The organism is Mesorhizobium sp. BR1-1-4 (genome assembly GCF_020165375.1).
Lineage (GTDB): Bacteria > Pseudomonadota > Alphaproteobacteria > Rhizobiales > Rhizobiaceae > Mesorhizobium > Mesorhizobium australicum.
In genome coordinates this window covers 115,344-229,166 of sequence record NZ_JAIUIB010000011.1, presented here as the reverse complement: position 1 = coordinate 229,166, position 113,823 = coordinate 115,344, and the positions used below count along the sequence as shown (strand labels likewise).

At 62.7% G+C, this 113,823-nt stretch carries 105 protein-coding genes, 1 tRNA gene and 2 pseudogenes (1 of these 108 cut by a window edge); 47 read left to right on the top strand and 61 right to left on the bottom strand.

The annotated features are described in order from the left end of the window. Window positions 1-203: 203 nt before the first annotated feature. The 15 genes from LB571_RS23670 to rpoZ all read right to left on the bottom strand — a co-directional run bounded on the left by LB571_RS23670 (window position 204) and on the right by rpoZ (window position 15,450). Window positions 204-995 carry an anti-sigma factor family protein gene (locus LB571_RS23670; protein ID WP_140663082.1) on the bottom strand — a complete coding sequence of 264 codons (792 nt, stop codon included), beginning with the start codon at window positions 993-995 and terminating at the stop codon, window positions 204-206. Next, window positions 992-1,510 (bottom strand): RNA polymerase sigma factor, encoded by a 519-nt coding sequence (locus tag LB571_RS23665; RefSeq protein ID WP_140618480.1) that lies wholly within the window; start codon window positions 1,508-1,510, stop codon window positions 992-994. Before LB571_RS23665 ends, LB571_RS23670 begins: the two co-directional genes overlap by 4 nt. A gap of 161 nt (window positions 1,511-1,671) precedes the next feature. Then, window positions 1,672-4,419, bottom strand: a complete 2,748-nt coding sequence (locus LB571_RS23660; RefSeq protein ID WP_224598400.1) for a DUF2339 domain-containing protein — start codon at window positions 4,417-4,419, stop codon at window positions 1,672-1,674. A gap of 82 nt (window positions 4,420-4,501) precedes the next feature. After that, window positions 4,502-5,020 (bottom strand): PaaI family thioesterase, encoded by a 519-nt coding sequence (locus tag LB571_RS23655; protein ID WP_015318570.1) that lies wholly within the window; start codon window positions 5,018-5,020, stop codon window positions 4,502-4,504. Beyond that, entirely contained in the window at window positions 5,017-5,793 is a 777-nt protein-coding gene (gene recO, locus LB571_RS23650) for a DNA repair protein RecO (RefSeq protein ID WP_140663085.1), read from the bottom strand. The genes LB571_RS23655 and recO overlap by 4 nt, the downstream gene beginning before the upstream one ends. Before the next feature lie 133 nt (window positions 5,794-5,926). Beyond that, window positions 5,927-7,087 carry a porin gene (locus LB571_RS23645; protein WP_140618485.1) on the bottom strand — a complete coding sequence of 387 codons (1,161 nt, stop codon included), beginning with the start codon at window positions 7,085-7,087 and terminating at the stop codon, window positions 5,927-5,929. 742 nt (window positions 7,088-7,829) lie between these two features. Continuing rightward, a complete protein-coding gene (era, locus tag LB571_RS23640) occupies window positions 7,830-8,750 on the bottom strand; it encodes a GTPase Era (RefSeq protein WP_015318573.1) in 921 nt (306 codons plus the stop codon). Next, entirely contained in the window at window positions 8,747-9,463 is a 717-nt protein-coding gene (rnc, locus tag LB571_RS23635; protein WP_140663269.1) for a ribonuclease III, read from the bottom strand. The genes era and rnc overlap by 4 nt, the downstream gene beginning before the upstream one ends. Further along, on the bottom strand, window positions 9,463-10,212 hold the full coding sequence (lepB, locus tag LB571_RS23630; protein ID WP_027144187.1) for a signal peptidase I: 750 nt from the start codon (window positions 10,210-10,212) through the stop codon (window positions 9,463-9,465). Before lepB ends, rnc begins: the two co-directional genes overlap by 1 nt. A 78-nt stretch (window positions 10,213-10,290) precedes the next feature. Further along, complete coding sequence (gene acpS / locus LB571_RS23625; protein ID WP_015318576.1) at window positions 10,291-10,704, bottom strand: holo-ACP synthase; 414 nt, start codon at window positions 10,702-10,704, stop codon at window positions 10,291-10,293. Beyond that, the gene (locus tag LB571_RS23620; RefSeq protein ID WP_015318577.1) at window positions 10,701-11,300 is read right to left on the bottom strand and encodes a DUF2062 domain-containing protein; all 600 of its coding nucleotides are present in this window, start codon (window positions 11,298-11,300) and stop codon (window positions 10,701-10,703) included. Before LB571_RS23620 ends, acpS begins: the two co-directional genes overlap by 4 nt. A gap of 335 nt (window positions 11,301-11,635) precedes the next feature. Continuing rightward, window positions 11,636-12,016, bottom strand: a complete 381-nt coding sequence (locus tag LB571_RS23615) for a VOC family protein (protein ID WP_015318578.1) — start codon at window positions 12,014-12,016, stop codon at window positions 11,636-11,638. 13 nt (window positions 12,017-12,029) lie between these two features. Then, window positions 12,030-12,608 (bottom strand): orotate phosphoribosyltransferase, encoded by a 579-nt coding sequence (gene pyrE, locus LB571_RS23610; protein WP_140663087.1) that lies wholly within the window; start codon window positions 12,606-12,608, stop codon window positions 12,030-12,032. A gap of 24 nt (window positions 12,609-12,632) precedes the next feature. After that, window positions 12,633-14,861 (bottom strand): RelA/SpoT family protein, encoded by a 2,229-nt coding sequence (locus tag LB571_RS23605; protein ID WP_023771627.1) that lies wholly within the window; start codon window positions 14,859-14,861, stop codon window positions 12,633-12,635. Window positions 14,862-15,048: 187 nt separating this feature from the next. Next, window positions 15,049-15,450 (bottom strand): DNA-directed RNA polymerase subunit omega, encoded by a 402-nt coding sequence (gene rpoZ / locus LB571_RS23600; protein ID WP_015318581.1) that lies wholly within the window; start codon window positions 15,448-15,450, stop codon window positions 15,049-15,051. Window positions 15,451-15,767: 317 nt separating this feature from the next. Between rpoZ and LB571_RS23595 the strand changes: the two genes are divergently transcribed. Together LB571_RS23595 and LB571_RS23590 are read left to right on the top strand one after the other, a co-directional pair. Then, on the top strand, window positions 15,768-16,349 hold the full coding sequence (locus LB571_RS23595; protein WP_015318582.1) for an NYN domain-containing protein: 582 nt from the start codon (window positions 15,768-15,770) through the stop codon (window positions 16,347-16,349). Window positions 16,350-16,360: 11 nt separating this feature from the next. Next, window positions 16,361-17,017 (top strand): uracil-DNA glycosylase, encoded by a 657-nt coding sequence (locus tag LB571_RS23590; RefSeq protein WP_140663089.1) that lies wholly within the window; start codon window positions 16,361-16,363, stop codon window positions 17,015-17,017. 33 nt (window positions 17,018-17,050) lie between these two features. Here the strand turns inward: LB571_RS23590 and LB571_RS23585 are convergent. Next, a pseudogene (locus LB571_RS23585) lies at window positions 17,051-17,523 on the bottom strand (Lrp/AsnC family transcriptional regulator). A gap of 146 nt (window positions 17,524-17,669) precedes the next feature. Here LB571_RS23585 and LB571_RS23580 point away from each other — a divergent pair. Then, a complete protein-coding gene (locus tag LB571_RS23580; RefSeq protein ID WP_140726453.1) occupies window positions 17,670-18,593 on the top strand; it encodes a DMT family transporter in 924 nt (307 codons plus the stop codon). 63 nt (window positions 18,594-18,656) lie between these two features. Here LB571_RS23580 and LB571_RS23575 read toward each other — a convergent pair whose 3' ends face one another. The 3 genes from LB571_RS23575 to dapA form a co-directional block, all read right to left on the bottom strand. Beyond that, on the bottom strand, window positions 18,657-19,367 hold the full coding sequence (locus LB571_RS23575; RefSeq protein WP_224598387.1) for a GH25 family lysozyme: 711 nt from the start codon (window positions 19,365-19,367) through the stop codon (window positions 18,657-18,659). A 73-nt stretch (window positions 19,368-19,440) separates the two neighbouring features. Beyond that, complete coding sequence (gene smpB, locus LB571_RS23570; RefSeq protein WP_006202221.1) at window positions 19,441-19,920, bottom strand: SsrA-binding protein SmpB; 480 nt, start codon at window positions 19,918-19,920, stop codon at window positions 19,441-19,443. A 150-nt stretch (window positions 19,921-20,070) separates the two neighbouring features. Then, on the bottom strand, window positions 20,071-20,952 hold the full coding sequence (dapA, locus tag LB571_RS23565) for a 4-hydroxy-tetrahydrodipicolinate synthase (protein WP_015318586.1): 882 nt from the start codon (window positions 20,950-20,952) through the stop codon (window positions 20,071-20,073). A gap of 347 nt (window positions 20,953-21,299) precedes the next feature. Here dapA and LB571_RS23560 point away from each other — a divergent pair, with 347 nt between their 5' ends. Together LB571_RS23560 and LB571_RS23555 are read left to right on the top strand one after the other, a co-directional pair. Further along, window positions 21,300-23,330 carry a lytic transglycosylase domain-containing protein gene (locus LB571_RS23560; RefSeq protein ID WP_224598385.1) on the top strand — a complete coding sequence of 677 codons (2,031 nt, stop codon included), beginning with the start codon at window positions 21,300-21,302 and terminating at the stop codon, window positions 23,328-23,330. Between the two features lie 109 nt (window positions 23,331-23,439). Then, window positions 23,440-24,339 carry an alpha/beta fold hydrolase gene (locus LB571_RS23555; RefSeq protein WP_224598383.1) on the top strand — a complete coding sequence of 300 codons (900 nt, stop codon included), beginning with the start codon at window positions 23,440-23,442 and terminating at the stop codon, window positions 24,337-24,339. 58 nt (window positions 24,340-24,397) lie between these two features. Here the strand turns inward: LB571_RS23555 and LB571_RS23550 are convergent, their stop codons facing one another. Both LB571_RS23550 and LB571_RS23545 read right to left on the bottom strand, forming a co-directional pair. Next, window positions 24,398-25,474 (bottom strand): tyrosine-type recombinase/integrase, encoded by a 1,077-nt coding sequence (locus LB571_RS23550; protein ID WP_224598381.1) that lies wholly within the window; start codon window positions 25,472-25,474, stop codon window positions 24,398-24,400. Between the two features lie 242 nt (window positions 25,475-25,716). Further along, window positions 25,717-26,853, bottom strand: coding sequence for a porin (locus LB571_RS23545; RefSeq protein ID WP_015318589.1), 1,137 nt, complete (start codon window positions 26,851-26,853; stop codon window positions 25,717-25,719). A gap of 451 nt (window positions 26,854-27,304) precedes the next feature. On the opposite strand from LB571_RS23545, the gene LB571_RS23540 reads away from it, so the two are divergent. The 3 genes from LB571_RS23540 (at window position 27,305) to LB571_RS23530 (ending at window position 29,031) form a co-directional block, all read left to right on the top strand. Then, window positions 27,305-27,395, top strand: a tRNA-Ser gene (locus LB571_RS23540). Window positions 27,396-27,489: 94 nt separating this feature from the next. Next, entirely contained in the window at window positions 27,490-27,741 is a 252-nt protein-coding gene (locus tag LB571_RS23535) for a GIY-YIG nuclease family protein (RefSeq protein ID WP_140618505.1), read from the top strand. 96 nt (window positions 27,742-27,837) lie between these two features. Next, window positions 27,838-29,031, top strand: a complete 1,194-nt coding sequence (locus tag LB571_RS23530) for a porin (RefSeq protein WP_015318591.1) — start codon at window positions 27,838-27,840, stop codon at window positions 29,029-29,031. 124 nt (window positions 29,032-29,155) lie between these two features. Here the strand turns inward: LB571_RS23530 and LB571_RS23525 are convergent. Continuing rightward, window positions 29,156-30,816, bottom strand: a pseudogene (locus LB571_RS23525) (tetratricopeptide repeat-containing sulfotransferase family protein). Window positions 30,817-31,052: 236 nt separating this feature from the next. Next, window positions 31,053-32,717: a tetratricopeptide repeat-containing sulfotransferase family protein gene (locus LB571_RS23520; protein WP_224598367.1), complete on the bottom strand. Its 1,665-nt coding sequence runs from the start codon at window positions 32,715-32,717 to the stop codon at window positions 31,053-31,055. Between the two features lie 120 nt (window positions 32,718-32,837). On the opposite strand from LB571_RS23520, the gene LB571_RS23515 reads away from it, so the two are divergent. Then, window positions 32,838-33,950: a pyridoxal phosphate-dependent aminotransferase gene (locus tag LB571_RS23515; RefSeq protein WP_224598363.1), complete on the top strand. Its 1,113-nt coding sequence runs from the start codon at window positions 32,838-32,840 to the stop codon at window positions 33,948-33,950. Here the strand turns inward: LB571_RS23515 and LB571_RS23510 are convergent. Beyond that, window positions 33,947-34,216 (bottom strand): hypothetical protein, encoded by a 270-nt coding sequence (locus tag LB571_RS23510; protein ID WP_224598360.1) that lies wholly within the window; start codon window positions 34,214-34,216, stop codon window positions 33,947-33,949. The genes LB571_RS23515 and LB571_RS23510 overlap by 4 nt on opposite strands. A gap of 69 nt (window positions 34,217-34,285) precedes the next feature. On the opposite strand from LB571_RS23510, the gene LB571_RS23505 reads away from it, so the two are divergent. The 7 genes from LB571_RS23505 (at window position 34,286) to LB571_RS23475 (ending at window position 41,090) form a co-directional block, all read left to right on the top strand. Then, a complete protein-coding gene (locus LB571_RS23505; RefSeq protein ID WP_224598358.1) occupies window positions 34,286-34,570 on the top strand; it encodes an acylphosphatase in 285 nt (94 codons plus the stop codon). 66 nt (window positions 34,571-34,636) lie between these two features. Beyond that, entirely contained in the window at window positions 34,637-35,287 is a 651-nt protein-coding gene (locus tag LB571_RS23500; RefSeq protein WP_224598339.1) for a TetR/AcrR family transcriptional regulator, read from the top strand. Further along, on the top strand, window positions 35,256-36,419 hold the full coding sequence (locus LB571_RS23495) for an isovaleryl-CoA dehydrogenase (protein ID WP_140718099.1): 1,164 nt from the start codon (window positions 35,256-35,258) through the stop codon (window positions 36,417-36,419). Before LB571_RS23500 ends, LB571_RS23495 begins: the two co-directional genes overlap by 32 nt. A 1-nt stretch (window position 36,420) precedes the next feature. Continuing rightward, window positions 36,421-38,028, top strand: a complete 1,608-nt coding sequence (locus tag LB571_RS23490) for a carboxyl transferase domain-containing protein (protein WP_224598336.1) — start codon at window positions 36,421-36,423, stop codon at window positions 38,026-38,028. A gap of 1 nt (window position 38,029) precedes the next feature. Then, window positions 38,030-38,560: an O-acetyl-ADP-ribose deacetylase gene (locus LB571_RS23485; protein WP_140663113.1), complete on the top strand. Its 531-nt coding sequence runs from the start codon at window positions 38,030-38,032 to the stop codon at window positions 38,558-38,560. Window positions 38,561-38,680: 120 nt separating this feature from the next. After that, window positions 38,681-39,055, top strand: coding sequence for a hypothetical protein (locus tag LB571_RS23480; protein WP_224598333.1), 375 nt, complete (start codon window positions 38,681-38,683; stop codon window positions 39,053-39,055). Between the two features lie 49 nt (window positions 39,056-39,104). Continuing rightward, entirely contained in the window at window positions 39,105-41,090 is a 1,986-nt protein-coding gene (locus LB571_RS23475) for an acetyl/propionyl/methylcrotonyl-CoA carboxylase subunit alpha (RefSeq protein WP_224598331.1), read from the top strand. A gap of 81 nt (window positions 41,091-41,171) precedes the next feature. Here the strand turns inward: LB571_RS23475 and LB571_RS23470 are convergent, their stop codons facing one another. Continuing rightward, window positions 41,172-42,293: a branched-chain amino acid ABC transporter substrate-binding protein gene (locus LB571_RS23470; RefSeq protein WP_140718108.1), complete on the bottom strand. Its 1,122-nt coding sequence runs from the start codon at window positions 42,291-42,293 to the stop codon at window positions 41,172-41,174. Between the two features lie 425 nt (window positions 42,294-42,718). After that, the gene (locus LB571_RS23465; RefSeq protein ID WP_010915070.1) at window positions 42,719-42,985 is read right to left on the bottom strand and encodes a sel1 repeat family protein; all 267 of its coding nucleotides are present in this window, start codon (window positions 42,983-42,985) and stop codon (window positions 42,719-42,721) included. A gap of 439 nt (window positions 42,986-43,424) precedes the next feature. Between LB571_RS23465 and LB571_RS23460 the strand changes: the two genes are divergently transcribed. From LB571_RS23460 to LB571_RS23440, 5 genes are all read left to right on the top strand, one after another. Further along, window positions 43,425-43,766: a DUF2147 domain-containing protein gene (locus LB571_RS23460; protein WP_224598329.1), complete on the top strand. Its 342-nt coding sequence runs from the start codon at window positions 43,425-43,427 to the stop codon at window positions 43,764-43,766. A 208-nt stretch (window positions 43,767-43,974) separates the two neighbouring features. Then, window positions 43,975-44,130: a hypothetical protein gene (locus tag LB571_RS23455; protein ID WP_224598326.1), complete on the top strand. Its 156-nt coding sequence runs from the start codon at window positions 43,975-43,977 to the stop codon at window positions 44,128-44,130. 40 nt (window positions 44,131-44,170) lie between these two features. Beyond that, the gene (locus tag LB571_RS23450; protein WP_015318605.1) at window positions 44,171-44,365 is read left to right on the top strand and encodes a hypothetical protein; all 195 of its coding nucleotides are present in this window, start codon (window positions 44,171-44,173) and stop codon (window positions 44,363-44,365) included. A gap of 117 nt (window positions 44,366-44,482) precedes the next feature. Then, window positions 44,483-45,943 carry an AMP nucleosidase gene (locus tag LB571_RS23445; protein WP_224598323.1) on the top strand — a complete coding sequence of 487 codons (1,461 nt, stop codon included), beginning with the start codon at window positions 44,483-44,485 and terminating at the stop codon, window positions 45,941-45,943. A 146-nt stretch (window positions 45,944-46,089) separates the two neighbouring features. Continuing rightward, window positions 46,090-47,100 carry an endonuclease/exonuclease/phosphatase family protein gene (locus LB571_RS23440; protein ID WP_224598462.1) on the top strand — a complete coding sequence of 337 codons (1,011 nt, stop codon included), beginning with the start codon at window positions 46,090-46,092 and terminating at the stop codon, window positions 47,098-47,100. 63 nt (window positions 47,101-47,163) lie between these two features. On the opposite strand, the gene LB571_RS23435 is transcribed toward LB571_RS23440, so the two are convergent. Together LB571_RS23435 and LB571_RS23430 are read right to left on the bottom strand one after the other, a co-directional pair. Continuing rightward, window positions 47,164-47,760 (bottom strand): DUF922 domain-containing Zn-dependent protease, encoded by a 597-nt coding sequence (locus LB571_RS23435; protein ID WP_140823785.1) that lies wholly within the window; start codon window positions 47,758-47,760, stop codon window positions 47,164-47,166. Between the two features lie 138 nt (window positions 47,761-47,898). Beyond that, window positions 47,899-49,578 carry an electron transfer flavoprotein-ubiquinone oxidoreductase gene (locus LB571_RS23430; RefSeq protein WP_224598319.1) on the bottom strand — a complete coding sequence of 560 codons (1,680 nt, stop codon included), beginning with the start codon at window positions 49,576-49,578 and terminating at the stop codon, window positions 47,899-47,901. A 220-nt stretch (window positions 49,579-49,798) separates the two neighbouring features. Between LB571_RS23430 and LB571_RS23425 the strand changes: the two genes are divergently transcribed. The 3 genes from LB571_RS23425 (at window position 49,799) to LB571_RS23415 (ending at window position 52,257) form a co-directional block, all read left to right on the top strand. Next, window positions 49,799-50,443: a hypothetical protein gene (locus LB571_RS23425; RefSeq protein WP_140726705.1), complete on the top strand. Its 645-nt coding sequence runs from the start codon at window positions 49,799-49,801 to the stop codon at window positions 50,441-50,443. A 90-nt stretch (window positions 50,444-50,533) separates the two neighbouring features. Next, window positions 50,534-51,400 carry a uracil-DNA glycosylase family protein gene (locus LB571_RS23420; RefSeq protein WP_140618530.1) on the top strand — a complete coding sequence of 289 codons (867 nt, stop codon included), beginning with the start codon at window positions 50,534-50,536 and terminating at the stop codon, window positions 51,398-51,400. Window positions 51,401-51,453: 53 nt separating this feature from the next. After that, window positions 51,454-52,257, top strand: coding sequence for a helix-turn-helix domain-containing protein (locus tag LB571_RS23415; protein ID WP_015318612.1), 804 nt, complete (start codon window positions 51,454-51,456; stop codon window positions 52,255-52,257). Here the strand turns inward: LB571_RS23415 and LB571_RS23410 are convergent, their stop codons facing one another. Continuing rightward, window positions 52,258-53,223, bottom strand: a complete 966-nt coding sequence (locus LB571_RS23410; RefSeq protein WP_140618532.1) for a DMT family transporter — start codon at window positions 53,221-53,223, stop codon at window positions 52,258-52,260. Window positions 53,224-53,492: 269 nt separating this feature from the next. Between LB571_RS23410 and pepN the strand changes: the two genes are divergently transcribed. Both pepN and LB571_RS23400 read left to right on the top strand, forming a co-directional pair. After that, window positions 53,493-56,138 carry an aminopeptidase N gene (gene pepN / locus LB571_RS23405; protein WP_224598315.1) on the top strand — a complete coding sequence of 882 codons (2,646 nt, stop codon included), beginning with the start codon at window positions 53,493-53,495 and terminating at the stop codon, window positions 56,136-56,138. A 196-nt stretch (window positions 56,139-56,334) separates the two neighbouring features. Next, entirely contained in the window at window positions 56,335-58,656 is a 2,322-nt protein-coding gene (locus LB571_RS23400; protein ID WP_224525819.1) for a PAS domain-containing sensor histidine kinase, read from the top strand. Between the two features lie 45 nt (window positions 58,657-58,701). Here LB571_RS23400 and LB571_RS23395 read toward each other — a convergent pair whose 3' ends face one another. The 14 genes from LB571_RS23395 to LB571_RS23330 all read right to left on the bottom strand — a co-directional run bounded on the left by LB571_RS23395 (window position 58,702) and on the right by LB571_RS23330 (window position 74,239). Beyond that, window positions 58,702-59,175 (bottom strand): hypothetical protein, encoded by a 474-nt coding sequence (locus tag LB571_RS23395; protein ID WP_015318616.1) that lies wholly within the window; start codon window positions 59,173-59,175, stop codon window positions 58,702-58,704. A 50-nt stretch (window positions 59,176-59,225) separates the two neighbouring features. Beyond that, entirely contained in the window at window positions 59,226-62,186 is a 2,961-nt protein-coding gene (locus tag LB571_RS23390; protein WP_224598312.1) for a bifunctional [glutamine synthetase] adenylyltransferase/[glutamine synthetase]-adenylyl-L-tyrosine phosphorylase, read from the bottom strand. Then, on the bottom strand, window positions 62,186-63,661 hold the full coding sequence (locus LB571_RS23385; protein ID WP_224598309.1) for an ATP-binding protein: 1,476 nt from the start codon (window positions 63,659-63,661) through the stop codon (window positions 62,186-62,188). Before LB571_RS23385 ends, LB571_RS23390 begins: the two co-directional genes overlap by 1 nt. 8 nt (window positions 63,662-63,669) lie before the next feature. Next, window positions 63,670-64,344, bottom strand: coding sequence for a response regulator transcription factor (locus LB571_RS23380; protein ID WP_041163488.1), 675 nt, complete (start codon window positions 64,342-64,344; stop codon window positions 63,670-63,672). Between the two features lie 354 nt (window positions 64,345-64,698). After that, a complete protein-coding gene (locus LB571_RS23375; RefSeq protein ID WP_140618544.1) occupies window positions 64,699-66,249 on the bottom strand; it encodes a Do family serine endopeptidase in 1,551 nt (516 codons plus the stop codon). 132 nt (window positions 66,250-66,381) lie between these two features. Continuing rightward, a complete protein-coding gene (locus tag LB571_RS23370) occupies window positions 66,382-66,849 on the bottom strand; it encodes a cytochrome c-type biogenesis protein (RefSeq protein WP_015318621.1) in 468 nt (155 codons plus the stop codon). Further along, window positions 66,846-68,831 carry a heme lyase CcmF/NrfE family subunit gene (locus LB571_RS23365; protein ID WP_140618548.1) on the bottom strand — a complete coding sequence of 662 codons (1,986 nt, stop codon included), beginning with the start codon at window positions 68,829-68,831 and terminating at the stop codon, window positions 66,846-66,848. Before LB571_RS23365 ends, LB571_RS23370 begins: the two co-directional genes overlap by 4 nt. A gap of 32 nt (window positions 68,832-68,863) precedes the next feature. Continuing rightward, window positions 68,864-69,307 carry a cytochrome c maturation protein CcmE gene (gene ccmE, locus LB571_RS23360; protein ID WP_015318623.1) on the bottom strand — a complete coding sequence of 148 codons (444 nt, stop codon included), beginning with the start codon at window positions 69,305-69,307 and terminating at the stop codon, window positions 68,864-68,866. Between the two features lie 8 nt (window positions 69,308-69,315). Beyond that, entirely contained in the window at window positions 69,316-70,452 is a 1,137-nt protein-coding gene (gene ccmI, locus LB571_RS23355; RefSeq protein WP_224598306.1) for a c-type cytochrome biogenesis protein CcmI, read from the bottom strand. A 121-nt stretch (window positions 70,453-70,573) separates the two neighbouring features. Then, window positions 70,574-71,014: a hypothetical protein gene (locus LB571_RS23350; RefSeq protein WP_041163489.1), complete on the bottom strand. Its 441-nt coding sequence runs from the start codon at window positions 71,012-71,014 to the stop codon at window positions 70,574-70,576. A gap of 186 nt (window positions 71,015-71,200) precedes the next feature. Next, on the bottom strand, window positions 71,201-72,589 hold the full coding sequence (locus LB571_RS23345; RefSeq protein ID WP_015318626.1) for an ATP-binding protein: 1,389 nt from the start codon (window positions 72,587-72,589) through the stop codon (window positions 71,201-71,203). Window positions 72,590-72,617: 28 nt separating this feature from the next. Then, window positions 72,618-73,283 (bottom strand): response regulator transcription factor, encoded by a 666-nt coding sequence (locus LB571_RS23340; protein WP_015318627.1) that lies wholly within the window; start codon window positions 73,281-73,283, stop codon window positions 72,618-72,620. 78 nt (window positions 73,284-73,361) lie between these two features. Next, window positions 73,362-73,661: a hypothetical protein gene (locus LB571_RS23335; RefSeq protein ID WP_015318628.1), complete on the bottom strand. Its 300-nt coding sequence runs from the start codon at window positions 73,659-73,661 to the stop codon at window positions 73,362-73,364. A gap of 170 nt (window positions 73,662-73,831) precedes the next feature. Beyond that, entirely contained in the window at window positions 73,832-74,239 is a 408-nt protein-coding gene (locus tag LB571_RS23330; RefSeq protein ID WP_015318629.1) for a DUF3168 domain-containing protein, read from the bottom strand. 322 nt (window positions 74,240-74,561) lie between these two features. On the opposite strand from LB571_RS23330, the gene LB571_RS23325 reads away from it, so the two are divergent. Next, window positions 74,562-75,350, top strand: coding sequence for a 2-keto-4-pentenoate hydratase (locus LB571_RS23325; protein WP_224598304.1), 789 nt, complete (start codon window positions 74,562-74,564; stop codon window positions 75,348-75,350). Here LB571_RS23325 and LB571_RS23320 read toward each other — a convergent pair. From LB571_RS23320 to LB571_RS23300, 5 genes are all read right to left on the bottom strand, one after another. Continuing rightward, window positions 75,347-76,162 (bottom strand): ABC transporter permease, encoded by an 816-nt coding sequence (locus LB571_RS23320; protein WP_140878512.1) that lies wholly within the window; start codon window positions 76,160-76,162, stop codon window positions 75,347-75,349. The two genes, LB571_RS23325 and LB571_RS23320, sit on opposite strands and share 4 nt — an antisense overlap. Further along, window positions 76,162-76,995 carry an ABC transporter permease gene (locus tag LB571_RS23315; protein ID WP_015318632.1) on the bottom strand — a complete coding sequence of 278 codons (834 nt, stop codon included), beginning with the start codon at window positions 76,993-76,995 and terminating at the stop codon, window positions 76,162-76,164. Before LB571_RS23315 ends, LB571_RS23320 begins: the two co-directional genes overlap by 1 nt. Window positions 76,996-77,017: 22 nt before the next feature. Further along, a complete protein-coding gene (locus LB571_RS23310) occupies window positions 77,018-78,130 on the bottom strand; it encodes an ABC transporter substrate-binding protein (RefSeq protein WP_224598302.1) in 1,113 nt (370 codons plus the stop codon). 70 nt (window positions 78,131-78,200) lie between these two features. Beyond that, window positions 78,201-79,295, bottom strand: a complete 1,095-nt coding sequence (locus tag LB571_RS23305; RefSeq protein ID WP_140618557.1) for an ABC transporter ATP-binding protein — start codon at window positions 79,293-79,295, stop codon at window positions 78,201-78,203. Between the two features lie 122 nt (window positions 79,296-79,417). Further along, window positions 79,418-80,314 carry a LysR substrate-binding domain-containing protein gene (locus tag LB571_RS23300; RefSeq protein ID WP_140618559.1) on the bottom strand — a complete coding sequence of 299 codons (897 nt, stop codon included), beginning with the start codon at window positions 80,312-80,314 and terminating at the stop codon, window positions 79,418-79,420. A 76-nt stretch (window positions 80,315-80,390) separates the two neighbouring features. Between LB571_RS23300 and LB571_RS23295 the strand changes: the two genes are divergently transcribed. The 6 genes from LB571_RS23295 (at window position 80,391) to LB571_RS23270 (ending at window position 88,091) form a co-directional block, all read left to right on the top strand. After that, window positions 80,391-81,977 (top strand): amidohydrolase, encoded by a 1,587-nt coding sequence (locus LB571_RS23295; RefSeq protein WP_224598300.1) that lies wholly within the window; start codon window positions 80,391-80,393, stop codon window positions 81,975-81,977. A gap of 41 nt (window positions 81,978-82,018) precedes the next feature. Continuing rightward, window positions 82,019-82,951, top strand: a complete 933-nt coding sequence (locus tag LB571_RS23290) for a dimethylarginine dimethylaminohydrolase family protein (protein WP_015318637.1) — start codon at window positions 82,019-82,021, stop codon at window positions 82,949-82,951. A 223-nt stretch (window positions 82,952-83,174) separates the two neighbouring features. Further along, on the top strand, window positions 83,175-85,328 hold the full coding sequence (locus tag LB571_RS23285) for a transglycosylase domain-containing protein (RefSeq protein ID WP_015318638.1): 2,154 nt from the start codon (window positions 83,175-83,177) through the stop codon (window positions 85,326-85,328). 109 nt (window positions 85,329-85,437) lie between these two features. Beyond that, entirely contained in the window at window positions 85,438-86,022 is a 585-nt protein-coding gene (locus LB571_RS23280; RefSeq protein ID WP_015318639.1) for a DUF1214 domain-containing protein, read from the top strand. After that, a complete protein-coding gene (locus LB571_RS23275; RefSeq protein WP_224598298.1) occupies window positions 86,015-86,584 on the top strand; it encodes a DUF1254 domain-containing protein in 570 nt (189 codons plus the stop codon). The genes LB571_RS23280 and LB571_RS23275 overlap by 8 nt, the downstream gene beginning before the upstream one ends. Before the next feature lie 481 nt (window positions 86,585-87,065). Further along, window positions 87,066-88,091: a hypothetical protein gene (locus LB571_RS23270; RefSeq protein WP_224598296.1), complete on the top strand. Its 1,026-nt coding sequence runs from the start codon at window positions 87,066-87,068 to the stop codon at window positions 88,089-88,091. On the opposite strand, the gene LB571_RS23265 is transcribed toward LB571_RS23270, so the two are convergent. From LB571_RS23265 to LB571_RS23255, 3 genes are all read right to left on the bottom strand, one after another. Continuing rightward, the gene (locus tag LB571_RS23265; protein ID WP_224525857.1) at window positions 88,069-88,416 is read right to left on the bottom strand and encodes a DUF1491 family protein; all 348 of its coding nucleotides are present in this window, start codon (window positions 88,414-88,416) and stop codon (window positions 88,069-88,071) included. The two genes, LB571_RS23270 and LB571_RS23265, sit on opposite strands and share 23 nt — an antisense overlap. A 71-nt stretch (window positions 88,417-88,487) precedes the next feature. Continuing rightward, the gene (locus LB571_RS23260) at window positions 88,488-89,270 is read right to left on the bottom strand and encodes a peptidoglycan-binding protein (RefSeq protein WP_224598294.1); all 783 of its coding nucleotides are present in this window, start codon (window positions 89,268-89,270) and stop codon (window positions 88,488-88,490) included. Then, on the bottom strand, window positions 89,245-90,996 hold the full coding sequence (locus LB571_RS23255; RefSeq protein WP_140618575.1) for a sensor histidine kinase: 1,752 nt from the start codon (window positions 90,994-90,996) through the stop codon (window positions 89,245-89,247). The genes LB571_RS23260 and LB571_RS23255 overlap by 26 nt, the downstream gene beginning before the upstream one ends. Before the next feature lie 533 nt (window positions 90,997-91,529). Here LB571_RS23255 and LB571_RS23250 point away from each other — a divergent pair. Both LB571_RS23250 and LB571_RS23245 read left to right on the top strand, forming a co-directional pair. Further along, the gene (locus LB571_RS23250; RefSeq protein ID WP_015318646.1) at window positions 91,530-91,877 is read left to right on the top strand and encodes a DUF5330 domain-containing protein; all 348 of its coding nucleotides are present in this window, start codon (window positions 91,530-91,532) and stop codon (window positions 91,875-91,877) included. Between the two features lie 100 nt (window positions 91,878-91,977). Then, complete coding sequence (locus LB571_RS23245; RefSeq protein ID WP_015318647.1) at window positions 91,978-92,406, top strand: SufE family protein; 429 nt, start codon at window positions 91,978-91,980, stop codon at window positions 92,404-92,406. Between the two features lie 85 nt (window positions 92,407-92,491). Here LB571_RS23245 and LB571_RS23240 read toward each other — a convergent pair whose 3' ends face one another. Both LB571_RS23240 and LB571_RS23235 read right to left on the bottom strand, forming a co-directional pair. Next, the gene (locus tag LB571_RS23240) at window positions 92,492-92,920 is read right to left on the bottom strand and encodes a MucR family transcriptional regulator (RefSeq protein ID WP_015318648.1); all 429 of its coding nucleotides are present in this window, start codon (window positions 92,918-92,920) and stop codon (window positions 92,492-92,494) included. Window positions 92,921-93,369: 449 nt separating this feature from the next. Continuing rightward, entirely contained in the window at window positions 93,370-93,738 is a 369-nt protein-coding gene (locus tag LB571_RS23235; RefSeq protein ID WP_224598444.1) for an SH3 domain-containing protein, read from the bottom strand. 113 nt (window positions 93,739-93,851) lie between these two features. Between LB571_RS23235 and LB571_RS23230 the strand changes: the two genes are divergently transcribed. The 3 genes from LB571_RS23230 to LB571_RS23220 all read left to right on the top strand — a co-directional run bounded on the left by LB571_RS23230 (window position 93,852) and on the right by LB571_RS23220 (window position 97,149). Beyond that, window positions 93,852-95,951, top strand: a complete 2,100-nt coding sequence (locus LB571_RS23230) for a S9 family peptidase (protein ID WP_224598292.1) — start codon at window positions 93,852-93,854, stop codon at window positions 95,949-95,951. A 19-nt stretch (window positions 95,952-95,970) separates the two neighbouring features. Beyond that, window positions 95,971-96,597, top strand: coding sequence for a LysE family translocator (locus LB571_RS23225; protein WP_224598288.1), 627 nt, complete (start codon window positions 95,971-95,973; stop codon window positions 96,595-96,597). A 150-nt stretch (window positions 96,598-96,747) separates the two neighbouring features. Then, the gene (locus LB571_RS23220; RefSeq protein WP_015318651.1) at window positions 96,748-97,149 is read left to right on the top strand and encodes an SET domain-containing protein; all 402 of its coding nucleotides are present in this window, start codon (window positions 96,748-96,750) and stop codon (window positions 97,147-97,149) included. Here the strand turns inward: LB571_RS23220 and LB571_RS23215 are convergent. The 4 genes from LB571_RS23215 to LB571_RS23200 form a co-directional block, all read right to left on the bottom strand. Further along, window positions 97,146-98,096 carry a cytochrome c gene (locus tag LB571_RS23215; RefSeq protein WP_224598285.1) on the bottom strand — a complete coding sequence of 317 codons (951 nt, stop codon included), beginning with the start codon at window positions 98,094-98,096 and terminating at the stop codon, window positions 97,146-97,148. The genes LB571_RS23220 and LB571_RS23215 overlap by 4 nt on opposite strands. A 9-nt stretch (window positions 98,097-98,105) precedes the next feature. Next, window positions 98,106-98,543, bottom strand: a complete 438-nt coding sequence (locus LB571_RS23210) for a c-type cytochrome (RefSeq protein ID WP_015318653.1) — start codon at window positions 98,541-98,543, stop codon at window positions 98,106-98,108. A gap of 157 nt (window positions 98,544-98,700) precedes the next feature. Then, a complete protein-coding gene (locus tag LB571_RS23205) occupies window positions 98,701-99,303 on the bottom strand; it encodes a superoxide dismutase (protein WP_015318654.1) in 603 nt (200 codons plus the stop codon). Between the two features lie 172 nt (window positions 99,304-99,475). After that, a complete protein-coding gene (locus LB571_RS23200; protein WP_224598283.1) occupies window positions 99,476-100,354 on the bottom strand; it encodes a branched-chain amino acid aminotransferase in 879 nt (292 codons plus the stop codon). A gap of 155 nt (window positions 100,355-100,509) precedes the next feature. Here LB571_RS23200 and LB571_RS23195 point away from each other — a divergent pair, with 155 nt between their 5' ends. Together LB571_RS23195 and LB571_RS23190 are read left to right on the top strand one after the other, a co-directional pair. After that, window positions 100,510-101,172 carry a haloacid dehalogenase type II gene (locus tag LB571_RS23195; protein WP_140618589.1) on the top strand — a complete coding sequence of 221 codons (663 nt, stop codon included), beginning with the start codon at window positions 100,510-100,512 and terminating at the stop codon, window positions 101,170-101,172. A gap of 170 nt (window positions 101,173-101,342) precedes the next feature. Continuing rightward, a complete protein-coding gene (locus tag LB571_RS23190; protein ID WP_015318657.1) occupies window positions 101,343-102,170 on the top strand; it encodes a L,D-transpeptidase in 828 nt (275 codons plus the stop codon). Between the two features lie 70 nt (window positions 102,171-102,240). Here LB571_RS23190 and LB571_RS23185 read toward each other — a convergent pair whose 3' ends face one another. Next, complete coding sequence (locus LB571_RS23185; RefSeq protein ID WP_140788196.1) at window positions 102,241-103,788, bottom strand: helicase HerA-like C-terminal domain-containing protein; 1,548 nt, start codon at window positions 103,786-103,788, stop codon at window positions 102,241-102,243. A gap of 341 nt (window positions 103,789-104,129) precedes the next feature. On the opposite strand from LB571_RS23185, the gene LB571_RS23180 reads away from it, so the two are divergent. The 4 genes from LB571_RS23180 (at window position 104,130) to LB571_RS23165 (ending at window position 108,377) form a co-directional block, all read left to right on the top strand. Then, window positions 104,130-105,572, top strand: a complete 1,443-nt coding sequence (locus LB571_RS23180; RefSeq protein ID WP_224598280.1) for a methylmalonyl-CoA mutase subunit beta — start codon at window positions 104,130-104,132, stop codon at window positions 105,570-105,572. Continuing rightward, window positions 105,569-107,689, top strand: a complete 2,121-nt coding sequence (gene scpA / locus LB571_RS23175) for a methylmalonyl-CoA mutase (protein WP_224598277.1) — start codon at window positions 105,569-105,571, stop codon at window positions 107,687-107,689. The genes LB571_RS23180 and scpA overlap by 4 nt, the downstream gene beginning before the upstream one ends. Before the next feature lie 74 nt (window positions 107,690-107,763). After that, window positions 107,764-107,994, top strand: a complete 231-nt coding sequence (locus LB571_RS23170; protein ID WP_224598274.1) for an AbrB/MazE/SpoVT family DNA-binding domain-containing protein — start codon at window positions 107,764-107,766, stop codon at window positions 107,992-107,994. Beyond that, window positions 107,991-108,377, top strand: a complete 387-nt coding sequence (locus LB571_RS23165; protein WP_140618597.1) for a type II toxin-antitoxin system death-on-curing family toxin — start codon at window positions 107,991-107,993, stop codon at window positions 108,375-108,377. Before LB571_RS23170 ends, LB571_RS23165 begins: the two co-directional genes overlap by 4 nt. On the opposite strand, the gene greA is transcribed toward LB571_RS23165, so the two are convergent. After that, window positions 108,374-108,847, bottom strand: coding sequence for a transcription elongation factor GreA (gene greA / locus LB571_RS23160; protein WP_224598271.1), 474 nt, complete (start codon window positions 108,845-108,847; stop codon window positions 108,374-108,376). The two genes, LB571_RS23165 and greA, sit on opposite strands and share 4 nt — an antisense overlap. A gap of 117 nt (window positions 108,848-108,964) precedes the next feature. Between greA and LB571_RS23155 the strand changes: the two genes are divergently transcribed. Beyond that, a complete protein-coding gene (locus LB571_RS23155) occupies window positions 108,965-110,341 on the top strand; it encodes a TIGR03808 family TAT-translocated repetitive protein (protein ID WP_224598268.1) in 1,377 nt (458 codons plus the stop codon). A 9-nt stretch (window positions 110,342-110,350) separates the two neighbouring features. On the opposite strand, the gene LB571_RS23150 is transcribed toward LB571_RS23155, so the two are convergent. Together LB571_RS23150 and LB571_RS23145 are read right to left on the bottom strand one after the other, a co-directional pair. Next, window positions 110,351-111,355, bottom strand: coding sequence for an asparaginase (locus LB571_RS23150; RefSeq protein WP_224598266.1), 1,005 nt, complete (start codon window positions 111,353-111,355; stop codon window positions 110,351-110,353). A 27-nt stretch (window positions 111,356-111,382) separates the two neighbouring features. Further along, window positions 111,383-112,549: an acetyl-CoA acetyltransferase gene (locus LB571_RS23145; RefSeq protein ID WP_140618602.1), complete on the bottom strand. Its 1,167-nt coding sequence runs from the start codon at window positions 112,547-112,549 to the stop codon at window positions 111,383-111,385. A 194-nt stretch (window positions 112,550-112,743) separates the two neighbouring features. Here LB571_RS23145 and betI point away from each other — a divergent pair, with 194 nt between their 5' ends. Together betI and betC are read left to right on the top strand one after the other, a co-directional pair. Beyond that, a complete protein-coding gene (betI, locus tag LB571_RS23140) occupies window positions 112,744-113,334 on the top strand; it encodes a choline-responsive transcriptional repressor BetI (protein ID WP_224584463.1) in 591 nt (196 codons plus the stop codon). Beyond that, window positions 113,331-113,823, top strand: the start of a protein-coding gene (gene betC, locus LB571_RS23135) for a choline-sulfatase (RefSeq protein WP_224584461.1). It continues 1,037 nt past the right edge of the window; 493 of the gene's 1,530 nt are visible here — the first part of the coding sequence; its start codon is at window positions 113,331-113,333; the stop codon falls past the right edge of the window. Before betI ends, betC begins: the two co-directional genes overlap by 4 nt.

The window sequence follows — 113,823 nt, the reverse complement described above, 5'->3', positions numbered from 1 at the left end:
TTGAGAAAACCTCGATTGCGTTGCGGCAACGTCCCCGGTCGAAAAGCGTCGCAAACACCGGCCGAAGCGCCGGTATTCATCAAGCGCTATCGCTCCTTGATTAGGGCCGAATTGTGACACTTTCCGCGACGGCAGGGAAGCTGACAAGCTTTGAACGGAATCGCTGTTTTCATGCCAGCCGACCGCGCAAGATCGCAGCCGGCTCAGCTGGAGAGACCGGCCAGAAGCTGGCCATACGCGCTCTTGGCCACGGCCGCCAACTGCTCGCGCGGCAGCGAACCAACGACGGCACAGCCATAGCCTTTATCCAGCCAGTAGACGGCCTGCGGACCGTCCTGCGCCGAAGCATAGGTGCCCTTGGCATTCTCGGTCGATTCCGCCGTCACGAAGAGGGATATGCGCTCGCCCTTGTCGTCTTCGTAGAGCAGCATCGCGGCCTTGCTTTCCCCCGCCGGCAGCAACCGGCCGCCAACCAGTTGGAAGCCGTTCGCGCTCAGGTCCGGTGCCACCAGTTTCAGGCCGACCCGACTGGACAGCCAGGTCTGCAGATGATCCTTGTCGCTGGCCGGCACTTCCACCGCGTGCCGCTTCTCGGCGGCATAGATGACATGGGCGGCGATCGCTTGTTCGGCGAGCTGATCCTCCGCCGGATCCTCCTGCCCGATCCCTCCGATACCCGCAAAGTAGCCGCCAAATCCGCCCGTGGCGAGAAGCACGGCCGCGGCGGCGGCAAGCCACCAGCGTGAGCGTGGCACTGCTGCCTTAACAGGCGCTTCACCGAGCACCACCTTGCGCAAGCGCACTGGCACCACCTCGTCCAGCACGCCGGCGAAGGCCGAGCGCAACGCCTCCCGGTCGGCGGTGAAGCGGGCGCTCCTGGCCTTCATCTCGGGATTGGCGTCGAGCCAGGCATCATAGGCGGCGCGCTCATCGGCCGGCAGTTCGCCGTCGAGCGCCATATGGATGTCCCGTTCGGAAAAATCGCGGCGGATCATTTCTCGACGATCCTTATGGCGCGGCGGCGCGCTGTGTCGTCCAGCAGCCCGCGCAATTCCTCACGCCCCCGCGCGATGCGCGACATCAGCGTGCCGGCGGGAACACCCAGAATGTTGGCAGCCTCGGCATAGGAAAAGCCTTCTATGGCAACCATGACAATGGCCGCGCGGCGATCGGGGCTGAGCGCCTGCAACGCGTCGATGATCTCGCGCGAAGCGATGCCCTCCAATTGTTCGGGCGGCTGGGCAACCGCCTCGCCCGCCTCCAGCGGCAGCATCGCCGCTTCGCCGCGGCGGTTCACCTTGCGCATCTGGTCGATGAACAAATGATGCATGATCGTAAACAGCCACCTCCTGGGGCTTTCTCCCGTCTGCCAGTTGTCGAGCCGCAACAGCGCGCGCTCAAGACAGTCCTGAACGAGGTCGTCCGCAGCATCACGGCCGCGCAGAAGCGAGCGTGCGTAGCGGCGCAGGCGCGGTATTTCGCCAAGGATTGCTGCCTTTTTTTCGTCCATGACCGCTGGTTCTGAGGTCGCCCTTGTTGATCCGATAGAACGCGCCTTCCCGGCACGGCGCAAGCAGCCAGCGCGAAGCGGTCCACCGCTCCGGTCACCCAAGCAACGAGATAACGCCGGCGGATGCCGGTTTATTCCCGCACAGCGTTGAATTCCGGCTATTATTGTTCGCCGGCCGACAATTTCTCCTTTGCCGCCCGCGTCAGCAGCCGCTGGTAGAACAGGCCGATGCCGATCAGAACGGCGCCGAGCCCGATAAAGGACAGCGCCCTGAGCACCCCTTCCAGTTCCGACATGTCGAACAGGAAGACCTTCAGGACGGCCACCGCGATCAGCGCGGCTGAGGCGATGCGCAGCACCTGCGATCTCAGCCAGACGCCGGCGGTGAGCAGCGCCACGCCGATAACCAGCCAGAGCGCCGAATAGGTATAGGTCTCCAACTGCCCAAGGCCGCTCCACATGCCGATGAACTCGCCCTTGAACAGGCGCCTGACCGAAAGCGTGGCATAGGCGAAGGCAAGCAGCGCCGCCATCAGCGCCAGCATGGCCGAATACCATTTCGGCCGCTTGCCCCTGCTATAGAGCGCCAGACCACCGGCGGCGACGGCCGGCAGGAGATAGGCGAGGAACAAGAGGTTGAAGACCGGGATCCGGCCGGTCGATTCGTCCGTGAACAACGGATTGAGCACCAGGAAATGCTGGATGACGATGAAGGCGGCCGAGAGCACGCCCACCGCCATCGAACCATAGCGCAGCACCGAGCTTGGCGAGCGCCTGTCGATGGCGATCAGGATGGCGCCGGCACCGACGGCGATCAGCGTGTAGATCGCCTGTTCGGCGAGCGTCGGCGCATCGCTGTTGATGACGCCGCCATGCATTGCGTGACGCACCAGCATGGCGAGCGTCAGCAGCGCAAACAGTGCCGCCGCCGCTTCCATGGCCAGGCGTGGACGGCCATCGGTGGTGCGGGCGAGTTGCCAGGCCGCGAAGCCGAAGGCGAGCGCCGGCACGCCGTAGCCCGGCAGCAACCAGTTGAAAACCGGTGTCGTCGACAGGAATTCGGCGCTGACGATCGTCGGATCGACGGCGGCGCGGCCAAGCACCGCGATGACAGCGGCGACCGAAATCCAGCCGAGCACAGGATAGGAGCGCCAGCGCGTGGCGAGCGCCGGCACGATCGCGGCGGCACCAAGCAGGATGGTGGTCCAACCGGAATCAAAAGCCATATGCAGCATCAGGAGGCCGGCGACTGCCGCGCCGCCCAAAACAAACGACACTGCGGCTCCCCCCTTGTGCGGCGGTTCCTCGGCCCGCGCGATCCACTCGCCGCCCGCGGCGAAGACCAGGACCAGCAGGGCCGCGACGGCGGCATAGACAAAGTCGCGGTCGAGATTGCCGAACGTGAACCAGAGCGCCAGCAGGACGATCAGCGGCACGATGACACCCCATGCAGCCCAAGAGGCTGCTCGGATCTGCGCCGTGGCGGCGAAGCGGCGCGCGGCCCACAAACCAGCGGCGACGAAAACAAGACCGAGACCAATACCGATACGCAAGCTCAGCGCGTCAGCGGTGGCCAAGGGCACCCCATCAACACCCAAAGCGCCGCCCGAAAAGTCGGAAGCGATAGACGTTGGCGGGATGATGCCGAGATAGATCAGCACCGTCACCAGTCCCGCGCCATAAAGCAGTGGCAGCGCCAGTGGGCGGTAGAGCGCGACCGCTATCATCACGACAAGCAGCACCGCGCCCGGCAAAGCATCACCGGCAGCGGCGAAGACCGGGTCAACCGAGAGGCCAAGCGCCGAGAAGGCGACGAACAGTCCAGGCACGATGGATGGCCAGTCGAAAGTCCCTGCTAGCCCGGTGTCGCCGCCACGGCTGCTCAGCCAGACAAGGGCAAGCACAGCCAGCGTTACAGCGTCGATGAGCAGTATGGCGGAGAAGTTCGCGCCCGGTGCGTCGGTCATGTAGAGGATGGTCCAGACGCCGGTACCGAAAAAAGCGGCCGCCATCAGCGTCTTCCAGTCGCGCATGCGGGCGATCACGCCAGTGGCGGCGAGCACGATGGCGAGATAGCCGAACAACGCCCACGGATTGGGCGCCTGCGAAGCGATCAGCACCGGCGTCACCATGGCGCCGACGAGACCGATGCCGGCCAGCGCCTGGCCATGGACGAGAGCGGCGGCTATGGTCGCAACGCCGATCGCACCGAGCAGCGTGAAGGCAAGCGCCGGGCCGATAAAGCCGTAAATGCCATGGGCGGCATAGACGGTGCCGAACAGGATGAAGGCGCCGGCCGCGGTCAAGATCGCCGGAATATAAGCGCCGGCAATACCTTGCACCGGTACCTTGAAGCCGGTGCGGCGAATGAACTCGCCGCCGGCGACCAGCACCAACCCGAGCACCGCCGCCATGGTGAGCCGCACGCCGGGTCCGAAAATGCCGGCCTCGATGGTGTAGCGGATCAGGAACAAGCCGCCCAGAGCCAGCGCGATGCCGCCGACCCAGACCGCCCAACGCGTGCCGAGCGCGGTTTCAACGTCGGACTGGCGAGCGGCTTTGGCGACCGCTGCCGGCGCGACCTCTGGCGTTTTCGGTGCGATCTCGGGCGCGCTCCAAGGGCCGGGCCCTCCGGCCGGGATTTCCGCGTCCGTGGCCTGTAGCGCGGGTGCCGGCTCGCCGATTGCCGCCGGGGCGATGTCGGCTGGCGCGGCCACCGGAGCCGTGTCGGCCCTGCCCTGCGCCGCCTCCAGTTCCGACGGCTTGACCGTGGGCGATACCGCGCCCGAAAGCACATGGCTGCGCAGTGCGCCAAGCTCGCGCTCGATCAGGCCGATGCGGCCCTGCTGACGCGAAATGATGACGAACAAGGCAATGATGGCGACGAGGCCGATCAGGCTCTCAAACATGGCGGTTCCCCCAAACCAGGCCAGTTTTCACTGACGCTTCATCTCACTGACATTCAAATACGGCGGCTAAACGGCTGAAAATTCAACGTGCCGCCAGATTGGCGGCTGGAAATATCGAACATGTCTCGGTACCGAAAGCCAGCAGCTTGCCGCCGGCATCCTTCAGCGTCGCTTCCGAAACGGCAAGCGTGCGGCCCTTGTGAACCACCTTGCCTTCGCAGACAACCTCACCGGTCCTGGGCGTGATCGGCCGCGTCAGGTTCACCTTGAACTCCGCAGTCGTGTAAGCCTCGCCCTTGTCGAGCAGAGTCTGCACCGCGCACGCCAACGCTGAATCGAGCAGCGTCGCCGCCCAGCCGCCGTGAACGCCGCCCAGCGGGTTGAGGTGGCGTTCGTTCGGCACGCCCCGGAACACGGCGCGACCTTCCGATACTTCGGTCAACGCGAAGCTGAGCTGGAAGGAGATCGGTGGTGCCGGGTATTTGCCGTCGACGATTCGCTGCAGCAATTCCAAGCCGGTGTATTTCAGGATGTCGGCATGAGGAATGGTGCCGAGGCCGAGCGGCGAGACCCGGCCCGGATAGAGTTCGACTTCGCTCATCGGATGATTTCTCCGGCCGTGCTCTCTCCGGCGATGGGCTTCTGCGCTGCGTGGTGCTTGCGCAGTGCGGCCAGAAAGCCGGCGCGCGCATCGGGCTGATCGATGCCGCGCGGCTCGTAGACGTGGCGGGTGAAGAAGTAGCCGGTCAGGCGGAATGCGTCCGCCATCGCCGCATGATTGGCGCGCTGGCCGGAGCCGCGCTGCAGGAAGGCGGGCAGCACCAGCATCTTGTCGTGCCACGGCGCCCCGGCTTCACGCGACACCGCGCGCCCAGACTTAGGCGAGACATAGGCCAGATCCTGCCTCGAGCCGGTGGCGGCGCATTGGCTGAGATCGAGGCCAAAGCCGAGTTCATCGAGAATCAGGAGCTCGAAGCGCGCCACCAGTTCGCCGGCGGCATCTGCGTCGTCGAGATGAACGATCATCACCGAAAGCGCCTCGTAGAGGCCGCCATGGGCATCGCGCTCGGGCAGCAGGCGCAGATGCGCCGCCATCGTCTGAAGGCCGTAGACGGCAACGGCACTGTCCATCAGCCGGGCGGCGTTCATCTCGATGGCTTCGGCCTGGAATGTGCCCAGATGCTCGTCGAGGCGCGCACGCCACAAAAGATCGACGCGATTGCCTGGCTGGAGAACAGGCTGCTGCTTGCGCGAGCGGCCACCGCGCACGAGGCCGAGATAGCGGCCATGGGCGCGCGTCATCACCTCGAGAATGGCGCTGGTTTCGCCATGCCTGCGGGTGCCGAGAATGATTCCCTCGTCGCGCCATTCCATATCAGGAGCTTTTCACCGATCGGGTGGCGAAATCAAGGTATGGGTCTGGCGCCTGTGCCGGCTCTCGCAACGAGGCATAAAAAAGCCGCCCGCAGCAATGTGCTGCGGGCGGTTGGTGAGGTCAGTCGATCCGTTAGAAGTTGCGCTGGAAGCGGACGATGCCGCCGACGCTGTCCTTCTTGTCGGCCTTGGACCAGTTGCCGTAGATGGATGGATTGCCGAAATTGCCGTAGTGATCCCAGTCGACTTCGGTCGTGACCGTGAAGCCCGGGACGATGGTGTATGCGACGTTCGCGGCGAGAGCATAGTTCTTGTCGTCGTCAGCCGAAGCCTGGACGTTGAACGAGGTCTTCTCGTTGAACTTGTAGGTACCGCCGCCCCAGACGGCCCAGTTGCCGCCCCACGGCTTGTACTGGCTGCGGCCATGTACGTCGATGGCATTGTGGGCGTCGTCTGTGAGGTTGTCGTCGGTGCCGTAGCCGCCCATGATGAACAGCGACAGTTCCTTGCTGACGTTGACATCCAGGCGAACCTTGCCGGCCACTTCCTCGTAGTTGCTGTCATAGGCGACAACACCGGTGATCGCGCCCCAGTCGCCCTTGTACTTCAAGCCGCCGACGACATGCGGAACATAGCTGTCGATGGTGTTGACGCCCGTGCCTTCTTCGAGCGAGACCACGCCCGTGAAGCCGCTGCCAGCGTCGAAATAGTACTGGACGACATTGGTGTCCTTGACGCCGTACGGGATGATCGTGTCCTGGATGACGTTGCCCGCGTAACCGATGAACTGGTCGTATGCAGTTTCATCCTTACCGACGCGCAGGCCACCGAGCTGTATCCAGGCGAAGTTGAGGCTGGTGGTTTTGTTGCCGGCCTGCCAGGAGGTCGAGGAGCTTCCATCATAGTCGCCCGAGGAGTTGCCGAACTGGAAGCGGGTCTCGGTGAAGGTCTTCAACGTGCCGAGTTCGGTTTCCTGGCCGGTATACGTCCTCAGCGTGAAGCGCATGTTCTTGTAGTAGGTGTCGTGGTTTCCACCGTCCATGTGATCGCCAACGTTGTTGACGCCATCCAGCGTGCCGGAATCGCCGACGCCGATGTCATAGCGGAGATAGCCGCCGATGCGCAGGCAGGTCTCGGTGCCCGGGATGTAGAAATAGCCGGCGCCGTAGACGTCGCAGATCTTGACGTATTCGGCCGGTTCCGGTTCGGCGACGACAACCGCGTCCGCGGCGCGCGCGCCGGACACCGCGATCAAAGCCGCGGCTGAGCCGAGAAGGAGGCTCTTGATGTTCATTTTCTGACCTCTCCAGTCAAGTTTGAAAAAATGGCTTCTGAATTGTGGCTGGCGGATATGTTTTCCCGCCTCACCCCCACAATGAAAAAGGCCCGCACCGCGTCCCCTTTTCGCGGCGAACATACCCACCAATCGTCCACCTTCAATGACAATTCCATAAATGCGCTGGATTCTCGCCACAGATTAAATACGTGTTGCACAAATAACACTAATGAGAGCTTGCTTGAATTTAAAATGGCACAAATGGAACATCGTCATATTTTTGTAATAATTAAGTGTATCCTTCTGCATATGCCAGTTTACTCTATGAATTCGGTCTTTTAAGCTCTAAATCTAAAATAAATTGAGAAATTTGTAATTTCTGTCCTCGTATCGCTATCGGCGCGAAAACAACACCATCAGCAGATCCAGATCACGGCGCGGAAAGCCGGCCTCAGCACGCGTCGCCGCTTCGTTGGCGGCTTGCAAGAATCTGAGTTGGTCTCGCGCCAATCGCGGGCCGCATGGTGGAGCCCGCGCTTCGCCTTAGTCTGCTTCCCAGCACCCCGGGCGGTTCGCGGTTCGCGTAAACCGCGACGTGCTCCACAGCACGTCGCGGCGAATCGGATTCGCCGACCTGCTGTAAGCTTCTGATTTTGTCGTTGTCCCGGAACCGAGGACTCTTCCGGGCGACATGCATTAGCCTCACGCCCAATGCTTGTGGTCGGCCACCGTGCGATGACGCGCCAGGATTTTTTCGGCCTTAGCGGGGGAACTCCAGCCCCATCTCGCGGTAGCGCTCGGGATCATCGCCCCAGTTCTCGCGCACTTTCACGAACAGGAACAGGTGCACCTTCTGTTCCAGTATGCCTGATATTTCCATCCGCGCGGCCTGCCCGATGGCGCGGATGGTCTCGCCCTTGTGGCCGAGCACGATCTTCTTCTGGCTGTCGCGCTCGACAAAGATGGTCTGGTCGATGCGCACCGAGCCGTCCTTTTTCTCTTCCCATTTCTCCGTTTCGATGTGCGAGGAATAGGGCAGTTCCTGATGCAGCCTGAGATAGAGTTTTTCGCGGGTGATCTCGGCAGCCAGCTGGCGCATCGGCAGGTCCGAAATCTGGTCTTCCGGATAGTACCAGGGGCCGGCCGGCAGCGCCTGCGCCAGATAGTCGAGGAGGTCCTTGCAGCCGGAACCGGTCAGCGCGGAGACCATGAAGGTGCGCTGGAACGGCACTTTCTCGTTCGCTGCCGCAGACAGGGCCAGCAGCGCCTCGTGCTTGACCCGATCGACCTTGTTGAGAATCAGCACCATCGGTTGGCGCACGTCCTTCAGCCGTTCGAGGATGGCATCAGCATCGCCCCTGATGCCGCGCTCGGCATCGATCAGCAGCAGCACGATGTCGGCGTCCTTGGCGCCTCCCCAGGCGGTGGTCACCATCGCGGTGTCGAGCCGCCGCTTGGGCTTGAAGATGCCCGGTGTGTCGACAAAGACGATCTGCGCGTTGTCGTGCGTGGCGATGCCGCGCACGATGGCGCGTGTCGTCTGCACCTTATGGGTGACGATCGAGACCTTGGCGCCGACCAGTTGGTTGACCAGCGTTGACTTGCCCGCGTTAGGCGCGCCGATCAGCGCAACGAAGCCGGAGTGCGTGACGGGAGCGGCTGCGGTGTCTTCGGCGGTCATGCCGCGCTCCCCTTATTGGCCCACACGCCTTCGCGCACGAGAAATGCCGAAGCCGCCGCTTCTTCGGCCGCCCTGCGGGAGCCGCCGGTACCGACGGAAGGTGCAAAGCCGCTAACCTGCAAAGAAATAGTGAAGACCGGCTGATGGTCGGGCCCTTCGCGTTTTTCGATCACATATTCGGGGCGCGCGTCACTCGTCTTGGCAATCCATTCCTGCAAATCGGATTTCGGATTACGTGGCTTCGTCACAACCGTGCTCGAACGTGGCTCCCAATAACGCAGAACGAACCGCCGCGCGGCGTCGATACCACCATCGAGATAAACTGCCGCGATTAGGGCTTCGACGGCATCAGCCAGATAATTTCCGCCGGAGCCGCGCGATCGCGTCTTCAAGGCGGCGTCGGCCCGGACCAGATTCTCCAGCTGCATCTCGATGCCGACTTCCGAGCATGTCTTTGCATCGACCAGCGCATTGAAACGGGGCGCGATTTCACCTTCCGGTGCATCAGGGAATTTCTCGAAAAGCATATCGGCGACGACAAGACCAAGCACGCGGTCGCCAAGGAATTCAAGACGCTGATTGTTGCTTGCCGCCTTGACCGCGCTGGAATGCGTCAAGGCGGTCTCAAGTAAGCGGATGTCCCTGAAAACATGGCCGGTCCTGGCCATCACCAAACCGGCCAGAGTCTCGCCTGTCGGGCGCTTCAAGGCCATCAGTTGACGAAGTGGAACAGGCGCGAAGCGCGCATCAGCGACGGCCATTTCCAGATTTCGAGCGGGCTAGCCTTGCCGGCGATCGAGAAGAAGACAAGGTTGGCGCGGCCGACCAGGTTCTCGGCCGGAACATAACCGACGGTGAAACGGCTGTCGGCGGAATTGTCCCTGTTGTCGCCCATCATGAAATAGTGGCCGGGGGGCACGTCGAATTCGCGGGTGTTGTCGCCAATCGAGTTCGGCGACAGGTCGAGCGTGTCATAGCTGACACCATCGGGCAGCGTCTCGCGATAGACGTCGATCGGATAATCCTTTTCCGTGATGTCGGGATTGTCGATCTGGCCCGTCTTGACGCGCGGCACGCCAACGCCATTGATGAAGACTTGGCCATCCTTCATCTGGATCTTGTCGCCGGGCAGGCCGATGACGCGCTTGATGTAGTCGACGGACGGATCAGGCGGGAACTTGAACACCACCACGTCGCCACGCTTGGGCTCGGAGCCCCAGATGCGGCCCGAGAAAATGTCCGGTCCAAAAGGCAGCGAATAGCGTGAATAGCCGTAGGACCATTTGGTGACGAACAGATAGTCGCCTTCCAGAAGCGTCGGCCGCATCGAGCCCGACGGGATCGAGAACGGTTGGAACAGCAGCGTGCGAATGACCAGGGCGAGCAAAAGCGCCTGGACGATGACGCTGACGGTTTCGCCAAGCCCGCCGGATTTCTTCTGAGATTTTTCAGCCACGCTCATGTCGTCCTCGATTGTGCGTTGGATGGTATAGAGTCTCGGCGCGCGCTGGGCAACGTCCATGCCGGTCGTCAGATGCAATCAATGTGGCGCTTCTTCGACCGGTAACGCCTCTATGATCACAAAGGCTTGAGCGAGCGGGAAATCATCCGTGATGGTGAGGTGGATCGCCGCCCGATGACCTTGAGGCAGGATCTTTTCCAGCCGCGCCAGCGCCCCGCCGGTCAGCGCCATCGTCGGCGCACCGCTGGGCAGGTTGACGACACCCATGTCACGCCAGAAGACCCCTTGTGCCAGACCAGTGCCCAGTGCCTTGGCGCACGCCTCCTTGGCGGCAAAGCGCTTGGCGTAGGAAGCTGCGCGGGCGCGCCGGTTCTCCGAACGCGCCTGTTCCACCTCGGTGTAGATCCTCTGGATGAAGCGCTGGCCGTGACGCTCAAGCGATTTCTCGATGCGTGTGATGTCGATCAGGTCGCTGCCGATGCCGATGATCATTGGGCGGCGGAACCGACGCTTCCGCCGGGATGAGGCGAATGCTCACGGCGTCTCGCGCGCTCGGCCAGCCGCTTGCGCCGCTGTTCGCGGAAGACATTCATGCCCCAGCGCGTGATGCCGTAGAACACCAGGCCGAACACCAGCCCGAGCGGCACCGCGCCGATCAGCATCGGCTCCAGGACGGGATGCCATAGTTTGGCGAAGGACAGCGTGTGCAGCATCTCGCCCAGATGCGCCGGCGGACCGTGTGTCGGCAGGCGATCGTGCAGGATGAGCTTGCCGGTTTCCCAGGATGCGCCCCACAAGAGCGGAAAAGTCAGCGGATTGCCGAAGAATACGGCTCCCAGAGCGGCGGCCACCAGATTGCCGGCGATCACCCAACACAGAACGGCGGCAATGATGAAGTGGAAACCGACGGGGAAGAACGAAGCAAAGACACCCGCGGCGACGCCGGCCGCCACCGCATGCGGGGTGGCCTTCAGCCGCAGAATGCGCTTGGAGAAATATTGAAGCGAGCGCGAAAACGAACGGCGCGGCCACAGATAGGTACGCACCCGCTCGAAAAGGCCATCAGGCTTGCGGCGACGAAAAAGCACTCTCTTCCTATTCCCGACAGTTCACAGCTTACACGCCGGCTGTTTCCAGCCAGGCTTCGACCGCCACATCTTGCGCTTTACGGTCGCCAGAAGGCAATCGCGACTTTGATATAGCCATCCGCAAGCCCAACAACAACCGAAGGCCGTACGCTCAGCGTCCGCAGCGCCAGATTTTTGGTCAGATCCATCTTCTCCACATCGGACAATCGCGGCGAATTTGAGAAGTGGTTTCGGCTAATTGTCGCAGCCGGATGACCGATATGCGGCCAGGGGTTCCTGCCGGCTTCGACAAGGGCACCATCCGTGGCCGAGACGATATCCTTCCGGCGCGGTGCCTACTTCAGATATTCGCTGACCTCGACCAGATTGTCGTCGGGATCGCGGAAATAGACCGACATCATAGGTCCTCGCGCGCCGATGCGCTCAACCGGACCGACTTCGATGGCAACGCCGTCGGCCGCGAGGCCGGCCTGGATTTCGGCGAGAGGCACCGCCGACACGAGGCAGAAATCGCCAGAACCCGGCGTCGGCGTCCTTGCCTTTGGCTCGAAAGTGCGGCCGACTTCGTGCAGGTTGATCTTCTGCGAACCGAACAGAAGCGCTGTCGGCCGGTTCGGCTGATCCAGGCGCCGCATGCCAAGCACGCGCCGGTAGAAGTCGCAAGTCGCTTCAACCGAGCGGACCGTCAGCACGAAATGGTCGATGCCGGCGATCATTTCGACCTCCCCGTCAGATGTTGCGGCTGCCCGGCTTGATGGCCGGGATGGCGGCAAGCTCCGGCGGCAACCTGTCCGGCGGATAGGCCGGAACTTCATATTCGGCAAGCGCGATCAACGGCACGCCGACATGGGTCTTGCCGGCCGAACGGTCGATGATGCAGGCGGCCGCGACCACCTCTGCGCCGACGTCGCGCAGGCAATCGATGGTTTCGCGGATCGACAGACCGGTGGTGACGATGTCCTCGACGATGACGACGCGGGCGCCTCGATCGATCTCGAAGCGGCGCAGGCGGAACTCGCCTCCTTCCCGCTCCACCCAGATCGCCGGCACGGCAAGGTGGCGCGAGGTTTCGTATGCCGGGATCAGGCCGCCGATCGCCGGCCCGACGACATAGTCGATCTTGCCTGGCACGGCGGCGCGGATCTTCTTGGCCAGCGCCTTGCACAGCCGCTCGGTCTTGTCGGCATGCATGAAGACGCGTGCCTTCTGCAGGAAAACTGGACTGCGCAGGCCCGACGTCAGGATAAAATGACCCTCGAGAACAGCGCCAGCCCCGCGGAATATGTCCAGCACTTCGTCGGTATTCATCTCGTCCCCCATGGTCGGCTATCGCTAGCCATTGACGCGCCGCGCATCGCTGACGCTCGAATTGTCCTTGAGCTGCGACAGCAGCCGGTTGAGATGCTTCAGGTCCCAGACTTCGAGGTCGATCAGCATTTCGGTGAAATCGGGCGCGGTGCGCACCATCGACAGCGTATGGATGTTGGCGTCGTTGGAGGCAACGACCTGGGCGATATCGGCAAGCGAACCCGGCGCGTTGATGGCGGTGACCGAGACGCGCGCGGGGAACCGTTCCTTGGTGCGCTCGTCGATGTCCCAGCGCACGTCGATCCAGCGCTCCGGCTGATCGTCGAAGGCCTGCAGCGCCGGAGACTGGATCGGGTAGATGGTGATGCCGGTGCCCGGCTGGACGATGCCGACGATACGATCGCCAGGGACCGCGCCTTCCGGCGCGAAGCGCACCGGCAGGTCGCCGCGCACGCCGCGGATCGGCACGGCGCCGGCGCCTGGCTGGTCCTTGTCCTTGCGCGCGGCCCGGCCAGGTATCTGGAACAGCATGCCTGCGGCGTTGCGGATCTTCGACCAGCCCTCCTCGCGCTGCTTGGGCGCTGCCGGCGTGACGCGCTCGTCCTTGTAGTCGGGGAACACCGCCTTCATGACATCGGTTGAGGCCAGTTCGCCGCGGCCCACGGATGCCAGCACATCCTCGATGTCCTTGCGTGCCAGCCTGTGCAGCACGGGCTTCAGGCTTTCCCTGGTGAAGGTCTTGCCGGCTCGTTCGAAGGCACGCTCCAGGATACGCGCGCCAAGGCCAGAATACTGCTTGCGGATCGCATTCTTGGTGGCGCGGCGGATGGCTGCGCGCGCCTTGCCGGTGACGACGACCGATTCCCATGCGGCTGGTGGCACCTGCGCTTTGGAGCGGATGATCTCGACTTCGTCGCCATTCTTCAGTTCCGTCATCAGCGGCATGATGCGGCCATTGACCTTGGCGCCGACGCAGGTGTCGCCGACATCGGTGTGGACCGCATAGGCGAAATCGATCGGCGTGGCGCCGCGCGGCAAGGCAATCAGCATGCCTTTCGGCGTGAAGCAGAACACCTGGTCCTGGAACAGCTCCAGCTTGGTGTTCTCGAGAAAATCCTCGGGATTGTCGCCCTCGGCCAACTGCTCGATGGTACGGCGCAGCCAAGCGTAGGCGTTGGTCTCCTTCGAGATCGCATGGCCGGCGCCGTTCGTCTTGCCGCCGGTGTCCTTGTAGATCGAATGGGCGGCGACGCCGTATTCGGCGATCTTGTTCATCTCGCGGGTGCGGATCTGCAGTTCGACGCGCTGGCGCGAAGGCCCGACGATGGTGGTGTGGATCGAACGGTAGTCGTTCTGCTTCGGGGTCGAGATGTAATCCTTGAAACGGCCGGGCACCATCGACCAAGTGGTGTGGATGGCACCCAGCGCGCGATAGCAGTCCTCGACGCTGTCAACGACAACACGGAAGCCGAAAATGTCGGACAGCTGCTCGAAGGACAGCGCCTTGGCCTCCATCTTGCGGAACACCGACCATGGCTTCTTCTGCCGGCTCTTCACGCCGGCGTTGATGGCGTGCTTTTCAAACAGGGCCGACAGCGCCTTTTCAATGTCGGTCAGCACGCCCTTGTTGCGCTCGAATATCTCGGCGAGCCGCGCGGTGACGGCCCGGTAGGCTTCCGGATTGATGAAGCGGAAGGCGATCTCTTCCAGCTCCTCGCGCATGCCTTGCATGCCCATGCGCCCGGCCAGCGGCGCGTAGATATCCATCGTCTCCTCGGCGATGCGCAGGCGTTTGGCCTCGGGCATGTGATCGAGGGTGCGCATGTTGTGCAAACGGTCGGCGAGCTTGACCAGCAGCACGCGAACATCTTCCGAGATCGCCAGCAAAAGCTTGCGCAGGTTCTCCGCCTGCTCGGCCTTCTTGGAGACGAGGTCGAGTTTCTTGAGCTTGGTCAGGCCCTCGACCAGCTTGCCCATTTCGGGGCCGAACAGATCGTCGATCTCGGCCCGCGTCGCCGTCGTGTCCTCGATGGTGTCGTGCAGCAGGGCGACGGCGATGGTCGCCTCGTCCATGTGCATCTCGGTGAGGATGGCGGCGACTTCGAGCGGATGCGAGAAATAGGGATCGCCGGAAGCGCGCTTCTGGTGGCCATGCTTCTGCATGGCGTAGACATAGGCCTTGTTGAGCAACGCCTCGTTGACGTCAGGCTTGTAGCGCTGGACGCGCTCGACAAGCTCATACTGACGCATCATGGGCTAAATCTCTCGGCGATGAAATGAATCATGCGCCGCACTGTTGTACGGCGCATGCCGGTACCAACTGTCGCAAATACCAGATTCACGCATTATGCCAAGTGCGGCCAAAACTGCATCTGGTATTTGCGACAGTTGGTACTAGATAGCCACGAAACCGCCGGGACGGAAGTGCCGGAACGGAGGCTTAGTAGTCGTCGCTCTTTTCCGGGGGCACCAGGCCTTCGATGCCAGCCAGGAGATCTTCCTCGGTCATCCGGTCGAAGGTGACGTTCTCCTCGGCGTCGTCGGCTTCGGCGGCCGCAACAGCGCCGCCGGTCTGATCAGCGATCACTTCGCCATCGGCTTCGGGCTCGTCGACCTCGACATGCTTCTGCAGCGAATGGATCAGATCTTCCTTGAGATCATCGGGCGACAGCGTCTCGTCGGCGATCTCGCGCAGTGCGATGACGGGGTTCTTGTCGTTGTCGCGCGGGACGGTGATCTGCGCGCCCTGGCTGATCTGACGGGCGCGGTGGCCGGCCAGAAGCACCAGCTCGAAGCGGTTGTCGACCTTGTCGATGCAATCTTCAACGGTTACGCGGGCCATGGACTGCCCCTTTCATGCCTGGATTTAATGGAAAACAGGCGCGGTCCATAACCCGAACGGCGCCAAAATACAAGCATCATGGCAATGCGGGCCCACAGGGCACTCAATCTCAATATCGAACTCCCGATCTAGCAAAGCAGCCGGGTCCAGGGTTCGGCGCCACGATCACAATTGCTTGCAGTGCGCCACATGCCCTTGGATTGCCACCAAACTGGCGTTATCTCGATTGGTCCAAGGTCGGCCGGTTATTAGAGCCTGACCGATAGTCGCTACCGCATTTCGTTTAGACGGCCGTTTTTTCGAAAAGGATTATTTCCATGTTCGACCCTCGTGAAAAAATCGCCCTGTTCATCGACGGCGCCAATCTCTACGCCACATCGCGCGCGCTCGGGTTCGACATCGATTATCGCAAGCTCCTGGCGAGCTTCCACAAGCGCGGTTACCTGTTGCGCGCCTATTATTACACCGCGCTGGTCGAGGACCAGGAATACTCCTCGATCCGGCCACTGATCGACTGGCTCGACTATAACGGGTTCAAGGTGGTCACCAAGCCGGCCAAGGAATTCACCGACTCGACCGGCCGTCGCAAGATCAAGGGCAACATGGACATCGAGCTTACCGTCGATGCCCTGGAACTCGCCGATGTCGTCGACCACTATGTCATATTCTCCGGAGACGGTGATTTCCGAACGCTGGTCGAAGCGCTGCAACGGCGTGGCCGCAAGGTGTCGATCGTCTCGACCATGGCCTCGCAACCTCCGATGATCTCAGACGACCTGCGCCGGCAGGCCGACCATTTCATCGACCTGGCGACGCTGAAGAACGAAGTCGGCCGCGATCCCTCCGAACGACCGGCACGGCGGCCCGAACCGGCTGAAGTCGACGAGGACGACTACTGAGGCAGGTCGACTTGACCGCCCCTTCACTTTCCGAACCCAGCCGCGATTGCCCGCTCTGCCCGCGGCTGCATGATTTCATCGCCGAATGGCGGCAGCGCGAGCCGTCATGGTTCAACGCGCCGGTGCCGACCTTCCTGCCACTGGGTGGCGAAGATACCGTCCAGCTTCTGATCGTTGGTCTGGCGCCTGGCCTGCGCGGCGCCAACCGCACCGGGCGCCCCTTTACCGGCGACTATGCCGGCGACCTGCTCTATTCGACACTGATTGCCCACAACTTCGCACGCGGCGAGTTCAAGGCGCGGCCCGATGATGGGCTGGAACTCCTCGGCACGGCGATCACCAACGCGGTGCGCTGCGTGCCGCCGGAGAACAAGCCGGTCGGTGCCGAGATCGCCACCTGCCGGACATTCCTGGTGCCGACGATCGCTCGCTTTCCCAACCTGCGCGCCGTGCTGGCGCTGGGATCGATCGCACACCAGTCGACCGTGCGGGCACTGGGCGGGCGCGTCGCCGCCTATCCATTCAAACATGGCGGCCAGTTGGAAGCCGGCGGCATCATGCTGTTTTCGAGCTACCATTGCTCGCGCTACAACACCAACACCGGTGTGTTGACCGAAGACATGTTCGTCAGGGTATTTGGCGAGATTGCGGCATTCCTGAAGAACTGAGCTCTCGGATACCGTGCGGTCTGCGGTGCCTGCTCACACCGGCAGCAAGGCATCCGGCTTCACGTCGCCGATCGAGGCATAGGTATGTGTCTCCTTCACCCCCGGCAGCGGCAGGATGACGCGTTTGAGAAAGTCCTGATAGTCGGCCATCTCGGCAATGCGGGCCTTCACGAGATAGTCGAAGCCGCCGACGACCATGTGGCATTCCAGAACCTCGGGCGCCTTTGCCACCGCCTCGGCGAAGCGGTCAAAGATATGCGGGGCCGCATGATCGAGCCGCACCTCGATGAAGACAAGCATGCCGCGGCCAATCTTTGCCGGATTGAGCACCGCCCTGACGGCGGTGATGAACCCGTCGCGAAACAGGCGTTTCACGCGCTGGCTGGCGCCGGTTGTGACAGGCCGACGCGCGCTGCCAGGTCGAGCGTGGTGCGGCGCCCATCTTCCTGCAGCAGTCGCAGAAGACTGCGGTCGACGGCGTCCAGGTCGACTGGTTCAGGATTCACGTTCAAGTCCTCCTATTTGCGTGAATTGCACTTCAAATTGTAAAAAACAGCGTATTTTGTCGCGACCATTTCGACCATAGGCTGCGCTTCATCGCAAGGTCGGGGGCTGTCTCCTCCTGGCGACATGAACATGCGGCGGAACTGACATGGCAGACGGACGAGACACGGGAGACACAAGACTGGCGGTGATCGCCGGCCTTGTCATGATCGCCATCTATGCAGCGCAGTTCGTCGCCGCCCGCTTCAGCCTCAGGGAGCATCTGACGGCCACCGACATGGCCAGCCTGCGCTTTGCAGGTGCCGGCGCGGTGTTCCTGCCGATCGTCTGGAGACGCGGCCTGGCGACCATGAAGGCGCTGGGCTGGCGGCGTGGACTGACGTTGGCGGTACTAGCCGGATTGCCCTATCCGCTGATCATCAACTGGGGTCTGACCCACGCGCCCGCCGCCCATGCCGCGGCGCTCTGCCCGGCCTCGATCGTGTTCTTCTCGTTCCTATTGTCGCTGTTCAGGGAAAGCGCGTCGCGTCGGCGGATCATTGGCGTCGTCACGATCATCGCCGGCTTGTTGCTGTTCATAGCGCCGGCGCGCACCGGCGCCAGCGATGTCCTGTTCGGGGACCTGCTGTTTATCGGATCGGGCGCGATGTTTTCCACATATGCCGTTCTTGTGCAGCGATGGCGTGTCGACCCGGTCACGGCGACCGCGAGCGTCGTGCTTTTGTCCTGCCTGCCGCTGCCACTTCTTTATGTCTTTGCGCCAAGCGGCCTCCATGCCGCCGCAGGCGCCGAAATCGCCAGCCAGATCGTCATTCAAGGTCTTCTCGCGGGCGCTGCGGCAATGTTCCTCTACACTTACATTGTCGACCGATTGGGCTCACAGGCTGCATCGCTGTTCCTGCCGGGTGTGCCGGTCGCCACCGTGATGGTCGGCATGGTCGTGCTTGGCGAGACCCCGCTGGCTATCCAATGCGTGGCCATCGCCATCATGGCCGCCGGGATGGGTTATTCGGCGATGGGTCGACGCAGCACCAGGGAAAATCTGGCTGTCTCGACATCAGCTGGATCGTGAATGGTTTGAGGGGCATGGCAGGCTGCCGAAGAACCGGACCGGGCATCGGATCGGGCCTGTTCATCAAGGTGTGGAGGCGAGCAGCGCGGCCAACTTCTCCGGCCCGCCCTGCAAAACGTTCAGATCGACGTCCCCCTCGATGCCGTTCACGCGCCCCCTGTTGTGGTACTGCCAGTAGATCCAGTCACGGCGGTCCGGTTCCATGAGCAGTGAGCGTAGCCAGAGTGGGCGAGCGGCGATTTGCCCGGCATAAGCGGCCTCGGCTTCATCCGTAAGATAGACGATCGCCGGCTTGCCGAATGCCGCCTCGACAGGTCCGAGGAAGGCCTGGAGTTCGGCATTCAACTGTTCGGGCGACGGACGCCGCGGACAGTTGCCGCCGAACTCGATGTCGACCACGGGCGGCAGCAGCGGCTGATCGTGCGGCACCACCGAGATGAAATTCCTCGCCTGGTCGGCGCCCGGCCGGCAGAAGGTGAAGAAATGATAGGCGCCGACGGCGAGTCCGGCGGCGCGGGCCTCGCGCAGATTGCCGGCGAAGGCGTCGTCGACATGGTCGCCGCCTTCAGTCGCCTTGATGACGACGAAAGCCACATCATCGGCGGCAACACGCCGCCAGTCGATCCGGCCCTGATGATGGGAGACGTCGATGCCCCTGACCGGATATCGGTCGCGATCGGGAGAGTAGGTGCGGAAATAGGCCACTCCTCCCACAGCAATGACACATGCCAGGGCAAGACTGGCTACGCCCCAGAGAACAATCCGCTTCTTCAAGACCATCCCCTGTTGAACTTGCCGGTGTTCGACGTTGAAAACCCGACCGCTGGCTTTCCAGGCTATCTCCCGATCACCCGCGTTCCTTCAACAGCCGGCCTTTTTCGCGCGACCAGTCGCGTTGCTTTTCGGTCTCGCGCTTGTCGTGCAGTTTCTTGCCGCGGCCGACGGCAAGCAGCAGCTTGGCGCGTCCCTGGTCGTTGAAATAGATTTTCAGCGGCACCAGCGTCATGCCTTCGCGGTCCACGCTCTGCGACAGCTTGGCCATTTCGCGCTTGTTGAGCAGCAGTTTGCGGCGGCGGCGCGGCTCGTGGTTGAAGCGGTTGGCCTGCAGATATTCGGGCAGATAGGAATTGATCAGCCAGATCTCGCCGCCTTCGACCGAGGCATAGCTGTCCTGGATGTTGGCCTGGCCCTGACGCAGCGACTTGACCTCGGTTCCGGTCAGCACAAGGCCGGCCTCGATCGTGTCGAGCACCTCGTAGGAAAACCGCGCTTTGCGGTTTTCGGCAACGGTCTTGTTGTTGGGATCGGCTTTTCTGACTTGGTTCATGAGGTCTAGAGTCCGTTTCGAAACTCGCTCCCGCGAGTCAGATGATGGTGCTACCGAGAACCGGAGCGGAGCGTACATATAGTACGGGAACACCGGAAGCGCAGGTGGCGCCTTCAGATGATCGCGGGAGCAGACTTCCCAAACGGCTCGCTAATTGATCAAGCCGGCGTGCTTCATGGCCGCATCGATCCTCTCGGCCGTTGCCGGCTCGACAGTCACCAGCGGCGAACGCAGCACGTTCTCGACCTTGCCCAGCTTCGACAGTGCATATTTCGCGCCGGACACGCCGGGCTCGATAAAGATCGCCTTGTGCAGCGGCAAGAGACGGTCCTGCAGCTCCAGCGCCTTCGCACTGTCGCCCGAAAGCGTTGCTTCCTGGAATTCGGCGCAGAGCCGCGGCGCGACGTTCGAGGTCACTGAGATGCAGCCGACACCACCATGCGCGTTGAAACCGAGCGCGGAAGCGTCCTCACCCGAAAGCTGGATAAAATCCTTGCCACAGGTCATGCGCTGCTCCGACACGCGCTCGACCTTGCCGGTGGCGTCCTTGACGCCGACGATGTTCTTGAAGTCGTGCGCCAGCCGGCCCATCGTCTCCGGCATCATGTCGATGACCGAGCGCGGCGGGATGTTGTAGATGATGATCGGCAGCTTGGTCGCCCGGGCGACAGCGGCAAAATGCTCGTAGAGGCCGCGCTGTGTCGGCTTGTTGTAATAGGGCGTTACGACCAGGGCAGCATCGGCGCCGGCCTTTTCGGCATACTGCACGAGCCCGACGGCTTCCTCGGTGTTGTTGGAACCGGCACCGGCAACCACCGGGGCGCGGCCCTTGGCCACCTCGATGCAGATCTTGACGACGTGGCGATGCTCGTCATGCGACAGCGTAGGCGACTCGCCCGTTGTGCCGACAGGAACCAGGCCTGTCGTGCCCTCGCCAAGCTGCCAGTCGACGAATGCGCGAAAGGCTTTCTCGTCGAAACGCCCGCTCTTTTCGAACGGTGTCACGAGCGCGGTAAGCGAGCCTCTCAGCATGTCGTCCAACTCCTTGGGACTTCTCGGTTCACGCATGTCGTTGTCCCAAAACCGGTATCCACTTTTGGGCGCCATGCACTTTGTTGGTTGTGCATGTCGTTACCCCAAAACCGGTATCCACTTTTGGGCGCCATGCATCGGTGTTTCGTGGTGCGCCTTCTAACCGAAAGCGAAGCCGCGCACCATAGTCTCGACATTGTTGCGCGGCAAGCATTGCCATGGTGCCAGCAAGCGTAATTCGAACGGCCTCGATAACCCTTTGTTTACGAGCCCTTCACGACCTAAGTTTAGGCTTCAAGGCTTCTTCGCCGCCGGTAAAATACTGGATTAAGGAAAGACACGCGATCATGCCGACCAGTCGGCCCCATCTCTTCGCGCTGCTTGGCGCCGTCGCCGCGCTGATGCCCGGCGTGGCGATCAGCGGCAGCGTCGATGTGCGGGTCACCTCGGCCATCCCGGTGCCTGGTGTACAGGACAAGGCGCAACAGGCCCCCTCACCCAGCGTCGCGCGGTTGAAAAGTGGGCTGGATGCGCTGGCGGCCGGCGATATTGCCGGCGCGCGCGGCGTGCGTGATGCACTGCCCGCACAATCGCTCGACCAGCACATATTGGCCTGGGCGATCGCGCTTTACGGCGGAGACAAGGTTCCGAGCGGCGACATCGCGGCGGCCGCGAAGATGCTGCCCAACTGGCCGGGCACCGTCGCCTTGCGCAAGAACAGCGAGCGCGCGCTCTACCGCGAAAACCCGGCGGCGGATGTCGTCGTCAAGGCATTCGACGGCAGCCAGCCGCAGACATTCGAAGGCGTGATGGTTCTCGCGCGCGCCTATGTGTCGTCCGGCAACGCCAAGGCGGCGCGATCGGTGCTGTCGCCGTTCTGGCGCACCGCGATCCTGGAGGCCAAGGACGAGACGGCTCTGATCAAGGAGTTCGGCAGCCTTGTTCCTGCAGCCGACCACCGTTTTCGCATGGAGCGCATGTTCTATGCCGACCGGGTGAGTTCCGCCTTGCGTGTCGCCGGCCTCGCCGGCGCCCAGCAGCTTGCCGACGCCTGGGCGGCGGCCGACAGGGGCGACAAGAATGCCGCCAAACTGCTGAAGGCGGTGCCGGCGGCGCAGCGTTCGGCCGGCTATTTCTTCGCGCAGGCCGAGTATCTGCGCAAGCAGCAGGATTTTGCGGGCGCCGCGGCGGTTGTCGTGAAGGCGCCGGCGGACCGTGACTCCCTGGTCGATCCGGATGCCTGGTGGGTCGAACGCCGGGTGCTGTCGCGCGAACTGGTCGACCAGGGCGACATGAAGACGGCATACAGGATAGTCGCCACGCATACCGCCGAAAGCGCGGCCAATGCGGCGGAAGCCGAGTTCCATGCCGGCTGGTACGCGCTGCGTGGCCTGAACGATCCCAAGCTCGCGGCGACGCATTTCGCGCGCATCGCCGACCTTGCCCAGGGACCGATGACCCTGTCGCGCGCCTATTACTGGCTCGGCCGCGCGGCGGAAGTCGGAGGCCCTGGCAATGCCAAGGACTATTTTGGACGTGCGGCGACCTACGGCACCACGTTTTACGGCCAGCTCGCCGCCGAACGTGTCGGCCGGCAGGCGCTCAACATCGTCTATCCCCAGCCAAGTGCCGCCGACCGGCAGAGCTTTGCCGGCCGCGAGGCCGTCTCCGCCATCAAGCGCCTGCAGGAGGCGGGCTACGACCGCTATGCCGAAACGCTCTACCGCGACCTTGCCGGCCAGTTGACCAGTCCGGGTGAACTGGCGCTGCTCGCCATCCTGGCGGAAAAGCAGGATAACCATTTCATGGCGCTGAAAATCGGCAAGATCGCCGGAGCGCGGGGCATCGACGTCGGAGCGCTGTCCCATCCGCTCGGCGTCATCCCCGATTCGGCCAATATTTCCGGTTCCGGCAAGGCGCTGGCCTACGCGATCGCCCGCCAGGAAAGCGAATTCAATATCGGCGCCATATCCAGTGCCGGTGCGCGCGGGCTGCTGCAGCTGATGCCGGCAACCGCCAGGCAATTGGCGAAGAAGGCTGGATTGCAGTTTTCGCAGACCAGACTGACAACCGACGCCGCCTATAATGCGACGCTTGGTTCGGCCTTCCTCGGCGAACAGCTGGATCGCTTCAACGGCTCGTACGTATTGACCTTCGCGGGCTACAATGCCGGCCCGGCCCGGGCCGGCCAGTGGGTGGCGAAATATGGTGACCCGCGCGGCAAGGACATCGATGCGGTGGTGGACTGGATCGAACGGATTCCCTACACGGAAACAAGAAGTTACGTGCAGCGCGTGATGGAGAATTACGAGGTCTACAAGATGCGTATCTCCGGCAAGTACGACATCGTCGGCGATCTCGTGAACGGGCGGAGTTGAAGTTTTTGCTCTTCCTTCGTGAGGAGAAGGAGGAGCCTTTCCCATTTGACCCTCCTGCGCTCCGTCTATAGCAGACGTGGACGATCCCTTCGGCTAAGGAGCCCGTCCCATGTCGAGCAACCCAGGTTTCTCCGACTTCTTCTATGCCGCGCCAGATGGGCTGAGACTTCACGCGCGCGTCTATGGCGAAGCGAATTCCGCACATTGGCCGGTCGTCTGCCTGCCTGGCCTGACACGTAATGCGCGGGATTTTCACGAGCTGGCGCTCTATCTCTCAACGCGATCCGCCTTGGCGCGCAAGGTCATCGCCTTCGACTATCGCGGACGCGGACAGTCGGCCTACGATCCCGATGTCAGTCACTATAATGTCGGCGTCGAGGCGGGGGACATCCTTGCCGGGCTGACGGCGCTCGGCATCGAACAGGCGGCCTTCATCGGCACCTCGCGCGGCGGGCTGATCATCCATGTGCTTGGCGCGATGCAGCCGGCGGCGCTGAAAGCCATCGTGCTCAACGACATCGGGCCAGTGATCGAACCCGCCGGCCTTGCCTATATCCGCGCCTATCTCGATCCCACGCCAAGACCGAAGAGCCGTGCCAAGACTGTCGATGCCCTGCGCGACACGCATGGCGGCGACTTTCCCGCCCTCGCTTCGGCGGATTGGGAGCGGATGGCGTCGGCGCTCTATCGCCAGACGGATCAGGGGCTGATGCCGGATTTCGACCCGAGGCTGGTTGAAACGCTCGCCGCCCTCGACCTAAGCAAGAAACTGCCGGATTTGTGGGCGCAATTCGAGGCGCTGGCCGTCATGCCTATGCTGGTCATACGCGGCGCCAGTTCGAGACTTTTGTCCGTCGAGACGCTTGAAGAAATGAAGAAGCGCCACCCAAACCTCGAGGGGATCACGGTCGAGGGCCAAGGCCACGCGCCTTTCCTCGAGACCGGCAGCCTGCCCGTCGCCGTTGCTGCTTTTCTCGATCGCGCCGAGAGGCAAATAAGCGGCAAATAAGCCCCAAGACCAGATCAGATCCCGGGGCTGTTACGGCGGCAAAGGCAAACTGTCGGAACTACTTGGCCTTGGAGCTTTTGCGGGTCGCCTTTGGCGGCGCCTTCGCCGAAGCGCCCTCATCCGTCTGCTTCCGCTTCGCCGACGGCGTCGTCACCGGCGACGAAAACAGCGAGCTTTCCGCGCTGCCGGCCGGTTGCTCGCCGCGAGGCTTCTCCAGCACGACAACGCAGCCATCGAGGTCATTGGTGGCCAGATGCGCGTAGCGCATGGTCATCGACAAGGTCTGATGGCCAAGCCACATCTGAACACGGCGGATGTCGATGCCGCCCTGGACAAGACGCGAAGCGCAGGTGTGGCGCAGGATGTGCGGCACGACCTGGTCGTCGGCGCCGAGCCCGACTTCCGCCTTGGCATCGTTCCAGATGGCGCGGAATTGTGCCTGGCTGAGCTTGGTGAACGGGCCCTTGGGTCGGCGTCCTTCGGCCGGAGGCAGCTTGATGACCTCCTTGACCCGCTCGGTCATGGGAATGGTGCGGCTGCGGCCGGACTTGGTGATCCAGAAGGAGACGCGATGTTCCTGGATGTCGTTCCAGATCAGCCCGAGCGCTTCGCCGAGGCGGCATCCGGTATCGACCAGGAAGACGGAAAGCCGGTAAGCATCCTCGCTGCGGCCCTTGATGGCGGCAAACAGCCTTGCCTCTTCGTCCCTCTCGAGGAAACGAATCCGTCCCGCCCGCTCCTTCTGGCGGCGGAACTCGGGCAGGCTGTGGATATCTCCCATCTTGTACGCCTTGCGCAGCAGTTTGCTGAGAGCAGCCATCTTTCGATTGATGGTCGCGTTGCTGTTGCCGCGCTGGCGCAAGGTGCCGATAAGGTTGTCCAGGGTACTCTGGTCAAAGGCGCTGAAACGCTCCCCAAGGAGGATCTCGTCTATCTCGCCGATGAAGGAGCTGACATTATATTTATGTCGCCCATCATCCCACAATATGTCTCGATAAGCTGAAAAAAGCTCTCCGACCCGGTATGACTTTACTTCTCTTATCTTGTTATATGTGTAGTTGATCTTCGAGTTCTGAGAAGAAAACGTCGAAAACTGATCAGAGGGGCATCCCTCTTGAATCGCTTCGTTGGTCATTATCCGTCACTCCCCCGAGTGGATTGGGATCAGCCCTATCCGCTTGGGAGCGTCCTTTCAAGAGATTAAATCACGCAGTTGTGATCTCACCCGCCCACCGCGGATCCCACGAGACCAACCTACGGATCTGTTCAGCTACCGATTCCCCCTCTTTCCTTGGTTTGCGTTGACCCAGTCACGAAACAAAAACAGCCCGGGCGTTTGTGCGCCCGGGCTGGATTTCATCTGTAAGGAACCAGCCCTTAGAAAGAGCGCTGGAAGCGGAGGATACCGGCGACGTTGCTCTTCTTGGTCGCACCGACCCAGCCTTGCGACAGGTCGTCAGCACCGCCGACGTTCTGGTAATCGACTTCGGCCGTGACCGTGAAGCCAGGAACAACGTCATAGGCGATGTTCGCAGCGATGCCGAGGTTCTTCCAGTCGTCATACGAGATCTGAGCGTTGAACGAGGTCTTCTCGTTGAACTTGTAGGTGCCACCGCCCCACACTGCCCAGTTGCCGCCCCACTGCTTGTAGAAGCCGCGGCCGGTACCGAAGTCGTTGAGGTTGTCGTCCGAGCCATAGCCGCCCATGATCCAGAGCGACAGCTCGTTGGAGACGTTGACGTCCAAACGAACCTTGCCGGCAACTTCTTCGTAGTTGCTGTCATAGGAAACGACGCCGGTGAGAGCGCCCCAGCCCTGGGTCCACTTCAGACCGCCGACAACATGCGGAACGTAGCTGTCGATGGTATCGGCGCCTGCGCCTTCTTCCAGCGAGACCACAGCCGAGAAGCCGTTGCCGGCGTCAAAGTAGTACTGAACGACGTTGGTGTCGAAATTGCCGTAGGGGACGATCGTGTCCTCAATGACGTTGCCGGCGTAGCCGATGAACGTATCGAAGGCCGATTCATCCTTACCAACGCGGAGACCACCAAGCTGGATCCAGGCGAAATTCAGCGAAACGCCCTTGTTGTGCGCCTCGAACGTGCCAGTCTGCGGGAAGTCGTAGTCGCCATAGTTGTTGCCGAAGTTGAAGCGGGTCTCGGTATAGGTCTTCAACGTGCCGAGTTCGGTTTCCTGGCCGGTCCAGGTCTTCAGCGTGAAGCGGGCGTTCTTCCAGTAGGTGTCGTGATCGCCATCGCCCATATGGTCCGGAACGTTCTGGGCGCCACCGAATGCGCCGGCATCACCCACGCCGATGTCGTAGCGGACATAGCCGCCGATGCGCAGGCAGGTCTCGGTGCCGGGGATGTAGAAGTAGCCAGCGCCGTAGACGTCGCAAATCTTGACGTATTCAGCGGGCTCCGGCTCGGCGACGACGACGGCGTCGGCGGCGCGCGCACCGGAAACTGCGATCAGGGCCGCAGCGGAGCCGAGAAGAAGGCTCTTGATGTTCATTTTCTGACCTCCAGTCAAAAGTTAAAAAACGGGTCTGGGTATTCTTTGCTGAAGGACAGCGTTCCCTGCCCCATCCCCACTACCGAAAAAGATGCGCACCGCGCCGCTCCTTCGAACTCGACATTACCCATGAGCCGGCGGCGTTCAACAACGATCGTACCGGCGAAAGGGCTGTTCGGCTGCTATCCCCCAGCGTTGTTGCACAAATGACACGATTTGGCCTCACTCAGAAAGCTCTCGTTAACCATCGGGCCCGCCGCAGCCGGCTATTTCCGGCCGAATCCGGCATTCGGCCGATGGAATCGTGGCGAGGCCGCGAGTCACCTGCCAGGGATTTGCCGCATTACCGCCCCATCGCGGAAATCCGCGGCGACAGAGCGCCGTTATTTTCTATATTAATGATGCGGGCTTGTTGATTGTGCCGGCGCTTTTCTTTATCCAGCGGCTCAACGGAGAGGTGGCCGAGTGGTCGAAGGCGCTCCCCTGCTAAGGGAGTAGAGGTCAAAAGCTTCTCGTGGGTTCGAATCCCATCCTCTCCGCCACCCTACGCCCTGCGGGCTTCGGGTGGCAGGCCACCCGGAACCGCATTTGGGCGTAGGAGTGTCGCCCGAAGCTACGAAGTAGCGTAGGGGGACCATGTGGTACGTCTATTTCCTGGAGCTCCGTAACGGCGATATCTATGTCGGATCGACAAACGACCTTCGACGCCGCACCGAATCGCACCGATTGGGCAATGTTCCATCGACAAAGGCCTACCTGCCCGTAGCCTTGAAGAGCTACATCGCGGTCGAAACCGAGGCCAACGCTCGCCAACTCGAGAGATATTTCAAGACCGGATCGGGCAAGGCTTTCGCGACCAAGCGTTTCTTGCAGACCGCGCCTCGCTGACCGCCACCATATTATCTACCTGAAATAAAAAGGAAAACGGCTCTCCTGGCAGCTTTTCGTCGGCCTTCGCTCGCGATTCTGACTGGAGGTCAGAAAATGAACATCAAGAGCCTTCTTCTCGGCTCCGCTGCGGCCCTGATCGCAGTTTCCGGTGCGCGCGCCGCCGACGCCGTCGTCGTCGCCGAGCCGGAGCCCGCTGAATACGTCAAGATTTGCGACGTCTACGGCGCTGGCTACTTCTACATCCCCGGCACCGAAACCTGCCTGCGCGTCGGCGGCTATATTCGTGAGGATATCGGTGTGGGCGACGGTGGCTCGTTCGATGGCGTCAATCACGTCACGGACCACCAGCACGGTGATGACGACTCGACCTACTGGAAGCAGACCCGCTTCACGCTGAAGACCTGGACTGGCCAGGAAACCGAACTCGGTACGTTGAAGACCTACACTGAGTACCGCATCAACTTCGGCAACAGCTACGGCGACTATGGCACCCCTGGTCTCGCAGGCAACACCGAAGCGAACCCTAACGCTGGCGGCGACGGCTGGCAGGCGCGCAACAAGACCAGCGCCTTGGAATTTGCCTGGATCCAGCTCGGCGGTCTGCGTGTCGGCGCTGACGAATCGGCCTTTGATACGTTCATCGGCTACGCCGGTAACGTCATCAACGACACGATCGTCCCTTACGGCAATTTCCAGACCAACGTCATCCAATACTACTTCGACGCTGGAAACGGCTTCTCGGCCGTGGTCTCGCTGGAAGAAGGCTCCGGTGAGGTTGGCACCATCGACAGCTATGTTCCGCATGTCGTCGGCGGTGTGAAGTGGACACAGGGCTGGGGCGCCATCACCGGCGTCGTCGCCTATGACAGCAACTACGAAGAAGTCGCCGGCAAGGTTCGCCTGGACGTCAACGTATCCAACGAACTGTCGCTGTTTGCCATGGTCGGCTATGGCTCGGACAACAACCTCAACGACCCGACCAACAACATCGATGCGCTCGGCCGCGGCTTCTACAAGCAGTGGGGCGGCAACTGGGCAGCATGGGGCGGCGGCACCTACAAGTTTAACGAAAAGACATCGTTCAACCTCCAGGCGTCGTATGATGACTGGAAGGACATCGGTGTCGCGGCGAACGTCGCCTACACCGTCGTTCCCGGCCTCACCGTCACGGCGGAAGTCGACTGGCAGCGCGTCGGCCAAGGCGCCATCGACAACCAGTCCGTGTGGGTCAACGCGACCAAGAAGGACAACGTCGGCGGTCTCCTCCGCTTCCAACGCGACTTCTAGTCAATTCGCCTTGGCGAAATCAAACCCGGCGGGCAACCGCCGGGTTTTTTTAGGCCGCTTGCAACTATCGCAGGTAAGGGGCCTCCGTCGTGCGCAGAAAGTCAGTTCGAACAACTGAGAACGGCTAGCCTTCAGCCAAGTCCCCCAAGGCATCGATCAATGGCCGAAGCCTGCCTTCGTAGTGCTTCCAACGCTTGACCGATGATTTGTAGATCGGCTGACGAACCTGCCAGTGGCTGAGGGTTCTGACGGAGCCAGCCCTTTCGAAGAAACGGAGGCAGGCGTCGTGCCACTCCAAACCCAGATGCTCCACAAGCCGACGGGACTGCCCCTCCTGGTCGGAAACAAGGTCTTCATAGCGATTCTCGAGAATGCGTCCCGGAAAAATCGACTTCCAATAGCGCATCAGGCGATCGTACTCGCGGTAGTAAAGCCCAAGCACCGCAAGGTCCGAATTATACTTATGCGCGTCGTTAAGATTCGAGGTGAAGCAAGAAAAACAATTATCAACGGGATCGCGTACGCAATGAACAATCCGTGCGTTAGGGAAGAGAAGGGCGATGAGGCCCACAAGTTCGAAATTGTGAGGCATCTTATCGACGATTCGCAATGCTTCGGGCGCGTTGAGACGCAAGCTGGATAGATATTCACCGGCGAGCGCCTTGGATTGCGTTCGCGTCATCGACATGACTGGTCGTCCCAATGGGCGTCCCGGCTGCAATTTAAGACCGTTGGCAACCGCGACTCGCCCCAGCTTGGAGTGTTCGCCCGCGCCGTGGACATCGGGATGGCTCGAGCAGATCTGTTCCGTCAGCGTCGTGCCAGAACGCGGCATTCCAAGCACGAATACAGGCGTCTCAGATGGATCACCATATCCCACCCTCGCCGCGAAGAACTCCGGATTGAACAGCTCGATCCACGCATCGACCTGTCGACCGTAGGATTCAATGTCAAAATCGAACCCCTTGTTCGTTGCGGCTCTGAGAAAATGGTCCATGGCCTCATCGTGGCGACCAAGATCATCCAAGACCTTACCGGCGGCCATATGAAGCTGGTAGGGCTCATCGGCGGGATTCGCCGTTTTTTGAAGCTCGTCCAGAATGGCTTTGAGCTCGGGTGGCTCGGCGGAGAATTTTCGAACCGCTACAAGCGTATTGTAGGACGACGGCACGCTCATGCGCCTGTCGATGCTCTCCTTCAGGAAAACCGTAGCTTCGTCCATGCGGCCGAGGGCAACGAGAGTATTCGCAAGGGCCGTCCGGACGAATGCGTTGTCGGGGTCAATTTCGAGCGCTTTTTCATAGAGCGGCACAGCCACGTCCGCCTTTTCGAACATGAAATATGCTTCGCCAAGTCGACGAAGAGCATCCGTGAGATCGGGCTTCAGCTCGCAGGCGCGCTGCAAATGATGAATCGCAAGCGGATAATCCGCGACCTTTAGAAAGGCCTCCCCCAGACTGAGCTGATAGTATGGATTTTTCGGCTCCTTCGCTGCGCGCGGGCGAAATACTTGATCGCCAGTTCGTCGTCGAAACCGAGCCCCAGCGTGCCAAGAATGTAGAGGGCAAGCGCGTGATTGGGCGAGCGCGTCAGAACACGATGGCAGAGTTCTTCGGCTTCCGGCAGCCGTCCGGCTTTCTGTAGTTCCAGCGCTTGTCTAAGCAGCATGTCATCGGTTGGCCCAAGCAACGATCCAGGCTTAGCCGGTTGGGCGAAGGGTCTGGCCTTTTGCACTGGCTGTGCCTTGAGATGCTTGGACCAGGTTGGGGGCAGCCGTGAGTTCATCGTGCCTCGCTAGCAAAAACGGCCGACAGAATCCAGCATGGGATAGACCACCGGCCGTTGCCTGGAGACTTGCCAGAACTATTTGATACCGAAATCTTACTCCCCTACGCCTGCAGATCTGATCCAGTCCTGCACTCGCGTGCATCTACCCGCTTAACGGATTTAGGCCAGAGGGGCAGGACGTCTCGCGCAGCCACGGCCAAATCTCGACATCGTTCCGGCGCAAGCGTGCCAGACTAAGTCTCAACCAAGTCTCCAAGGGCCTCAATCAGCGGCAGGATTGAACTTCCATAGCCCTTCCAGCGATTGACAGACGAGGTGTAGATCGGTTGTCGAACCTGCCAGCGGCTAAACGTGTTCACCGAACCTGGCTTGTCAAAGAAGCGCAGACAGGCGTCGTCCCAGGGCAGCCCCAGATGGTCGATCAAGCGGCGCGATTGCGCTTCCTGGTCGGAGACCATGTCCTCATAGCGGGTCTCAAGGATTTGGCCTGGAAAGACCTTATCCCAGTGCCGCATAAGCCGGTCGTATTCGCGATAATACAGTCCGAGCATATGGAGATCCGCGGTATAACTATTGTCCTCATTGAAACTCAGGAAATAACACGAGAGGCAGTTGTCGATAGCATCTCGACGGCAGTGAATGATGCGTGCCTTGGGAAACAGAAGCCTTATAAGGCCGATAAGTTCGAAATTATGCGGCAATTTGTCGACGATACGCTGGGCGTTGGGGGACCGTTGACGGATATGGGCAAGATAGTCTTCAGCCAAAGCCTTCGACTGATTCACCGTCATGGTCAGGATCGAGCTTCGCAATTCTTCGGGCGAGCGCGTTTTGGGCGCGAGACTGTTTGTGATGCGCCGGAGTTTTGTCAGCTCGCCAGCGCCATAAGCATCCGGGTGGCTCGCACAGATTTGCTCGGTCAAAGTGGTGCCTGAACGTGGCATGCCAAGCACGAAGACAGGCACTTCCGAAGAGCTTCCATGTCCTGTCTTGGCGGCCAACATCTCGGGGCTGAACAGTTCGATCAAGAAATCGATGCCGCGGCGGTAAGCCTCAAGGTCAAAGCCGCGGGTCGAGCGCTTTGCCTGCTGAAAATGGCCCATCGCCTCGTCATAGCGCCTGATATCGTTGAGCACCTTCCCGGCCGCGTAGTGGAGTTGTTGTATACTTTTGTTATCAAGCGCCGGATTCTTCAGTTCAGCCAGAATGGATTTTAACTCCGTCGGCTCTTCCTTGAATTTTCGTATACCGACCAGGCCGTTGTAAGCAGCGGCGACATCCTGGCCACGGGCGATCGCCTCTTTCATGTAGTTTGCCGCCTCATCCATCCGGCCGAGGCTTACAAGCGCGTTGGCCAACCCTATTCGGATAGCGGAACGGCCGTCATCGATCTTGAGCGCTTTCTCATAGAGGGGCACCGCGAGGTCGGCTTTGCCGAATCCGGTGTAGGCGCGGCCCAGCGCACAAAGCGCCTCGACCCAGTCGGCCTTCAATTCGCAAGCACGCTCGAAATGCCTGATTGCATCCGTATGCTCGCCGACTTTCAAATAGGTTTCACCCAGGGTCAGATGGTAATGCGGATTTTGAGGTGCCTCCTTTACCGCTCGCTCAAAACAGCGAATGGCCATCTCGTCATCCAGCCCGAGCGCAAAGGTTCCAAGCAGATACAAGGCAAGGGGGTGTCGCGGGGCATGAGCCAATACACGCTGACACAGCGCCTCCGCCTCCGGCAACCGATTTGCCCGATGAAGTTCTACCGCCCGCCTGAGCAGTGCGTCATCGGCCTGCGCGTGTGATAGCGACCCCGCTTTGGGTTCGGCGATTTTCGACTGCGGGTTTTTCGGTCCGGACGGAGTTTTCAGATGCTTGGACCAGGCAGGCGGCAGACGATTGTTCATCGTGTCTGGCTACCAAAAAGACACGGCCGAATCCAGCATGACAAATTGCTGCCTGCGAGCAACTTGCACCTAATAAGCCGGCGCGTTAGCAAGAAGGCCCCTTCCAAGCGAGCTTCCTCCATGCCTCAGCGCCCTGCCCTCTCACCCCTCATCGCAGCGCTTCCGTCGACCGTGCCGTTTGTCGGCCCCGAAGCGCAGCAACGTGAGCGCGGACGCGCTTTCCGTGCCCGTATCGGCGCCAATGAGAGCAGTTTTGGTCCTTCGCCGCGCGTCATCGCCCGCATGGAGAGCGTCGCGCGCGACCAGTGGATGTATTGCGACCCCGACAATTACGATCTGAAGGTCGCGATCGCCGCGCATCACAATGTGGCTGTCGACAACGTCGTTGTCGGCGAAGGCATTGACGGTCTGCTCAGCCTGGTGGCGCGCATGTACGTGGCGCCCGGCGATGCGGTGATCACCTCGCTCGGCGCCTATCCGACCTTCAACTTCCACATTGCCGGTGTCGGCGGCCGGCTGGTGACTGTCCCTTACGAGAATGACAGGGAAAGCCTGGACGGTCTGCTCGCGGCGGTCGTCAGAGAGAAGGCGCCGCTGGTCTACCTGTCCAACCCGGACAATCCGATGGGCAGTTGGTGGGAAGCCGACGAGGTCATCCGCTTCATCGAAGCCTTGCCGGAAACCACCATGCTGGTGCTCGACGAGGCCTATGGCGAATTGGGACCAGCCTCGGCCCTGCCGCCGATCGACATCTCGCGGCCGAACGTCATCCGCATGCGAACCTTTTCGAAGGCCTATGGACTTGCCGGAATACGCTGCGGCTATGCCGTCGCGGAGACGCAAGTGATCAGCGACTTCGAGAAGATCCGCAACCACTATGGCGTCAGCCGCATGGCGCAGATCGCCGGCGTCGAGGCGCTCGCCGACCAAGCCTATCTCGAGACGGTGGCGGCCCGGGTCGCAGCCGGACGTCGGCGCATTGCCGATATCGCCGAACAGAACGGGTTGAAGCCGCTCGCCTCGGCGACCAATTTCGTGACCATCGACTGCGGCCATGACGGTGCTTTCGCCCTGAAAGTGCTGCAGGGGCTGTTGTCGCGCGACGTCTTCATCCGCAAGCCGATGGCGCCACGGCTCGACCGCTGCATCCGCGTCAGTGTCGGTCTCGCCCACGAACTGGACATCTTCGCCGAGGAATTGCCTGGCGCCTTGGCAGCGGCGCGCGGAAACTAGGGCACTTCGCGGCGCTCGGGAGCCATTGCGGCGCCGAGCAGATGTCCGGCACGCGCCAGCACATCCGACAATTCCGCGGCTTCCCTGTCATTCAAGCTCGCGGGCAGGCGGGCCAGATCACGATCCGTGGCCGCATAAACTGCTGCAAGCGCGGCCTGGCCGCGCGCGGTGAGCGAAAGAACGCGCGGCCGGAGTGGCGCGGGACCGGTGCACATCTCGATCAGGCCGGCGGCAGAGAATTTGGAACGAAGGCCCTCGATTTTCATCGCGGTCACCGTTTCAACCGTTGCCTTCGTTCGATGCTGCGCCAGACTCTATAGAATGGGAGCGAGCCCATGAATGATCGGAAAAGGGCAGTGCAGGCGCACATATACGGCACGGTCCAAGGGGTCGGCTACAGGGCGTGGACGCGCGATGAAGCGACAAGGCTCGGGCTGTTGGGCTGGGTGCGCAACGAAAGAGACCGCTCGGTGACGGCATGGCTTACCGGCGCCGACGCGGCGATTGCGGCCATGATTGAACGGCTTCGGCAAGGCCCGCCTGGCGCGGCTGTCTCTCGCATCGATGTGGAAGAGCTGGAAACCTGGGCCACGCCTGGAGATTTCAGGATCATCGGATAGACGGATTTCCGCCTGCTTGAATTAATTGAACGTTTGTTTTATTATTCTGCCGTCAACGAGACGACGATGGCGCGCACCACAGGATCACACGGCGAGCGAACCGAAGCGGCAGTCCGTGAAGCGGCGGCCACCCTGATTGCGCGTTACGGTTATGAAGCAATGTCGATGCGCCAGCTGGCCGCCGAGGTCGGCGTGCAGGCGGCCGCGCTCTATCGCTATTTTCCGACCAAGGAAGACCTGCTGTTCACGCTGATGCGCGACCATATGCAAGCGCTTCGCGAGGCCTGGGAGCGTTCCAGGCCGGCCGACGCGGATCCGGTGCGGCAGCTTGCCGCCTATGTGCGCAACCACATCGCCTTTCATATCGGGCGCCGCCACGCCACGCATGTGTCGAACATGGAATTGCGCAGCCTGTCGCCCGACGGGCTGACACAGATCCTGCGCATGCGCACGGCCTACGAAAAGGACCTGCGTTCGATCCTGCGCGATGGCGCCGAGGCGGGTATTTTCCGCATCGAGGACACCGGCCTGACGGCCATGGCTCTGATCCAGATGATGACCGGCGTCATCGTCTGGTTCCGGCCGGGCGAGCGATTGTCGATCGCCGAGGTCACGCAGACATACCTTTCGATGACAATGCGCCTGGTCGGCGTGAACATCGGCATTGGTACCGGGGAGGAACGGCATGTACACGAACACGCTCAGCTTCGGGCATGATGAGGACGTCGAGGCGTTGCGCGACCTGGTGCGCCGCTTCGCCCAGGACAGAATCGCGCCGATAGCCGCTGACATCGATCGCGAGAACGAATTCCCGGCGCATCTATGGGGAGAACTCGGCACTCTTGGCCTGCTCGGCATAACCGCCGATCCCGATTTCGGCGGCAGCGGCATGGGCTATCTCGCCCACGTGATCGCGGTCGAGGAAATCTCACGGGCCTCGGCATCCGTCGGCCTTTCCTACGGCGCCCACTCCAATCTCTGCGTCAACCAGATCAACCGCTGGGCAACGCCGGCACAGAAGGAAAAATACCTGCCGCCGCTATGTTCGGGCGAGCACGTCGGCGCGCTGGCCATGTCGGAGCCCGGCGCCGGCTCCGACGTGGTGTCGCTCAAGTTGCGCGCCGAAAAGCGCAATGACCGCTATGTGCTCAACGGAACCAAGATGTGGATCACCAACGGCCCCGATGCCGAAACGCTGGTCGTCTACGCCAAAACCGACCCGGACCGGAAATCGCGCGGCATCACCGCCTTCATCGTCGAAAAGGCGATGCCGGGGTTTTCGGTGGCGCAGAAACTCGACAAGCTCGGCATGCGAGGGTCCAACACCGGCGAACTGGTCTTTTCAGACGTCGAGGTGCCGTTCGGCAATGTGCTGCACGAGGAAGGACGCGGCGTCGAGGTGCTGATGTCCGGCCTCGACTATGAGCGCACCGTGCTTGCCGGCGGCCCGATCGGCCTGATGGCGGCCTGCCTCGACGTAGCGATCCCCTATGTTCACGAGCGCAAGCAGTTCGGCCAGCCGATCGGGGAATTCCAGCTGGTGCAAGGCAAGCTTGCCGACATGTATACGGCGATGAACGCCGCGCGTGCCTACGTGTACGCCGTCGCCGCCGCCTGCGACCGCGGCCAGACCAGCCGCAAGGATGCAGCTGGATGCGTGCTGTTCGCCGCCGAGAAAGCGACGCAGATGGCACTCGACGCGATCCAGCTGCTTGGCGGCAACGGCTATATCAACGACTATCCGACCGGCCGGCTTTTGCGCGACGCGAAGCTCTACGAGATCGGCGCCGGCACCAGCGAGATCCGTCGCTGGCTGATCGGCCGCGAGATCATGGCGGAGGGGGTGTAGCATGGCTATCCTCCAAACCCAGATCTCGCCCTCCTCCGAAACCTTCCGTGCCAATGCCGAGCGCATGCGCGCGCTGGTTGCCGACATCGCTGAAAAGGCCAGGACAGTCGAGCGCGGCGGCTCGGATGAGGCCCGCGATCGCCATGTCGGTCGTGGCAAGCTGCTGCCGCGCGAACGCCTGGCGCAATTGCTGGACACCGGTTCGCCCTTCCTCGAGATCGGCCAGTTCGCGGCATGGTCCATGTATGGCGAGGAGATTGCGTCGGCCGGCCTGATCGCCGGCATCGGCCGCGTCGAGGGCACCGAGGTGATGGTCGTTGTCAACGACGCCACGGTAAAGGGCGGCACCTACTATCCGCTGACGGTGAAGAAGCATTTGCGCGCGCAGGAGATCGCGCTGCAGAACAATTTGCCATGCGTCTATCTGGTCGACAGCGGCGGCGCCAATCTGCCCAATCAGGACGAGGTCTTTCCCGACCGCGAGCATTTCGGCCGCATCTTCTACAACCAGGCCAACATGTCGGCGGCCGGCATTCCGCAGATCGCCTGCGTCATGGGCTCCTGCACGGCTGGCGGCGCCTATGTGCCGGCAATGTCGGACGAGACGATCATGGTGCGCAACCAGGCGACCATCTTCCTCGGCGGACCGCCGCTGGTGAAGGCGGCCACCGGCGAAGACGTCAGCGCCGAGGAATTGGGCGGCGCGGACGTACACACCAGGCTTTCCGGCGTCGCCGATCACTATGCGCTCGACGACGAACATGCGCTGGGCATTTGCCGGCGCATCATCAAGAACCTGAATCGGAACAAGGCTGTAAGCCTGAGCTTACAGAAAGCTCATCAGCCGCTTCATCCGGCGGATGAGCTCTATGGCATCGTCCCGACCGACCTGCGCCAGCCCTATGACGTGCGCGAGGTGATCGCGCGCATCGTCGACGGCTCCGAATTCGATGAGTTCAAGCAGAACTACGGCACCACGCTGATCACCGGTTTCGCCCACCTCCATGGCATGCCGGTCGGCGTCGTCGCCAACAATGGCGTGCTGTTTTCCGAAAGCGCGCTGAAGGGCGCGCACTTCATCGAGTTGTGCTGTCAGCGCAAGATTCCGCTGCTTTTCCTGCAGAATATCACCGGCTTTATGGTCGGCCGCAAATACGAGGCGGGCGGCATCGCCAAGGACGGCGCCAAGCTGGTGATGGCGGTGGCGACCGCCAGGGTGCCGAAGGTGACCGTCATCATCGGCGGTTCGTTCGGCGCCGGCAACTACGGCATGTGCGGCCGCGCCTACTCACCGCGCTTCCTGTGGATGTGGCCGAACGCGCGCATCTCGGTGATGGGCGGCGAACAGGCGGCAACCGTGCTCGCCATGGTCAAGCGCGAAGGCATCGAGCGAAAGGGCGGCGAGTGGAGCGCCGAGGAGGAAGCGAAATTCAAGAAGCCGATCCTGATGAAATACGAGCATGAGGGCCATCCGCTCTACTCGTCCGCCCGCCTCTGGGACGACGGCATCATCGATCCGGCCAGGACACGCGAGGTGCTGGCGCTCAGCCTTTCCGCGTCGCTCAACGCCGAGATCGAGGAGACGCGCTTCGGCGTGTTCAGGATGTGAGATGAGCAAGGCCCAAGACAGGATCCGCATCCACACCGGCGACATCACGAAGCTGGATGTCGACGCCATCGTCAATGCTGCCAACACCTCGCTTCTCGGCGGCGGTGGAGTCGATGGCGCCATCCACCGCGCGGCGGGTCGTGAGCTCGAGATAGAATGCCGGATGTTGAACGGATGCAGGGTCGGCGACGCCAAGATCACCAAGGGTTACAAGCTGCCAGCTCGACATATCATCCACACGGTCGGGCCGGTCTGGCAGGGCGGCGGCAAGGGCGAAGCCGAACTGCTGGCCTCTTGCTATCGCAGGTCGCTGGAACTCGCGACCGCCAATGATTGCCGTTCGGTGGCGTTTCCCGCGATCTCGACCGGTGTTTACCGCTACCCGAAAGACGAGGCGACCGAAATCGCCGTCTATGAGGTCAATGACTTCATCAAGCACAACGCGCTTCCCGAAATCGTTGTTTTCTGCTGCTTCGACGAAGCGATGGCGGAACTATACCGTCAACATCTTGCAACATTGGGTGGAGATTGAATTTTATAGGCCAGGCCTTTCGTTCGCTCACGAAATCGCGAGCTCATCCCGCAGCTCTGGCGGCGCCGGAGAATATTCGCTATCGCTCGTCCTGCACTTTGCAATGGGGATGGGGTGAGAATGGAACGGAAATATTCACGGAATGCGTCTACTTTAATACTTTCGGCATTGCTGCTAACCGCCGCGCATGGCGCGGGCGTGGCCGGATCGCTGGCGGGAAGCGAGGGAGACAAGCGTTTCCCGCCCTATTTGCCACGAAATTTGAAAGATCCATGTACCAAGACCTACAAGGCCTATGTGGCGGCCGGCGGCCATTCGGCCTACGCCACCCCGCCTTATGCCCGGATCATGTCATCGTACATAATCTGCGGCGGGCATCTGAACGCGCCGTCACAAAAGGCAGCGGAAGAACTGGCTATGAAATCCTGTCTGGCCACGCGCGCGCACTACAAGGTAACCACCGGCGGCGCCTGCGAGATCGCCGCTTCGAAATAGGCCGGTGCCTACCAAAATGGCGCCGCCCGATACTGACCCGGGAGGCTCCATGTTCACGAAAATCCTGATCGCCAATCGGGGCGAGATCGCTTGCCGCGTCATCCGCACGGCTCGCAAGCTGGGCGTGCACACTGTCGCCGTCTATTCGGATGCCGACGCGAGATCCCTGCATGTCGAGATGGCCGACGAGGCGGTCCATATCGGTCCTTCGCCCGTCGGCGAGAGCTATCTGCGCGGTGACAGGATTGTCGCCGCGGCCCTGGCCACGGGTGCGCAGGCCATCCATCCCGGTTACGGCTTCCTGTCGGAAAACCCCGATTTCGTCGACCAGGTGGTAGCCGCCGGCCTCGTTTTCATCGGCCCGTCGGCGACCTCGATCCGCGCCATGGGGCTGAAGGACGCCGCCAAGCGGCTGATGGAAAAAGCCGGCGTTCCGGTCGTTCCGGGCTATCATGGCGAGGCGCAGGAAATCGTGCTGCTTGCGTCAAAGGCCCGCGAGATCGGCTATCCCGTGCTGATCAAGGCGCGCGCTGGCGGCGGCGGCAAGGGCATGCGCCGCGTCGAGCATCCCGATGACTTTTCCGAGGCACTCTCCAGCGCCCGGCGCGAAGCAAAGGCCGCTTTCGGCGACGACCGCGTGCTGGTCGAGAAATATGTCGACAAGCCGCGCCATATCGAAGTGCAGGTGTTCGGCGATAATTTCGGCAATGCGGTGCATCTCTACGAGCGCGACTGTTCGGCGCAACGCCGCCATCAGAAGGTAATCGAGGAGGCCCCCGCCCCCGGCATGACGCCGGCTTTGCGCAAGGCAATGACCGAGGCGGCGGTAAAAGCCGCCAAGGCAATCAACTACTCCGGCGCCGGCACCATCGAATTCATCGTCGACGCCTCGCAAGGCCTCGAGGCCGATCGCTTCTGGTTCATGGAAATGAACACCCGGCTGCAGGTAGAGCATCCGGTCACCGAGATGGTCACCGGCACCGATCTCGTCGAATGGCAGTTACGGGTCGCCAGCGGCGAAAAACTGCCGAAGACACAGAGCGAGATCACGCTTTGCGGCCATGCTTTCGAGGCGCGCATCTATGCCGAGGATGCGGCCAAGGGGTTTCTGCCGGCGACAGGCACGCTGCACCACCTGAAGTTTCCCGACGCGGCGCCCGACGGGGCAACAATGCGCATCGAGACCGGCGTGCGGGCTGGCGATGCCATCTCGCCCTACTACGACCCGATGATCGCGAAGCTGGTCGTCCATGCCGGAGACAGACGGCAGGCGCTGGAAGCGCTCCGCACCGCGCTCGCGCAAACCGAGATTGCCGGCTCCACCGTCAACACCGCTTTTCTTGCCGCCCTTGCCGCCGATCCGGATTTTGCGGCTGAAGACATCGATACCGGTCTGATCGGCAGACACCAGGAGGCGTTGACGGCGGTCGCGCCGCCGACCGGCGAGATCATCTCGGCTGCCGCCATGGCGGCCTCGGGTGCCGGAGCATTGCCGTCGTCGAACGACCCATGGTCATCACTCGCCGGCTATGCGCATTTCCACGGCGGGGCGCAGCGCATGCGGCTGACGTTCGGCGACGAAGCCATTCAGGCAAGGATTTCAGTGCGATCGGACGGGCGCTTCCAGGTGGCGCTCGATGCGCCTTATGACAGCACCAATTTGCATGATCTTCGCGCCGTTCCCCGCCTCGCCCGCTGGCCTGGCCACATCACGGTGTTCGAAGGCGCCGTCGGCTATACTTTCGCGGTGCCGGACCCCTTGGCCAGGAGCGATGAAGCGGCCGCCGCCACCGGCAGCCTGCGCGCACCGATGCCGGGCCTGGTCAAGCTTGTGCGCGTGGCGAAAGGCGACGCTGTGATCAAAGGACAACCTCTGCTGATCCTCGAGGCGATGAAGATGGAGCACACCATCGCCGCCCCGCATGACGGGGTGATCGCCGAGATCGCCGGGGAAGGCGCACAGGTCACCGACGGCGCGGTGCTGGTGCGGTTCGCCGAGGACCAGAACGCATCCACCGCGGCCGCCGGCGGATAGAAGGAGCGCACAGCGGACCGCAAACTGAAATGGCCGGGACGAACCCGGCCATTCCCTTGGAATACCCGACTGCCAGGGCGATTACTGCGCGATCGGCGCGTACTTGCCGTCATGCCACTGGTTGATGTCGTAGCTGGCATTCTTGAGGTCGCCCTTCTCGTCGAAGGTGACGTCGCCGACAACGGTGCTGATCGCCGTGCCATTCTTCAGCGCCTCGGCAACCTTGGCCGGATCGTCGCTGCCGGCACGCTTGATGCCTTCGGCGAATGCCTGGACCACGGCATAGGAGAACAGCGTGAAGCCTTCCGGCACGAAGCCGCCGGCCTTGATCTTCTCGACGGCTGCCTTGGCTTCCGGCTTTGCCTGCGGATCCGACGGGAACACGAACATCGTGCCCTCGCCGGCCGGGCCGGCAACCTGCCAGAATTCCGGCGACGCGATCGAGTCCGGCATGATCAGCTGGAACTTGAAATTCTGTTCGGCCGACTGACGCAGGATCAGGCCCGCCTCGGGGTGGTAGCCGCCGAAATAGACGACATCAGCCTTGAGATCCTTCAGCTTGGTGACAAGCGCCGAATAGTCCTTCTCGCCGGGGTTGATGGCGTCATAATAGACCTCCTTGAGGCCACCGGTATTCATGGTCGCCTTGACGGCATCAGCCACGCCCTGGCCGTAAGCGCTCTTGTCGTGCAGGATGACGACGTTCTTGCCGGCGTATTTCTTGGCGATCCACGGGCCGATGAAGGCGCCCTGTGCGTCGTCACGCGTATAGAGACGCATGATTGTCGACCAGCCGGCCTTGGCGGCCGCATCGGTCAGCACCGGGTTCGAGGAAGCCGGGCTCATCATCAGGGCGCCGGCTTCGGCATAGACCGCCGAGGCCGGAATACTGGAACCCGAGCAGGCATGCCCGTCGATGAACTTGACGCTGTTGGCGACGATGCGATTGGCGACCGACACCGCCTGCTTGGGATCGCACTGGTCGTCCTCGATGTCGAGCTTGATCTGGGAACCGTTGACGCCGCCAGCCGCGTTGATGGCATCGGCGGCGGCCTGTGCGCCTTGCTTGAACTGATCGCCGATGGTGGCGAGCTGTCCGGTCATCGGGCCGACCACCGAGATGGTGATGTCATCGGCGAACGCGACCGGCGCGCTCATCATCAGGCCGAAAATGGCCGCGCTCAAAACACTCATTTTTTTCATGACAATAGAACTCCTCCACTCACGCGCGGCCGCCCGGCCGCGCTTCTTCCAGAGAGGCGGGACAATTTCATCCTTCATCGGACCTGTCTAGGCGCATTGGCGCCACTCGATTGGGCCTGCGCGGCCTCATCCACGCAAAAAGCCACGCCAGCCTTGTTCCGGCCGGTCGTGGCTTTTTGCCGGTCAGGCTGTTTCCCCGGCGCCCCCGCGCTGTGAACCCAACCCACCTTCCCTGTCTTCATGTTGGCCATGATCCTTCCGAAAACCGGAGTCTTCGGGATCATGGTCCGTTGCGCGGCTTGGACCTGTCGGCGTGCCGCATTCTCGTTGTCGATGGCCGTGGCCTGGCTGTTTGCGCAGCCTTTTCCCTGTTGGCCCGACCGTCTTTCTGCGGTCTTGGCCGGAGCGTCTCCGTCTGGCGGAACTCAGTGCATGGTCATCCATTCGCGGGCTTCGCGCAGCGCCTTGGCGATCTCGACCTTCGACATGGCCGCCGAGAGTTCCGAGCGCAACTCGGCGGCGCGGGCCGATCCCTTGATGGCGGCGATGTTGAACCATTTGTGGGCGGCAACGACGTCGGTTTCGCAATCGCGGCCGGTCGCATACATCATGCCCAGTTCGAAAAGAATGTCGGCCTGGGCAGTTGCCCCCATGGCGCCGAAGCCTGCTTCAAGCATTTCAAAACGTGCCATTTTTAGTCCCCTGTCTGGCTCCCGAGAGCTGCCTCCGTTCGTCTTGTCCGGGCCGCTCTTTCGATGCTTTCGAGAATGCCGCGCAGGCTTGAATCCGTCGTTAAATGGCGTGCTTAATTTGAGGAAAACAAAGCTAAAACAAGAGGTAAACGCGAAAATTCGTTAAGGATACGAAGCCAGCAATTCAGCTGGTTTTCGCCAAATTTGCCGAAAATTTTCGAGCGCGCGGTCAACACTCTGCTAACCCTAGAAAGCAAACACGAGGCGCTGGTCGTTTTCATTTCCGGGCCGACAGGGCGAATTCAGGCGCTTTCGAAATGCCAAAACCTTCCGTCGCGGCACCGCTTTCGTTTTGACGGAAGCTGGATTAGCTTACGTTTGCGTAAGCGGCAGACCGGCGAGGCGGAGCATTCGGCCGGCTATCCAAAGGGAGGAAGACATGTTTCGAAAAGTGAGCCTGGCCCTGGCGGCCACTTTGATCCTGAGCGGCGCGGCGTGGGCCGATCCGATCGAGGGCAACTGGAAAACGCAAGCCGGCGACACCGCTGCCATTTCAGGCAGCAGCTCGTTCTCCATTACGCTCAAATCAGGCAAATATGCCGGCAAGACCATCGGCTCGCTCAAGGCGGCCGGCGACAACAAATACACCGGCAACATCACCGATCCGGCAAATGACAAGACCTATTCGGGCAAGGCAACCTTGTCGGGCGCCTCGCTCAAGATGAGCGGTTGCGTGCTCGGCGGACTGATCTGCAAGAGCCAGACCTGGCACAAACTCTAAGCGACCATTTCCGTGTGATCTCTAAACGGGGCCTGGCGGGCCCCGTTTTCGTTCTGTCGATGAGCAGGCAGCGCTCGGTCGGCATTCTGCTTGCCGCAACCCAGTCAACATCCCTTCAATCAATTTGAACGGCAGATGAACGCCGGCATCAGAGCCGGTTCAGAGGCGTCAGGGCATTCTCATGCGTGTTGAAGGAGACACGGACCCAATGCTTGCTCGCCGCTTCGCCATCGTCTGCCTGCTGATGAGCCTGTTTGGAATGTTCTTCGCCATCCTTGTCGCCGAAGCGGGCCGTTCCCCGCGCTCCTGGGACGGCGCCACCAGAATGTGCCATCTCGCCTGCCCGACCGATTTTCGTCACTGAAGCAGAGAACCCGGACCTCGAAAAGAAAAGCACAGAGATCATGAACCGCATCGCCGCCAACCTCTCCAAGACCCTCCGGCTCCTGCCGCGGGCGGCGCTCATCCTGATACTTCTGGCCGCTCCGGTCCTGGCGGTGCCGATGATGCGCGCCGATAGCGGCTCGACGATCGAGGCGCCGGCGCTCAGAAAGTCCGGCGTCGGGTTCGTACTGCTGGTCAGCCTGCAGCGGGGTTGAAGAAAAAAGGGCGCTTTGAGCGCCTTCGGCGGCGAGCCCCCTCCCAACCGCCCGTCCAAGTCTCTATATTGAGCCATGGAAAAGCGAATCTATCCCCAAGCTATCGAATCTGTCGTCATGCCCGAGCCCTTTGGCCGGCAAAGCTTCGATAACGCCGAAAAGGCCGTTGCCGCGCTGCAGGTGCTCTACGACCGCAATACCAAGTTTCTGCGCGATTCTTTCGCGGCCCTAGCCGCCGGCGGCGACAGCAGCAAGCGCTACCGGGCCTTCTACCCCGAGATCGGCGTCACCACGAGTTCGTTCACCCAGGTCGATTCGCGCCAGGCCTATGGCCACATGCCAACACCAGGTCATTTCGCCACCACGGTTACCCAGCCGGACCTGTTCGAGACCTACCTCATCGAGCAGCTTCGGCTGATCATGCGCAATCACGGCGTGTCGGTAGCCGTCTCGGAATCGACCACGCCGATCCCGCTGCATTTCGCTTTTCTGGAAGGCACCTATGTTGACGGCGCCGATGCCGAACGCATCAAGCGGCCGATCCGCGACCTGTTCGACGTGCCGGATCTCGACGGCACCGACGATCAGATCGCCAATGGCACGTTCGAAGTGGCCTTCGGCGAGCCCCGGCCGCTGGCGCCGTTTACGGCGCAGCGCATCGACTATTCGCTGCACCGCATGACGCACTACACCGCAACCAGCCCGCAGCATTTCCAGAACTTCGTGCTGTTCACCAACTATCAGTTCTATATCGACGAGTTCGTCGCCCGCGCCCGCGACCTGATGGAAAAGGGCGGTGACGGCTACACGGAATTTGTCGAACCTGGCAACGTTATCACCCGGGCCGGGCAGAGCGCGCCCAGCGAAGGCGTAGCGCCACAGCGCCTGCCGCAGATGCCTGCCTACCATCTGAAGAAGCCGAACCATGGCGGCATCACCATGGTCAATATCGGCGTGGGTCCTTCCAACGCCAAGACCATCACCGATCATATCGCTGTGCTTCGGCCACATGCCTGGGTGATGCTTGGTCACTGCGCCGGGCTGCGCAACACCCAGGCGCTCGGCGACTATGTGCTCGCGCATGCCTATGTGCGCGAGGACCACGTGCTGGACGACGATCTTCCGGTCTGGGTGCCGATCCCGCCGTTGGCCGAGATCCAGGTCGCGCTGCAGGAAGCCGTCGCCGAGGTCACCGGCCTGTCGGGCTATGATTTGAAGCGCATCATGCGTACCGGCACCGTCGCCACCATCGACAACCGCAACTGGGAACTGCGCGACCAGCGCGGACCGGTGCAGCGCCTGTCGCAGTCGCGCGCCATTGCGCTCGACATGGAATCGGCGACCATCGCCGCCAATGGCTTCCGCTTCCGCGTCCCCTACGGCACGCTGCTGTGCGTTTCCGACAAGCCGCTGCATGGCGAGTTGAAGCTGCCTGGCATGGCAACCGAATTCTACAAGCGGCAGGTGGCGCAGCACCTGACTATCGGCATCAGGGCGATGGAGAAGCTGGCGGAGATGCCGATGGAGCGGCTGCATTCGCGCAAGCTCCGGAGCTTTTCGGAAACGGCATTCCAGTAGGCGACCGCGAAGCCTCGGCGAGGCAATTCGTCGTCTTGCTCAGGCCGCAATTTGGCCGATAAGCAAATCGAACGGACCGACAGGCGGCATTCAGCGGATACAACCTCGCAGACACGACCTCAATGGCAACAGGCGCGCGCTTGAACATGACGGCTGGGCTGGCATTCCTGGCGATGACGGCATTGTCGGCCGCTTTGTTGGCCGGATTTTTCGGCGCACTGCACCCGGCGTTCGATTCCTTCTCGCATTTCCGCATTCATCTCAGCGTGCTGATGGCACTTCTGGCGCTGCCGCTGCTCGCCAGCTCGTTTCGGCTGCAAGCCGCGGCTGGGCTGCTTTTTGCCATTTTCTGCCTGGCCACAACGACGGGTGCGCTGCCCAAATGGTGGCCACAACAGGCGGCCGCCAAGCCGACCGGCCAGATCGTCTACAGCCTGCTGCAGATGAATCTGCGCTTCAACAACCCGACACCTAAGAAAGTGCTCTCACTGATCGGCCGCACCAATCCGGACGTGATCACGCTCGACGAGGTGTCGCAGATGTGGACGACCGAGCTTGGCTACATCGCCAGCGCCTACCCCTACCGAATCCTCTGCCCCTACCCCAACGGCATGTTCGGCGTGGCGCTGCTGTCGCGCCGGCCCTTTGCCGCCGACGCCGCGCCGCGCTGCGAGCCGCGCGGCGCGATGGCTATCGCCACGGTCGACTTCGGCGGCACAGATGTCGATGTCGCCGCGATTCATTTGAGCTGGCCTTGGCCGAAGGAGCAATACTGGCAGATCGGCGAACTGGCGCAGCCACTGGCCGCGCTCGGCGAGACCGCGATCATGGCAGGCGATTGCAACGCCGTGCCGTGGAGTGCCGCGGTGCGGCGGGTCGCGGCTCTCGGCGGGCTGACACTCATGCCTTCCGCCGGCCCGACGTGGATCCACCGGACACTGCCCGACTTCCTGCGCCGCTATGCAGGCCTGCCGATCGACCAGGTGTTCAGCAAAGGCGGCGTGACGATCCTGTCTTCGACGCGGCTGGAAGATACCGGCTCCGACCACCTGCCGGTGCTGGTCGAATTCTCGGTCCGGTCCGATGAGAAACAGCCTGAGGATGGGCACGCCACCGCGCTCGCGGCGCACGGTTTGCCTGCTGAGCCGCACGGCTGACGCATCAACGAATGGAGCACCCGCGCCGCGGCGAAGCGTTGAGATGGCGAACGGATTGCTCGTTCAAGGTTTCCCGATCAAGGCAGCGATCAGATGTTCGACATGGCCGCCATCGCGATGCTCACGCCGATCGAAGGCGTTTTGCCTCGCCTCATATTCTGCATAAACGGCCTTGATGCGAAGCCGAGCCTCGCCGCGCGCCTTGTCGCATGACGGGTCGTTGGCGACCCGCAGGCCAGTTATCGACCTTTCTGTCACGCGCATCATCTCCCTGGCGATGCGCCCATGTGTTTCCTCATGGGCGCGAACACCGGCGAAAAACCTGTTCCAACGCCTCTTCAACGTCGGCGCCATGGGCGAGCCGACGCGAGGGAAGGTGTAGAACAGATTGAGCGTGCCGTTGACCCGCCGCAGCCGGCAGACGCCGTTGTCCTGGCCTCCGCCGAGATCCCAGTCGACCGTATAGGCGGTTGTGGCTATGGCATGCGTCATGAAGCCGTGCTTGGGCCCCTTGCTGTCCATCGCGTCGATGAAGGCCGTACCCGAGTTTCCCGTGATGTCGTAGGTCCGCGTCTGGACGATTGCCCTGGTGCCGGCCAAGGCCTCAGGCGCGCACAGTGTCCCGATGACGGCGAGGCATGTCAGAACTGTCCGGCGCATCGGCCTTCTCCTTGTCCCCGGAGAAGGGAACCATAAGCCGGTGATAGTTTCAACGGTTCTGCTGCGCTGCATGCTCTCGCAGCCAGAACTCCGCTGCAATTTTGCTGCCGCGCCCTGGACGGCCCGGCGGCGCAGGGGTCACATGCCCTGGTAGACCGGTCCTTCACCGCCTTGCGGGGGCACCCAGTCGATGTTCTGGTTCGGGTCCTTGATGTCGCAGGTCTTGCAGTGGACGCAGTTCTGCGCGTTGATGACGAAGCGCACATCCTTCGCCTGCGGGTCGGCGGCGGCGTTGCCGTCCTTGTCGACCCATTCGTAGACGCCGGCCGGGCAATAGCGTGTGGAAGGTCCGGCAAAGACATCATGTTCCGAGCGTTTCTGCAGGTCCATGTCGCCGACCAGCAGATGGACCGGCTCGTTTTCCTCGTGATTGGTGTTGGATAGGAACACCGAGGACAGACGGTCGAAGGTCAGCACGCCATCCGGCTTCGGATAGACGATCTTCTTGTGCTGGGCGGCAGGCTCGAGCGTGGCATAGTCGGCCTTGCCGTGCTTCAGCGTGCCGAACGGCGAGACGCCGAACAGCGTGTTCAGCCACATGTCGAGGCCGCCGAGGCTGACGCCGATGATGGTGCCGAAGCGCGACCACAGCGGCTTGACGTTGCGCACCTTCTTCAGGTCCTTGCCGATGTCGGTCGCCCGCCAGGCATCCTCATAGGCGGAAAGCTCGTCATTGGTACGGCCGGCGCCGATCGCCTCGGCGACATGCTCGGCCGCCAGCATCCCCGACAGCACCGCATTGTGGGAGCCCTTGATGCGCGGCACGTTGACGAAGCCCGCCGCGCACCCCATCAGCGCACCGCCCGGGAACGACAATTTCGGCACCGACTGCCAGCCGCCCTCGGTTATGGCGCGCGCGCCGTAGCCCAGGCGCTTGGCGCCGTCGAACGTGCCCGCGATCGCCGGATGGGTCTTGAAGCGCTGGAATTCCTCGAAAGGCGACAGATAGGGATTCTTGTAATTGAGGTGGAGGACGAAGCCGACCGCCACCTGATTATCCTCCAGATGATAGAGGAACGAACCGCCGCCAGTCTTCATGTCCAGCGGCCAGCCGAAGGAATGCTGCACCAGCCCCGGCCGATGGTTCTCCGGCTTGACCTGCCAGAGTTCCTTGAGGCCGATGCCGTATTTTCCGGGCTCGCGGCCATAGGAGAGTTTATATCTAGCGATCAACTGCTTGGCCAGCGAACCGCGCGCGCCTTCGCCGATCAGCACATATTTGCCCATCAACGCCATGCCCGGCGCGAAGCCTGGACCATGCGTGCCGTCCTTCTCGACGCCCATGTCTCCGGTGACGACGCCGGTGACGGCACCTTCTTCATTGTAGAGCAGGCCGGCCGCGGCAAAGCCTGGGTAGATCTCGACGCCGAGCGCCTCGGCCTTGCCAGCCAGCCAGCGGCAGACGTTGCCGAGCGAGACGATATAGTTGCCGTGGTTGTTCATCAGCGGCGGCATGAAGATGTTGGGCAGGCGGAACGAACCGGCGGGGCCGAGCACCAGGAAATGGTCCGCAGTGACCGGCGTCTTGAAGGGATGACCATCCTCCTCGCGCCAGCCAGGCAGCAACCGGTCGATGCCGATCGGATCGACGACGGCCCCCGACAGGATGTGGGCGCCGACTTCGCCGCCCTTTTCCAGCACGACGACGGAGAGCTCGGGATTGACCTGCTTGAGGCGGATGGCCGCGGCAAGGCCGGCCGGTCCGGCACCGACGATGACCACGTCGAATTCCATGCTTTCGCGTTCGATATCGCTCATCAACCCCTCCGCACTGGCTTGCCGCCGTTGGCGTATCTTGCTGGCTCCTGCGCTGCATAGCGCATCAATTGGCGACAGGAAACCGGCGCATACGTGACAATGCCGATTTGGCCAAAAAGTCGCGCTTTGCGCGGCAGAGAGGCCATTTCCGCGCGGCGCGACCCGCCAGGCTTGCGTTTTCTATTGTTCGACGGCTTGCTTATCGGCCATACTTCCCGCCATGCGCATTCCCGGGCCAGGCGGCTTCTCTTCGACGCGCTTTCCATCAACGCCCGGCCGGGCCTGCCGGGCGCTTATTTTGGCCCTTCTGGCGTCGAGCCCGGGTCATGCCGTCGCGGATGAAGTGAAGGTCTGGGCGACAGGCGCGTACTCGTTCTCCGACGAGCTTGGCGGTTTCCGCATCACCGGAGCCTCCGGCATCGGAACCAAGGACGATCCGCTGATCATCACCGAAGAGCTGAATTCGGCGACACCCGTGACGCTGACCATCCGTACCACAAAGCCGATCCAGGCATTCGGCAGAGCAGGCGAGTTCGCCAATGGCATCATGTATATGCGCATCGACGCGCTCAACAACAGCGGCCAGGCCTGGATCGAGTTCCAGTTCGAGCTTCAGGAAATACTGGACCAGCCAAGCGTGTTCGGAGACGGGCTTTCGTTCGACCAGCGCAACAAGACGCCCGACAATATCTGGTCGAGCAATTTCGCCGATTTCGACCGCGATTTCGAGCCCTATGACCGGCTGCTGTTCAAAAACGGCAAGGTGGACCCGCTGAAGACCGCCAGCTTCGAATTCCTGATGACCGACTACACGCCGCGATGGACCTTCTATTTGGTTCAGGATCCACGCATACCCACTGGCTAGACCGCGACCTCACCTTGGCAGGCGGGATTGGCTGCCGCCATCGACCTCGCCGAGGTTGCAAATTGATCCCGCCCGGACGATGGTGCGGCCATGACTGCCGCCTCTCCCAACAATCCGGTCGATTTGGCCGATCTGCTCGCCTTCTATGCCAGCGCGGGTGTTGACGAGGCTTTGGAGGATGCGCCGGTCAATCGGTTCGCGGAGGCCGTGCCGAAGCCGGCGGAGCGCACGCCGGCGGCGCCGCGCGAAAGCAAGGCACCGGAGCCGCCCACGGCTCCGCCGCGCCTCGATGGGCGCGCCGTGCCGGATGCTCCGGCCCCGCGCCCGCCGACCTCGGCCGTGCCCGACGAAGCGCAGGCGGCGCTGGCGCGCCAGCTGGCGACCGCGGCAATGTCGCTGGACGAATTACGCCAGCACATGGCCGCTTTCGAGGGCTGCAATCTCAAGGCGACCGCCAAGAACCTGGTATTCGCCGACGGCAACCCGCAAGCGGCTGTCATGCTGGTCGGTGAAGCCCCAGGCCGTGACGAGGACATTGAAGGACTGCCCTTCGTCGGCCGCTCGGGCCGCCTGCTCGACCGGATGCTGGCTGCGATCGGCCTCGACCGTAGCTCGGTCTACATCGCCAACGTCATTCCCTGGCGCCCACCCGGCAACCGCACGCCGACGCCGCACGAGACCGAGATCTGCCGGCCGTTCATCGAGCGTCAGATCGAGCTGGTCAATCCCAAGGTGCTGATCAATCTCGGCGGCCCGTCGGCCAAGACCCTGCTCAACACCTCGGAAGGAATCCTGCGGCTGCGCGGCAACTGGCGCGTGCACACAACGGGTTCCGGCATTGCCATTCCAGCCATGCCGACACTGCACCCGGCCTATCTCTTGCGCACCCCCGCGCACAAGAAGCTCGCATGGCGGGATTTTCTCGAAGTGAAGGCGAAGCTGCGGGAAGTGAGCTAACGATGACCTTGCAGGTAATTGAAATACATTCAGCGTCAGCCTAGTCGTCCTGCATGACAACGCCCCAAACCTCCGCCGGTAGCCTGATCCGCGAATGGCGCACGCGACGTCGCATGAGCCAGCTCGACCTCGCCATGGAGGCCGAGATCTCGCAACGGCATCTCTCCTTCGTCGAAAGCGGGCGTGCCGCGCCCTCGCGCGACATGGTGCTGCATCTGGCCGAGCAGCTTGCGATCCCGCTGCGGCAGCGCAATCAATTGCTGCTGGCCGCGGGCTTCGCGCCGAGCTTCAGCGAACGGCCGCTCACCGATACGACGCTGGCACCGGCAATGGCGGCGGTCGAGATGGTGCTCAAGGGGCATGAGCCGTTTCCGGCATTGGCGGTGGACCGGCACTGGAACCTGGTTGCGGCGAACACGGCGATCGGGCCATTCCTGGCCGATGTTTCCGAGCCCTCTCTGCTCCAGCCACCCGTCAATGTGCTGCGGCTCAGCCTGCACCCAGGTGGTGTCGCGCCACGGATCGTGAACCTCCAGGAATGGCGCACCCACCTGCTCGAACGGCTGAAACATCAGAACGATGCCGCCGGTGACCCGGTGCTGGTGGCATTGGAGCAAGAGCTTCGCGGCTACCCCTCTGGCCTGCAGAGCAGCCGGCCGGCGCCAGTCGAGCCGAATGCGATCGTGCATCCGCTGCGGCTTGCCCATGGCGACACGGTGCTTTCCTTCATCAGCACCATCACCGTGTTTGGCACGCCACTGGATGTCACCCTTTCGGAACTGGCGATCGAATCCTTTTTCCCGGCCGATGAGCAGACACGGGCGATGCTGGTACGCTTGGCGAAGGAACGGTCCTGATCACCCTTGCGGCAGCGCAGCTTTGCGGGTGCGCGTCCGCTCCAGACCCAGCTGCCGTTCGCGCCAGATGATGAAGATGCCGGCGGCGACCACGATCACGCCACCGACCAACGTGCCGGGCGAGGTCACGTCGCCGAAAACGAAGTAGCCGACGACGACGCCCAGGATCATCGAGGTGTATTCGAAAGGCGCCACGACCGAGGCTTCGGCATGACGGTAGGCCGCGGTCATCAAAATCTGGCCGAGCCCGCCACAAAAGCCGGCGAGGATGAGCAACGTGGCTTGTATTGGCGTCAGCGACTGCCAGCCGAAGGGCAGCGTCAACAGCGAGAGCACGCTCGCCGTCGACGAGAACCATAGCACGATGGTCGCCGTCTTCTCCGTCTGCACGAGATTGCGCACCAACAGCATGGCGACAGCGGAGATTGCCGCGGCCGCCAGCGCGGCCATGACGCCCAGGACCTCCTGGTCGTCGAGACCTTCATCCGAATTGAGCAGCGTCAGCTCCGGCCAGGAAATGACGAGCACGCCAATGAGGCCGATCGCGACAGCGCTCCAGCGATAGACGCGGATCGTCTCGCCAAGGAAGACCGAGGAGAACACCACGACCAGCAGCGGCTGTGCATAGTTCAGGGTGATCGCCTCGGGAAGAGGCAGCCTGGTGAGCGCGAAAAAGCCGAGCCCCATGGCACCGACGCCGACGACGCCACGCGCGACGTGGTTGAAGGGGCGTTTCGTCACGAATGCCGTGGCCAGATGTCCCTTCAACGTCAGGAAGACAATGATCGGGAAGATGGCGAAGAAGGAACGAAAGAAGACGATCTGCCCGGCAGGCACATCGCCTGCCGCCTTGATACAGGTTTGCATGCCGACAAAAACCGCCACGGAGACGATCTTCAGCACGATGCCTCTCAGGGTGCCGTGGCCGCCCGTCGTCTCTGGTTGCGCCCCCGCTCCTGATGTCACTTTGGCAATGCGTCTCTGCCCGTGGTCGAGGGCACGCTACGGTTCTCGAAATGGCAGAACGGGAAATTGTCGGCGCGCCGAACGAAAGCGCCCATCCCGAATTTCGGTGTGACGGCCGTCATGACTGCCTCGCGACAAGGAAAGGATGACCTGAATTAGGCCCTGCCGCAGTTTTGTCGAGGGAGTGTTTCGTGTAAAGAGCGCGGACTTCGAATTTTTGGACCGGTCAGATCATGTCCGGTCCCGGAAAAGACAGGAAAAGCCAGGGAATGCGCACCGATACAGGCCAGGTCTTCAAACTCGAGGACTATCGCCCCAGCGACTACCTCATTCCGAAAACCAGCCTTGAATTCCGTCTTTCGCCGCAGGCAACGGTCGTCACCGCGATACTGACCGTCGAACGCCGCGAGGACATATCCACGTCGGCTCCGCTGGTGCTCGACGGCGATGGGTTGACGCTCAAACGCGTCGAAGTCGACGGCAAGGTGGTGAGACCGGCGGATCTGCTGGCGAGCCCCGACCAACTGACCCTGCTCAAACCGCCGGCGGCACCTCGTTTCCAGCTGCTGATCGAAACCGAACTGGCCCCAGCCGGCAACGAGGCCTTGATGGGCCTTTACCGCTCGAACAACGTGTACTGCACGCAATGCGAGGCGGAGGGTTTTCGCCGCATCACCTATTTCCTCGACCGCCCCGATATCCTGTCGGTCTACACGGTGCGCATCGATGCGCGACGCGACGAAGCGCCGCTGCTCCTGTCGAACGGCAATCCGGTCGAGAGCGGCGATCTCGCCGAAGGCTGGCACTACGCCACATGGCACGACCCCTTCCCCAAACCATCCTATTTGTTCGCGCTGGTGGCCGGCAATCTCGGCCAGGTCGCCGACAATTTCGTCACCATGTCCGGCCGCAAGGTCGAGCTCGGCATCTATGTCGAGCCCGGCAAGGAGGCGCTCGCCGGCTACGCCATGGACGCGCTGAAGCGGTCGATGCAATGGGACGAGGAGGCGTTTGGCCGCGAGTACGACCTCGACGTCTTCAACATCGTCGCCGTGTCGGACTTCAACATGGGCGCGATGGAGAATAAGGGTCTCAACATCTTCAACGACAAATACGTGCTGGCCGACCAGGAGACGGCGACGGACGCCGATTTCGCCAATATCGAGGCGATCATCGCGCATGAATATTTCCACAATTGGACAGGCAACAGAATCACTTGCCGCGACTGGTTCCAGCTTTGCCTGAAGGAAGGGCTGACGGTCTTCCGCGATCATGAATTCTCCGCCGACCAGCGCTCGCGCGCGGTCAAGCGCATAGCCGAGGTGCGCACGCTGCGGGCCCACCAGTTTCCCGAGGACCAGGGCCCGCTGGCGCATCCCGTGCGGCCGCACCGCTACCGCGAGATCAACAATTTCTATACGGCGACGGTCTACGAGAAAGGCTCCGAAGTGGTGCGCATGATCCGCACCATTCTCGGGGCCGAGGTCTTTCGCGCCGGCATGGACCTTTATTTCGAACGCCACGACGGCGAGGCCGCGACCATCGAGGATTTCATAAAGGTGTTCGAGGACGCGTCCGGCCGCGACCTGTCGCAATTCGCGCTATGGTATCACCAGGCGGGCACACCCAATCTGACGGTGAGTTCGACGCACAATCCGGCCGCACAGGAATTCACGCTCGAGATCGAGCAGTCGGTGCCGCCGACACCCTCCGAAAGCCGCAAGCGGCTGATGCATATCCCGCTCGCCTTCGGCCTGATCGGCGCCGGCGGCAAACCTGTCGCGTATAGCGGCGTCGAGGGCGCCAGCGTCGAGGATGGCGTCATCCATGTCCGCAAGCGTCGCCATGTGGTGCGTTTCTCGGGCGTGGCCGAGCGCCCGGCGGTGTCGCTCAACCGTGGCTTTTCGGCGCCGGTGACGCTGTCGGCCGAGCAGAAGGCGGCCGACCAGTACTTCCTCGCCCGCCATGACAGCGACGCCTTCTCGCGCTGGCAGGCCTTCAACACGCTGTTGACCGATGCTCTGATCGCTGCCTTCCGCCAGATCCTTGGCGGCAAACAGCCGGACTTCGCCCCACGGCTGACCGAGCTTGCCGGCAGCATCGCCAGCGACGAGACGCTGGAGCCAGCCTATCGGGCCCTGGCCCTGGCGCTGCCTGGAGACGCCGACATCGCCCGCGACATCGGCAAGAACATCGATCCCGACGCCATCCATGCGGCCCGACAGGCGCTTGCGCTGGCGATCGGCATGGCCAATGGCGAGGCATTTTCCGGCCTCTACGACAGCCTTGCCGACAAGAGCGCTTTCAGCCCCGACGCGGCGAGTGCCGGACGGCGTGCCTTGCGCAACATTCTGCTGGATTATCTCTCGCTGCTGCCAGGTGGAGCGGCGTTGGCGGCCGGGCATTTCCAGTCCGCGAGCAACATGACCGACCGGGCGGCCGCATTGGCCGTGCTTGCGCATCGCCTCCAAGGATCGCCGGAGGCAAGCAAGGCGCTGGCGGCTTTCGAACAGACATATGCGTCCGACCCGCTGGTGATGGACAAATGGTTCCAGATCCAGGCCAGCGTGCCTGGGCCGCAGGCGGTGGAGACGGTTCGCGCCCTGACCGCTCATGCCGGCTTCTCGATGGGCAATCCGAACCGGGTGCGCTCGTTGATCGGCACATTCTCCAGCGCCAACCAGACCGGCTTTCACCGCGCCGACGGCGAAGGCTACCGCTTCTTCGCACGAACGGTGCTCGAGGTTGAAAAGCGCAATCCGCAAGTGGCGGCAAGGCTGGCGACGGCGCTCAGGTCATGGCGCTCGCTCGAACCGGGCAGGCAAGCCCAAGCTCGGGAAGTGCTGGTTTCGATCGCCAATGCCGAAAACCTGTCGGCGGATCTGCGCGACATCGTCGAGCGCACGTTGGCTTAGGCGCTCCCGCCTTCTTCCCTGCGGAAGAAGGCCGGGTTCTAAAAGCCCATTATTTTAGTCGATTTTTAATCTTTTTTCGCCCGACCACTGGACAAGGCGAATCACCTTTGATTCTTTAATGGCGATTCGGAAGTGCGGTGTTGCCGGATCACCAGCACATAGAAATGCGGCATACTGAAATCGGGGAGTGCCATTTATGGCAAAGGCGGACGCGTGGGGCGCGCCCGGTGGGATGGTTTTTGCGCGTCGCGAGACGCGCGGCGACGGCCTTGCCGGGAATACGCGGCTCATTGCCGAACCGGCCTACAAGCGGCTTCTGGCGGCCGAACCGCTGCTGCGCCGGTCGATACCGGCCCTCATCGTCATCTTCCTGCTCGTCATCGCGGCGCTGCGTGTAATCTCGCTGATGAACGAGCGCGACGACGTGGAGCGCGATGCCAAGGCTATCCTGACGCTGGCCGCCGCGCAGCTCGCCAGTTCGCTCGCCACCACATCGGACACGCTGCCGGGCGCCACCCAGGACCTGCTGGAGACCACCAGCCGCCAGGGCGCCATGGGCCGCAGCCATGTGCTGGTCATCACCGACAGCGCCTTCAGGATCACCGCGGTGACGCCGCGTTCGGTGCCCTGGCAAGGCCATTCGCTCGACGGCCTCGTCCAGGGCGGCCAACCTCTGTTCATGTTCGGCGACCGGGCCGGCGTCATGGAGGTCAACATCGGCGGGCAGGACTGGTACGCGGCGGTCAGCCTGAGCAAGGACAGGAAGGGAGCCGCGGCGGCGCTCGTCCCCCAAGAGGCGGTCTTCGACACGTGGCGCAAGACCGTCTCGCTCAACGTCACCCTGTTTGTGCTGACGGCCGGCGTGCTGATCATCATCCTCTATGCCTATTTCGGACAGGCGGCGCGCGCGCAGGCAGCCGACCGCATCTATGTCGAAGCGCATCAGCGTATCGACATGGCGCTGGTCCGCGGCCGCTGCGGCCTGTGGGACTGGGACATGGTGCGCGGCAAGATGTACTGGTCACGCTCGATGTACGACATGCTCGGCTATGAGCCCTGCGAGACGATGCTGTCCTTCGGCGAGGTCGACGAGATCATCCATCCCGAGGATGGCGACCTGTTCGAACTCGCCAACAGGATCGTCGCGCGCGAGATCGACCACATCGACCAGGTGTTCCGGATGCGGCATGCCGATGGCCAGTGGGTGTGGATGCGCGCCCGCGCCCAGGTCATGGACCCGGAAGCGCCGGAGATCCAGCTCATAGGCATCGCCGTCGACGTCACCGAGCAGCGCCACCTGGCGCTGCGCTCCGAAGCGGCCGATCTTCGCCTCAGGACCGCGATCGAGAACATCAATGAATCCTTCGTGCTGTGGGATTCGGCTCAAAACTTGATCATGTGCAATTCCAAATACCAGCAGGACAATGGGCTCTCGGACCGCGACGTGATGCCGGGTGTGACGCGCGCTTCCCTGGAAGAACGTATGCTGGCCTTTGCTTCGGAGCGCCGGCTCGCCAACACCAACGGTCCGCAGGGCGGCGCCACGTTCGAGCGGCAGCTGTCCGACGGCCGCTGGCTGCAGGTCAACGAGCTCAGGACCAGGGACGGTGGCATCGTCTCGGTCGGGTCCGATATCACCCAGATCAAGCTGCACCAGGAGAAACTCGTCGACAGCGAACGCCGGCTGATGGCGACGATCCATGATCTCAGCCTCGCCCGCCGGGCCGAAGAGGAACGGGCGCGCGAACTGGTCGACCTCAACCGCAAATACATGAAGGAAACCGAGCGCGCCGAAGCGGCGAACCGGGCCAAATCCGAATTCCTGGCCAACATGTCGCATGAACTGCGCACACCGCTCAACGCCATCATCGGCTTCTCCGAACTGATGGAACAGAGGCTGTTCGGTCCGTTGGGCTCGGAGCGCTACGAGGAGTACGCCACCGACATCAACAGCAGCGGCAAATACCTGCTCGGCGTCATCAACGACATTCTCGACATGTCCAAGATCGAAGCCGGTCAGTTCTCGCTGGACCAGGAACAGATCGACCTCGGTCCGCTGATCAGCGAGACGGTGCGTGTCGTTTCGCTGCAGGCGGCGCAGAAGGCGATCACCGTGGAAACGCGCATTGCCGACGCCTTGACTTTGTTTGCCGATCGCCGGGCGATCAAGCAGATCGTCATCAATCTCCTGTCCAACGCGGTGAAATTCACCGGCCAGGGCGGCCACATATCGGTCAGGGCCCGCAACACGTCAGGCGCGCTGGTGCTGACGATCGAGGACAATGGCTGCGGTATCCCGAAGGAAGCCCTCGGCAAGCTGGGGCGCCCCTTCGAGCAGGTGCAGAACCAGTTTTCCAAGAACCATGCCGGCTCCGGCCTTGGCCTTGCCATTTCGCGCTCGCTGGCCGAGTTGCAAGGCGGTGCACTGAAGATCCGCTCGACCGAAAGTGTCGGCACGATCGTATCGGTGCGCATTCCCGTGAAGAAGGCGCCAACGGCGGTCAAGGCCGCGGCCTGAGCGGCAGGCTCCGGTCGACGACCTCGGTGTCCGCATCAACCAATCTCACTGCACGCCGCCTTCGTTGCCTTCGCCATCCCATTGACGGTCATCGCGCCCGTCATTCGGCAGTTCGCCCTTCTCGATCTTGCCGTCATTGTTCTTGTCGAGCATCGCGAAAAGCTTCTTTTCGCGGCCGATGATGTCATCCGATGTCAGCGTGCCGTCGCCCTTGCTGTCGTAACGGGCGATGATGCGCCTGGCCATGCGTTCGAAGCGCGCCTTCTCCAGCGCGTCGGCGAGTTGAGCGACAGTCAGCTTGCCGCCATTGTCAGCGACAAGCTTCTTGAGCCGCGCGTCCATGACATCGGAGAACTGGTCGAAGGTGATTTTGCCGTCATTGTCCTTCATCGCCTTGTCGAGCCGCATCATGGTGCGCTCACGCACGTTGGCGCTGTCGAGGTTCTCGGCATAGGCCGCGCCGCCGACGGCTCCGGCCAGGGCGATGTATGCAAGTGCGAGCTTGGTTGTCTTTCTCATGGTTTTCTCCTGTTGCATCGTCACCCCCGATGCGGCCGAACGGTCGTTGGTCACGACCCTCCGGCACGAAGCAGAAGGTCGAAATCCTTCCTGACCTTTTGCGACGTCTCCTTGAGATGTGCTTCCAGCACACCGAAATCCGGCAGGTCGGTGACCGCCAGAAGCAGATCCGAAAGCCCCGGCGGAACGTCGTCACGTTCGAATGGTCCGGTGAGGCACAGCCGCGTCATCTGGGTCAGTGCCAGATAAAGGGAGTAAGCCTCGCCAAGGTCCTGCCGGATCACGGCATTGGCGAAACGGGGCGTCAGACGAGACAGGATCTCGGCCGTACCGGTGGCGCGTGGCCCGGCCTCGACCTGCCCAGTGATGACAGCCACCTGGGCGATGAATTCGAGATCGATCAGACCGCCCGGTATGAGCTTGATGTCCCACAGGTCGCGGGGCGGTTTTTCCTGCTCGATCATGGTGCGCATGTCGGAAGCTTCGGTTTTCACCTTCGCCGCGTCGCGCGGCTGGCCGAGCAGCGCGGCGACTTCCGTTTCCACCTCGGCGCAGAGGTCGGAGTGGCCGGCAATCGGCCGCGCCCGCGACAGCGCCATGTGTTCCCACGTCCAGGCTTCCTGGCGCTGGTATTTCTTGAAGGCATCGATATGGGTGGCGACCGGTCCCTTGTTGCCGGACGGCCGCAAACGCAGGTCGAGCTCGTAAAGCACCCCCTCCGCCGTCGGCGCCGATACCGCGGATATCAGCCGTTGTGTCATGCGGGTGTAGTAGTGCGACGGCGCCAGCGGCTTTTCACCATCGGAGTCCTCGGCGTCCGCGTCGTGATCGTAAAGCAGGATGAGATCGACATCCGATCCGGCTGTCAATTCGCGGCTGCCGAGCTTGCCCATGCCGAGCAGCGAAACCACGCCACCGGCGATCGTGCCGTGGCGCACCGCGAATTCGGCGATCACCGCTTGCAACGCCGCCGCAATGGTCAGGTCCGCCAGATCGGAGAAAGCGCGGCCGGCGCGAGCTGGGTCGATCGAGCCCGCGAGCAGCCGCACACCGATGAGGAATTTCTGTTCGGAAGCAAATATGCGTAAGCGATCGAGCACGTCCTCATAGGCCCTGTCGCCCTCGAGAAAGGCGGAAAGCCGCCCCGAGAGATAGGCGCGGTCTGGCAGCTCGGTCAGCAATGCCGGGTCGAGCAAGCCGTCGAAGACATGCGGCCGGCGAGTGATGATGGCCGCCAGCCTTGGTGCCGCGCCCATGATCGTCGCCATCAGCTTGAGCAGTGCGGGATTCGACTGCAGCAGCGAAAACAGCTGGATGCCGGCCGGCAGGCCGGCGAGGAACTCGTCGAAACGGACCAGCGCCTCGTCGGCCCGGCGCGTCTGGCCAAAGGCCTTGAGCAGTGCCGGCGTCAGTTCCGTCAGCCGCTCGCGCGCCTCCGCCGACTGGGTGACGCGATAGCGGCCGAAATGCCAGCCGCGGATGACACGGCAGATATCGCTCGGCCGCTGAAAGCCGAGGCCGTGCAGGGTCTGCAGCGTGTCCGGGTCGTCGACGTCACCGGTGAAGACCAGGTTGCCGATGCCGGCCGAAAGCTCGGGCGCGGTTTCGAACAGCGCCGCATAGTGGCGCTCGACCTGCTGCAGCGAGGCACGGAAGGCCCCGGCGAACGCGGCGGCGTCGGCGAAGCCCAGCATGCGGGCGATGCGCTCCAGCCCTTCATCGTCTTCCGGCAGCGTGTGCATCTGCTCGTCGGCCACCATCTGGATGGCGTGTTCGACCCGGCGCAGGAACCAGTACTGGAGGGCGAGTGCGTCTCTTGCGTCTGATGTGATCCAGCCTCGGGCCGCGAGCTGACCGAGCATCGGCACGGTTTCGCGGCCGCGCAGCTCCGGAAAGCGGCCGCCGGCGATGAGCTGCTGGGTCTGGACGAAGAACTCGATCTCGCGGATGCCGCCGCGCCCGAGCTTGACGTTGTGCCCCTTCACCGCGATCTCGCCATGGCCCTTATGGGCATGAATCTGGCGCTTGATCGAATGGACGTCGGCAATCGCCGCGTAATCCATGTATTTGCGCCAGATATAGGGCTGGAGCTCCTTGAGGAAGGCATCGCCCGCGGCGAGATCGCCGGCCACCGGGCGGGCCTTGATCATCGCGGCACGCTCCCAGTTCTGGCCACGCGCTTCGTAGTAGCGAAGCGCGGCTTCAACCGGGATAGCCAGCGGGGTGGAGCCGGGATCGGGACGCAACCTCAGATCGGTGCGGAAGACATAGCCGTGCTCGGTGCGGTCCTGCAGGATGCGAACCAGCCGGCGCGTCAGGCGTGAGAACAGGTCGGTGGCGTCGAGAGGATCGACCACGGCGGGTGCCTCCGGATCGAAGAACACGACGAGGTCGATGTCGGAGGAGAAATTCAGCTCATGCGCGCCGAGCTTGCCCATGCCGAGCAGGATCCAGCCCGATCGATGCGAGGGGTTGTCGAGGTCGGGCAGCTTGAGCTTGCCCTGGCCATGCGCGTCACGCAGCAGGAAATCGACTGCCGCGCGGGTGCAGGCGTCGGCGAGATCGCTCAACCGCCTTACGGTCAGCGAGGTTTCGGCCTCGCCCGAAAGATCGGCGAGCGCGATCAGGAAATGCGCCTCTGCCTTATGCCGGCGCAGCGCCATCATCAGGCCGGATTCCGAGACCGTTTCGGCCAGCGGCGCCTTGTCGATCGCGGCGGTGATCGCCTTCAGACGGGCCTCTACCGGCAGGTCGAACAGCCCGTCCAGGATTTGCGGCCGGCGGCGCGCCGTGTCGCGCAGGAACGGCGAAAGGTCGAAGACAGCGGCGAGGAGATCCTGCGCCTTCCCTTTGCCGGCCAGGAATTTGGCCACCCGTGTCAGCCCCTCTTCGCGCGCTGCGTCCGCGATTTCGGCCAGCTCCTGTCGTGCCCGGGCTTCGTCGAGCGGGACAAGCGGGGTTTCCAGGCTGAGCAGCCAGTCTGTCTTGCTCCGCTTGGCAACGGCCGCCATCAGTGATCCTCGCGTGCCGGGAAACTCATGACCACGGATAGTCCTGGATTGCCAGGCAGCAGGTCAAGCCGGCCGTAATGGAATGTCATGACCGCCTTGGCGAGACTGAGGCCAAGGCCGGAACCAGGCTGCGAACGGCTCTTCTCCAGCCGCACGAAGCGCTCCGTCGCCCGGGCGCGATCGGCGTCGTCGGGAATGCCCTGGCCATTGTCCGTGACGGAAAGCCTGATCTCGCCATGCGTGCGTTCGAGCTTTACACGGACCGCCGGCTTGGACGTCGAATCGGTCGAGTACTTGATCGCATTGTCGACGATGTTGGAGAGCGCCTGGCCGATCAGCTCGCGGTTGCCGTCGACGACAAAAGCACCGTTCACCTCGGTGTCCAGCGAAACGCCAGCCTCCTCGGCCACCGGCTCATAGAGTTCGACGACATCACGAACGGCCACCGCCAGATCGACGCGGCTGGTGTGCTCGGAAGAATAGCCCGCCTCCAGGCGGGAGATCATCAGGATGGCGTTGAAGGTCTTTATCAACTGGTCGGACTCGGCGATGGTGCCTTCCAGCGCCTGTCGATAATCCGATGTCTTCTGCTTGCCGGAAAGCGTCGCTTCGGCCCGGTTGCGCAGCCGGGTCAGCGGCGTCTTGAGGTCATGCGCGATGTTGTCGGAAACCTGCTTGAGGCCTTCGTTGAGTGTGGCGATCCTGGCCAGCATGGCATTGAGGTTTTCCGAAAGCCGGTCGAACTCGTCGCCGGCGCCGGTCACCGGCAGCCGGCCGGAGAGATCCCCGCCCATGATGCGCCGGCTTGCCTCCGATACGCCATCGATACGCTTCAGCGCCGCGCGGCCGACAAAGAACCAGATCAGGATGCCACCCAGGGCCATCATGCCGAGCGCCAGCATCAGCGAACGGCGGATGACGGCACGGAACCGCTCCGGCTCGCCGAGATCGCGGCCGACCAGCATGATCATCTGGTTCGGCAGCCGCAGCACCAGGGCAATGGCGTTGTGGCCCTTCTCGCCCTGCGCTTGCGTGTCGCTCTGGTCGGGCTGTGCGGTCCCCTTGTCGGCAGGCAAGTTGCGTAGACGGTCGAGTTCTCCCTCGCCAAAGCGCTGATAGGAAAAAGGGCTGGTGGTCCAGCCTTCGTTTTCGAGAACGCCCGGCTCGAGGCTCTGCACGTTACCGGTCAGGATCTGGCCGTTGGCATCGGCGATCAGATAGAGATTGGCGCCGGGCTGCCGCGAGCGGGCCTCGACCACGCGGACCAATACGGGAAGGCCACCGCGCTGATAGGCGCGGGCAAGGCCGAGCACCTCGTCGTTGATGGTCTCCTGCGTCTGCCCGGTCAGCATGCGCGCCGAGAGCGAAGTCATATAGAGGACGAGCAGCACCGCACAGAGCGCGAAGAGCAAGAGATAGAGCGCCGAAAGCCGCGCGGCCGTCGTCTTCATGATGGCGGGCACGGAAAGCGCCATGCCGCCGCCTAGCCGCCCTTCAGCATGTAGCCGGCGCCGCGAACGGTATGCAGGATCGGCTTGTCGAAGCCCTTTTCGATCTTGCCGCGCAGCCGAGAGACGTGGACGTCGATGACATTGGTCTGCGGATCGAAATGATAGTCCCAGACATTTTCGAGCAGCATCGTGCGCGTCACAACCTGGCCGGCATGGCGCATGAGATATTCGAGCAGGCGGAATTCGCGTGGCTGGAGCGTGATCTCACGGCCCGCCCGGCGGACAGAATGCGATAGCCTGTCGAGTTCAAGATCGCCAACCCGGTAGACGGTCTCGGCCTCCTTGGCGCTGGCGCGTCGGTTGAGCACCTCGACACGAGCCAGAAGTTCGGAAAAGGCATAGGGCTTGGTTAGGTAATCGTCACCGCCGGCGCGCAGGCCGGTGACCCGGTCATCGACTTCGCCCAGCGCCGAAAGGATGAGCACCGGCGTCGTGTTGCCCCTGGAGCGGAGGGCGGCAATAACCGACAGGCCGTCGCGGCGCGGCATCATCCGATCGATGACCATCACATCGTAGTCACCCGCATCGGCAAGCGCGAAGCCGGTCTCGCCGTCACCCGCAACATGCGCGGTATGACCGGCTTCGGTGAAGGCTTTCTGCAGATAATCCGCAGCCTCGCGATCGTCTTCTATGACGAGAATCTTCATAGGGCCGTTATACGCGATTTCGCTTGAAGGTTGAGTAGCCGGCATCTGCATTTTAGCCTTTGCCAAAGCGCATCGCGATCAAGACGATCGAGAGCGTACGCGATAAAATCTTTGTTCCGTGGCGTCGTTAGGCCGAACATGCCAGTTCCCGGTCATGTCGTTACCTGCAACCCGGGACCAACCGGCATCGGGCACGAGGGCCTGAGTGGGCAGCCACATACGGGCGCGGCAGCGGGCGATGGGAAGCCCGCTGCCGCTGAAGGAGAGCGCGATGACTGACTAACGGGCTCTCCTTCTTACTTTCCCCATGCGGCGACTCGGGGGTGTTGAAACCGCCGCATTGGAAAAGTCGTCTCAGCCCTTGGCCACCGGCACCGCGACGAATCGGTTGTTGTCGTCACGGGTGATCTGCATCAGCACCGCCTTGCGTCCGGATTTGACCGCATCGGCCATGGCCTTGGTGACGTCTTCGGTGCCATTGACCTCCGCCGAGTTGACCGCGGTGATGACGTCGCCCGGCTGGATGCCGCGATCGGCGGCGGCGCTGTCGGGGTCGACGTCTGTCACCACCAGACCCTTGCCGTTTTCAGACTTGGTGACGGTGAGACCGAGATCGGCCAGCGTGTCAGGCTTTGCCGGAGCGGCAGGCTGCTGTTGCTGGTCGTTCGAGGCCTGCTTGTCGCTCGCCGGCAGTTTGCCGAGATCGACCTTGACCGTCTGGCTCTTGCCATCGCGCCAGACCGTGACATCGACCGACTTGCCTGGCGAATAGGCGCCGATCAGGCGGGCGAGTTCCTTCGGCGACGCAACATCCTTGCCGTCGACCTGGGTGATCACGTCGCCGGCTGATATGCCGGCCTTCTTGCCGGGGCCATCGTCCTGGGCGCTCGAAACCAAGGCGCCATTGTTGGACTTCAGGCCGAGCGACTCGGCGATGTCGGAGGTGACCGGCTGGATTTCGACGCCCAGCCAGCCGCGCTGCACCGCACCGCTCTTCATCAGGTCCCCGACGACCTGCTTGGCGGTCGAGGCCGGAATGTCGAAGGCGATGCCGACGCTGCCGCCGGAAGGCGAGAAGATGGCGGTGTTGATGCCGACCACCTGGCCGTTGAGGTTGAAGGTCGGGCCGCCTGAATTGCCGCGGTTGACCGAGGCGTCGATCTGGAGGAAATCGTCATAGGGGCCGGCGCCGATATCGCGGCCGCGCGCCGAGACGATGCCAGCGGTGACGGTGCCGCCGAGGCCGAACGGATTGCCGACAGCCACGACCCAGTCACCGACACGAACCTTGGAATCGTCGGCGAAGTCGACATAGGTGAACTTGCCGCCACCATCGACCTTGAGCACGGCGAGATCGGTGCGCGGATCGGTGCCGACCAGCTTGGCATCGAGTTCCTTGCCGTCATTGGTCACAACGGTGAAGGCGGTGCCCTCTTCGACGACGTGGTTGTTGGTGACGAGGTAACCGTCTTCGGAGATGAAGAAGCCGGAGCCCTGCGCTACCGGGCGCGGCTCGCCATTGTTGCGGTCGCGATGACCGAAGCGACGATGACCTTCGTCGTTCTGGCCGCCCTGGTCACCAAAGCCGCGGAATTCCTTAAAGAAACGACGCAGCTGCGGATTGTTGGGAAGATTGTCGAGGCCGTCCTGATCGTCGGAGCCATCATCGGCGGTCGGCTGGATCTTGGCCTTGACCTTGACGCTGACCACGGCTGGCGACACACGCTCCACGACATCGGCGAAGCTCGGAACCTGCGGGGCCTCGACGCGCACGGCGTCAGCGAGAACGGGGCTGGTTCCGCTGGTCAGCGCGCCAACGCCGATCGCACCGGCGACCGCGATAGACGCGGCAGCAGCCAGAAGACGCTTGCGGGTGCGGAAATATGAATCGGGGGCAATATTCATGGATCTCTTATCCTCTTTCAAGCGGACGCGCCTTGATCGGCATCCTCAAGGAACGAGAATTAGGGAAGCGCACATTACGACGCCATTTCCGGCACATGAAACTTTGGTAATGTTGGCGGGCGACGGCAGCCGTCAGTCGCGGCGGAGGATCGCGTCCAATGCGGCCTGCTCTTCGACCGAAAGCGCTGCCGTTGCCGGAAGCCGGCGCGACCGCGCACTGAGCACTATAAACACGCCGCCGGCCAGAAGCAGGAGAACCGGCGTGCCCCACAGCAGCGCGTTGCGCAGATCGAAGCGTGGCTTCAGCAGCACGAACTCGCCGTAACGCGAAACCACATAATCCATCACCTGCCGGTCGGTATCGCCCGCGACAAGGCGTTGTCGCACCAGGATACGCAGGTCCCTGGCAAGGTCCGCGTCGGATTCGTCTATCGACTGATTCTGGCAGACCATGCAGCGCAGGCCTTCCGACAGCGCCCGCGCCCGCGCCTCGAGTGCCGGGTCGGCCAGCATCTCGTCGGGCTTCACCGCCATTGCCGTTCCGGCGAAGAACAATGCCAGCAACAGGACTATCGACGTCACCGAAAGCCTTGCCCTCATGGCAGGCCCGCCGGCGCCACCGCCTGCTTGCGACGGCGCGAAGGCGCGCCGACCCGCAGGCGCCTGTCCATCAGCGACATGGCCGCACCCGCCATCATCACCAGGCCGCCGCCCCAGATCAGCGTTACCAGCGGCTTCCACCACAGACGCACCACGACCGAGCCGTCCTTGCCCTCGTCGCCGAGCGAAATGTAGAGCTGGGAAAGGCCAATAGTCTTGATGCCGGACTCCGTCGTCGTCATCTGCCGCACCGGATAGAAACGCTTGGCGGAGCTGACTTCGCCGACAGGGCTGCCGCTGACGCCGATCAGCTCGAAACGCCCGCGATCCTCGCTGTAGTTCGGTCCCTGTGCAGGATAGAGCCCGACGAACCGCACCGTGCGGCCGGAGATTTCGACGGTTTCACCAGCATGCATGGACAGGATCTTCTCCGTCCCGAAGCAGAGCGTGCCAACAATGCCGAGCACGGTCAGGCCGAGGCCAAGATGCGCGAAAGCAGTCCCGAAGACCGAGCGTGGCAAACCAACCAGACGCCTGACCATTGTCGGCGCGGCGACATTGCCGACCCCCGCCTTGGTGGCGAGGTCGGTCAGCGCGCCAAGGATCAGCCAGACGCCGAGGCCGACGCCAAGCGCGGCAAGCACCGAAGCGCCGTCGATGAACAGGACCGTAACCAGCGTCGCTAGAAGTGCGGCGGCGAACGCGGCCATCAACCGCTGCGCAACGCCGAAGACATCGCCGCGCTTCCAGGCCAGCAGCGGCCCAAAGGGAACCATCACCAGCAGCGGCACCATCAGCGGCGCGAAGGTAAGGTTGAAGAACGGCGCTCCTACCGAAATCTTGTCGGCCGAAAAAGCCTCGACCGCCAGCGGATAGAGCGTGCCGACGAGCACCGTGGCGGTCGCAGTGGTCAGAAACAGATTGTTGAGGACGAGCGCGCCTTCACGCGAAACCGGGTGAAACAGGCCGCCTGCCGTCAGCTTCGAGGCGCGCAGCGCAAACAGCGCCAGCGAGCCACCGATGAACAGCGTCAGGATGCACAGGATAAAGACGCCGCGCGTCGGATCGGTGGCAAAGGCGTGGACGGAAGTCAGGACGCCCGAACGCACCAGGAAGGTGCCGAGCAGCGACAGCGAGAAGGTGAGGATGGCGAGCAGCAGCGTCCAGATCTTCAACGCCGAGCGCTTTTCCATGACGATGGCCGAATGCAGCAGCGCGGTGCCAGCCAGCCACGGCATGAAGGAAGCGTTCTCGACCGGATCCCAGAACCAGAAACCGCCCCAGCCGAGTTCGTAATAGGCCCAATACGATCCCATGGCGATGCCGCCGGTCAGGAACATCCAGGCGACCAGCGTCCATGGCCGCACCCAGCGCGCCCAGGAGGCATCGATGCGACCCTCGATGAGGGCGGCGACCGAGAAGGAAAAGCAGATCGAGAAGCCGACATAACCGAGATAGAGCATCGGCGGGTGAATGGCGAGGCCAAGATCCTGCAGGATCGGGTTGAGATCGCGGCCTTCGATGGGCGCCGGATTGAGCCGGATGAAGGGATTGGAGGTCACCAGGATGAACAGGAAGAAGGCAGCGCCAATAGCGCCCTGCACGGCGAGCACATTGGCGCGCAGCGTCGCCGGCAAGTTGGAGCCAAAAGCGGCGACAAGCGCGCCGAAGAAGGTCAGGATCAGCACCCAGAGCAGCATCGAACCTTCGTGATTGCCCCAGGTTCCAGTGATCTTGTAGATCAGCGGCTGCAGCGAATGCGAGTTCTCCCAGACGTTCGCCAGGGAAAAATCAGAGCTTGCATAGGCGCTCGCAAGGGCCGCGAAGGATAGCGCCGTCAACGCGAAACCGGTCACCGCGACCGGACCGCCGACCGCCATCAGGCGCTGATTGTTCAGCCGCGCGCCAAACAGCGGCACGATCGTCTGCACCAGTGAAAGCGCGAACGCCAGAACCAGGGCGAAATGTCCGGTTTCAACCATTCGCGCGACTCACGCTTGCTCTTCCGCCAGAGTTACTCACTCTTGCTCTCCTGCCAGACGCCCTTGGCCTTCAGGCCGTCGGCTACTTCCTTGGGCATGTAGCGCTCGTCGTGCTTGGCCAGAACGCTGTCGGCGACAAAGACGCCGTCAGGGCCGAAGGTACCCTCGGTGATGACACCCTGCTCTTCGCGGAAAAGGTCGGGCAAGATGCCGGTATAAGTCACCTTGACCGATTTGTGGGTGTCGGTGACCGAAAAGGCAACCGTTGCGCCCTGGCCGCGCTGGATGGTGCCTTTTTCGACCAAACCGCCGAGCCTGATGCGCTGGCCCGGCTGAACGCTGGCGGTGGTCAGATCGGCCGGCATGTAGAAATAGGACGCCTTCTGGCCAAGCGCATAGAAGGTCAGCCCGGTGGCGGCACCCAGAAAAACCAATCCGCCCGCGATGACCGACAATCGTTTCTGCTTGCGCGTCATACCCAATTCTACTCCGTCGCCGTCAAGCCGAGCGAGGCGGCAAAGGCGGTGAATTTCTTGGCTTCGTCACTATCGGCGCCAAAGACCGCGATGGCGCGGCCCAGCGCATCGCGCGCCTGATCGGCCTTGCCCAGCACGACATAGGAACGAACCAGCCGCATCCATCCTTCCGGGTCGCGCGGATTTTGACGAAGTTTGTCGTCCAGGCCGGCGACCATGGTGTTGATCATGGCTTCCCTGTCCTGCTGCGACATGGAGGACGCCGCGTCGACATCGGCGGCATCGGGGCCTTTCACGGTCGTGCCGGAGGCGACTTCCGGGCCGCCGGATTTGGCCAGCGCCTGTTCGACAGCGCCGCGCCACGGCGAATCCGGCGGCAGTGTACCAAGCATAGCCTGCCAGGCCGCGGCCGCTTCCTTGCCACGGCCCTCCTGCGCCAGTGCCATGGCCAGATAGAAACCGGCTTTCGCATTGGCCGGGTCAAGCTTCAAGGCCGCCTCGAAGGCATCCTGGGCATCGGCCGAAACAATGCCGCCCGCCGCACCGGCGATCGCCTCGCCGAGACCGGCCTGACGGACAGCGCTGTCGCCGTCCAGGCGAATGGCGTTGCGGTAGGCCGCCGCGGCGTCGGCAAAGCGCTGCATACGCAGATAGACCGGCGCCAGCACGTCCCAGCCCCTGCCGTCGGAAGGATTGGCGGCAAGATGGGCCTCGGCGCGCGCCACCAGCTCATCGACCGAACTGTCGGCGGGGTTCTTGGCCAACCGCTCACTGAGCGGCTGCGACGGCAGGTCAGGCGAGCCGATCTGACTGTAGAGCCCCCAACTGACCAACGGAACCGCCAGCACCGCAACGGTCGCGACAAGCCGTACGGTGCCCGATGACCTGCCGGACGCCTTGGCCGCCATATCCGCGTTGCCCAGGCGAAGGATGCGGCGGGCGATCTCGGCGCGCGCCTCGGCCGCTTCAGCGTGCCCGATCAAACCGCGCCCGGCATCGCGGTCGAGTTCGGACAGTTGATCGCGATAGACTTCCAGATCGTGATCGCCACTCGATGATGCGCCCTTGGAGGCACCAGCCAACGGCAAAAGCACCGCCAGGCTGGCGCCCAGCGTGAGAATTGCGGCTATGACCCAGAACAGCATGGTTCTTCCAATAACGGCAGAGCCCTGCCCTGCCAACACAGGCATCCTGCGACGCTTTGACGGCACGCGCCGAATGTCGCGATCGAAATCCACCGGCCGGATCGCAACGAGACCCGGCTGGCTAGGTCAATGGCGTCCAACTGCCGTCGGCATTGCGGCAGGCTGTTCCGTGCGCCGTGACGCTGGCGCCGCCCGTGAACACCGTCTGTGTGTATTGGCGGCAATCCTGCGAACCGACGCGGTAAGGCTGGGCAGGGACGACCTCGCCATAGCGTGAGGCCTGATCGCCCTTCCAGGTCACCTTCTGGCCGCTGGTGTTGTATTCGAGCGCCTTGTATTCGGCCTCGAGCGCGCTGCGCTTCTCCGTGTCGCTCAGACCGTTGCCGATCGACCCGCCAATGAGGCCGCCGCCCATGGCGGAGATGATCGACTTGGTAACGACCTTGCCGCCGGCCGGAGGCGTCGAGGCCGGTGTCGCCGCCACGGTCGGACCCTTGCCGCTCAAGGTGGTGCAGCCCGACACGGCCAGCAATGCGGAAACAAGCGCGACGCGAATCTTCATGCCAACAACCGGTTTTCTTGAGTTGGAGCCTGCCATGGATGCGCCGGGGGCCGCGTCATCGGAGAAGTAGGCGTGGCCATAGTGTTGATATTTGTCGGAAATTTGGCCACTGGCGGCTGCTCTGGGGTCAATCGATATGCCGCCACAAGATGCGCCTTCCATTGCTGCCGATTGGCCTGGGTAGCATTACTGCAGGCTCCGCAATCGCACCGTCGCCTTCAGTCCGCCCATGCCGGACCGCTCGAGTGCCAGGACGCCTCCATACTCGTTGACGAGATCGGCGACAATGGCAAGGCCCAGGCCCGTCCCAGGCTTGGTCTCATCGAGGCGCCGCCCTCGCTTCAGCGCTTCACGGGCCCTATCCTCGGGAATCCCCGGTCCGTCGTCCTCGATGCTGATCTCAAACAGGCTCTCATCCTTGCCGGCCAAGGGCACGACCGAGATCGCGACAGCACTCCTTGCCCATTTCACCGCATTTTCGAGAAGATTGCCAAGCAGTTCCTCGAGGTCCTCGCGTTCGCCGGCAAAGACGATCTCGGTGGCCGGCAGCGACAGCGACAGGCTGGTCCGCGGGTTCAGCTTCTGCAAAACGCGCACCATGCGCTGCACCAGCGGTGCCACCGGCGTGCGATAGACGACGCTGTCGCGCTGCGCCGCGACGCGGGCACGCTGCAGGTAATGGTCGATCTGCTTTTGCATGGAGGCGGCCTGCTCGGCGATCAACTGTCCCTTGGCGCCGCCAAGCGCCCGGCCCTCGTTGAGCAGAACGGCAAGCGGTGTCTTCAGGGAATGGGCGAGGTTGCCGACCTGGGTGCGCGAGCGCTCGACGATGCGTTTGTTATTTTCTATCAAGGCGTTGGTTTCGTTGGCTAACGGTTCGATCTCGGCCGGGAAACGGCCGTCGAGCCTCTGTGCGGTGCCCTCGCGCACCATGGCGAGTGCGTTCCGGACCCTGCGCAACGGCTGCAGCCCGAGCAGGATGGCGATGGCGTTGATGGCGATCATGCCGATGCCGAACAGGCTGAGATAGGTCAGCAGGCGGCGCTGGAACGTTCCTATTTCCTGCTCCAACTCGGTCTTGTTGCCCATGACGCGGAAGCGCGCGGCGCGGTTCTTCGCGTCGAGAACGAATTCGCTCTCGAACACGACCAGCTCCTCGCCATTGATGCCTTGCGCGGCATAGCTGCGCTGGAAATTGGCGTTGAAGGGAACATCCGCCACGTCCGGCGACGGGATGGTCCGGGTCATGGACGACGAGTGAAGATCGCCATGCACGCCTTCCGAGGCGGGCTCGACGGACCAGTACCAGCCCGAATTCGGTTCCGAGAAACGGAGATCGCCAAGATCGGGGGAGCCGGTCAACGCGCCGCTGTCGGAGATGCCGATGGAGCCGATCAGGTTGAACAGATGCGCCGACAACAGGCTGTCGAAGCCCCGCTCGCTGGCCTGTCGGTAGAGCGTTGTGATCAGGGTGAAGATGACGACCAGGGTCAGGATCGCCCACACGGTGGAGAAGGCGATGACGCGGAACGTCAGCGAGCGCGGCCACGCGCGCAGCGAGAGCCGTCTGCCCACGGCCGGGTTGGTGGGGAGCGGTTCCGCCTTACGCCTCCGGCTCGCGCATGCGGTAGCCCATGCCGCGTACGGTTTCGATCATGTCGATGCCCATCTTCTTGCGCAATCGTCCGACAAAGACCTCGATGGTGTTGGAATCGCGGTCGAAGTCCTGGTCGTAGAGATGCTCAACCAGTTCGGTGCGCGAAACGACCTCGCCCATGTGGTGCATCAGATAGGCAAGCAGCCGGAATTCGTGCGAGGTCAATTTCAGCGGCACGCCGTTGACATCGGCCTTCGAAGCCTTGGTGTCGAGACGCAGCGGCCCGCAGGTCAGTTCCGACGAGGCGTGGCCGGCCGCGCGGCGGATCAGGGCCCTGACGCGCGCCAGCACCTCCTCGATGTGGAACGGCTTGGTGACGTAGTCGTCGGCGCCGGCGTCGATGCCGGAGACCTTGTCGCTCCAGCGGTCACGCGCGGTCAGGATCAGCACCGGCATCTTGCGGCCGCCGCGACGCCAGCGCTCGACCACGCTGATGCCGTCCATCTGCGGCAGGCCGATGTCGAGCACAACGGCATCGTAAGGCTCTGTGTCGCCGAGGAAATGGCCCTCCTCGCCGTCGAAGGCACGATCGACGACATAGCCGGCATCGACCAGCGCATCCGAGATCTGCCGGTTGAGATCCTTGTCATCCTCGACGACGAGTACGCGCATACGGGGACCAATGCCTGTTGATTGAAGATTTCAGATATAGGCCGATTCCGCTGGCCTGGGAAACGGAGGGAAGACCGGTCAGTTCTGCGGAACGACGATTTCGGAGCGGCGCGGACGTTGTCCGTCCTTGCCGGGCACGAGCACGACGATGACGCAGACCGGCTGGCCGCCACGCGTCGATGCCGAAGCCTTGGCGAGCGTTCCGCCATTCTGCTGAGCCACCTGCTGACCGATCGCATAGCAGTCGGATGCAGCCAGGACGATTGGGCTGGCCTGGTCGGGCTCGATGACCGGTATCGCCATTGCCTGCGACGCAAACAGCCCGGCGGCACTAAGCGCCAGGGTCGCGGTTCGGAAATGGGAGCGAAGCGTTTTCATGACCCGCGTTGTAACGCATCGGTGCTGAACGTGAAATGAACAGTGAACGGCCCTGAAACCATGCTCGCCACACCCCTGCAACGCGAGACAGACATCTTGGATTTCACCGCCCCCCAGTGAAACCCGCGAAAGCTCAGTCTAGACTCCGTTTTGGTGATATTGAAAGTGCGTCAGGCGTTTTCCTGCGTCAGCGCACGGAATCGCAGCAGGCCATGGTGGACAAGGAGTTCCTCATCGTAACGCGCCTCGCTGAATTCCAGCGACAGCCGCGTCTGGCCACGCGGGCCTATAACCAACACCGCTCCGGCAAGCCGCGCCTTGATGGCATCCATGATCGCCCGGGTCTCGGCCTCGCCATGCGCCTTCGACCAGACATGCAGCGTGATCAGCTGGTCGTCGTTGTTCTCGGCGCCGGTGTCCCAGTCAAAGGCAGAAGTCTGGCCTGAAGTCACATAGGGAAAGGCGACGTTGTCGGTTGCCCGCTCGAGCAGTCCGGCGCCGCCCAGCAGCGCCGACAGCGACGCATCGCTTTTCAGTCTTAGAAACAGGGCCTGCTGCAAATCGCCGGGCGCGGTCATCGTCCATTTCCTCAAGCCGTTGCGCCACCGACAATGCTTTTCCAAAGCCTGCCCATGTCCGCATCCCTTCTCAGATATAGCGGTTCGCCACGCGAAGACGATGGCGATTCGTCATCGGAATCATGAACGCCGATGATCTCGAAAATACGACTTGCCGACAATCTCGTCAGTCGGCGCGATAGGGCCTGGCAAATTGACCATGAGCTTGCCTCTGCTTGTCTGGTCACGCGATCTTGCCCCATATAGGCTGGTCCATACGACGGAATGTTCCTTGCCGGCTTGGCCGGACAGAGGAGCATGTTCCCGATTTCCGGAGCTGACCATGCTCGATCCAGAAAAGGCCAGGGCCGCGTCACGTCTGCTGGTAGGCCATTGGGACAATGGCACCCATGTCGACGCCATACCCGAGGAACTGCGGCCGAAAACGCGCACCGAAGGTTACGCCATCCAGTCGCATGTCATGGAGCATTCGGCGGCCCCGCTTTTCGGCTGGAAGATCGCGGCAACCAGCCTGGCCGGTCAAAGGCATATCAACGTCGACGGCCCGATGGCCGGGCGTCTGCTCGCCGAAAAAGCGGTCGAGGTCGGCGGGATCGTCTCGCTGGCGACGAGCAAGATGCGGGTCGCCGAGGTCGAATTCGCGTTCCGTTTCGGCCGCCAGATCCCACCTCGCGCCGCACCTCATGAAATCGCTGACGTGATGGACGCCGTGGCGACCCTGCATCCGGCGATCGAAATACCGGACTCACGATATGATGATTTCTGCGCTGTCGGCGCGCCGCAGCTGATCGCGGACAATGCCTGCGCCAATCTGTTTGTCATCGGCCAGCCTGCCGAAGACGATTGGCGCGACGTGAACCTGGCGGAGTACCCGGCGACCGGTCTCGTTTCGGGTAAGTCGCGGCACGACGGAACGGGCGCGGCTGTCCTCGGCGACCCGCGTATCGCGCTGACATGGCTGGTCAATGAGCTGTCGCGGCTTGGCATAGCGCCCCAACCGGGACAGGTGGTGATCACCGGAACTTGCGTGACACCGATCAGCGTCGCCGCCGGTGACGAAGTCATTGGCGATTTGGGCAGGTTCGGCAAAGTCTCGGTGCGATTCGTCTAGACCGGCTTGCTCCCCCGGTTCAGCCTGACCACGACGCTCCTCACCGCCAGAACCAGCACGGTGATGATGATCAAAATCACCGACAGGGCGGCGATCGCCGGGTCGATGTTGTCACGTAGTCCCATCCACATCAGGCGCGGCAGCGTGATGGCGTTGACCGAGGTGATGAACAAAGTGACGCCGATCTCTTCCCAGGACAGCACGAAGGACAGCAGCGCCGCGGTGACGATGCCGAATTTGATGTTGGGCATGATGACGCGCGTGGCGCGCGCCCAGACACTTGCGCCAAGCCCCCGCGCGGCAAGGTCGATGCGTCGGTCTAGCTGGCTGAGCGAGACCAGGATCAGCACCGTCGCGAACGGCACCGTCATCACCGAATGCGCCATGGCAACGCCGAGCCAGGTATCGTAGCCGAAGAAGGAACTGACGCCCGAGATGGAGGTGAGCAGGAAGTAGAGCGTGACCGCCGAAACCACCGGTGGCACCACCATCGGCAACAGCACGAAGCCGACGAGGGTCGCGGTGAAGCGCGGCTGGAACATCCAGACGCCGAGGCTGAAGCAGAGCGCCAGCACAGTTGAAATGGCGCTGCTGACGATGCCGATGCGGATCGAAAGCAGGATCGACTGGAGCCAGCGCGGATCCTCGATCAACGATCGGTAGTGGCGCAACGACAATTCGCCCGTCGGCATCGCCAGCATGCGGCTCGGCGTCAGCGACACGGGGATGACGGCCAACAGCGGCAACAGCAGGAACAACGCCACCAGGGCGGCAATAACCAGGGAGACAGGACCGGGGCGATAAGTCGGCATCAGATCAGCTGCTTCGGTCTGACATAACGGAACAAGAGCGCCATCAGCGCGCCGACGAACAGTACCAGCACGACGCTGATCGCAGCCCCCAGCCCCCAGTCCGGGCTCTGGAATATCCTGAGATAGATCAGTTCGGCGATCATGACGCTGCGCCCGCCACCGAGAATCGCCGGCGTGACGAAGAAACCGAGCGAGAAGACGAACACGATCATCGCGGAGCCGATAATGCCGGAGCGCGTCATCGGCACGAACACCGTCCAGAAGGTGCGCATGCGGCTGGAGCCGAGGCCGCGCGCGGCGAGCAGAACACGCTCGTCAAGGCTGCGCATGGCCGAAGCCAGCGGAAAGACGGCGAAAGGAATGAGGAAATGCGTCATGCCGACAATGACGCCGAATTCGTTGCGTACCAAAGTCAGCGGTTCGGAGATAAAACCGATCGACTGCAGCCAGGTGTTGATCAGGCCGCGATTGGACAGCAGTGCCACCCAGCCGAAGGCGCGTGTCAGCACCGAGATCCAGAACGGCACCAGGATGCAGAATTCGGCGATGAGGCGCTGCGCCGGGCTGCCGCGAACCCAGACGACCGTAATAGCATAGGCGGCGGCGACCGACACTATAGTGACGATCGCGGCGATGCGCAGCGTGCGGATGAACACCGACTGGACCAGATCGTCGGTGAGCAACGCCTCGTACTGGCCAAGCCCGGGCGTCGGCAAGGTGAAACTCCATTTCACCACGCCGAGAAATGGCCAGGCATAGGCAAGGCCGAGAAAAAGGAGCAGCGGCGCCATCAACAGCGCCGCGCCCATCCTGTCGGAGAGAACGCCTCTCATGTTAGATCAGCATCGCCGCCGGTCAGGCGGAGATGATCTTGGTGTATTCGTCGAGCGCCGGCCCATAGTTCTTGGCGTACCAGTCCATGTCGAGCGGGATCTGCTTCTTCATGTTCTCGGGATCGACGGGGTTGATGCGCTTCTTGTCGGCGGGGATCAGCGCGTCGGCCGCCGGATTGGCCGGACCCTGGCCGAGCTTGTCGAACATGACGAGCTGCTTTTCCGGATCCTGGGCGCTGGCGATGAACTTCATCGCCGCATCCTTGCCGCCGGGGTTGTTCTTGAGCACGGCCAGTGCGCCGGGCGAGATCAGGCCCTGGTCCCAGATGAACTTGATCTTGCCGCCGGAATCCTGCTCGATCAGCGAGGCGCGCGTCGACCAGACGATCGCCATGGAGGCTTCGCCATTGAGCAGCACGCTCTGGCTCTCGGCGCCGCCGCCCCAATAGGCGACGACGTTTTCCTTGAAGGCTGATATCTTGTCATGCGCACGTTTTAGGTCGAGCGGGTAGAGCGAAGCCGGCGCGATGCCGTCGGCCAAAAGGGCCGCTTCCCAGCTCGACACGCCCCATTTGTAGAGCGAACGCTTGCCCGGGAATTTCTTCACATCGAAGAAATCGGCCATGCCAGTCGGTGCATCCTTGCCGTATTTCTCGGAATCGTAGGCGATGACATAGGAGAAGAAATAGGTCGAGGCGGCATAGTCCCAGCCGAAGCCCGGCCGCATCTTCTTTTTGTCGACGATGTTGTAGTCGATCGGCTCGAGCATGCCTTGCGCGCCGAGCGCAATGGCCGAGAACGGGTCGACGTCGACCAGGTCCCAGGTCGGGGCGCCGCTCTTGGATTGCGCGGCGATCGCGCCTTCGGTCGGGCCCGACCCGTCCATCTTGACGGTGATACCGGTATCCTTGGTGAAGGCCTGGCCATAGGCCGCGTCGTAGGCCGTGATGGCATCGCCGCCCCAGTTGACCAGCACAAGTTCCTTTGCTGCGGCAAAGGCACCGGTCGAGCGCAGCAGCATCGGCGTGCCGGCGAGCACGAGGGCAGCGAGTTGCGTGAACTGCCGACGCGAGATCTCGCCGCGTCTCGTTCTTTCGGACAGCGTTTCGATGGCCTGTTTCTTGGTGTCGTTCATGTCAGTTCCCCTTTGTTTTCGTTGATTTTGATTCCGGAAGCCGGTGCGGCTGATCAGGCCGCGCCGGCGCTCATTGTCCTCCGTCCGGAAGGAGGAAACCCTTTTCCGCCGGCCATGTCAGCCACACGGAATTGCCCTTGCTGAGCGCCGCCGCCGCGACCTCGTTGGGCACCGAGACGGTGACTTTGGCACCTTGGCGCGTGGTGAGGTCGAGCTTGGTCGCCGCACCCAGGTAGGTCGAGGCGATTGCCGTCGCGGCAATGCCGTTCTCTCCGGCGGCAGCCTCGCGCGCTATCGACATGTGTTCGGGCCGGATCGCCAGGATGGCGTCGCCACGTACCTTCTCAGCCTTGCAGTGCATGCTGACCGCGCGGTCCTCACAAAGGCCCGTCGAGCCGTTGTCGACGGCCTTAACCCCCTTCAGCGGCAGCATGTTGATCTCGCCGAGGAACTCGGCGACGAAGCGATTGTCCGGCCGGTCGTAGACCTCGTCCGGCGCGCCGACCTGCAGCAGTTTGCCATGATTGAATATGGCGACGCGCGAAGACAGCGCCAGCGCCTCGCTCTGGTCGTGGGTAACGAAGACGAAGGTGGTGCCGGTCTCCTGGTGCAGGCGCTTCATCTCTGCCTGCATCTGGCCGCGCAGGCTCTTGTCCAGCGCCGAAAACGGCTCGTCGAGCAGGAGCACGCCCGGCTCGAACACCAGCGCCCGGGCCAGCGCGACGCGCTGCTGCTGGCCACCGGAAAGCTGCGAGGGCAATTTCTTCTCGTGGCCGACCAGACCGACGCGCTCGATCATCTCGCCGACACGCTTCTTGATCTCGGCGGCCGATTTCTTGCGGACCTTGAGCGGGAAGGCGATGTTGGCCTCGACGCTCATATGCGGAAAGAGCGCATAGCCCTGGAACACCATGCCGGCGGCACGCTGCTCGGCCGGGCGGTCGGTGATATCGGCGCCGTCGCTGAAAAGCCTGCCCTCGCTCGGCTGCACGAAGCCGGCCAGGATCATCAGGAAGGTGGTCTTGCCGGAGCCGGAGGGCCCAAGCAGCGTCAGGAATTCGCCGCGGCCTATGTCGAGCGTCAGATTGTCCAGCGCACGGAACGAGCCGAAGCTCTTGCCGATCCCGATTGCCTTGATCTCTGCGGCCCGGCCGGGTTGCTGCATCCTGCCTCTATCCTTACCGTTGAGCCAAATCGTAGGCAGGGCGGAAGCTCACCGCAACCGAATAGTTTTCGCCTGATCGGCAAATTTCATTCATCTATGGCGGGCTGACGCCACCCTGCCCCTCAATAAGGCTGAATGCGATTCTCGGAGAGAGTCGACCTCAGCCATCCCGCGAAGGCTTCCAGGACCGGGTGCGAGGCCTTTGCGTGTTCGGAGACCAGAAAATAGGAGCGCGGCGATTTGATCGCGATGTCGAAAGGCCTGACCAGACGGCCTTCGCTCAGCGCACGGCGGCTGGTCAGTTCGTCACCCATGGCGATCCCCTGCCCGGCAATCGCCGCCGAGAAGACGAGGTTCATGTCGGAAAAGAAGATGCCGCCTTCGGTGTCCGGGTTTTCAACCTTGGACAGCGCCAGCCAGCGTGCCCAATCCTCGGTGTCGTCGAGATGAAGCAGATTGGCGCGCAGTACGTCCGCCGGCCTGGAAAGGCCTCCGACCTTGTTGAGCAGCGTCGGGCTGCAGAGCGGCGTGAACGAGATTTCGCACAACAGCTCGGCCATGCGGTTCGGCCAGTTGCCCACGCCAAAGGCGATGAAGGCGTCTGCCTCGGCATTGCTGACATCGTCGAGCCGTCGGGGCGTCAGGATGCGCAGCGCGACGTCAGGGTACATCTGCCGGAACTCGCCGATATGGGTGCACAGGAACAGCGAGGCGAAACCCGGCGTACAGGAGACGGCGAACGAGCCGCCGACGCCAGTGCCGGCATCGCGCGTCACCGCGTCACCGAGCACGGTCAGCGCCTTGCGAACGTCGCTGGCATAGCGCTGCCCACGCGGGGTGAGCGCCACCCCCTTGCCGATCCGCTCCAGCAGATCGAAGCCGAGATCGCGCTCGAGCAGCCGCAATTGGTGGCTCACCGCGCTGCGGGTCAGGTGCAGTTCGTCGGCGGCGCGCCAGACGCTGCCATGCCTGGCAAAACTGTCGAGCGCGCGTAGCGCCTGTGTCGATGGGATTCTCAAGAGGTGAACCGAATTTGCATGAACCAGGAAAACATATCACTTTTTGGCGAGCCGCTTCACTGCTTTCTTCTAGAGCATGGAGAAACCGGTGACGACATCGGCGCAAGAGACCGCGCTTGCCTGCCTGGACGGCATCCAGCCCCTGCTGTCGGCATGGACACGCACCATTTTCGATTTCGGCGAGACCGCCTGGCGCGAGTACCAGTCGGCCGCCTGGTATGTCGATCGACTCAAGCGCGAGGGATTTTCGGTCGAGGAAGGCTCGGGCGGCATGCCGACCGCCTTTTGCGCCCATTGGACGAACGGTGCCGGACCGACAGTGGGCATGTATGCCGAATATGATGCCGTGCCCGGCAATTGCCAGGACGCCGTGACGGTGAGGCAGCCGCGACCTGGCCTTGGCGCCGAGGCCGGCGGCCATACCGACCCGCATTCGGGGCTCGGCATAGCAAGTCTCGGCGGCCTGCTCGCCACCAAAGCCGCCATGCAGCGCCACGACATTCAAGGCACTCTGCGCTTTACCGGCGAGCCGGCCGAAAAAGTGCGCGGTTCGAAGCCGATCCATGCGGCAAAAGGCTACTATGACGGCCTTGCCGGCATGATCTCCTTCCATCCCTTCTACATGCTGCCGCTCTGCAATACCGCGCGCTGGGATACGCATTGCGGCGCGGCCTACGCGATGATCTATCGCTTCGTCTGCGACGAACCCGAAAATTGGGTTCGCGCAAGCGACGGCGCACCGATCCCGCAGGCGCATTCGGCGGTCAGGGCACCGGGCGCCAACGATGCACTGATGACCATGTACATGGCTTCCAAGGCGTTGCGCGATTCCATGCTGCCACACCAGGGCGGCTGGTCGATCAGCGAGGCGATCCTGACGGCCGGCCAGGCCACGGCCGACAATCTGCCGGCGGGACTGGCCGAGATCCAGTACATGATCCGCGTGCCCGCCATCGGCATGGCCGAGCAGGTAACGGCGGTGCTCGACCGCAACGCCGCGGCCGCGGCCGCGATCAGCGGCTGCCGCTACGAGCGGCACTGGGTATCGAAGTCACGGCCTGGGCTCGCGAACCACGCCATGGCTGGGATTGCCCATGAAGCCCTGTCGACTGTCGGGCCGCCACGCTGGGACCAACTGGCCAGAACAATCGCGCGGGAAATCCAGGTCAATGCCGGCGGCACTGCTACCGAAAACCCCTTTATCGATGAGCTTGAGCGGCTGATTTCGCCACAAGAGGCTGAGGCGATCCTGCGCCGCGACCTGCCACCGTCCCAGGTGAACTCGACCTCCGACGACTACACCGACATGAGCTGGCACGCGCCGACCGCCCGCTTCTATGTCGCCCGCCCAGCGCTCCGCTCGGCGAATGGCGGTGCCTATCCCTCCTGGGTGATGAATGCGCTGGGTGGCATTCCCGCGACGATCGACCCGATGGTCATCTGCGCCGCCAAGACGGTCGCGCTGGCGGCGCTGCGCCTGCTCGAGGACCAGACCGCCCGCGACGCGGCAAAGGACGAGTTCATCACCCGTACCGGCGGTGGCGTCGGCGGCTCCAACTGGATCGCGCCGCTCTGCGACTACGAACCGCCGATCAACTTCCGCTGGCCGGAATATGTCACCACCGCGCGCGGCCGCGACTGGTGGATCCCAAGCAATGCATGACCTGACCAACCCTTTAGAACGAGCCCACGAGGAGAACCCGCATGACCGTCCATGACCGCATCATCGCCGAGCCGTTTTCGCTTCAACGCCGCAACCCCGCCGGTGGTACCAAGCCACTGACCGTCTGGGGCTTCGCCAACGAAACCGACGTGTTGACCGACGTGCTGCTCGGATCGCCGAATTTCCTGCGCCACCTGTCGACCAGTTCGCTGTCGCGCAAGCACCTGCGTGAAGCCCCTTGCAACGTTCAGATCGCGCAGGCACAGCACAAGGATCTTGTCGCGGCCTACGAGCATTTCGGCGTCAACATTCACTGGCACGAGCCGACGCCGGAACTGCCGATGCAGGTCTATTCCCGCGATTCCAGCGTGATGACGCCTTATGGCGCCATCATCACCGCCATGGCCAACTGGTGGCGGCGCGGCGAGAACTACGCCGCCATCCGCACCTATGAAAAGCTCGGCATCCCGATCTACGACATGGTTACGGCCGGCACTTTCGAGGGCGGCGACTTCAATGTCATCGAGGACGGCGTGGTGCTGATCGGCTGCGGCGGCGCCCGCACGCAGGAGGAAGGCGCCCGGCAGGTGCAGGCCTGGTTCGAGAAGGAAGGCTGGGAGACACGCATTGCCTTCATCGACGAATATTACGTCCATATCGACCTGATGGTGGTGCCGATCGCCGAAAAGCTCACCGCCGTCTGCCTCGCCTGCACCGAGCCTGGAATCGTCGACTGGCTGAAGGGCAAGGGGCACGAGATCATCGACGTTCCCTTCCAGGACACGATGGCACTCGGCTGCAACTTCATGTCGCTGGGCAAGGACCGGGTGATCGCGCCGACGTCCAGCAAGACGCTGATCGAAAAACTCAAGGCGCGCGGCTTCGAGGTCGCGGCCGTCGACATGAGCGAAATCTCCAAGACCGGCGGCGGTATCCATTGCATGGCACAGGCGCTGAAACGCGAGGCGGCCTGATAGTCGGGAAAACGGCAAAACTGCTCCCGCTCGCCGGATCGAGTACCTGGCGGGCGAGGAACCGGCCGCCGGGTACCTGGTTCTTCCATCAACAAACCGTGCCCCTGTGTCCTCCCCGCCCTTGTGAGTGTCCGTAAATGGATGAATAGTCGCACAGGGCGCCGCCCTGAAATTGCCCGCTTGCGGTTTTCAGGTCGCGCCAGAACCGAGCCGGGTTTTTTGAATGGTCAGCCCTGAACCACGCAAGAGAAGAGGTCCGATCGCCGCCTGGTTGCTGGCGCTGGACGCGTGGCTCGATTCCTCGCTCTATGAGATCGGGTTCAAGGCACGCCAGTTCTGGGAGGCCGCGACGATCTTCTCGCGGCGCTTCCGTCTCAAGGGTTGGCGCCGCGGCTTCATCGAACTTTTGAGCGAAGGTTTTACACTCGGCGCCGGCGGCATGGTGGTGATGCTGGCGCTGGCGATACCCGCTTTCCAAGACACCACCGGCGACTGGCGTGCCCAGGGCGACTTCGCCGTCACCTTCCTGGACCGCTATGGCAACGAGATCGGCCAGCGCGGCATCATCCAGCGCGATTCCGTGCCGGTCGACGAGATGCCGGACCATGTCATCAAGGCGGTCCTCGCCACCGAGGACCGCCGGTTTTTCGACCATTACGGTATCGATGTGCTCGGCCTGTCGCGCGCGATCTTCGAGAACGTGCGGGCGAATTCGGTCGTCCAAGGTGGCTCGAGCATCACCCAGCAGCTGGCCAAGAACCTGTTCCTGACCAATGAGCGCACGTTCGAGCGCAAGATCAAGGAGGCGTTCCTGTCGCTGTGGCTGGAGGCCAATCTGTCGAAGAAGGAAATCCTGCAGCTCTATCTGGACCGCGCCTATATGGGCGGTGGCACGTTCGGCATCGAGGCGGCGGCGGACTTCTATTTCGGCAAGAGCGTCAAGGACCTGAACCTTGCCGAGGCGGCGATGCTGGCCGGCCTGTTCAAGGCGCCGACCAAATACGCGCCGCATATCAACCTGCCGGCGGCGCGCGCGCGGGCCAACGTGGTGCTGTCCAACCTCGTCGATTCCGGTTTCATGACCGAAGGCCAGGTGTTGCAGGCCAGACTGCATCCGGCCGACGTCGTCGACCGCGGCGAACAGAAGAGCCCCGACTACTACCTCGACTGGGCCTTCGACGAGGTCAAGAAGATCGCCAAGCCCGGCCAGCACTCGCTGGTTGCCCACACCACCTTCGACGCCAACATCCAGAAAGCGGCGGAGGAGTCCGTCGAGTTCCACCTGCGCCAGTTCGGCAAGGAGTACAACGTCACCGAAGGGGCCGTGGTGGTCATCGAGACCAATGGCGCGGTGCGGGCGATCGTCGGCGGCCGCGACTACGGCGCCAGCCAGTTCAACCGCGCCACCAAGGCACTGCGCCAGACCGGCTCATCGTTCAAGCCCTATGTCTACGCCACGGCGATGGAACACGGCTTCACGCCGAACTCGATCATTTCTGGCGGGCCGATCAGCTGGGGCAACTGGTCGCCGCACAATTACAGCGGCGAGTCGGCGGGCAACATCACGCTGATCATGGCGATGGCCAAGTCGATCAACACCGTGCCGGTGCGGCTCGCCAAGGACCATCTCGGCATCGCGCCGATCAAGGCATTGGCGGAATCGTTTGGGGTGGAATCGCCGCTCGAAGGGCACAAGACGATGGTGCTCGGCACCTCGGGCATGACCGTGATGGACCAGGCGACGGGCTACAGCGTGTTCGCCCAGAACGGCTTCGTCGGTTCCCGGCACGGCATCACCCAGCTCGTAACCCGCACCGGCGACGTGGTGTATGACTGGACCAAGGACGCGCCGCCGCCGCATCGCGTCCTGTCCGAGCAGGCCCTGAAATCCATGAACACCATGCTGGCGGCCGTGCCGGTGATGGGCACGGCGCGGCGGGCGCAAATTCCCAACATCGTCGTCGCCGGCAAGACCGGCACCACGCAATCCTACCGCGATGCCTGGTTCGTCGGCTTTACCGGCAACTACACGGCAGCCGTGTGGCTGGGCAATGACGATTTCACCCCGACCAAGAACATGACCGGCGGCTCGCTGCCGGCGATGGTGTGGCAGCGGTTGATGGTCTACGCGCACCAGAACATCGACTTGAAGCCGATCCCGGGGATAGACAAGCCCTTCGTCGACGAGGAGGTCGCGGCAAAGGCCGCCGAGGCACAGAAGAAGAGCGAGGAGCAGGCAGCGGCCGATGCCGCCGCCGAGCGGCCGCCGGTGCTGTCCAGTCGAACCACACAGACGTTGCGGGACATGAGCCAGATGTTCCAGGCGGCCCCCAAACTCGACGCCCCCGCTTCACCCGAAACGTTGTCGGCACTGTGATATCCGCCCGCTGAGACAAGACCGACTGGCAAATCCATCACGCCTGCTTGCCACAAGGCCCCGCGCCGCGATATCCCCGAACGGCAATCCTGCGCGCACCTGGCCCTTCATGCTCAAGAACGCCTTCCTGATGCTGATTTCGCTTGCCATAGCCATTGGCGGAGGCGGTGCCAGCGTCTGGTATGCGCTGAAGATCCAGGACGGTGTCGGCGCAATCAGGATCGGCCAGTGGACTGCCTTCCCCGACATCGGCACACCGGCCGCGGACCCCTATTCCAAGGCCCGCGTGGCGCGCGAGGGCGTGCTGGCGCTTGGTCGCGCCGAGGGCCTGTCCTTCGTGGCGGAAAAGGATGCCGCCGGCGACCAGCTCAAGCGGGAATGCACCTACAGGATCGAGGGCGGATTTCCGACAGCGCGGTTCTGGACGCTTTATGCCGCCGATCAGTCGCTCGGCGTCGTCGAGACCGGTAAATCGCGGCTTGCGGCTCTTCAGTCCTACGAGGTGCTACGCCAACCGGACAATTCCGTGATTATATCCGTGGGCCATCACCCGATGCCGGGCAACTGGCTGCTGACCGACGGTTCTGGACGGATGTATTTCGTCCTGACCCTCTACGACACGCCGATCGCCAGCAGCACCGGCCTGTCAGACGTTTCGCTGCCCAGGATCGTCAAGGCGGGCTGCGATGCGTAGTTTGCGTGCCGCATTGCGCAGGCTTCTGCATGCCATCCTGCTCGGCCTCGTCGGCGCCGGCATCGTCCACATTGTCGTCCTGCTTCTGGTGCCGGAATTTTCGGAACGCGACGCCTGGTCGCGTCTCTCCATGGCTTCGGATCTCTACAAGATGAACGGGCTCGATGCCGAAGCGGGCGGCGCACCGGTGGTGAAATCGGTTGACCCGCTGTTCTACGCAACGGCCTGCCGCTTCGACCTCGAGGAAGGAATGGTCCGGATCAAGGCGCCGGGGGACGTCCCGTTCTGGTCGGTGTCGGTCTATGACCGCAGCGGTCACAACATCTATTCCTTCAACGACCACACGGCGGCGGGCGGCAAGCTGGATGCCGTCGTGCTGACGCCGGCGCAGATGATCGACGTGCGCAAGGACCTGCCCGAGGATCTTCAGGGAGCGATCTTCGTCGAGGCGCCCATCGATGAAGGCATCTTCGTCATCCGCAGCTTCGTACCCGACGAGAGCTGGAAGCCGATCGTGTCGCGCTTTCTCGATCAGAGTTCCTGCGAGTTGCAGGATTTCTAAGCCGCGATCCTCGATCGCGGATCCGGAGCAGAGGGACTGACGGACCAAACCATGGCTTCAGCAAAGCTCAGTGGTGGAGGACTGCTCAGTGATGGGGGACTGGCGTCCGTGGCGATCCCGGCTTGTCCGGCCCTGCAGGCCGGGCTTCGCCGGTGCTGGACCGCTCATAACGGATGCCGGGAAATATGATCACCGCCGCCGGTATTTCGGTGGTTTGCTTGGCTCGATTGGCCGGTGCCGCACGCGGCACGAAAGACAGTACCATGCCCATGATTCGCGCATTCCTCTCGGTTTCCCCGGAGCACAACGCAACGCCTCCAAATATCATTAAGGCCGGCAGAGGGTTAACGGAGCGCTAACGGATCGCGGCTAAATTGATCTTTGTTCCCGGGTCAGTGAGTTCTGACCGAGGCAATCGCGAAACCGACATGGTCCCGGTGCCGCGAGGTCGAGTGTGTATCTGGTGTCAGGCGTATCCTTCGTGTCATCTTCGGATTTCAGGCAAATCGCGATAAGGACGCAATCGGGAAAAGCCGAAAGGCTGTTCCGCGCCGCCGTTTCCGCGTTCTGCTCGCTGACGCGACCGTCGCGCCGGGAGATCGGCCAACTCGAAGACCTGACGCTGCCTCTGTTCGATGATGTATCCGTCGAATCGCGGCGCTACGTGGCAGCCGCCCTTTCCGAATGCGAATACGCACCCGCGGCCCTGGTGCGGCGCCTCTGCGAGGAACCGGTCGACATTGCCGCTCCACTGCTCATCCGCTCGCGCGCCGTCAGCGACATCGACCTGATCGCGCTGATTGGCCGGCATGGGCTGCCGCATGCGCGCGCCATAGCGCGGCGCAAGGACCTGAACCCGACCATCGCCGATCTGATCAGGGCGCTCGAAAGGCCGAGCCTGGTGCGGACGCGGGATCCGGAAGCAGCCCCGGCGCAGAGCCTTGTCGTAAAGGCGCAAACGACGGCGGACAGCGCGGAAACTCAGCAGACACCCGGCGTTGCCGCCGAGAGCGCGCGGCGCAAGCTGCGCTCCATGATGCGCACCGGCGACCAAGCCTTGGCGGCGAAGGTCGATGCGTTTCCCGGTGCGGACACCTTTGTCAAACTGCGCGAGACGGCACTGACCGGAAACGCCGCGTTCTTCCACACCGCGCTGGCGGACGCCCTCGACATTGATTTTTCGATTGCGCAATCGCTGACCGCCCACCAGAACTATGCGCCGCTGCTTGGGGCGCTGCGCTCGCTCGACTTCAGCGAGGACCGGGCATTCCTGATTACGGTCGCCGTCTATCCCGGCCTGTTTCCGCATCCCCAGGCCATCCGCGCCTATCTCGACCGCTACCGCCTGCTGCCTCGCGACGCGGCCCTGGATAAGGTGCGGGAGTGGAAGGCCGAAACGCTGTCCAAGACGGTTCGCGGCAAGCCACCGGCAAACGGCGACAGCCGCAGGGCCTCCAACAGCGACGAAGCCGACGCCCCCGGCCTCAGGGCGTCTTCACGGAAATAAGCTCCTCGACGGGAACGCTCCCGGCCTCGATCTCGACCACCCAGATGTCGGGATCGAATTTTTTCTCGCGCTCCAGTCTCGCATCCAGCACGGCGGCATCGTTGCCGGCGGCGAGAAGGCTGAAAAACCGGTCTTCGGGCTTGGCCGAATCGTAGCTTGTCTGCGGTGCCGGCCCGTAGAGAGCCGTTTCACCCAGCCTGCCCCGCGCCAGGATGAACACGGCCCCGGCCTCCGTCGCACCGCGATTGACCACGGCGGCAAATCCGCCCGCGCCGAAAACCCGGCGCAACAGGGCCGAGACCCACAGATCAGCCGTTACGCGCATGGAAGACTCCCGACGACATGCGGGCTCTCTACCGAAATTTCCCGTGGAGGGCGAGCCGTCGTTTTCTGCCGTCAGTTGGTGAGGCCGATCTCGCGCATCTTGACGTAGACGATCTCGTCGGGCTCGCCGGTCTGCGGCAAGCCGAACAGCGACTGGAATTCCTTGATCGCCGCCTTGGTGCGTGCGCCGACGACGCCATCCAGTTGCATGTCGTCATTGCCGAAGGCCTTCAGCCCGGCCTGGATCTTGACGATGCGGGGGTCAGGCCCCTGCAAAGTGGCATTCGCCTGTGCCTCGTTGGTCTGCAAGGACACGGGAACGGCGGCCGGCGGCATGTCAGGACGAGGTTGCGGTTTCGGCACGGCAGCCGTCTTCGGCGTTGCACCCAGTTGATCCAGGAGCAGTGCGTCGATCTCGCCCGAGGCGTTCAGCCCGACCTTCTGTTGATAGGCCTGTATGGCCTTGCGCGTGTTGGGGCCGGAAATGCCGTCGACGGTGCCGGAATAGAAATCGAGGTCCTTCAATATGCCTTGCACCTGCTCGACCACCGGGTCGCCCTTGATCGGGGCGGGCGCGGCATTGGACCGCACGATGTTGATTGTCGTCTCGGGCTCGTCGGCGGCGGCGTGCGGAAAGCCCTGGAAATTGCGTGTGGCGAAAAACGCCCCGGCGTGCGGGAAAGGCTGATACCATAGCGCATTCGCCGAGACGTAGAACAGCGTCACCAGGAATGCGGTCGATCCTCCCACCAGGACGGGATTGCGCGAAATCATGCCGCCGACGGCGATGGCGCCGTCCTGAAAGGCATTGCCGCGGCGTTTGACCGCCTTAGCCTGTTTTGCGGAGCGAGCCATTTCCGTCCCCTTTCGCCCTCGTCACCGGCATTGTCAGCACTCCGGTCGGGTTGGCGGGGCGCCCCTTCGGCCCGCCGACCGGCAGGCTGATGGTCACCGTGGTGCCCTCGCCCGGCATGCTTTCGATCGACATGGTCCCTTCATGCAAGGCCACCAGCCCCTTCACCAGGGAAAGGCCGAGACCCGTGCCCTCGAAACGGCGGGTATAGTCGTTCTGGATCTGCGTGAAGGGTTTGCCGAGATTGGCGAAATCCTCCTCGGCGATGCCGATACCGGTGTCCCTCACCCAGAAATGCAGACGTGAGCCGATCCGCTTGGCGCCGACGACGACATCGCCGCCGTCGGGGGTGAACTTGATCGCGTTGGAAACGAGGTTGATGAGCATCTGCTGTACGGCGCGGCGATCGGCATTGATATCGCCGGCGTCAGGGGCGATCTGCGTCTGCAGGTCGATATTCTTGGCCTGCGCCTGCAGCCGCATCATCGACTGGCACATGTCTACGGCTTCTACGAACCGGAACGGCTCCGGCTCGGTGGCGTAGACGCCCGATTCGATCCTCGACACGTCGAGTATGGATGTCACGACTGCCAGCAGATGCTGGCCCGAATCCCGCACCAGACCGACATATTCCTTCTGGCGCGGATCTTTGAAGGCGCCGAACATCTCGTGCAGCAGCATGTCGGAGAAACCGATGATGGCGTTCAACGGCGTGCGCAGTTCATGGCTCACGACTGCCAGGAACCGGCCCTTGGCCACTTCGGCGGCGGCGGCCGTCTCATTGGCTTGCGCCAGTTCTTCGCGCAGCCGCGCGGTCTCGTCATTCTGGCGCAGGACAAGCGTGAAGACGTCGCCTTGTTTCTCGCTACGCACCAGTTCGAGCGCGAATGGCTGGTAATTGTCGGCCACAAAGCCATTTCCATTGTGGGCGCCGTTGCCACTCTGGGGCAGCCTGATGCGCAAGTCGAGGCGGCGCGACCGTGCGCCGTCACGCATGTCGGCCAGGGCGCTGAGATAGGAGACACGATCCGACAGGTGGACCCGATCGAAGAGGCCCGTTCCGGACAACAGCTCAGGCGGCAATTTCAGAAGCGTACGCGACTTGGCGGATGCATCCACGACTTCGCCATGGCGGGCGACCCGCAAGACCACCGCGTCGATGATGTCTTCCAGTCGATCACCGGCATCGAGCGTATCGGCCGCGCCGGCGGTGCCGCGAAAAGCCGATATCCGCGGGATGAGGGCCAGCGCCCAGGCCAATGGCACCAGCCAATGCCAGGCGGCGATGTGCGCATCCGCCAATGGAAGGAAGGCGGCCGACAAGGACTGAAGGGCGATGGCGATGACGGCTGTCGCGCCCCCCCACAATGCCGCACGCCGTGACGCGCCGATCCACCAGGCTTCGAATGGCAGCGCCAGGGTAAGCATGGCGACAGGTGAACTCAATCCGCCGGCGGCACCGATGAGACCGGCAAGGGCAAGCGCCGCCATCGCCAGGGCGATCGGCCCCGCGGCAGCCATCTTGCCGGTAGCGGCTACCAGCAGGGCGACGAACCAGCACAGGCCGAAGGCCGCGAAAATGGCGGCCATGGTCACCGCGGCGCCCATCCCCGATGTAACCAGCGTGACCGCGGCACCCGCTGCAAAAAATGGCGCGGCCAGCATCACGCCGATGAAACGGCGCTGGCGCTCGCGGTCGCTCCGTTCGAGAACGCTGGGATGAACCATGCGCTCACAACCGGCCGCTATTGCACCAGGCAATTCAGCGTATCTGGCCTCGATCGGCATCAATTCAACGCACTCGCACTCGTCGTGAACAGCTCTGCTTTTGCAGATTGTGTTGGTTGGCTTTGAAACTCGCACCCAGCGTTTAAGGAATGGATAAGGCAGGGCCGACCAAGGCCCGCCCTGCGGCAAATATCGGGATGACGGCGGCCGAAAACCGGGTCAAATGCAGCCATAGTAAACGGAGGGTTATCCCCCGGGTCCTGTCGTCGGACCGCCGGCCAAGTCGTCGAAGCCGCTTTATTTCCTCGAAGACACAATTCATTCAACGGGATAGATGGTTATCGAATGGTGAGAAGAATCGTCTCGAAATGAAACAAATCGACAGCAAAACGCTTCGTTTCGAATTTGCTTAAAATTTGAGGAAAATTCTCGGCGATCGTGCAAGCCGTCCTTCGTGCCTGTGTGCCAACATCCTGCCCATAAAAGAGGTCATGCCATATGATGCATGATCCGGTCACGACGAGAGGCAAGGCATGTTCTTCCTGATAAGAATGGCTTTCTGGTTTTCACTGGTGCTGCTGGCGCTGCCGCTAGGTGTCGGATCCGATGAAACGGGCCAGGAAAGCGTCGGGCCGATCCAGGCCCTGTTCGCGGCGCGAGACGCCGTCGGCGACATTGCCGGTATCTGCGAACGCAAGCCCGATGTCTGCGAGACGGGCAAGTCGGCGATGCACACCATCACCGCACGCGCCAAGGAAACCGCCAAGATCGCGGCGGCCATGCTGGACGACAAGTCCGCCGGCCCCGACACCTCGACAATGACGGGCAGCGTGCCGGAAGTCGTCCTGCCTGAAACGGTCAACCTGCCGATAAACAATTAAGCCGTCTCGACGGCGCACCGCGGGCAGTCTGCCCTCTCGACGCCCGCGGTGTCCTTGTTTTTTCCGTGACGCGGCGCCGCCGCGTGACTATATCCGGGTCATGACGACCACGATCCAGACGATCCGCGACGACTTCTCGTTCCTTGACGAATGGGAGGATCGTTATCGTTACGTCATCGAACTCGGCGAAGCGCTGCCGCCCTTTCCCGATGCGGAGCGCAACGCCACCAACAAGGTGCCAGGTTGCGTCAGCCAGGTCTGGCTGACCACCGAACGGGGTCCGGGCGCCGACCCCGTCATCACCTTCACCGGCGATTCGGACGCCCATATCGTGCGCGGACTGGTTGCGATCATGCTGGCGCTGTTTTCCGGAAAGACGGCCAGCGAAATCCAGAAAATCGATGCGGAAGCGACGCTGAAGGCACTCGGCCTCGACGAGCACCTGTCGCCCCAGCGTGCCAACGGCCTTCGCTCGATGGTCAAGCGCATCAAACGCGACGCCGAGATGGCGCTCGCCCAGACTGCCTGACCGACCTGTCGATCTTCCGCCCACCCCTGAAATCAAAACGGCGCCGAGGCGCCGTTTGATTTCAATCCAATCTGGCAAGCAGCGACTACCGCGCCGCCTTGCGCTTGCGGCCGAGGCCCATCTTCTTGGCAAGCTGCGAGCGGGCCGCCGCATAATTCGGGGCAACCATCGGATAGCTTGGGTCCAGGTTCCACTTTTCACGATACTGATCGGGCGTCAGATCGTAGTGGGTCATCAGGTGACGCTTGAGCGACTTGAACTTCTTGCCGTCTTCAAGACAGACAATGTAGTCGTCATGAACCGAACGCTTCGGGTTGACAGCCGGCTTCTGCTTGTCGGCAGGCGCCTGTTCGACGGTTCCGCCCACACGCCCGAGGGCGGCATGGACATCGGATATCAGGTTCGGCAGTTCGCCGACCGGCACCGGATTGTTGCTGACATAGGCAGCCACCACATCGGCGGTGAGCTCGATCAGCGCATCATTGTTTCTGGAAGGTGTTTCGACAATATCCATGGTCTTCAGGCCCCAACAAGAGTTACGTCGGTCTGTGCCCCTTTTACAGGCAGGGCATTGCACGAATTTGCGCAGATAGAGCTGCCGCGATTCGTGTCACGGGGACATCAATGCGGCCGCAGGTCAAGTAAGTCAATTCGTTGCGCGCATTATATTTATGAATCTTGATCAACTATTCCGCGATCAGCTTCAATCTTTCGTGCATCATGTAATTTTTCGATATTTCGCCCGCCAAACCGATAAAGCCTGACGTAACGTCAGTTCACCGTTACATTCGCGATAACTCACAAATCAGGTTTCAATGCTCTCGTTTGCTTTGCCGTCGCTTCGGCAAACTTGGTTGTTCGCATCTGTCCTCAAAACCACAGGTTGCCGCTCCTCTCTGTCGGGCAGGCAACCAGGCGACATGCCCGCCGGCCGAACCCGTCGGGGCCAAAATCGATGGTCGTTCAATACGGGATGATATATCCGCCATAGGCCCAGCCGGTCACGAAGGTGCCGTTCTTGGCCGGGTCATGCCAGATTTCGCACCAGCGATAGCGAACCGTCTGCTGCTGTTTCCATGCCGGTTGATTGGCGATATCGAGCAGGTTTATGCCGCCGGTGCATCGTCCGGTCATCTGCAGGACGGTCCCGTTCGGGTATGCGACCTGCTTCTGGGATGTTCCCGACGGATATTTGCGCACATTGAGCGTGTCGCCGAACGGCACATTGGCCACTTGCCAAGCCGAAAATACGGTCGCATGAGACTGGCCGGCAAAGACCAGACTTAGCGAAGCGACGGCGAAAGCCGCAGCAATACGAGACCGAATAGTCATCTTCTCTCCCCCGGCCGTCGCATGGGCCGACACCAACTCTACGCCACAGCTCTTGAACCTGCCCTGATCGGCGTGTTCATTCGTCATTCAAGATATTTCCAGAGCGAGACGCAATGACCAGGACTTCCCGATTTCCAATCGCCAGCGCCCCTGCCCCCGAGAAAAGGCCCGTCTCGGACACGCATCACGGCATCACGCGAACCGATGAATATGCCTGGCTGCGAGCGGATAACTGGCAAGAAATGTTCAGGGATCCTTCCTTGCTCGATCCTGGGATCCGCGCCGAACTCGAAGCCGAGAATGCCTATCAGTCGACGCTGATGGCCGACACGTCAGATCTGCAAAAGCAGCTTTTCAAGGAAATGAAGGGCCGCATCAAGGAAGATGATTCTTCCGTTCCCATGAAGGACGGGCCTTATGCCTACGGCTCTTCCTTCAAGCTCGGCGGCGAGCAGCCGCGCTATTTCCGAACGCCGCGCGGCGGCGGACCCGAGCAGATCCTGCTCGACGGCGACGCCGAGGCCGAGGGCAAGGCCTATTTCCGGCTTGGCGGCGTCGATCATTCGGCCGATCATAGCAAGTTGCTATGGGCGTTCGACGACAAGGGTTCGGAATTCTACACGCTGCGTGTGCGCGACCTTGCCGACGGCAAGGAACTGGCGGACCAGATACAGGCCACCGGCGGTTCGGGGGTCTGGGACGCGGGCAATGACGGGTTCTTCTATACACGTCTCGACCCAAACCACCGGCCGTCGAAGGTGCTGTTCCACGCACTGGGGCAGGCCCCTGAAAACGACCGGCTGATCTACGAGGAAACCGACCCCGGCTTCTTCATGAACGTCGACGGGACTCGCAACAACCAATGGATCATGATCGGCATCAACGATCACGAGACTTCGGAATACCGCCTGTTGAGCGCCAGCGATCCATTTGCCAAGCCGAAGCTGGTTTCGGCGCGCGAGACCGGCCTTCAATATGAACTTGAGGAAGGCGGCGATATCTTCTTCGTCCTGACCAACGCGGACGGTGCCAAGGACTTCAAGATCATGACGGCGCCGGCGAGCGACCCGGTCCGCGTCAACTGGCAGGAACTGGTGCCGCATGAACCGGGCCGGCTGATCCTGTCGGTGATCGGCTTCAAGGACCACATGGTGCGGCTCGAGCGCAAGGAAGGCCTGCCGCGCATCGTCGTGCGGGATCGGGCCAGCGGCGAAGAGCATCTGATTTCCTTCGACGAGGAAGCCTTCTCGCTCGGCCTTTCAGGGTCTCTGGAATACGACACCGAGATGATGCGTTTTTCCTACTCTTCGATGACGACACCGTCGCAGATGTTCGACTACAATATGCGCACTCGTGAGCGTGTGCTGCTCAAGACCCAGGAAGTGCCGTCCGGCCACGATCCGCACCTCTACGTCACGAGGCGGCTGATGGCGCCGGCGGCCGATGGCGAACTGGTGCCGATCTCGCTTCTGCATCACCGCGACACGCCGCTGGATGGCTCCGCGCCATGCCTGCTCTACGGTTACGGCTCCTACGGTATCACCGTGCCGGCCGCCTTCAACACCAACTCGTTCTCGCTGGTGGACCGTGGGTTCGTGTTTGCCATCGCCCACGTGCGCGGCGGCAAGGACAAGGGATATGGCTGGTACGACGACGGCAAGCGGGCGCACAAGATGAACACCTTCACCGATTTCATCGCCTGCGCCCGCCACCTCGTTGCCGAGCGCTATACCGCGCATGACCGAATCGTCGCGCAAGGCGGCTCGGCCGGCGGTATGCTGATGGGCGCCATCGCCAACATGGCGCCGGATTGCTTCGGCGGCATCGTGGCCGAGGTTCCCTTCGTCGATGTACTCACCACCATGCTCGACTCAACGCTGCCGCTGACCCCGCCAGAATGGCCAGAATGGGGCAATCCGATCGCGTCGGCCGACGATTACCTGACGATCGCCGCCTATTCGCCATACGACAATGTCGCCGCGCTCGACTATCCGCCGATCCTGGCGCTCGCCGGTCTCACCGATCCGCGCGTCACCTATTGGGAGCCGGCCAAATGGGTTGCGCGGCTGCGCGACCGCAAGAGCGGCGACAATCCGGTACTGTTCAGGATCAACATGGATTCCGGCCATGCCGGCGCCTCCGGCCGGTTTTCACGCCTGGAGGAGATCGCCTATACTTATGCCTTCACGCTGAAGGTGACGGACAAGGCATAGCTCACGGAGGAACGCCGCGATGATCGATCTGGCCACAGCGATAGCTTACATCGCGGTTGTGCTCGGCTTTGTCTTCATTCCTGGCCCGGCCACATTGTTGACGATCGCCCGCGCAACGAGTTCGGGGACGAGAGTCGGAATCGCCACAGGCGGCGGGATCGCGGCCGGCGATGTGTTTCATACCGCCATGGCGATGGTTGGGATCTCGGCGATCATCGCCACATCGGCGACGCTGTTCAGCATCGTAAAGTATATCGGCGCGGCCTACCTCGTTTACCTCGGCATTCGGGCCATCATCGAGAAAACGCCAACCGATCCGACCGCCGGCGCGCTTGCAAGCTCCGCCGGCAAGGCGTTTCGACAGGCTGTCCTGACCGAGGTGCTCAACCCCAAGACCGCGCTTTTCTTCCTGGCGTTCCTGCCTCAGTTCGTGCGGCCCGAAAACGGATCAGTGATGGTTCAATTGGCCGTCTTGGGGATCATCTTCGTCATGCTGGGGCTTTTCAGCACGGTCGTGTTTGCCGTGAGCGCAGGGCGGCTCGGCAGTTTCCTGCGCCGAAATCCGACAGTGCTGAAATGGCAAGGCAAGGTTGTCGGCGGCATCTACTGCGCCCTGGGTGTCCGCCTCGCCTTGCAAGAGCGCTGAGGCCAGGCGACCCACGTCCGCTGGCAGGCCTGATGATCATCACTTTTTGAATTCCGCGCGGCTCATTTCCGCTCGCAATTGCGACGGTCGCGCGCTACCCAAGGCACGGTTTTCCCGGGCACGAAGTCCGCACTTGCACAAGGGTCCATTATGCTGCTCGTCGACGTCTATCTCGACAAATCGCCGATCCAGGGCATCGGTGTGTTTGCCAAGAACCATATTGCCAAGGGCACGCTGGTCTGGAAGCTCGACCCCCGGTTCGATCGGATCATCGACGTCGAGACCTATGAGAGCGAAACCGGGCCGGTGAAGAACTACCTCGACCGCTATTCCTACCCCGACCGTCGCGATCCCGCCTATATCGTCTTCGAAGCCGACGATGCCCGCTACATGAACCATGACGACGAGCCGAATTGCGATGTCTCGTCGCCCGAGGAGACCTACGCCTTGCGCGACATCGCGCCTGGCGAGGAGATGACCTGCAACTACAACCTTTTCTTCGAAACGGGCTTCGATTTCCTCGGCGATCGCCACCTGCAGTCCGAGGATTAGTTCGTACTTTTCTTGCGCGCCGGATAGCCGTTGGGATGCGGCGGCACCGCCTTCAGATAGGCAGCAATCGCCACACGGTCGTCCGCCGTCAGCTCGGCCATGTTGCGCTGCACATCGACCATGGCGCCGCCGACGGAATCGAAATCCGGCGTGAATCCGGTTTCGAGGTAGTTTGCGATGTCGGACGCGGACCAGCTGCCGATACCTCCCTCGCCCGAAGTGATGTTCGGCACGACGCCCGAGCCCTCGGCGGCCACCGCACCGGCCAGCCATTCGCTTTTCCTGGTTCCGCCAGCGAGGTCGCGCGGCGTATGGCATTCGCCGCAATGGCCCGGTCCTTCGACCAGGTAGCGGCCCGCCATCACGGGGTCTGGCGCGCCATCAGGCAGGGGCACGACAGGCTTGTCACTGAGATAGAGCCGCTTCCACAGGCCAATGCCGCGCCGGATGCTGAACGGGAACGCCAGCGAATTGCCGGGCGCCTTGCCGGCGACGGCAGGAAGCGTCTTCAAGAAAGCGTAGAGGTCGGCGACATCTGACGGTTTCATGCGAGCATAGGAGGCATAGGGGAATGCCGGATAGAAATGCTCGCCCGAAGGCGACACACCTTTCAGCATGGCGTTAGCGAGATCCCCGACCGACCATGCGCCGATGCCGTCCTTGGGATCTTGCGAAATATTGGGCGGAACAAAGGTGCCGAATGGCGTCTTGAGTTCGAGCCCGCCTATGAGCTGAAGCCGTGCATCGCCCTGCGACCCGGGCTTGGCATGGCAGGAGGTGCAGCCGCCGGCATAGAAGATGCGCTTGCCCCGGGCAACATCGCCTGGGCCGAGTTGCGCCAGGGTCGCCGCATCAAGCGTGACCGGTGCCGACAGCAGCCACCCCGCCGACGCGCCGGCGACGCCCAGGACGAGGGCCGCGCCGACGAGCTTCTTCAGCCATGCCATGGCTGGCGATCAGCCCTTTTTGACCCTGTAGCCCTGGTGGCAGGTACCACAGTCCGAGCCGATGGTGCCGATCTGCGTCTTCAGCGCATCGACGTCGGCCGGAGCCGCCGCGACCGCAGCCTTGACATCGGCGAGATACTTGTCCTCGGTCGCCTTGAAGCCGGCCATGTCTTCCCAGATTTTTGGCGCCGCCGTGGTGTCGCCGGTGTCGGTGCCCTTCGGGAACAAGGCCTCTACGTCGAACTTCTCGGCATTTGCCTGCAGTGCCTGCAACTGCGTCAGCACCGCGGCGGCATCAAAGGGCTCCTCGCCCTTGACCACTTTCGACAGGCCGCCGACGATCTTTCCGCGTTCCTTCATCAGAGCCTGCCGATCGAGGATCGGATCGGCAAAGGCCGCCGATGCGGCGAGTGCGAGCATGGAGATGGCGATGACAAGCTTTCTCATTCATTTGGCTCCGTGGTGAAGGCATTTCAGGACAGGACGTTAACGGATGCGGGAGGTGGAATATTCCCATTCTCCCGCATGAAATTGCATGACCCTAGCCGTGGGGTTCGAGACGAAAAGAAAAGGCCCGGGAGTGCCGGGCCTTTCGGAAGATTGATCAGGCATTCGCCTTTTCGTAGAGTTCAAGCACGTGATCCCAGTTGATCAGGCTATCTACGAAGGCCTCGAGGTATTTCGGCCGGGCGTTGCGATAATCGATGTAGTAGGAGTGCTCCCAGACGTCGACGCCGAGGATCGGCGATGCGCCATGAACCAGCGGGTTCTCGCCGTTCGGCGTCTTCGATATCGCCAGCTTGCCGTCCTTGACCGAAACCCAGGCCCAGCCCGAACCGAACTGCGTTGTGCCGGCGGCAATGAAATCAGCCTTGAACTTGTCGTAACCGCCGAGATCGCTGTCGAAAGCCTTCTGCAGCGCGCCAGGGAGCTTGTTGCCGCCGCCGCCCTTCTTCATCCATTTCCAGAAATGGATGTGATTGTAGTGCTGGGCAGCATTGTTGAAGAGACCGGCATTCTTGCCGAACGATTGCTTGACCACCTCTTCGACCGAAAGATCGCCAAGGCCGGCTTCGGCGGCGAGCTTGTTGCCGTTGTCGACATAGGCCTTGTGATGCTTGTCGTGGTGATACTCCAGCGTCTCTTTGGACATATAGGGCTGCAGGGCCTCATAGTCGTAGGGCAGAGCGGGCAATTCGAAAGCCATGGGTAGTACTCCCTCGTGGAAAATCCGGTGTGGATACCGGAGTAAGATAGGTCGGGATTGAGCTGGAGCAACTCCGGAAGTGAAGCGCCGGTTCCCTTTCTAAGCGGGTTCCCGGGAACTGTCACACGCTTTTCCTGTGACCAGCCGCGCGCAGACAAAAAGGCGGGCTATCTCAGCCAGCCGAGGTCGAATGCGCCCACTCCCAATAGAGTTCACGTGCCTTCTTGGCCACCGGGCCGGGTTGCATATCACGGCCCTCCATGCGGGTGACCGGCACCACCTTGGAGTGGTTGCCGGTCGAGAAGATTTCGTCCGCTTCGAGGAAATCCCGCACCGACAGCGTCTTTTCAGTCGTCGTGAACCCATAGGCGCCAAGCAGCGTCATCGTGCGCGCGCGGGTAATGCCGGACAGGAAGGTTCCGTTCGGCGCCGGCGTCAGCACATGGCCGTCCTTGACCAGGAAGATGTTCGAGCTACCGGTCTCCGCGACATTGCCCAGCATGTCGAGCACAAGCGCGTTGTCGAAGCCGCGCGCCTTGGCCTCGAGGATGGCGCGGCCGTTGTTGGGATAGAGGCAGCCGGCCTTGGCGTTGGTCGGCATGGTTTCGACGGTCGGGCGCCGGAATGGCGACACGGTCACCGAAAAGCCGGTCGGTGAGATCATCGGCGATTCATAGAGGCAGAGGCAGAAACGGGTCGAGGCGGGATCGGCCGGCACGCCCATGTAGCCGCCATGCTCGGCCCAGTACATCGGCCTGATGTAGACCGCCGTCTTGCCGTCGAATTTCTTCAACCCGTCCCAGGTCAGCCCGACGATCTGCTCGGGCGTCATGTTCGGCGCCAGCCCAAGCGCGATCGCCGAGGCATTGACGCGTGCGGCATGGAGTTCGAGATCGGGCGCCACGCCTTCGAACCAGCGCGCCCCGTCGAACACGCTGGTGCCGAGCCACATGGCATGGCTGCGCGGCCCCAGAATGGCGACATTGCCTTCGTACCAATCGCCATCGACGAAAGTCCATGTCGCGGATTGCGCCGCCGCCGCCAGTGTCATCGCGTTTTCCCGTTCCGGTCAATCTTGTGTGACAACATTGGATGATGCTTTGACCGCCGCCGTCAACCAGCATCGGGGAGTTTTGTTGAGGCCAGCGACGGGTGCGCTGCAATCAAGGCTTGCACCTTGTCCCGCCTCGCCTCAAAACTGTTGCCATGCAATACGCCGCCTACGTGTTCGACGCCTATGGCACGCTGTTCGACGTGCACGCCGCCGTGCGCCGCCATGCGGACGCGATCGGCCCGGACGGCCAACTCCTGTCCGAAATCTGGCGCGCCAAACAGCTCGAGTATTCCTGGGTTCGCACGCTGATGGGCGCCTATGCCGATTTCTGGCAGCTGACCGAACAGGCGCTGGACTTCGCCTTGCGCAAGGTCCCTTCGGCCGATCCGAGCCTCAAGGCGAAACTTCTGGAAGCCTACTGGCGGCTGGACTGTTATCCCGAAGTGCCGGCCGTGCTGAAAGCGCTCAAGGCTTCGGGCGCCAGGCTGGCGATCCTCTCCAACGGTTCGCCCGAAATGCTGCAGGCAGCGGTCAAGTCGGCGGCACTCGACCAGGTCCTGGACGACATCTATTCGGTCGATGCGGTGCGTCGCTTCAAGACCGATCCTGTTGTCTACGACATGGTCGCCACCGGATGGCGCCTCTATCCCGGCGCGGTCTCCTTCCAGTCCTCCAATCGCTGGGACATTGCGGGCGCCACCAAATTCGGCTTCCGCACGGTCTGGATCAACCGCTCCAACCAGCCGGAGGAATACCAGGACTTGCCACCGGCCCTGATCCTGCCATCGTTGGAGGCACTCGTATCCGGTGCCTAACTGACCTGTGGCCCCAGCGCCACAGTGGCGGCGCAGTCACAGCTTCGCCTTTGTTTGTCCACGTTCGAGCCAGAATCGGAACCGCCTATCGCCTCAGGTGTTGTCAGGCACCCGCAGCGAACGTCGCGTGTTGACGCTTTGTTGCGATTTGAGTCTTAAAGAAGGCAGCCATGTCCATAACCGAAATCGAATCCTATCGCCTGAGCCGTCGCGGCTTCCTCAACGCCGCAGCCCTGGGCGCCGCCTCGATCGCGGTTTCCGCATGCGCCACCACCGGACCGGGACCAGTCGAGCCGCCGCCGCCACCAACGTATGTCGAGCCTCCGCTCGCCGACTATGCGTCGATGTACGCTGCGGTCAACGATGGCGGTTTCGATCTGCCGGCCATCCCCGTCGACAGGATCGATCCGCAGTTCCTGCGCCAGATCGTACCCGACCCGACCGGGCAGAAGCCGGGGACCATCGTCGTCGATACGACAGGCCATTTCCTCTATCTGGTTCGCCCTGGCGGCCAGGCCATTCGCTATGGTGTCGGCCTTGGCCGCGCCGGCTTCGAATGGTCGGGCGACGCTGTCGTCCAGTGGAAGCAGAAATGGCCGAAGTGGACGCCGCCGGATGAGATGATCGCCCGCCAGCCGGAATTGAAGCAGTACAGCGCCGACAATGGCGGCATGCCCGGCGGCCTAAAGAACCCGCTCGGCGCACGTGCGCTCTATCTCTTCCAGGGCAATGTGGACACGCTCTATCGCCTGCACGGCTCGCCGGAATGGCGCTCGATCGGCAAATCGGTGTCGTCGGGCTGCGTGCGCCTGATGAACCAGGACATCATCGACCTTTATGACCGCGTGCCCTCGAAGACGCCGGTCATCGTGACCAGCGACGCTCGCCAGCCGATGGTGGCGACGGCCAACCACAAGGCGATCCCGATCGATGCCGGCGTGCCGGATGGATCGGTGCTGCTCGGCCCAGTCAAAGCGGTCACGAACGCGATCTTCTGAGTTTCACGGGGCTTCTGAGTTTCAGGGGGCTTCTGAGTTCAGGGGGCAGCAGCGTTGCCGCTGCCCTGATCTACCGTCCCCGCGACAAACTACCCAGAATCCCGCGCACAATGGCACGTCCGACCGACGAGCCGACCGAGCGCACCACCGACTTGATCGCGGCCTCGGCCACCGTCTGGCGATTGGAGGGGCGCGGCGCAGGCGCGCGCCGGCCACCGGACTGCGGCGCGGGATCGTCATTGCCGAAGCCTGGAATGGTCCAGCGCGAGCCGCCGGTGCCGGTCTGCTGCGCTTGCGCCTCGGCGTCCTGCGCCTGCTTTGCCTTCTTCTGCAGCATTTCGAAGGCCGATTCGCGATCGACAACCTGGTCATACTGGCCGGTGACCGGGCTTTCCCCGATCAGCTTCTGCCGCTCGGCAGGGGTGATGGGTCCAAGCCGCGATGACGGCGGACGGATCAACGTGCGCTGGACCATGGACGGAATGCCCTTGGCCTCCAGGGTAGAGACCAAGGCCTCGCCGGTGGCGAGCTGGGTGATGGCGGTGGCGCAGTCGAAATCCGGATTGGGCCGGAAGGTTTCGGCCGCCGTCCTCACCGCCTGCTGCTCGCGGGGCGTGTAGGCGCGCAGCGCGTGCTGCACGCGGTTGCCGAGCTGGGCCAGGACCTTTTCGGGGATATCCAAGGGGTTTTGCGTGACGAAATAGACGCCGACGCCTTTCGAGCGGATCAGGCGGACCACCTGCTCGACCCGGTCGATCAGCACCTTCGGCGCCTCGTCGAACAAGAGGTGCGCCTCGTCGAAGAAGAACACCAGCTTCGGCTTGTCGGGGTCGCCAACCTCCGGCAGTTCCTCGAACAGCTCCGACATCAGCCAGAGCAGGAACGTCGCGTAGAGGCGCGGATTCATCATCAGCTTGTCGGCGGCCAGCACGCTGATGGCGCCGCGACCATCGCGGGTGGTGCGCATGATGTCGGCAATGCGCAAAGCCGGCTCGCCGAAGAAGTTCGCCGCGCCCTGCTGCTCAAGTACCAGCAGCGTGCGCTGAATCGCCCCCACCGACGGCTTGGTGACGTTGCCATAACGGGCGCTGATTTCCTCGGCGCGCTCCGCGATGTTGGCGAGCAGCGCCTGCAGGTCCTTGAGGTCGAGGAGAAGAAGGCCCTCTTCATCGGCAATGCGGAAGGCAATGTTCATGATGCCTTCCTGCGCGTCGGTCAGGTTCATCAGCCGCGACAGGAGCAGCGGGCCCATTTCCGAAATGGTGGCGCGGATGGGGTGGCCCTGCTCGCCGAACAGATCCCAGAAGATGACGGGAAATTCCTGGAAGTCGTAAGGGTCGAGCTTGACCTGTTCTGCCCGCTTGACCAGGAAATCCTGGGCGGTGCCTATCATGGCGATACCGGAAAGGTCGCCCTTGATGTCGGCGCAGAAGACCGGAACGCCGGCGTTGGAAAATCCCTCGGCCAGGATCTGCAAGGTGACGGTCTTGCCCGTACCGGTGGCGCCGGTCACCAGGCCATGGCGATTTCCGTATTGCAGCAGCAGGTTTTCGGCGCGCTGATAGCTGTCGTCGGGCTTGCGGCTGGCGCCGATAAAAATACTGGTGTCGTCAGCCATAGGTCGGGTCTCCGCAAAACTGATGTGTCTAAAGCCAGCCTTTGCCCGATGGTATAGTGAGGCTGCCGCACAGCGACAATGACAATTGTCCAAGGCAGGACCAATCGTTCAATCAGGGCTATCGTCCAAATCGGACCAATCGCCAAAATCGGATTTTGGAACTTGCGGATTTCGATGGTGTTTGGCAATCGTCCATGGTCCGTCCACGCAAGCGACCTATATCAGGTGGATCGAATATCAGGTGGTCGAATTCAAGCCCTGGGCGTGCATTGCGATAACTGACCGGGGACCGTAGATTAGGCTGCCCGGGCTGGTGCGGCCACATAGAACGAGGACGATGAATGGGCGCCGGAGCCTTGACCAGGGATGTTGAGCCAACGAATGCGGAGCGTCAGCGATGGCTGACCCTGGCGGGAAAAGCGTTGGCCGGCGCCTCCTTCGAGGAACAGCTGGTCTCGCATACCGACGACAATATCCGCGTCGAGCCGCTCTATGAACGCGCGACCGGAACGGAACCGATCGTGCGCGCCAATCCTCAATCGCCGTGGATCGTCAGCCAGCGCGTCGACGACCCCGATGTCGAACGCGCCAAGAGGCAGGCCCTGGAAGATGTCGCCCAGGGCGCGACGGGGTTGTCGCTCGTCTTCGAGGGCGCCCCGAACGCGTTTGGCTACGGCCTGCCGAGGACGGCGCAGGCGCTCGAGACGGTGCTGGAGGGCGTGCCCCTCAACCGGGTCCAGATCCGTATCGACACCCACCCCTGGAGCCGCCCCATGGCCGACTGGCTGGTGGCGTTCCTGAGCAAGCGCCGCTCCGATCCGGCAAAGCTCAACCTTTCCTTCGGCATCGATCCGGCTGCTATTCTCGCCGGCACCGGCCGGCTGCGCATGTCGATCGAGGCGCTGCAGGAATCCATGCCGCAATCGCTGGCGCATTTCTTCTCGATGGGCGTTCCGGGTGTGCTTCTGGAGGCAGACGGTCGCGTCTTCCACAATGCCGGCGCCACGGAAGCGCAGGAACTCGGCATCATGCTGGCCTCGGCGGTCTCGTATCTGCGAATGTTCGAGAAGGCGCGGCAGCCGCTCGTCTATGCCGCGCCTCATATCGGCTTCGCGCTCAGCGTCGACCAGGACCAGTTCCTGTCGATGGCCAAGGTGCGAGCCCTGCGCAGGCTGTGGGCACGGGTGCAGGAGGCCTGCTCGATCCCCAATTCCACGGCCAACATCCATGCCGAGACATCATTTCGCATGATGACGGCATCGGATCCCGAAACCAACATCCTGCGCACGACCATCGGCTGCTTCGCCGCGGCGGCGGGAGGCGCCGATTCGATCTCAATCCTGCCGCATACGATCGCGCACGGCCTGCCGGCCGCCTTTGCCCGCCGCGTCGCGCGCAACGCGCAGCTGATCATGGCCAATGAAAGCCATGTCGATCATGTCGCCGATCCCGCCCATGGCTCCGGCGCCGTCGAAGCGCTGACCTCAGACCTTTGCGAAGCCGCGTGGGCGGAATTACAGGCCATCGAGGCTGAGGGTGGCGTGCTGTCCAGCCTTCGGGACGGACATATCCAGCAGCGTGTCCGCAACTCCGCCGCCCATCGCGCCATTGCCTTCAAGTCAGGCGAGCGGGCCATTGTCGGCGCCACGCTTTATCCGTTGAAAAGCGAGCGTCCGGTCGAGACGCTGGACGCAGAGAAGCGACCTGCCTTCACCGAGGGCGTCGTCCTGTGCGAAGCGTTGTCTCCGGTCCGCATCGATCAATCCATCGGGGCCGCTTCTTGATTCCGGATTTCAGTCAGATCGGCTGGGTGCCGCCGCGCCGCGCGCCTGTCGAGGTCAAGGGACAGCGAACAACGCCGGAAGGCCTTGTCGTCAAGCAGCTGTACAGTCAGGGCGACCTCAAGGGATTGTCGCATCTCGACACCTATCCGGGCCTGCCGCCCTTCGTGCGCGGCCCCTACCCGACCATGTATGTCCAGCAACCCTGGACCATCCGGCAATATGCCGGTTTTTCGACCGCCGAAGAATCCAACGCCTTCTACCGGCGCAACCTTGCCGCCGGCCAGAAAGGCCTTTCGGTTGCCTTCGATCTCGCCACGCACCGCGGCTATGACTCAGACCATCCGCGCGTCGCCGGCGATGTCGGCATGGCGGGTGTGGCTATCGATTCCATCCTCGACATGCGGCAATTGTTCGACGGCATTCCGCTCGGCGAGATGACCGTGTCGATGACGATGAACGGCGCGGTGCTGCCGATCATGGCGCTCTACATCGTGGCGGCGGAAGAGCAAGGCGTCGCGCAGAAGGATTTGGCCGGGACCATTCAGAACGACATTCTGAAGGAGTTCATGGTCCGCAACACCTACATCTATCCGCCGAAGCCCTCGATGCGGATCGTCTCGGACATCTTCTCCTACACCTCGAAGAACATGCCGAAGTTCAACTCGATATCGATCTCCGGCTATCACATGCAGGAGGCCGGCGCGACCGCCGACCTGGAGCTCGCCTATACGATCGCCGACGGGATCGAATATGCCCGCGCCGGCGTCGCGGCGGGGCTCGACATCGACCGTTTCGCGCCGCGCCTGTCGTTCTTCTGGGCAATCGGCATGAATTTCTTCATGGAAGTGGCCAAGCTCAGGGCCGCACGCCTGTTGTGGGCGACGCTGATGAAACAGAACTTCGCGCCAAAGGACGAGCGGTCGCTGTCCCTGCGCACCCATTGCCAGACCTCCGGCTGGTCGCTGACGGCACAGGATCCCTACAACAACATCATCCGCACCATGATCGAGGCGATGGCCGCGACCCAGGGGCATACCCAGTCGCTGCACACCAACTCCTTCGACGAAGCAATGGCGCTGCCGACCGACCATTCGGCGCGCATCGCCCGCAACACGCAACTCGTCCTGCAGAAGGAATCCGGTACCACGCGCATCATCGATCCGTGGGGCGGTTCGGCCTATCTCGAACGGCTGACACACGATCTGGCGGCGCGTGCGCTCGCCCATATCGAGGAGGTCGAGGCTCTCGGCGGCATGGCGGCGGCGATCGAAAAGGGCATACCCAAGCTGCGCATCGAGGAAGCAGCGGCCCGTACGCAGGCGCGCATCGATTCCGGCGAGCAGATGCTGGTCGGCGTCAATGCGCATCGCCCCGGAACCGATATCGAGGTCGACGTGCTGAAGATCGACAATGCCGAGGTCAGGGCCCGGCAACTCTCGAAGCTGCAACGGCTGAAAGGCACGCGTGACGTCGCCGCCGTCGAAAGCGCGCTCGATGCGCTGACCCGTGCCGCACAGAGCGAGGACAACCTCCTGGAGTTCGCCATCCGCGCCGCGCGCGCCAATGCCACTGTCGGCGAAATCTCGTTCGCCCTGGAAAGAGCCTATGGCCGCCATGTGGCCACGGTGCAGACCATTTCCGGTGTCTACCGCAAGGCGCTTGGCGACAGTCCGGTGATCGACCGCCTGCAGGACAAGCTCGGTGCCTTCGAAAAGAAAAACGGCGGCAAGCCGCGCATCCTCGTGGCCAAGATGGGACAGGACGGCCACGACCGCGGGCAGAAAGTGATCGCCACGGCCTTCGCCGATCTCGGCTTCGACGTTACCGTCGGCGCCATGTTCCAAACGCCGGAAGAGATCGCGAAACTGGCTGTCCAGAATGACGTCCACATCATCGGCGCCTCATCGCTGGCAGCGGGTCACCTGACGCTGATCCCAGAATTGCGCGACACGCTGAAGAAGCTCGGCCGCGGCGACATGCTGATCGTGGCCGGCGGCGTCATCCCGCCGCAGGACTATGATGCGGTGCTGCAAGCCGGCGCGGCGGAAATCTTCCCGCCGGGCACGGTCATTCCGGAAGCGGCGGAGCGGCTGCTGGATCGGCTGCTATCGTCGTGACGAATCTGTTATAATATCTGTTGCAACGCCCGGCGCACCGCGTTATAATTAGCGTTGCAACAGGATGTTTCATCATGAACACCACAATTCGCAAGATCGGTAATTCGGACGGCCTGATTCTGCCGAAAGAGCTTCTCGATCGATTGAATCTCAAGACAGGCGACAACGTGGTCGTCGTCCAGGAAGGTCAAGAGCTTCGCTTGCGCCGATTGGAAGATTCTGCCGAAGAATTCGAGCGCAAGATGAAGATAGCGCGCGAGCGGATGAGGAAATACGAGGTTGCCTACCGCGCGCTCGCAAAATGACGGCACATCATTCGCGAGAGTTCGTGGAGGCGATGCATGCCGAGCAGTTGCGTCTTCACGGCGGCGCGTCGGGCATCCGCGATGAAGGCCTGTTGGAATCGGCGCTCGCACGTCCGCAACAGAAAGAAGCATATGGCGAGCCGGATCTGAGCGAACTCGCTGCCGCCTATCTCTTCGGCATCGCAAAGAACCATCCGTTCGTCGATGGGAACAAGCGCACGGCTTTCGCTGCGGCCGACTTGTTTCTCTATTTCAACGGATTAAGCATCGAAGCCGAACAGGAGGAGGTCATCCAATTGGTGATGATGGTCGCTGCCGGCGAGATCGACGAAGCGGGTGCGGCCGCATTCTTCCGCGACCATGTCGTCAAGCTTGAAGACTAACTCTCCGAGAGCTTGACGATCTCCCACTCCTTGCCGTTGACGCTGGCCACGTCGCCAACCTTCTTGCCGAACAGCGCGACCGCCATAGGCGAGACGTGCGAGATGCTGCCCTTGGCCGGATCGGCTTCATCCTCGCCGACAATCTTCCAGTGCACCTTCCTGCCGTCGTCACTTTGCAGCGTGACACCCATGCCGAAGCGGACGACATCGCTGCCGGGCTCCGGCACGGAAAGCTCGGCACTCTCGCGTCGCGCGGTCCAGTAGCGCAGATCGCGCGACACGACCGCGATGCGCTCGCGGTCGGCTTTCCGCTCCGCTTTCGCCATGATATCGTGCAGATCGGCCAGATTGTCGTCGATCTGCGCCAGGCCGCGCTCCGTCACCAGGTTCCGGTGCGTGCTGATCGGCCGCTCGCCAACACCGGCGATCGCGTTTTCGCTGTCTTCTTCGCGGGTAAAAGCTCTGCTCATCCCCTGAACTTAGGCGCCGAGTGGCTGCCCGACAAGTCATTGCCGCCAAGAAGAGGCGCGTTGAACGTCTGGCATGATTCCTGCGCTGTCGGGGCGGAACACTGGGATTCTGTGCCGATGTTGAACAGACGAACCCTGCTGACGCAGACCACCTGCTTTGCCGTCATGGGCCTCGCGCTCGGCAAGGCGGCGGCCGCCAGCCTGACCGGCATCGAGAAAGCCTCGATGCGCGGCTCGATCAACGCCACCGAACTTGGCGTCCAGCCCGGTACGTTTGACGACCAGAGCAAGGCCTTCGCCAAGCTGCTGCGCGACGCGAATGGCCGTGACATGCCGGTCTTCCTGCCGCCCGGCACCTATGTGGTGTCCAATCTCTCGCTGCCTGGTCGCGTGCGTCTTTCCGGCGTGCCGGGCGCGACGCGGATCGTCTATGGCGGCGACGGCCATTTGTTCATGGCCGAACAGGCCGACCATATCGAACTCAGCGGACTGGTTTTCGACGGCGCGAACCGCTCTATGGGCGACTACGCGCAAGGACTGCTCGATCTGCGCCGGGTGGCGCATCTCGTGGTTGACAACTGCCAGATCACGGGCAGCGGCAAGAACGGGCTGGCGCTGGAACACGCCGCAGGCCTGATCGAGCGTTCGGACATATCGGGGGCGGCGGACGCCGGCATCTATTCGGTGGAGGCCGCAGGGCTGGCGATATCAGGCAACACCGTCTCCGATTGCGCCAATGGCGGCATCCTAGTGCACCGCTGGCAAGCTGCGGAAGACGGCACCATGGTCACCGGCAACCGCGTCGAACGCATTGGCGCGCGCAGCGGCGGCACCGGCCAGAACGGCAACGGCATCAATGCCTTCCGCGCCGGCAATGTCGTCATCTCGGGCAATGTGGTCTCCGACTGCGCCTTCTCGGCGATCCGGGCCAACAGTTCCAGCAATTTGCAGATATCGGGCAACACCTGCTCGCGCTCGGGCGAGACCGCGGTCTATTCCGAGTTCTCGTTCGAAGGCGCCGTCATTTCCAACAACATCGTCGACGGCGCGGCCAACGGCATCTCGATCGTCAACTTCAACGAAGGCGGCCGCATGGGTATCTGCTCCGGCAACATCGTGCGCAATCTGTCGACATCAGGCCCCTATACCGCGGATCCACCCGGCTTCGGCGTTGGGATCGCCGTCGAGGCCGACACCGTCGCTTCCAACAACGTCATCGAGAACGCGCCGCTCTACGGCATGTCGATCGGCTGGGGGCCGTATCTGCGCAACGTCGTGGCCACCGGCAACATCATTCGCAAGGCAGGCACCGGCATCGTCGTCAGTGTGGTCGAAGGTGCCGGCACGGCCGTCATCTCCGATAACGTCATTGATGGCACGTCGAACGGAGCGGTTGTCGGCCAGCGCTGGGCCGAGCCGGTGACATCAGACCTCACCCAGACCAGCAGCAGCGGCTATGCGCACCTGACCGTCGAGCGCAACCGCGTCAGCTGATTGCCACCTTCAATTCAGGGCCGGCGTCGGCCTCAGCGCCCCGACCTTGGCGCCAATCCGGCTTTCGATAGGCGCATTCGCCAGTTCGAGCAGCTTCGCCGCCAAGGCCTCGTCCGCCCGCAGCAGCCTGGCGAGGACCGCGGCGGCGATTGCATCGCCGGCGCGCCCGGCACCGTCATCGCATTTGACCGCGATGCCGAGGCCGAGTTCGGGAATTGCGGCACAGTGGACGCCCTCGGCCCCGCCTTTGGCAAAAATTCGTCCCGGAGCGGCTTCCATCAGCAACAGATCTACGCGGCCGGTGCCGGCGACGAAGAACGGCTCCGCCATGCAGGCCGAAAGCAGCCGCTTCGCGGCCTTCGCCCGCTCCGGGCCAAAGCCTTGGGCCGTGGCCATGCGAGCAAAGCCGAGCGCGAAACTCCTGAGCGGCACCGCATAGGTCGGGATCGAGCAGCCGTCGACCGCGCGTTCGTCGGGGCCGTGGACAGCGCCGGTGACTGCCTGCATGGCGTCGCGCACCATTTCCTGCAGGGCGTGATCCGGTCTGACATAGCCGCGATGCGCGATGCCCGAATGGACGCAGGTACAGAGGAAACCGGAGTGCTTGCCGGAACAATTGTTGTGCAGCGCATTCGGCAAACCATCGGCACGCGCGAGCGCAATCTCGGCGTCATGGTTCGAGGGCCAGTGGACCCCGCATTCGAGCGCCGACCCGTCCAGCCCGGCCCTGGCTAGCATGGACCGCGCCAGTTCGACATGCGCCGGCTCGCCGGAGTGGGAGGCACAGGCCAGCGCCAGTTCGCGATTGCCGAAGCCATAGGCGTCCGCGGCACCCGTTTCAACAAGCGGCAGGGCCTGGATCGCCTTTACGGCGGAACGCGGAAAGACCGGCTTCGACGTATCGCCGATCTCCAGCACCGGCTTGCCGTCGGCATCGAAAACGGCAACGGCGCCGCGATGGGCGCTCTCGACAATGGCGCCGCGCAAAACCTCGATCAGAACCGGATTTGCCATGCTACCTCCCGCGAATGCCGGGGCGGTTTACCTGATCCGGTCGAGAATGGAAACGTAGTTGGCGACCGCCGCACCGCCCATGTTGAAGATGCCGCCGAGTTTCGCGCCCGGCACCTGGATGCCGCCGGCTTCGCCGACAAGCTGCATGGCGGTCAAGACATGCATGGAGACGCCGGTGGCGCCGATCGGATGGCCCTTGGCCTTCAGTCCGCCGGAGGGATTGACCGGCAGACGGCCGTCTTTTGCCGTTGTGCCATCCAGCGCCAGTTTGGCGCCCTCACCCGGCTTGGCCAGTCCCATCGCTTCATACTCGATCAATTCGGCGATGGTAAAGCAGTCATGCGTTTCGACGAAGGAGAGATCGTCGAGCGTTACGCCTGCGTTCTTCAGCGCGCGGGTCCAGGCCTGTTCGCAGCCTTCGAAGGTCAGGATGTCGCGCTTCGACATCGGCAGGAAATCCTGCACATGCTCGTTGGCGCGGAAGGCGACCGCGCGGCGCATCTTCAGCGCCGTTGCCGTGTCGGCAAGGACAAGGGCAGCGGCGCCGTCGGAGACCAGCGAGCAGTCGGTGCGCTTCAAGGGTCCAGCGACGAACGGGTTCTTCTCGCTCTCCTGCCGGCAGAAGTCATAGCCGAAATCCTTGCGCATCTGCGCATAGGGATTGTCGACGCCATTCTTGTGGTTCTTGGCAGCGATCATGGCGAGCGCATCCGACTGGTCGCCATAGCGCTGGAAATAGGCCTGCGCGATCTTGCCGAAGACGCCGGCGAAGCCGGCTGGCGTGTCGCCGTCCTCGGGCAGATAGGAAGCTTTCAGCAAATTCTTGCCGATTTCGGGCCCGGGCGTCGTCGTCATCTGCTCGGCGCCAACCACCAGCACGATGCGGGCGGCGTTTGCATCAATGGCGCGGATACCTTGCCTGACCGCCGCCGAACCGGTGGCGCAAGCGTTCTCGACGCGTGTCGCCGGCTTGAAGCGCAGCCGGTCGTCCGCCTGGAGAACCAGGCTTGCCGTGAAATCCTGCGCCGAAAAACCGGCATTGAAATGGCCGAGCACGATCTCGTCGACCTCGTCCGGGCCAATGCCGGCATGGTCGAGCGCGTCCGTCGCGACCTTGACGATCAGGTTTTCGAGCGTCTCGCCCTCAAGCTTGCCGAAGCGCGAATGCGCCCAGCCAACGATGCATGCGGTCATGGCGGTCTCCATCCTTGGCGCCAGCGCCCATGGCTCGTGACGCACTTCGCCTTTATTGTTCAAATGTAAACATTCTCGCCCGGGCCGTGAAGGGCCGCAACGCAACAATCGCTTGGTACAGGTCGCGTCGAGGTCGATTTTTTATTGATTGACGCGTCAATAAAAAATAATCTCCCACAAAAATCGGGAACGGCATGCCAAAAGTCGGAATGGAGCCATTGCGCCGCAGGGCGCTCATCGACGCGACGATCTCGGCGATCGGCGAGCGTGGCTCGCTTGACGTGACCATGTCCGAGATCGCCGGACGCGCCGGTGTGTCTTCGGCGCTTGCGCACCACTATTTCGGCGCCAAGGACGAGCTGCTGTTCGCGACGATGCGGCACATCCTGGCCGAACTGACCATCGATATGCGCCGCGCCCTGCAGTGCGCCTGCACCGCGCGCGAGCGCGTCTCGGCCGTGGTCGCCGTCAACTTCTCCGATGTCCAGTTCCAGGCTGAAACCATTGCCGCCTGGCTCGCTTTCTATGTCGAGGCGCAGCAATCGTCTTCGCTGCGCCGGCTGCTCAGAATCTATGCCCGGCGGCTGCATTCCAACCTGATGAGTGGATTGACCGGTATCCTGCCGAGGACCGAAGCCGACCGCGCCGCGGAAGCGACGGCGGCGATGATCGACGGGCTCTACATCAGGCGCGCGCTGAAGGATGGCGTGCCTGACGCCGCGACCGCGATCGCGCTGGTCGAGGATTATCTCGAAACCAAACTTGGCGGACGGCACAAGCAGTGACAGCGAAGCGACCCAATTTCCTGATCGTCATGGTCGACCAGCTCAACGGGACCTTGTTCCCGGATGGGCCGGCGGAATTTCTGCACACACCGCATCTGAAGGCACTGGCGGCGCGTTCGGCGCGCTTTGCCAACAACTACACCGCCTCGCCACTCTGCGCGCCGGGCCGTGCCTCGTTCATGAGCGGCCAGTTGCCGTCGCGCACCGGGGTCTATGACAATGCCGCCGAGTTCGCCTCGTCGATCCCCACCTTCGCCCATCATTTGCGTGCGGCCGGCTACTACACCTGCCTGTCGGGCAAGATGCATTTCGTCGGACCGGATCAGCTGCACGGTTTCGAGGAACGGCTGACCACCGACATCTATCCGGCGGATTTCGGCTGGACGCCGGACTACCGCAAACCCGGCGAGCGCATCGAGTGGTGGTATCATAATCTGGGTTCGGTGACCGGCGCCGGCGTCGCGGAAACAACCAACCAGATGGAGTATG

Coding starts and splice junctions, on each gene's coding strand:
- LB571_RS23670 (WP_140663082.1), bottom strand. CDS start 995: ATGATCCGCCGCGATTTTTCCGAACGGGACATCCATATGGCGCTCGAC.
- LB571_RS23665 (WP_140618480.1), bottom strand. CDS start 1,510: ATGGACGAAAAAAAGGCAGCAATCCTTGGCGAAATACCGCGCCTGCGC.
- LB571_RS23660 (WP_224598400.1), bottom strand. CDS start 4,419: ATGTTTGAGAGCCTGATCGGCCTCGTCGCCATCATTGCCTTGTTCGTC.
- LB571_RS23655 (WP_015318570.1), bottom strand. CDS start 5,020: ATGAGCGAAGTCGAACTCTATCCGGGCCGGGTCTCGCCGCTCGGCCTC.
- recO (WP_140663085.1), bottom strand. CDS start 5,793: ATGGAATGGCGCGACGAGGGAATCATTCTCGGCACCCGCAGGCATGGC.
- LB571_RS23645 (WP_140618485.1), bottom strand. CDS start 7,087: ATGAACATCAAGAGCCTCCTTCTCGGCTCAGCCGCGGCTTTGATCGCG.
- era (WP_015318573.1), bottom strand. CDS start 8,750: ATGACCGCCGAAGACACCGCAGCCGCTCCCGTCACGCACTCCGGCTTC.
- rnc (WP_140663269.1), bottom strand. CDS start 9,463: ATGGCCTTGAAGCGCCCGACAGGCGAGACTCTGGCCGGTTTGGTGATG.
- lepB (WP_027144187.1), bottom strand. CDS start 10,212: ATGAGCGTGGCTGAAAAATCTCAGAAGAAATCCGGCGGGCTTGGCGAA.
- acpS (WP_015318576.1), bottom strand. CDS start 10,704: ATGATCATCGGCATCGGCAGCGACCTGATCGACATCACACGCATCGAG.
- LB571_RS23615 (WP_015318578.1), bottom strand. CDS start 12,016: ATGATCGCCGGCATCGACCATTTCGTGCTGACGGTCCGCTCGGTTGAA.
- pyrE (WP_140663087.1), bottom strand. CDS start 12,608: ATGAATACCGACGAAGTGCTGGACATATTCCGCGGGGCTGGCGCTGTT.
- LB571_RS23605 (WP_023771627.1), bottom strand. CDS start 14,861: ATGATGCGTCAGTATGAGCTTGTCGAGCGCGTCCAGCGCTACAAGCCT.
- rpoZ (WP_015318581.1), bottom strand. CDS start 15,450: ATGGCCCGCGTAACCGTTGAAGATTGCATCGACAAGGTCGACAACCGC.
- LB571_RS23595 (WP_015318582.1), top strand. CDS start 15,768: ATGTTCGACCCTCGTGAAAAAATCGCCCTGTTCATCGACGGCGCCAAT.
- LB571_RS23580 (WP_140726453.1), top strand. CDS start 17,670: ATGGCAGACGGACGAGACACGGGAGACACAAGACTGGCGGTGATCGCC.
- smpB (WP_006202221.1), bottom strand. CDS start 19,920: ATGAACCAAGTCAGAAAAGCCGATCCCAACAACAAGACCGTTGCCGAA.
- dapA (WP_015318586.1), bottom strand. CDS start 20,952: ATGCTGAGAGGCTCGCTTACCGCGCTCGTGACACCGTTCGAAAAGAGC.
- LB571_RS23560 (WP_224598385.1), top strand. CDS start 21,300: ATGCCGACCAGTCGGCCCCATCTCTTCGCGCTGCTTGGCGCCGTCGCC.
- LB571_RS23555 (WP_224598383.1), top strand. CDS start 23,440: ATGTCGAGCAACCCAGGTTTCTCCGACTTCTTCTATGCCGCGCCAGAT.
- LB571_RS23550 (WP_224598381.1), bottom strand. CDS start 25,474: ATGACCAACGAAGCGATTCAAGAGGGATGCCCCTCTGATCAGTTTTCG.
- LB571_RS23545 (WP_015318589.1), bottom strand. CDS start 26,853: ATGAACATCAAGAGCCTTCTTCTCGGCTCCGCTGCGGCCCTGATCGCA.
- LB571_RS23535 (WP_140618505.1), top strand. CDS start 27,490: ATGTGGTACGTCTATTTCCTGGAGCTCCGTAACGGCGATATCTATGTC.
- LB571_RS23530 (WP_015318591.1), top strand. CDS start 27,838: ATGAACATCAAGAGCCTTCTTCTCGGCTCCGCTGCGGCCCTGATCGCA.
- LB571_RS23520 (WP_224598367.1), bottom strand. CDS start 32,717: ATGAACAATCGTCTGCCGCCTGCCTGGTCCAAGCATCTGAAAACTCCG.
- LB571_RS23515 (WP_224598363.1), top strand. CDS start 32,838: ATGCCTCAGCGCCCTGCCCTCTCACCCCTCATCGCAGCGCTTCCGTCG.
- LB571_RS23510 (WP_224598360.1), bottom strand. CDS start 34,216: ATGAAAATCGAGGGCCTTCGTTCCAAATTCTCTGCCGCCGGCCTGATC.
- LB571_RS23505 (WP_224598358.1), top strand. CDS start 34,286: ATGAATGATCGGAAAAGGGCAGTGCAGGCGCACATATACGGCACGGTC.
- LB571_RS23500 (WP_224598339.1), top strand. CDS start 34,637: ATGGCGCGCACCACAGGATCACACGGCGAGCGAACCGAAGCGGCAGTC.
- LB571_RS23495 (WP_140718099.1), top strand. CDS start 35,256: ATGTACACGAACACGCTCAGCTTCGGGCATGATGAGGACGTCGAGGCG.
- LB571_RS23490 (WP_224598336.1), top strand. CDS start 36,421: ATGGCTATCCTCCAAACCCAGATCTCGCCCTCCTCCGAAACCTTCCGT.
- LB571_RS23485 (WP_140663113.1), top strand. CDS start 38,030: ATGAGCAAGGCCCAAGACAGGATCCGCATCCACACCGGCGACATCACG.
- LB571_RS23480 (WP_224598333.1), top strand. CDS start 38,681: ATGGAACGGAAATATTCACGGAATGCGTCTACTTTAATACTTTCGGCA.
- LB571_RS23475 (WP_224598331.1), top strand. CDS start 39,105: ATGTTCACGAAAATCCTGATCGCCAATCGGGGCGAGATCGCTTGCCGC.
- LB571_RS23470 (WP_140718108.1), bottom strand. CDS start 42,293: ATGAAAAAAATGAGTGTTTTGAGCGCGGCCATTTTCGGCCTGATGATG.
- LB571_RS23465 (WP_010915070.1), bottom strand. CDS start 42,985: ATGGCACGTTTTGAAATGCTTGAAGCAGGCTTCGGCGCCATGGGGGCA.
- LB571_RS23460 (WP_224598329.1), top strand. CDS start 43,425: ATGTTTCGAAAAGTGAGCCTGGCCCTGGCGGCCACTTTGATCCTGAGC.
- LB571_RS23455 (WP_224598326.1), top strand. CDS start 43,975: ATGCTTGCTCGCCGCTTCGCCATCGTCTGCCTGCTGATGAGCCTGTTT.
- LB571_RS23450 (WP_015318605.1), top strand. CDS start 44,171: ATGAACCGCATCGCCGCCAACCTCTCCAAGACCCTCCGGCTCCTGCCG.
- LB571_RS23445 (WP_224598323.1), top strand. CDS start 44,483: ATGCCCGAGCCCTTTGGCCGGCAAAGCTTCGATAACGCCGAAAAGGCC.
- LB571_RS23440 (WP_224598462.1), top strand. CDS start 46,090: ATGACGGCTGGGCTGGCATTCCTGGCGATGACGGCATTGTCGGCCGCT.
- LB571_RS23435 (WP_140823785.1), bottom strand. CDS start 47,760: ATGCGCCGGACAGTTCTGACATGCCTCGCCGTCATCGGGACACTGTGC.
- LB571_RS23430 (WP_224598319.1), bottom strand. CDS start 49,578: ATGAGCGATATCGAACGCGAAAGCATGGAATTCGACGTGGTCATCGTC.
- LB571_RS23425 (WP_140726705.1), top strand. CDS start 49,799: ATGCGCATTCCCGGGCCAGGCGGCTTCTCTTCGACGCGCTTTCCATCA.
- LB571_RS23420 (WP_140618530.1), top strand. CDS start 50,534: ATGACTGCCGCCTCTCCCAACAATCCGGTCGATTTGGCCGATCTGCTC.
- LB571_RS23415 (WP_015318612.1), top strand. CDS start 51,454: ATGACAACGCCCCAAACCTCCGCCGGTAGCCTGATCCGCGAATGGCGC.
- pepN (WP_224598315.1), top strand. CDS start 53,493: ATGCGCACCGATACAGGCCAGGTCTTCAAACTCGAGGACTATCGCCCC.
- LB571_RS23400 (WP_224525819.1), top strand. CDS start 56,335: ATGGCAAAGGCGGACGCGTGGGGCGCGCCCGGTGGGATGGTTTTTGCG.
- LB571_RS23395 (WP_015318616.1), bottom strand. CDS start 59,175: ATGAGAAAGACAACCAAGCTCGCACTTGCATACATCGCCCTGGCCGGA.
- LB571_RS23390 (WP_224598312.1), bottom strand. CDS start 62,186: ATGGCGGCCGTTGCCAAGCGGAGCAAGACAGACTGGCTGCTCAGCCTG.
- LB571_RS23385 (WP_224598309.1), bottom strand. CDS start 63,661: ATGGCGCTTTCCGTGCCCGCCATCATGAAGACGACGGCCGCGCGGCTT.
- LB571_RS23380 (WP_041163488.1), bottom strand. CDS start 64,344: ATGAAGATTCTCGTCATAGAAGACGATCGCGAGGCTGCGGATTATCTG.
- LB571_RS23375 (WP_140618544.1), bottom strand. CDS start 66,249: ATGAATATTGCCCCCGATTCATATTTCCGCACCCGCAAGCGTCTTCTG.
- LB571_RS23370 (WP_015318621.1), bottom strand. CDS start 66,849: ATGAGGGCAAGGCTTTCGGTGACGTCGATAGTCCTGTTGCTGGCATTG.
- LB571_RS23365 (WP_140618548.1), bottom strand. CDS start 68,831: ATGGTTGAAACCGGACATTTCGCCCTGGTTCTGGCGTTCGCGCTTTCA.
- ccmE (WP_015318623.1), bottom strand. CDS start 69,307: ATGACGCGCAAGCAGAAACGATTGTCGGTCATCGCGGGCGGATTGGTT.
- ccmI (WP_224598306.1), bottom strand. CDS start 70,452: ATGCTGTTCTGGGTCATAGCCGCAATTCTCACGCTGGGCGCCAGCCTG.
- LB571_RS23350 (WP_041163489.1), bottom strand. CDS start 71,014: ATGAAGATTCGCGTCGCGCTTGTTTCCGCATTGCTGGCCGTGTCGGGC.
- LB571_RS23340 (WP_015318627.1), bottom strand. CDS start 73,283: ATGCGCGTACTCGTCGTCGAGGATGACAAGGATCTCAACCGGCAGATC.
- LB571_RS23335 (WP_015318628.1), bottom strand. CDS start 73,661: ATGAAAACGCTTCGCTCCCATTTCCGAACCGCGACCCTGGCGCTTAGT.
- LB571_RS23330 (WP_015318629.1), bottom strand. CDS start 74,239: ATGACCGCGCCCGGCGATTTGCAGCAGGCCCTGTTTCTAAGACTGAAA.
- LB571_RS23325 (WP_224598304.1), top strand. CDS start 74,562: ATGCTCGATCCAGAAAAGGCCAGGGCCGCGTCACGTCTGCTGGTAGGC.
- LB571_RS23320 (WP_140878512.1), bottom strand. CDS start 76,162: ATGCCGACTTATCGCCCCGGTCCTGTCTCCCTGGTTATTGCCGCCCTG.
- LB571_RS23315 (WP_015318632.1), bottom strand. CDS start 76,995: ATGAGAGGCGTTCTCTCCGACAGGATGGGCGCGGCGCTGTTGATGGCG.
- LB571_RS23310 (WP_224598302.1), bottom strand. CDS start 78,130: ATGAACGACACCAAGAAACAGGCCATCGAAACGCTGTCCGAAAGAACG.
- LB571_RS23305 (WP_140618557.1), bottom strand. CDS start 79,295: ATGCAGCAACCCGGCCGGGCCGCAGAGATCAAGGCAATCGGGATCGGC.
- LB571_RS23295 (WP_224598300.1), top strand. CDS start 80,391: ATGGAGAAACCGGTGACGACATCGGCGCAAGAGACCGCGCTTGCCTGC.
- LB571_RS23290 (WP_015318637.1), top strand. CDS start 82,019: ATGACCGTCCATGACCGCATCATCGCCGAGCCGTTTTCGCTTCAACGC.
- LB571_RS23285 (WP_015318638.1), top strand. CDS start 83,175: ATGGTCAGCCCTGAACCACGCAAGAGAAGAGGTCCGATCGCCGCCTGG.
- LB571_RS23280 (WP_015318639.1), top strand. CDS start 85,438: ATGCTCAAGAACGCCTTCCTGATGCTGATTTCGCTTGCCATAGCCATT.
- LB571_RS23275 (WP_224598298.1), top strand. CDS start 86,015: ATGCGTAGTTTGCGTGCCGCATTGCGCAGGCTTCTGCATGCCATCCTG.
- LB571_RS23265 (WP_224525857.1), bottom strand. CDS start 88,416: ATGCGCGTAACGGCTGATCTGTGGGTCTCGGCCCTGTTGCGCCGGGTT.
- LB571_RS23260 (WP_224598294.1), bottom strand. CDS start 89,270: ATGGCTCGCTCCGCAAAACAGGCTAAGGCGGTCAAACGCCGCGGCAAT.
- LB571_RS23255 (WP_140618575.1), bottom strand. CDS start 90,996: ATGGTTCATCCCAGCGTTCTCGAACGGAGCGACCGCGAGCGCCAGCGC.
- LB571_RS23250 (WP_015318646.1), top strand. CDS start 91,530: ATGTTCTTCCTGATAAGAATGGCTTTCTGGTTTTCACTGGTGCTGCTG.
- LB571_RS23245 (WP_015318647.1), top strand. CDS start 91,978: ATGACGACCACGATCCAGACGATCCGCGACGACTTCTCGTTCCTTGAC.
- LB571_RS23240 (WP_015318648.1), bottom strand. CDS start 92,920: ATGGATATTGTCGAAACACCTTCCAGAAACAATGATGCGCTGATCGAG.
- LB571_RS23235 (WP_224598444.1), bottom strand. CDS start 93,738: ATGACTATTCGGTCTCGTATTGCTGCGGCTTTCGCCGTCGCTTCGCTA.
- LB571_RS23230 (WP_224598292.1), top strand. CDS start 93,852: ATGACCAGGACTTCCCGATTTCCAATCGCCAGCGCCCCTGCCCCCGAG.
- LB571_RS23225 (WP_224598288.1), top strand. CDS start 95,971: ATGATCGATCTGGCCACAGCGATAGCTTACATCGCGGTTGTGCTCGGC.
- LB571_RS23220 (WP_015318651.1), top strand. CDS start 96,748: ATGCTGCTCGTCGACGTCTATCTCGACAAATCGCCGATCCAGGGCATC.
- LB571_RS23215 (WP_224598285.1), bottom strand. CDS start 98,096: ATGGCATGGCTGAAGAAGCTCGTCGGCGCGGCCCTCGTCCTGGGCGTC.
- LB571_RS23210 (WP_015318653.1), bottom strand. CDS start 98,543: ATGAGAAAGCTTGTCATCGCCATCTCCATGCTCGCACTCGCCGCATCG.
- LB571_RS23205 (WP_015318654.1), bottom strand. CDS start 99,303: ATGGCTTTCGAATTGCCCGCTCTGCCCTACGACTATGAGGCCCTGCAG.
- LB571_RS23200 (WP_224598283.1), bottom strand. CDS start 100,354: ATGACACTGGCGGCGGCGGCGCAATCCGCGACATGGACTTTCGTCGAT.
- LB571_RS23195 (WP_140618589.1), top strand. CDS start 100,510: ATGCAATACGCCGCCTACGTGTTCGACGCCTATGGCACGCTGTTCGAC.
- LB571_RS23190 (WP_015318657.1), top strand. CDS start 101,343: ATGTCCATAACCGAAATCGAATCCTATCGCCTGAGCCGTCGCGGCTTC.
- LB571_RS23185 (WP_140788196.1), bottom strand. CDS start 103,788: ATGGCTGACGACACCAGTATTTTTATCGGCGCCAGCCGCAAGCCCGAC.
- LB571_RS23180 (WP_224598280.1), top strand. CDS start 104,130: ATGGGCGCCGGAGCCTTGACCAGGGATGTTGAGCCAACGAATGCGGAG.
- LB571_RS23170 (WP_224598274.1), top strand. CDS start 107,764: ATGAACACCACAATTCGCAAGATCGGTAATTCGGACGGCCTGATTCTG.
- LB571_RS23165 (WP_140618597.1), top strand. CDS start 107,991: ATGACGGCACATCATTCGCGAGAGTTCGTGGAGGCGATGCATGCCGAG.
- greA (WP_224598271.1), bottom strand. CDS start 108,847: ATGAGCAGAGCTTTTACCCGCGAAGAAGACAGCGAAAACGCGATCGCC.
- LB571_RS23155 (WP_224598268.1), top strand. CDS start 108,965: ATGTTGAACAGACGAACCCTGCTGACGCAGACCACCTGCTTTGCCGTC.
- LB571_RS23150 (WP_224598266.1), bottom strand. CDS start 111,355: ATGGCAAATCCGGTTCTGATCGAGGTTTTGCGCGGCGCCATTGTCGAG.
- LB571_RS23145 (WP_140618602.1), bottom strand. CDS start 112,549: ATGACCGCATGCATCGTTGGCTGGGCGCATTCGCGCTTCGGCAAGCTT.
- betI (WP_224584463.1), top strand. CDS start 112,744: ATGCCAAAAGTCGGAATGGAGCCATTGCGCCGCAGGGCGCTCATCGAC.